This is a genomic window from Paenibacillus polymyxa M1, assembly GCF_000237325.1.
In the GTDB taxonomy this organism is placed as follows: Bacteria; Bacillota; Bacilli; order Paenibacillales; family Paenibacillaceae; genus Paenibacillus; species Paenibacillus polymyxa_C.
On the sequence record NC_017542.1, the window covers coordinates 4297987 to 4413329 of the forward strand.

The window sequence follows — 115343 nt, forward strand, 5'->3', positions numbered from 1 at the left end:
TGGGATTGCACTTTAATAATGCTCAGTCCCTCGTCCTGCGATACTACTTGATCCTGAATGGCATATACATAGCCTTGAATGGACATTAACGGTGTCCTTAGCTCGTGTGATACATTTTGTAGAAATTCAATTTGGCTGTGGTGGTGCTGCTGAATGCGGGCGGACATGGAATGAAAGGTGCCTATCAGTTCGCCAATTTCGCTTTTGTCCGCCTGCGGAAAATCACTATCCTGCGGCTGATTCGGCTCATAGTTGCCTACCGCCTCTTTCAATCGCTTGAGCGGACGCACCAGACGTGAAACAACCATCAGACCAATAACGAGAATCACCAGAAAACTCGCGACGATCGACAGCAGCGTGGTTCTCATTAATGGTACATAGAGTGCTCTCAAAGAAGATAAGGGTGAGTATACAAAGATCCGAAAAGGTTGTCCGGGCAATTCTTCATTCGTAAACAGTATCTTTTTACCTTGAAGGACAGCAACGCCTTCATGTGTAGTAACCAGATCGTGGGCAGACGGATGAACCGATGCAAAAAAGCCCTGGCGGGTCAAAAGCAAACGCTCGAGCTTTTTGCCTTCCATTCCAGAGACGCTGGAGTCGATGATGCGGTTATCCGTGCTTAAAATAAAGTAATCGGCAGATAAAAGCACACCCTTGATAACATAGTTAAGTTCAGCATTATCCAGTCGATCAAAGCCCCCGTCACTCATAATATGGACGGCTTTGCGTGCCTGCTCATGGAGCTTGGATTTGGCCTGATTCACCAGAATGTCATCGATGAGCCTGATAAATAAGACCACCGTAATACAGACAGTAATCAGCATTGCAATGGACAGGGACAGCAGAATTTTGGCTCTCATCGTACGCATGGCTACATCTCCTGAACCGTTGCTTTATATCCAAATCCCCATACCGTATTAATGACGAGTGTGGAGTGGTATTCTGCCAACTTTTTGCGAATACGTTTGACCAGATCATCTACGACTCTCACATCTCCTATAAAATCATAGCTCCACACCTGCTGAATCAAATGCTCTCTGCCAAAAGGCCGTTCCAAATGATTCGCAAGAAACAGCAACAGATCGAATTCACGTGAGGTCAAATTCACCGCTCGTCCGTCTACTGTAACTTTACGAAAGTCAGCAAAAATGCACAGATTGCCTGCATGGCAAAGATTTGCGCCCTCTGCTGCTTGTTTGTCATCAGATGCAGACGCTCCAGCCTTGCTCAGTCTCAGCATCGCTTTGACCCTTCCCACCAGCTCCCTTGGATTAAAGGGCTTGGTCAGAAAGTCACTGCATCCCAATTCCAGCCCATGGATGCGGTCATTTTCCTCTCCGCGCGCGGAGATCATAATGATTGGCATTTCTGTAAACTCACGAAGCTGAGTCAATAGAGAAAGCCCGTCAATGCCTGGCATCATAATATCAAGCACGAGACAATCCGGACGGTTGGTTCGGATATGCTCTACCAGTGTTTTCCCACTGGAAAAGGAAGTTACCTCGTAGGACTCTTTTTTCAAATATTCAGATATTAGTTGCAAAATGAATACATCGTCATCTACTACTACTATTTTTGTCATAGCCTTAACTCCTTGCTGTTGTTCTGAATGCTAGCATCCTTTCTTAAGCTTATCAGAAGCCCCACAGAATAGACAAAAGACGGGTATACCGTTCCCGGTCCCGTCTTTTCTTATCATGAATCGCTGCTGTATATGCTAGGTGAACTGAAAGCTAACTAACTTCTACCTTCTACCTTATTTTTTGTTTGTTACTACTTTAGCTGCTGCTTTTGGAGCTGTTTTCACCGTTTTTGGAGCTGTTTTAGCTGGGACTGCTTTTTTTACTGGAGCTTTATGGGTTACTTTTTTAGATACAACATGTTGTGCACGAGTTTTATGTGCCGCTACCTTGCGTTGAACAGCATTATGTTTTTTCGCATGATGTTTAACTGTGCGGTGTTTTGCTTTCACTGCTTTTGCTTTGTGGCTTGCCACTTTTTTCACACTGGCTTTTTTGGCAGGAGCTTTTTTAACAGGTGCTTTCACCACAGGTGTTTTCGTTGCAGGCGCTTTTGACGGTGTTTTGCTAGCAGGAGTCGTAACCGCAGGAGCTTTGATGGCTGGTGCAGTGGTGACTGGAGTTGTGGTTGCTGTAGCGGCGAATGCGCTGCTTGCTCCTCCCAGTACACTTACTACGGTCAATACGGCTGCTGCATTTTTAGTCCATTTTTTCATGATTGAATCACCTCTCCTTTAAAGTATCTTTAGCTTATCAGGAGAATTCGGGATAATTGTGGAACAAATATGTGAAAAGTATATGAAAAAGCGTGCAGCTCTGTATCTGAAAAATACATGAGTCTGCACGCTATAAGTGTTGCAACCATCATCTCCACTAACCGATGGCAATCCAAGAAACAATACCGTAGTTATGCGCGGTTTCACTCCACTTGGTTACGACGATCACCGCTCCATGAGTCGTCTGAGATTTCAGCGTCGCATGGAAGAGAGGATGGTTCGTCATCGCTACCAATGTGTAATCCGGGTTCACAAATGGCTCCCCGAATACAATGGTTACTTCTGTCTCTCCTTCGCTTCCCTTTAAAAGAAACGGCGCTCTGCCAAACTGCTGCAATGCAGGCTGATTTGCACAAGTACGGACCGGGGTGATGCTCAAATGCTCTGGTGTCACTGCGTTCAGTTCCAGCTCACGTGAGCCCACGGAACCTTCTACCAGATGATGACCTCCGATGCTCTGCTCTGCCACATGATGACTTTGTACCGCAGCAGCCTGCAGATGCTCTGGACCTACAGCTTCTGGGCTCAGCACCTCACTGTCGACGACCTGATTCTGCAGATGGCTGCGGGATATACTGTTTGCCTGAAGTTTGTCGCCACTGATTCCTTCCTCAGGCAAAAGTCCCGAGAGATGAATATCTGTGGACAATTGATTCAGTGTTACTGAGCCGGGTTTCAGATGGTGCGAATCAATGACTTCCTCTGCAATATGGTGGCCTTCAATTGCCTCCTCAGCCACATGGCGGGACTCCACCGTTCCATCTGCGAGTTTGCCGGACGTCACCGCTCCATCCCGTATAGCTTCCTCTGACACCGCCTGCCAGCCGATATGCTGTGACTGAATAGCTCCTGCTTGCAAATGCTCGGATTGGACAGAATCCGGTGAAATGTGGCGGGACTGCACTGCCCCCTCTGCCAGTGCTGACTCTTGAATCGCTCCATCGGACAAATGCTGGGCTTGCACGGCATGTTCTGTCAAATGTACGGAGCTTACGCTGGCTTCCGCCAGATTCGAAGCTCGCACCGCCCGAAGCGCAAGCTTCTCAGCGTTCACGCTGCCTGCCTGGAGCGCGTGAACAGATACACTCCCTGGCGCAATATGCTGGATCGTCACTGCCGAAGGCTGCAAGTGGGCTGAGGTGACGGATTCCGGCGCCAGATGGCTCGACTGGATGGTCTCTTCTGCCAAATGATGGGCTTGCACTGCTTCGTCCGTAATGTGCCACGGCTGTACGGAATGTGGAGATATTTTGGCAGCTGTCACGACCTCATCTGCCAGTTTATCGGACGTAACAGACTCATCCTGCAGAGCATTAGTCGATATCGACTGGTATGCCAGATGCTCGCCCTGAATGGTTCCGGGGTGCAGATGGTGCGGCTGGATGGATTCCGGGGCAATATGCACGGATTTCACTGCCCCTTCTGCCAGCGCTGTATCCTGTACTGCACCGATTGCCAAATGCTGGGTGTGTACCGAATGAGCAGACAAATGCGCAGGACCGACGCTGCCTTCAGCAAGATTCGCCCCTTGTACCGAGTGGGCCGCCAGCTTCTCCGAGGTGACGCTTTCCGCTTGTAGCGCACGGCCGGACACACTATCCGGGGCCAGATGGCTCGCAAGTACCGCCGAAGACTGCAAGTGGGCTGAGGTGACAGATTCCGGTGACAGATGGCTCGACTGAACGACCTCTTCTGCCAAATGATTGGCTTGCACTGCTTCATCCGTAATGTGCCATGGCTGTACGGAATGTGGAGATATTTTGGCGGCAGTTACGACCTCATCTGCCAATTTATCGGACGTAACAGACTCTTCCTGTAATGCATCGGTCGATATCGACCGGTATGTGATATGCTCTTCCCGAATGGTTCCAGGGTGCAGATGGTGCGACTGGATCGATTCCGGGGCAATATGCACGGATTTCACTGCCCCCTCGGCTAGCGCCGTATCCTGTACTGCACCGATTGCCAAATGCTGGGTGTGTACCGACTGTGCAGACAGATGGGACGGGCCGACGCTGTCTTCCGCCAGATTCGTTCCTTGCACCGAGTGGGCTGCCAGCTTCTCCGAGGTGACGCTTTCCGCTTGTAACGCACGGCTAGACACACTATCCGGGGCCAGATGGCTCGCAAGTACCGCCGAAGAGTGCAAGTGGACTGAGGTGACAGATTCCGGTGACAGATGGCTCGACTGGATGGTCTCTTCTGCCAAATGATTGGCTTGCACTGCTTCGTCCGCAATGTGCCACGGTTGTACCGAGTGAGCCGACAGTTTGGCAGCAGTCACACCCTCATTCGCTAATTTATCAGACGTAACGGACTCATCCTGTAATGCATCGGTCGATATCGACAGGGATGCCAGATGCTTGCTCTGAATAGTTCCAGGGTGCAGGTGATGCGACTGGATCGATTCCGGGGCAATATGCACGGATTTCACTGCCCCCTCGGCTAGCGCTGTATCCTGCACTGCGCCGACTGCCAAATGCTGAGTGTGTACCGACTGTGCAGATAAATGCGAAGGACCGACGCTGTCTTCCGCAAGATTCTTCCCTTGCACCGAGCGTGCTGCCAGCTTTTCTGAAGTGACGCTTTCCGCTTGTAGCGCAAGACCGGATACACTATCCGGCGCCAAATGACTCGCAAGTATCACCGAAGACTGTAAGTGGGCTGAGGTGACAGATTCCGGCGCCAGATGACTCGATTGAACGGCCTCTTCTGCCAAATGATTAGCTTGCACTGCTTCATCTGTAATGTGCCACGGCTGTACCGAGTGAGCCGACAACTTAGCGGCAGTCACACCCTCATCGGCCAATTTATCAGATGTCACAGACTCATCCTGTAAAACATCAGTCGATATCGACTGAGATGCCAGATGCTCGCCCTGAATGGTTCCAGGGTGCAGATGGTGCGATTGGATCGATTCTGGAGCGATATGCACGGATTTCACTGCTCCCTCTGCCAACGCTCTATCCTGTACCGCTCCGGCTACCAGATGCCGGCTGTGTACGGACTGTGCAGACAAATGGGACGGGCCGATGCTGCCTTCCGCAAGATTCGTCCCTTGTACCGAGCGCGCTGCCAGCTTTTCCGAGGTGACGCTTTCCGCCTGTAGTGCACGACCGGATACACTATCTGGCGCCAGATGACTCGTAAGCACTGAGGAAGTCTGCAAATGGCGAGAGGTAACGGATTCGGAAGCCAGATGGCTTGACTGGATGGCTTCTGCTGCCAAATGATTTCCTTGCACTGCTTCGTCTGTAATGTGCCACGGCTGTACCGAGTTGACCGACAGCTTGGCGGCAGTCACACCCTCATCCACCAATTTATCGGAGGTAACAGACGCATCCTGCAAAGCATCGGTCGATATGGCCTGGGATGCGATATGCTCGCTCTGAATGCTTCCTGTGTGCAGGTGATGCGGCTGGATTGACCCCGCGGTAATGTGTACCGACTTCACTGCTCCCTTTGCCAGCGTTGTATCCTGTACTGCGCCAGTTGCCAAATGTCGGGTGTGTACCGACTGTGCAGACAAATGTGACGGGCCGACGCTGTCTTCCGCAAGATTCGTTCCTTGCACCGAGTGGGCTGCCAACTTTTCCGAGGTGACGCTTTCCGCTTGTAGTGCACGGCCGGACACACTATCCGGGGCCAGATGGCTCGTGAGCACTGACGAAGACTGCAAGTGGGCTGAAGTGACACTTTCCGGTGACAGATGGTTCGACTGGATGGATTCTGCTGCCAAATGATTTCCTTGCACTGCTTCGTCTGTAATGTGCCACGACTGTACGGAGTGGGCCGACAGCTTGGCGGCAGTCACGCCCTCATCTGCCAGTTTGTCAGATGTCACAGACTCATCTTGTAAAGCATCGGTCGAAATGGCCTGGGATGCAATATGCTCGCCCTGAATGATTTCAGTATGCAGATGGTGTGGTTGGATCGATTCCGGGGCAATGTGCACGGACTTCACCGCTCCCTCTGCCAGCACTCTATCCTGTACCGCTCCAGCTGCCAAATGCCGCGTGTGTACGGACTGCACAGATAGATGTGAAGGGCCGATACTGCCTTCTGCAAGGTTCATTCCTTGTACCGAGCGGGCTGCCAGCTTTTCCGAGGTTACACTTTCCGCTTGAAGTGCACGACCGGACACACTATCCGGAGCCAAATGTCTCGTTAGCACCGAGGAGGCCTGTAGGTGCACCGAGGTGACCGCTCCAGATGCCAGATGTGTTGAGTCCACAACCGCCACGGCCAAGTGGTTGCTTTGTACAGCTTCGTCCATAATATGTCCGGACTGCACTGCATGGGCTGACAGCTTGGTGGAAGTCACACCCTCATCCGCTAATTTATCGGACGTAACAGACGCATCCTGCAAAGCATCAGTCGATATGGCCTGCAGTGCAATATGCTCTTCCCGAATGATCTCGCTTTGCAAATGCTCTGATTGGATGGATTCTGCTGCAAGATGCTCAGACTTCACAGCATTATGGGCTAATATCGTTTCCTCTACTACTCCTGCTGCCAAATGTTTAGTTTGTACAGACTGTGCAGCCAAATGCCTAGGGCCCACGCTGTTTTCCGCCAGGTTGGAAGCCTGCACAGCCCGAGCCGCTAACTTCTCGGAAGTGACGCTTTCCGACTGAAGTGCATGGCCGGACACACTATCTGGGGCGAGATGTTTGGTTTGGACCGAAGCAGACTGCAAATGGTTGGAGGTGACGGATTCCGGCGCGAGATGATTCGCCTCCACTGCTTCAACAGCCAGATGGTTGCTCAGTACTGCTTTATCCGTAATATGCCATGGCTGCACCGAACGAGCAGACAGCTTGGAGGAAGTGACACTGCCCTCAGCTAGCTTAGGCGCAGTAATCGCCAAATCATTAATTTTATCCGTAGCCACACTTTCTGGCGATAGTTTCAACGAAGTAACGGCATGATCCTGTAAATGGTGGGAGTATACCGCACCACTGGCCAAATGCGCGGTATGAACAGCGCCTTCGCCTAGTATGTCTGCGGTAACGGACTGTTCTTGCAACGCCGCGGTTCCGACACTGTCTTCCCCAAGATGCTTGCTCTGTACAGAGCTCTGGGCCAAATGGGCTGAATCCACCGATTGAGCCTGCAACGCCTTTCCGCCCACACTGTTGTCGGCAAGGTGGTTTTCACGGATTACTCCCGTTGCAATGTGTACGTGGGTAATGGCTTGAGACGCAACTTTATTTCCGGTTACCGCCCCTGTGCCAATTTTAGTTTCTATAACCGCCTCGTCAGCGATTTTGTCAGACTTAATAGCGCTCGAAGCGATGTGATTTTCCTTGATAGCCTGATTCGCCACATGGTGATCCAGAACTGCACCCTTCCCTATTTTCTCGCTTGTCACAGCCCCGGAATGCAAATGTTGCTCCGTAACCGCCTCTGGTGCAATATGATCTTTCCGAATAATTTCGGATTGAAGATGCACGGAAGAAACTGCCTCTGGAGAAATCTGGGGTCCTTGTATGGCTGCTGTTGCAATATGTCTGGTAAGTACTGCCTCATCGGCAATTTTGTGTGGGAGAATGCTCTGATCCGATATTTTGGATGAAGTGACGGATTGATCAACAATCTGCAATGAGCCTACAGACTGATCTGCCAGTTTATTGGATTGAATACTCCGATCCGCGATATGCCGGGCTGTTACTTGGCCCGTTCCAAGCTGCTCTTCCCCGATGGAGCCAGGACTGAGATGCTTTCTTTCAATCGCTCCTGCCTGAATGTGCGTACTGGTGACTGCCTCAGACTCCAGATGACGCCCGCTGACAACACCTTCCTCCAATTGTTCCCTGCCCACTAGTCCGTCGGATAGCTGCTTGCGATTAATCGAACCCGGAGCTAGGTGCCGGGCATGAACGGCATGCTCAGTCAGGTGTGCGCTCTCAATGCTGCCTGCCTGGATTTTAGTTCCATCCACAGCCCCATCCCGCAGTTTGGAGGTGGTCACAGACTGATCGCCCAGCTTGGAGCTATCAACAGCTTCATTCGCCAAATTGTTCGATTGAATCGTACCGCTGCGAATTTTATCGGAGGTGACCGACTGATCTTGAAGCATATCTGAAGACACGATCCATTGCTTGAAATGACGGCTTTCAATCGAGCCATTGGCAATATGATCGCCGCTGATAATTTTATCCGCCAGCTTTTCTGGAGTGATGCTGCCATCACGAAGTTTTTCACCACTAATAGAGCGATCCTGCAATTTACTGCCTGCCACGGATGCGTCCGACAGATGCTCAACCGTAATGGAGTCGGGAGCAATCTTCGAAGCAGTCACAGCACCGTCAGCTATTTTAATTGTATGAACAGCATAATCTGCTAGAAATTCCGTTTGGATACTCTCTTGTTTCAGCTTGCTGGAATCTATGGAAGCGGGAGCGATCTTTTCACCTGTCACAGCGAAATCACTCAAATCGTCTGTATAGATGAAAGCATTGTTTACATGCGGAGCCTTCTTATTGTTCAAAATTTCTTCCACATCAATTGGATCAGGTTCTGGTTCTGGTTCCGGCTCCGGTTCTGGATCTAGTTCTTGCTCTGGTTCTAGCTCTGGCAGTGGGGGTTCTTCCATAAAAGCTGGAGTCTCCTCTACATCTGCAACCTCAATCTCTTTCTCGTGCAGAGCCTCGACTTCAGGCTCGATAACTGTCTGTAGCTCCGACTCCTCTGTAGTTGGGGGAGGCGGAGAAGCAACTTGATGAAGTCTTGCTTCTGTCTCCCTCTCCGCAGGCAGTGGTTTTGAGCGTTGTATCATACTTAACTCATTCATATCCGGGTCAATTACACGATAGAGCGGCTTTTTGTTTCTGTTGGTTTTGCGGCTCTTGTTCTTCAAGCAGCTCTCTCCCTTCTCATGTTTATCGTTACAGCATCATATGCAGACCCTTAGGCACTTGCCACCCTGTACAGAGATTCACTTTTGGGTAAAAAGGATACTTACTGAAATCCACGTTTGAAAAAAAATTGTTAAAAGTTAAAATAGTAAGGGTGAAGATTGCTACAAGAAGAGAGGAACTACAATAACATGATTATCAAACCAAGAACACGTGGCTTTATCTGCACCACTGCTCATCCGGTGGGCTGTGCCCAACATGTTCAGGAGCAAATTGACTATGTACAAGCCCGTCCTGCTATCCAGGGACCTCGTAATGTGCTTGTGATCGGGGCATCGGCCGGATATGGGTTGGCTTCTCGAATTACGGCCGCTTTCGGTGCGCGTGCCAATACAATTGGCGTGTATCGTCCTAGCAATGCTACGGCTACACGCACAGCATCAGCAGGCTGGTATAATTCTGCTGCATTTGAAAAAGCAGCTCAGGATGCTGGGCTTAAATCTTTAAGCGTGACAGGAGATGCCTTCTCGGATGAGGTCAAAGCCAAAACGGTGGAAGCCATTCGCGAAGAACTGGGACAAGTCGATCTGGTGGTTTACAGTGTGGCTTCAGGTCGCCGTACTAATCCCCGCACAGGCGAAACGTCTAATTCCGTGCTCAAACCTATTGGTGAGCCTTACACGAATAAGACCGTTAACTTTCACACCGGTGAAGTCAGCAGCGTGACGCTCGAACCGGCAACAGAAGAAGAAGTACAGGGGACTGTAGAGGTTATGGGCGGTGAGGATTGGAAATTGTGGATTGACACCTTGCGTGCAGGCGGCGTGCTCGCTGATAACGCCACTACCTTCTCTTTTTCGTATATCGGTTCAGATATTACCCAAGCCATCTACAGAGAAGGCAGTATCGGAAGTGCAAAAGATCATCTGGAGGCGACAGCTCGTCAGCTGAACGACCAGATGAAAACCACGGGTGGACGCGCCTTCGTCGCAGTCACCAAAGGACTCGTTACCCAATCCAGTTCGGCCATCCCTGTCGTTCCTCTGTATATTTCCGCTTTATATAAGGTGATGAAGGAGAAAGGGCTGCACGAAGGGTGCATAGAACAGAGCTACCGCCTGTTTGCCGAGCGTTTGTACGCACCAGAAACTGCTGTAGATGAAGAAGGTCGTATTCGCATTGATGATTGGGAACTGCGCGAGGATGTGCAGGCAGAAGTCGCGAAAATATGGGAGGCACTGACAACCCATAATATCTATGAATTGTCCGATCTTGAAGGATATCGTCGCGAATTTTTCCAGCTGTTCGGCTTTGAGTTCGAGGGTGTGAACTATGATGCTGATATTGATCCGATCGTAAATATTCCTAACGCACGCTAAGTCTTTTAGTGCTGCCATTCTGTTAGAAAAATATAAAAAAGCTGTCTCTGGCAGAAGAACATTCTCTTCTGCACAAGGACAGCTTTTTGTTTTCTAACTAAAAAGGAACACTTGTGTCTATTTTGAACAGCAAAATGTGTAAACATTGCAATTTTAAAATTCATTTGATATTGTACAAGTAGGCATAGCAAAATCCCTCTTCTTACCAAGAGGGTAAGCACAGTTGGACAAGTCCTACCTTGACTGACCGTGATTATTTTTGCTCAGCCCATCACATCCCTGTAAGGAGGTGAACAATATGGCAAAAGACGTTCTGTGCGAAGTCAACTCATGCACGTACTGGGCTCAGGATAATAAATGCAGCGCAAGCTCTATTTATATCGTAAGCAACAAGCCTGCAAACACTCACACGTCCGAAGAAACAGACTGCAAAACCTTTGAAGCAAAATAGACCTTAGTTTTCAAGCCAAACCATAGCTTTATCATGAAGGAGCCCCTGCCAGGGTTCCTTCTTTCTTATGATTCTAACAAGAATGATAATTATTATCAAGTTCTTTTTGGCCTATGTTATAGAAAATGCTATCCGCTCCTATACATTCACTTCCTCGAAGTTTTTCGACTTCGCTTAAGACAAAAAAAGAAGCGTCACCCTGAACGAGTCGCTTCTTGTGCTTGACCTTTTGTAATTGTTCCTGCTTGGTTGGCTTCAGTCGCGTGTGCTGTGAAATCTCGCCATAATGATCATTCGTTTTACGACTCTGTGCCGCGCAATAGATCCCGGCGCGTTTCGCCTTGCTTAACGCCTTTTGTGTTTGAGTACGTGCCATACTGCTTCACTCTCCTTGATTGGACTCCCTGTATCATAGCATCCAATAGGCAAATCGTGAATGGTTTGTCTGACTCAAACATTCTTTAATTCATTAAATGTCTGAAAAAATATCTGGATCGCCACTGGAGGCCGCCACAACAAAAACAATAACCAAGAAAATAATAATCAGTGCATAAATCAGTGTGCCGATAATACTACATACCAGTCCAGCAATGGCCATACCTCTGCCTTGCTCGCCATGACGGTTAATTTCCTTCAGGGAAAGACTGGACAAAATAATACCCACAATTCCGATAATCAACCCAAGATAGGGAATGACAACAGATAAAATCCCGAGCACCATCGAGGCAACAGCTTTACTGTTTGTAGGTGGAACTACTGGGGGCTGGTTAAATGGAGCGTTATAATCGTTCGGCTCCTGAAAAGGATCGGAAGATCGAGGCTCCTTGTACAAGTCACTCATCTGTTTAATTCAACTCCAATAATTATAATAGCAATATATAAGTTCTAGGGTACCACAATCTTACAAATCAGGACAGTACTTATTTCAATTTTTTAAATTAGAACGTTGAAAAGAAGAAGCGTAGCATCTTAGCACTTTTTGAGATAACCGGGCATACAGTACTGTACCTATTACAGATAAATTACGCTCCAAGAGAGCATCCTGCCAAGGAGGACGGAGCTATGTTATATCGTGGAACAGCCCGCAGAAAGGGCTCGTCTCACCAACGTTTACATGCAGAGACACTTCGGAAAATATCCGCCGTCATGCTGCCATTTTACAAAGCTATTGCAACCCAACGTGCTTTTGCCGTCCAATGGTCACGAGCTGTCGTTCAGGGTAATTTGGATCGGATGAAATCCCTTCTCTGCTCGGTAGCGCCATTTGCCGCCAAACAAGGCTTAGGTACGAATGGGATCGGCTACTTTGTTTCCTTTTTAGCTCAGCCACCGATGCTCTATTACACGAACGGTACGACGATTCCACCCGGGACGGTGCAGTTCACATTTGAGCCAAAGGTTCATCGCGCCCTTGCCAAAACCGTTTTTCCGCTGTATCGCGAATTGGCACGCAATGAATGCTTTGCTTCTGCCCTAGCCAAAGCGATCAACAGGCAAGACCAGCGTGCAGTTCATGTAATGATCCGTAGTTTAATTCCATCCTCGGCGCTAAAATCTGTAGACATTGAGGATGGTGGATTTGCACTGCTTTTTAAGTATCCCTTTAGTAAATATCCCTATCGCAATCTACTCTTTCGGGAGTTCACTTAAAAAGGTCGCTACAAGCGCACTTGCTTAAGTTCTTCAATGAGCTCTTTTCCCATTTGTATAGCCATGTCTGTCAGCACTCGGATTTCGTCCTTGGTTGCATGATCCAAATGCGTCCCGCAGCAAATGGCGAAGTTACCCGCAAACTCTTTACGCAAGCGAACTGCAATTTCTTCAGTAATATAAAATTCCTTGTGGTTTTGCAATTGCACGGTTTGAATCGGCTCAAGCCTAGCCCCCGCAGTAATCGTCCCCAAGTGAGGCTGATCACCGCCTGATATGAGCAAAACGATATCTTCCCCCATAAAATAGGCATCCAGCACAAGACGGATACGTCCGCTTTCTTTTTCCAAATGAATCATATGATCCTCTCCTGCTAAAAAAATATTATTGTGAAACAATTCACTTCATAGAGTACCATTCATTGTATCGCTTCCTGAACTGTTGGACAAATTTAAAAAGGCCCACAGCAGCCTCTATTAACAGTGGCTTGCTGTAGACCTTTATTGTATTTTAAAAAAACTCCCATCCTCTTACTTGCTGTTAACGGATTGTGATGGTATGCACTGCCTTACCCGTTGCGCCGTCATTATCCGTTACTGTTAGCTCCACGGTATACGTTCCGGCTGTGGTGAATTTATGCTTCACCTTGGAACCAACTGCCGTATCGCCATCACCAAAATTCCAACTGTAGCTGACGATCTCACCATCTGTATCGCGGGAAGCTTTGGCGTTAAATTGTACATTTTTGTTCTTCTTGGCTGCGTCATTCGCCTGGATAATAGCTACCGGCTTTTCATTCGATGTAGGTGGATTCGGACCTGGGCCCTCTCCTCCACCATGGGTTACATACAACCTCCCCGGCGCCTCCGTCTCCACTTCATTCCCCGCTGCATCCCTTACCCGGATCACGATGACTCCGCCTTCCAGGTTCAGAGAAGATGAAGTGAGATAAGTACCTTCATAGTGGCCTGACGAAGTTTCATTTAATGGAATTTCATTACGGGCCAAAGTGGACAGGTTAAAGGGCAGCTCCACATGGAAGGATGCCTCCAAACCGGATGCACTGTCAAAAGCTACTCGTACCGGCTGTCCTGGAGTAATACGTACATCCTCAGCAGGGCTAATATTTTCAAGCTTCGGCAGCGCTGTATCGACATACACCGAGCGTGTAACAGTCGTTTCGTTTTCGGCAAGATCTTTGGCCGTTACCGTAATTTGATTTTCACCTTCATTGATAAGCAGCCGTTTATTAAAGCTACCGTCACTTCCGAATTCAGCGGGCTCGCCGTTAATCGTCAATTCGGTGAGGAACTCGTCATACACCGTACCGGTTACACTGACCACACCCGCATTTGTACGAGCTCCTTCATCAGGTGAAGTCAGGATCAGACCCGGTTTAGTCTGATCGAGCGTTACAACCACCGGCTCGGAACGATCTGTTACTTTGCCGTATACCGCCGCTTGAACACTTAGCGGATTAGCACCTGGCTGAAGATCGACCGACAAACTGAATTGACGATCCTTCACTTTCGTTGTGCCAGTCAGCTCCTTACCGTTAAAGAGCTGAATATCAGCTCCTTCTGCCGGAGAAGTTCCTGTTACGGTAATCGTTTCCTCCTGCGTATACGTAGCCTTCGTAGGAGTCGTAATCGTTGGAGCATTCACCGGATATCTGACGATAGCCCGGATCATGTAGTTCCCTTCCTCTTCAGGTGATTGGCTCCATGTGCCGCTTACACCTTGCCAACTGCGGAGCGCATTTGGGCTGTTTTCATCTGTAGCCAGACCTGGTGACTGTGTGCCTACCGCAGACTGTGTATATACGATGTAGAAATCACCTTGAACCGTCACCGGCTCTGGAAGCTGCACCGTCGTCCATTGTGTCTCATCCCGGACAGCAGTCCCGTCGAATGGACCAGCCACTAGTCGTCCAGGTGCTCCTGCTGCACCGGAGGCGTCATAGATAGAATATTGGAATGCCGTTCCCCCCGGATTCGGGAAAGCAGAGTTCCAGAACAAAAGGGATGCTCCTGTCACTTGTGCCACTTCCGACTCAGGTGTCATTCTCACTGCCCATGAATTGCCTGCCGCGTTAAAGGCTCTGGCATTTTCTCCTGTACCGTCATCATAGGCAATGCCTCCTTGGAAACCGATGAAAGGCTTCAACGTGACATTCGCTTCAACACTGCCGTTTGGAGGAGCAGTCACGGAAACACTGTCACTGTAATAATTTTCGGCTGCAATGGACAATGTGTATGTTCCTTCCAGCACGTCCAACGTAAATTCTCCAGCCTCATTCGTCTCTACAGGAGCAATACGTGCATCTTCCAGCACCAATACTTTCGCTTTTTGGATCGGTTCACCGGATTGCTTGTCGGTAATAACTCCGTGAATCGTACCGTGAGGGACAGCCTGGAGACTAAAGTTTGCTCTGATGACTTTGTTATTTTCAATCGTGACTGCTTTCGTCTGAGGCACGTAACCGTAGGCTTCGGCCTTCAGCGTATAGTCACCTGCTACATGAGTGAAGCTGTATTTGCCCGTGGTTGGGTCTGTTTTCACCGAACGTCCGGTTTCCAGTACCGTAACGGTAGCACTGGCTGGAAGACTGTCAAGACCGACACGTCCACGCTCCACGGATGCATCTGCCGGCTTCACTTTTTCCTGGAATTCACTCTTTTCAGTACTTGTAATTTTATACAGCGGGAATTGTTCTTCCGCTTTTTCCAGCTTGATATTGGACTCAGGTACGATATCCTTGGTCACTGTCGAAGCTGGAACACCCAGCACACGAAAATCGTCAATGTACCAGCCATTTTTATTCACACTGTTATCCGATTTCAAGCGGAAACGAACTTGAATCTCATTGCCGGTATAGCTATCCAGATTGTAATAAACAGGTGCCCAGTTTTTACCACTTGTATTATGTGAGAACTTACCCAGCTCACTCCACGTTTCGCCATTGTTTTTGGACACTTCTACATATCCGTAATCATAGCCGCCCTCAATTTCAAACCAGTGGTTGAAGGTCAGTGTTGCGTTGCGTATACCATTCAAATTAATTTTTGGAGAAACCAGTGAAAAATCAGCACCGTTCTCATAGTTGCTATCGAGATCGGTGGCCCACACATTCGGCTTGGACACTGCGCTCCCCGGTCCTACTTCTTTAGGAATGCCGCGTTCCCATTCATCCTTGGTCCCGGAATGAGTCCAACCATTGTCTGAGCTGCCATCAAAATGATCGCTATACAGCGTATCCGGCACATCCACTCTTAGTGAAGCCTCGTTCGACTTGACACCTTCGTTACCGCTATAATCCTCGGCTGCCACTGCATAATGATAAGTCGCACCACCGACGGTGATCGTATCCGTGTAGGTCAGCCCAGAAGTTGTACCGATGGAAGTATAATTTTTGCCGGACTGGGTTGAACGATACACCTTGTACTGCTTCACATCTTCATCAGAGGAAGCACCCCAGGCGAGTGTAACATTGCCCACATTATCTGCTTCAGCAGTCAAATGGCCAGGGGCAGCAGGTGCAACGGCGTCTGGTTCCTGAATGGACAGATCGTCAATATACCAGCCATCTTTCACGATCGTATTGTCACTAGTAAAGTTGAACAGGAGGTATACCTTTTGACCCGCAAATGCTCGCAAATCAAGATATTGTGTTTTCCAGCCATTGCTGGTTCCAGTAAACGATAATACCTGCTCAAACGCATTCTGATTGTTGGTGGTCGCTACATACACTTTGCCGAAATCAGAATTGTTTTCAAGATCGTACCAATGCTTGAAGCTGACCAGTGCCCCCTTGGAACTCTCGGTCAGATCAATAGGAGGAGCCATAAAATAACTGTTGGTGTTGGTCTGGTATTGGCCTTCGAGATTGGTCGCGATGACCTTTGTACCCGAATGTGCGCTTTTAGGGCCGCTTGTCGGGGTTCCCCATTTCCAAACACTACCCTGACCACCGATATTAATACCGGCGATGTCTTTTTCAAAGTCTTGTGTGTAGCCTGGTTTAACACCTTTGGAGACATTCACCTTATATACTTCCGTTTCAAAACCATTATTGCCGAAATCATTTACACGGATATAGTATTCCAAACCTGCGCTATCCACCAAAAAGGTCGGAATGGACGCTTGATAAGTACCGTCTTTGCTGTCTCCGGAGGTCCGCTCCAACGGAATGTATACATAGTTTGACGAACCCGCTGTTTTGGCAAATGCCTCAACGGCTGTTACGCCAACATCATCCGTAACATGAGCCGTCAAAGGTATATCAAGACCCTCAAATGCAGCTGCAGGCGGTGTATGCTCAAGAACAGGCGCTTCCAGATCGTCGCCACCTGTTACGACTTTACCGGATACAGAGCCCAGACCCTGCATGACAGATCCGACTGCATCGAGTGCATTAATGACACCATGTCCATATCCATTGTTTGGCGAAGTAGGATATGTGCTGTCTGTCCGAGGGGTAGCCGTGTTTTCCAAAATTTCCTCCAGCTGGTCCACGGTAAGAGAATGATTCGCTTGCAGCAGCAGAGCAGCCAGACCCGCAACATGAGGACCGGCCATGGAAGTACCGTTATAGCCACCTTTATAACCGCCACCAGCCACGGTTGAACGAATATTTACACCCGGCGCGGAAACTTCGGGCTTGATCTCACCGTAAGGTGAGGGTCCCAGCAATGAAAAGCTTCCCAGTTTATCATTGATATCGGTTGCCCCAGTGGCAAAGGATTCCGGATAGTTGGCCGGATTGGCTACCGATCCAGGTCCGCCCGGATTGGAGAGAGAGGTGTTCCCTGCGGAGAATTCGGGAAAGATTTGAGCATCCCGCCATGCCTGAACTACAGGCCGGAACCATTCATCAAGACCCGGTCCGCCTCCCCACGAGTTGTTCACTACATCTGGAGCAAGTTCGGGATGAAGATTACCTTGGGCATCTTTTGGCGCAAGCAGCCATTGACCGCCGTCCAGTATAATTGCATCCGTCGTTTCTGGATTAAAAATCCGAACCGCAATCCACTTTGCACCAGGGGCAACGCCCACTCGGTTCGTTCCATTTTCCTCGGATCCGACCATCGTGCCCATCGTATGCGTACCATGGGAATCGTCTTCCTGATCGACCGGAAGCGCCGCATGACTATGCGGATCATACCAGCTCAGTTCTGGATTTACGACATTGCCTGCCGCATCCAGACCACGCCATTTGCGATGCAGGGCCGGATGCGTGTAGTCTACGCCTGTATCGAGATTGGCGACCACGATTCCGGTTCCGTCAATTCCTTTTTCCCACACTTGTGGTGCGTTAATATGGGATATATTCCATTCCACCGTAGATGGATCCACAGCGTTCTTGCCTGTATTGCCGGGCAATGCCGATGTTTTGCTATCGTCCTTTTCCGGTTCTACAGCCTTCTGTGCTGTGTCAGACTTTGCTGTTGCTGCCGTTGCTGTTCCTGCCGCTTTGTTACCTGTGTCCTCTGGCTGCTTATCAACCGTTACCTTTTGCAGATAACGTGTTTCATTCGGCAAAATTTTATCGACCTCGGGCAGCTTCGAAATATGGTCCAGCACCTCCTTGGTGCTCGTGACAGCCAAAGCATTGACAATAAAATAGCTTTTATATTCTTTTACTCCGCCGCTCCCTGATTCCTTATCCAAATAACTTTCAAGCCCATATTGAGTTCTGGAAGCCGTTTCACGCAAAGAGCTGATCACATGGCTGCGCACAGCCATTTTGGCAGCGGAAGGTGTTATTTTCTCAAGTGAAGCCTTTTGGAGAGCATTTTTGGAAACCTTGTTGGTATCTACCTGTTCTTTTAATTTGACCAAATAAGTAACATAGTTGTTCTCCTCAAACTGTTTGGTCAGTTTCGGGGACACCTTCGCGGTTGTGACCTTGTGTGAGGCTGATTTCAGCTCCAGCTTGGAGCCATCCGGTGTGTTTTTCGCTAAAGCGGGTTGAACAAATGAAAAGGCCATAAGCAAAGAGAGTCCAATAGATAACGATTTCTTGAAACGTCTAGGTTTAATCAATTACTTCTCCACTCCTTTTACTAGGTTTAATGATTCCGAAATAACCTGTACAGAGTCAGACCTCATGCCTTGCACATCAAACACGCGGCTTGCGCAATACGATGTGTTGGCGACCACCTCCTTCATAGATTATAGAAAGATATAAAAGTATTGGGCTGTTCATAGATGGCAGTACTTCATAGGTGAGTTTATAATCCAATAGAAAAGCGATGAAATCCAGTAGATACCTAGGAGAAAAAGCAGGAGCATTTCGAAGAAAAAAACATGATATACCATTACATGTTATATCATTACATTTTATATTAAAAATTGATATAAAATCATATATTATGGATAGTATAAAGTTACCAAAACAGATATACAAGTCATTTTTTTGCATTTTTCTTGAAATTCTATGACTTTTATGTTCATTTATGTACGAAAACCCCTTTTTAGCGGCTACGTCATGAGTGCAACACACGGTTAGCAGGTGCATGCATCCTTGTACGAGCCACCCAAAGGGATTTTCGGGGATCTTTTTTTAAACCTGTCTGATATTCTTAGTTAAGTACGGAGTTCACCGCAGCAAGCGCATCAATCAGACCATATCCATAACCATTGTTGGGTGAGGTCCGATACTGACTGTCTGTCAGCGGTGTCGCTGTTTTCGAAATAACATCCTCTAATTGATCCACGGTCAAAGAGGGTTTAGCCTGAAGCAGCAATGCCGCTAATCCAGCAGTATGCGGGCCTGCCATAGAGGTACCGTTCCATCCACCCTCATAAACCCCGCCCGGTACAGAAGAACGGATGTTCACGCCAGGAGCCGAGATTTCTGGCTTCACTTCGCCATAAGGAGAAGGACCACGCAACGAGAAGCTGGCCAGCTTGTTATTGATATCGGTGGCTCCCGTGGCGTAGGCTTCAGGCAGATTTGCCGGATTAGCCACAGACCCAGGTCCGCCCGGGTTCGATAGTGTTGTGTTGCCTGCGGAGAACTCAGGGAAGATTTGAGCCGCTCTCCACGCCTTGGTCACTGGGCGATACCATTCGTCCAGACCAGGTCCACCACCCCAAGAATTATTCACCACATCCGGTGCAAGCTCAGGGTGTTTTTTGCCGTTTTTATCTACAGGCGCAAGAATCCACTGCCCTCCGTCCAGCAAGATGGAGTCTGTGGTATCTGGATTGAATACTCGAACGGCAATCCACTTGGCCCCCGGAGCAACACCGATTTCATTCGTACCGTTGCTGTCTGAGCCAACGCTTGTCCCCATCGTATGTGTACCATGTCCATTGGAATCTGTGGGCAGCGATGCTCCATTAACCGCATCATACCAGCTCAGCTCAGGATTCACGACTTGACCAGAAGCATTCAGCCCCCGCCATTTTCTTTTCAGTGCTGGATGAGTATATTCAACACCTGTATCTAGATTGGCAACGACAATGCCTTTGCCGTCAATACCTTTGGCCCAAACCTGCGGTGCTTTGATTTTAGAAATATTCCACTCGACACGACTTGGCGTTACCGCATCTTTATATACGGATTCTTGCACCGATTTTTGTGCATTCTCTTCCGTCACAGCCGGGTCGACAGCAGTTTGATCTGCAACTGCTTGGTCTGCTGTTGATTGCTCCCCTACCGGCTGGGCATCCTTATCTATTTCTACCTTTTGCAGCTCCCGCTTTTCATCTGGTAAAATTTTGTCGATCTCAGGTAGGGTTGCGAGATTATCCATGACCTCTTTGGTACTGGTTACCGCAAATGCATTCACGATAAAGTAACTCTTGTATTTTTTTACGTTTCCGTTATTGACTTCCTTCTTTAAGTATTCTTCCACAGATTGTTGAGTTTTTTCTGCGGTATCCATCAAAGAGTTGACAACCGTTTTACGTACAGAAAGCTTAGCAGCAGCGGGGGAAATCTGCTCGGCGGAAGCCTTCTGAAATGCGTGTTTAGCAACAGATTCTGTATCTACCTGATCTTTTAATTTAACCAGATAGGTGACATACTCGCTGGTGCTGAATTGCTGGTTCAGCTTGGCTGAAACCTTGGCGGAAATCGTCGATGCTCCTGCTGAGGAGGTTGTGCTGGAATCTCCATACACCGGAGAAATCAGAGAAAAAGCAAGAATAGCGGTAAAACCGACCGACAGCGTCTTTTTGATATTTTTTGACTTAATTAATACTTTTCATCTCCATTTACTTGGTTTTTTTGATTCTCAAAGACAACCTTCCGATAGCAGCGTCAAAAGCTCACAAATAGCCTCTGGTACTCACCTCCTTTAAAAAAATAGATTTTGGGGTGAAATCCATAGGTCATATTCTAAGGTGAATAACCTTTGGTGCAGACCGCAAGGAACGACATTCAATTAAGAACTGTGGACAAGTCTGGAAGAAAGTAAGTGAAAAAAATGAAGAAAAAGGTAGGGTAAGATACTAGAAGTGATCGAGGAGGTTGATATAACATATATATATTAAAATACAATTTAAAACAAAAGAATGAAACATATGGTATCTTTTGAATCTAGTATAGTGTCATAAAATCAGATATTCAAGCATTTTTTTGAATTTTATTCCTTTTTTTCTTGAAAAATTGAAAAACCTCTTCCATTTTCAAAACAAATGCGGGTCTTCTTCGTGCATTTTGTTTCGGATCATAGAAGAGGTTTTTCGGCATTCAGCAGCAAAAGTAGAAAAGCGCTATCTGCCGCTATTTACAGGTATGGGAACCGAAACGGCTCCTTCTGGAAAGGAAGATTTGGTTTCCTGGGTTCTACGACACAGGCTCGTACATTCTCGAAAAGCCATTTGTCTGCACCCACTGCACCGATCCTGATTTACCATTGCAAGAGCTGCTGTTAAGGCCTCTCCTGTATGTTCAAAAAAATGATTTTGTCCGATCATGTCGTAGCATCCGGTTTTATGCAGTAATTCCAGCGGTTGAGGCTGGAGTCCGGACACAAGCACTGTTCCACCAGACTTTCGGTATTTTTGTATTAATGCAGTAAAGTTAGCTTCTCCCGTCATATCCATAAAAGGGACCTTTCCCATACGCAACAACAAAATCCCTTGCTGGAGACCAGTCTGTCCCCCTACACCTGAGTTTTCCAACGCTGAAGCTGCACCGAAAAATAGGGGGCCTTCCACATTATAAATAGCCACCTGCGGGCAATCATGCTGCTCTGTGACCATATGTGCGCCTACCTTTTCATGCTTTACAGAAGGATCAGGAAGCACCTTATCTACTGAAAGTGTATTGCTCATACGTTTGACAAACAATACAACTGCCAGAATCAGGCCGACCTCCACAGCCGTTGTCAGCGTCGTAAAAACCGTCAGCAAAAAGGTGACGACCAGCACAATAGAATCTGCTGTCCGTGTTTTGAGGATGTGCGCAAAATGCTTGCGCTCACTCATATTCCAGGCCACTACCATCAACACCGGTGCCATACTAGCTAACGGAATATTAGATGCATAAGGTGCAAAAAGCATCAGAATGAGGAGTACAACGACCCCATGCACAATACCTGACATAGGAGAAACCGCGTTGTTGCGGATATTGGTGGCCGTACGGGCAATGGCACCTGTCGCAGGAATACCGCCGAATAGTGGTGTCAGCAAATTGGCAATCCCTTGTCCAACCAGTTCGCGATTGCTGTTATGGCGGTCTCCCGTCATCCCGTCAGCTACCACCGCTGAAAGCAGTGATTCAATAGCCCCCAGCATCGCTATAACAAGTGCTGGCGGCAAGAGCTTCACGATTAATTCCCACGTCATTGCAGGAATATGCAGCTCAGGCAAAGATGCCGGAATTGCGCCATAAGCAGAGCCAATCGTAGCCACCTGCCCTGGAAAAAACAAAGCTGCCACCAGCGTTGACAAGAGTAGGCCGACCAGTGAGCCAGGTATCTTGGGCCATTTTTTAGGCACCACAATAAGTCCAGCAAGACAGATACAAGCTGTCAGGATGCTGTACACATTGAGTGAAGGAAGCCGATGGATGATCTCTGCCATCGAAGGCAGAAAAGTTTCATGTCGCTCTACCCCGCGCAAGCCGAGAAAGTTAGCAATCTGACCACTGAAGATCGTCACGGCAATCCCGGCTGTAAAGCCAATGGTTACGGGCTTGGGAATAAATTTGATCAACGCCCCCAGCCTTAGAACACCCATTAAAATGAGCATAATGCCTGCCATAAAACCAGCTATAAGTAAATTCTCATAGCCGTACTGCATGACTATAGCCAGCAAAATCGGAATAAACGCACCTGTAGGTCCTCCGATCTGAAATTTGGACCCACCCAGTAGTGAAATCAAAATTCCCGCTATGATGGTTGTGTACAGACCATATTCCGGCTTTACCCCCGATGCAATGGCAAACGCCATACCGAGCGGGATAGCCACAATCGCCACAATGCTTCCAGAAATTAAATCCTTTCGTAAAGCCCCTGCGTTATAGCCTTCAAACCTTCCTCTCCACTTCATCCTGTAACCCTTCTTTTCTGTAGTAGCATTACTTCTCGTTACGTATGCCTTCCAGCAACGAGATCGCTTCGACTAAATGATTGTCAAAAATTCGCCGCGCCACCGCTAGCAGCTCCGTTAAGAGCGGATCACGTAGTGAATACACGACCGTTGTGCCTTCCTTGAAGCTGTTCACCAAATTTTTAGCCCGTAAAACAGCCAATTGCTGCGATACGGCAGAACCTTCGGAACCAAGCGCAGTCTGCAGCTCGTTCACATTCCGTTCCCCTTCACTCAGCACCTCCAAAATGCGGATGCGCAGAGGGTGAGCCAATGCTTTGAAAAAGTCAGCCTTAAACTTCTGGAGATCTCCTTCCATTCCTGCGCCGTCCCCCTCACAGAATTGTTTCATAACGATCAACAATATCTGAATATTTGAATATTCAGTACAATAACAGCTTTGGGTCAATTGAACTATGATGTTACTCACACTTCACCATGCGTATAGTCACATTTTTCCACACTTTTATCTTTCAGGGTTGACAGCTTCCACAGGTTTCCATTAACATAACAATTAACTTTAAGAAAAGGGGGCCGACAGACATGACCAAGCTTTACACGATAATGACAATCAGTCAGCATGATACAATCACATATTCGAAATTTCGTCTCATCGGCCCCGTTCGGGCAACATGATGGGGGTATCACGCTGTCTGACGGCGTGATATGCCAGGCTTTTTTTATTTTGTATGCTATTGAAAGAACAGGTTATTTATGTTTTTATGATGTACTGATCATAAAATGTAATGACACTTTCGGTGCAGGAAGCCGTAGACGACAAGTCTGCGGCTTTTTTGTTTTTTTCAAATCTTTTTATACGATGTTATGAATTTACATGAAGAAGGGAACTACCCATTTATTATGAATATACAACCTACGACCAATTCATCTTTTCATGAAGGACCATACAGCCACCTGATGAAGCTTCCGGCAGGGGATCTGACCGTGTACGCTTCGCAGCAACTCTTTTCCTCACTGGATTACAAAGTGTTCGAGATGGCTAATAACAATTTACAAATTCCAGGTATCCGCTATATGGGATACACACCGGATGTACATGTAGGCGTCGGAACCTGCATCGGTACAACTGCGGTATGGGGAATGGAAGACGGCTATGTATCTCCCTCCATCGTCGGTAGCGATATCGGCTGTGGCATGCGCGTACACCTGACCAATCTGCACAAGGATGCCTTGAAGGAAATCAAGCTGCGCCGCAAGCTGGTTAAGACGATCGACAAATACTTGCCGATGGAAGCTCACCAACGCGGACATTATTCGGATATACGGCTGGAGCATATTGTACGCAAAGGCCTGCATGGCTTACCTAATAAATATATCCCGGATAGCTACACTCCTAAGAAATCCACCTCACTGACCCATGTAGAGCACAGTAAGTTCTCCTTTGACGAGGAAGTGCTGAATCTCGTCGAAGACCGTACTTGGCACCGGGCTCATCGGCAGCTTGGCACGTTGGGTGGAGGCAATCATTTTGTCGAAATTCAGGCGATTGAAATTGCAGAAGAAAATAGAGAAGTCGCTGAAGCTTGGGGGATGTTCGACGGTCAGGTGGCTGTGATGATTCATTCCGGATCACGTGCTTGGGGGGGAGCAGTCAGTCAGACCAGTTCATCTGCCATTGCAAAAGCGATGAGCCGTCTCGGTCTCGGCACCTCCGATCCGAGACTGGTATTCGCACCGCTTAATCATCCCGAGGCAGCACATTATGTGGATATGATGTACTCAGCGCTGAATTATGCTGTGGTGAACCGACATCTGATTGCATACTCCGTGCGAGAAGCCTTCCGCGATGTCTTTGGTACAAAGTGCGAGTTGCGTACTCTGTACGATCTGATGCACAATTATGCTTGGGAGGAATCCCATTCAGATCACGGTAGCGTGTTTGTACATCGTAAAGGTGCGACGCGCGCTCTTCCAGCAGGACACCCCGACAATCCGCGACCTTATCAGTCGACTGGGCATCCGGCCCTGATCCCCGGTTCTATGGGGACTGCCTCTTATATTATGGTAGGTTTACCAGGCGGTCAGGATAACTTTCACTCCATCTGTCATGGAGCGGGCCGTATTCGCTCGCGATCTGCAACCAAACGGCTCGTGAGTGTGGACGATTTTGCAGGCGCTCTGGGTGTAGGGAGAGACGACGAAATTGTGGTCAACCAGGCATCTCTGGAAAGTATTATCGACGAATCTCCACAAGCCTACAAAAATGTAGATGATATTATTGAAAGTGTTACCGGGGCAGGACTTGCAGCCGTTGTAGCCAAATGTAGACCGCTGGCCGCCCTGAAAGGAGCAAAATAATGTTGAGTATAGACACCCCAGCTATTTATGAATTTGACGAACGTACAGATGGACGCATTACCGGTTATGCTGCTTATGCCCGTCTGATCGATGGTATTAGTGAAGCACTCTATAACCGCTATGGCGTAAAATACGAGCTGTACGCCAGTGATGATCCCAATATTGAGTATTGGGATTTGCTGGAGGAGGATATTCGTTCAGGCAGCCCTGAGCTGGAGCATGTGGCACGGGTGTTCGATCGTTTGGAGGAACGCACCATCCAGTATGACGATGACGGGCCAACTCCTGAATACGGTGTGCATCTGTCGATGCGTAACAATGTATTTGCCTATCCCAAATGGGGGATTGCACTGGCACGAGTTCCCTTTTTCCGTGATAATGGCGTATATAATGAAGATTATGTGTTTGCCATAGGCGACCAGGAGCTGCAAAGCTTCCTCGCAGGAGTACGCGGTCGTGAACGCAAGCAAAATATGAAGCGTGTCACCGTCTTTACCGATACAAGCCGTGGACTCTCCCGGCAAGCAGAACCGATAACCCGCGCAATTACGCGGGATGACGTGATTTTGAAAGCGGAAATCAAGCGGGATATCTTCCGATCACTTGATCAATTTTTTGAAGCAGATCGCACCTTCTATCAGACTTATAACATTCCTTACAAGCGTGGGATTCTGCTATACGGCCATCCAGGCAACGGTAAAACAACCCTAGTGAAATCTATTGCCAATAGCGTGCCAGGTCCGGCCGCTTACTGGCAAATTACAGAATATACAACCAGTGAATCGGTCAAAGAGGTGTTCGAGGCAGCTACTCGCCTGGCGCCGATGGTGCTGGTCATTGAAGACATCGATTCCATGCCTCAGGAGGTGCGTTCCTTTTTCCTGAATACGCTCGACGGCGCTACATCCAAGGAGGGCATCTTCCTGATCGGAACGACCAATTATCCAGAAAAAATCGACCCAGGTCTGATGAACCGGGCGGGCCGCTTCGACCGGGCTTATGAAATCAGTTTGCCTGACGAAGCGCTGCGACTCGCGTATCTCAAGCTGCGTAACTTCCTTGTTTTTGCAGGTGAGACAGGTACACAGAAGGCCGCAGCGATGACAGATGGCTTCTCCCTGGCTCAGCTCGGAGAACTGTATGTCAGTACGGCTCTAGAATGGCATGAGCAAGGAAAAGCCGATATTGAGCTGATTATTAAAGGCATGCGAGGCGAGCTTGATAAAAGCCGCAAGCAGGACTGGTTAAAAAATGTATCCGAAGGACGAGTCGGCTTCTTCTGATTCATCCTTTTATTGCCTCATTATGAAATTTATGTTACATTGATAAACAATAAAGTACCGAAAGGGTGACCTTAAGCCAATGATCTACTAATCCTATTTCCAAAGAAAAATACGTAATCTTACGAATTTTCTGGATAGGATTAGTGTAGGCTTTTGGGTATTAACGATAAGAGCATTGCTTCTTTGACGGGAGCAGTGTATCTTCTTGTTCGTATGTCTGCCTCCTATCCAGAAACCAATGGATAAGGAGGTTTTTTTGTATGAAAAGAATACTCGCAATTCTCATGATCAATATATTCATTGTGATGGTCGGCGTGGGTTTGATCACCCCTATTCTGCCGGAACTGATCATTGAATTTGGTGCCAGTGGGCGGGCCATCGGTTTATTGGTGGCAGCCTATGGCATAACGCAATTCCTGCTCTCGCCCATGACCGGGCAGCTGTCTGATCGATACGGAAGAAAAGTTTTTATCGTCGTAGGTGTTATTGTTTTTGCTGTAGCTAAATTGATCTTTGCTATTGGAGATGACCTGTGGATGCTGTATACCTCAAGACTTCTGGAAGGAGTTGCAGCAGCCCTGATTATTCCACCCATGATGGCATATGTAGCTGATATTACAACAACCGAAGAACGTGGCAAAGGAAATAGTCTACTAGCGGCAGCGATGTCATTTGGATTTGTCATTGGTCCAGGACTTGGAGGCCTTCTTGCAGGATATGGAACGAGAGTGCCACTGTATACAGCAACAGGTGCAGCTATGATTGCAGTTATTTTTTCAATCGTTTGTTTACCTGAAAGTTTATCGAAAGAACAAATGAAGGCAGCACGAGCAAGAATTAATCATCAAAGAGAGTCTATTTTCAAACAGTATGCAAGGTCATTGAAATCAAAATATGCGATGTTCTTTGTCATTGTCCTGGTGATGACTTTTGGACTTGCTAATTTTGAATCCGTTCTTGGTTTATATGTAACGAATCGCTTCCAATTTTCACCGCAAAATATTTCAATCCTTCTAACTGCAGGTGCTGTGATCGGCGTCGGTATGCAGGCATTAGTTGTTGCTAAAATGATCCATCAGTTTGGTGAAAAAAGGTTGATCAAAGGCTCGCTTCTCTTCACCTCTGCTGCTTATATTTTATTTCTCTTCGCCAAAGATTTTTGGAGTATCTTTCTTGTGACTTCCCTTATTTTCTTTGCTACAGCTACGCTTCGTCCAGCTCTTAATACACAATTGTCGAAGATGGCAGGAAATGAGCAAGGATATGTAGCTGGTATGAATAATGCCTATATGAGTGTTGGGAATATTTTAGGTCCTACTCTAGCGGGATTTTTATTTGATGCGAATATGTTCGCTCCATTTTTAACAGGCTGTTGCATTCTTTTGATTACCTTCTTGATTACATTAAAAATGAAATAAAAGAGGACAACTGATGAGCAAAAGGCAGCTACGGGTGCGAGGCTTTATTTTTCAAATGCCCAGCTGTAGCTGCCTGTCTGTTCAGTTTATTCCGTTTCCCCACTCAGTCGGTTCAAAAACTGGATGGCCCGTGGGCTGGTTGGCTGCTCCAGCACCTGATATGGCGTACCCTGCTCAATGATTACGCCCTGATCCATTAAGATTACATGGTCAGCAACCTCTGCCGCGAACTTCATTTCATGGGTGACAATAACCATCGTCATCCCTTCGGCAGCCAACTGCTTCATGACCTTGAGCACCTCACCTACCAACTCGGGATCAAGAGCAGAGGTCGGCTCGTCAAACAAAAGCACCTCAGGTTCGACCGCCATTGCCCGGGCAATACCGACCCGTTGCTGCTGTCCTCCCGACAATTGATGTGGATAGGATTCCGCTTTATCAGCCAATCCCACCTTCTTAAGCAGCTCCAATGCATGTTTGCGCGCTTCGTCCTTGCTTTTTTTCTGAACCGTGACTTGCCCCTCCATCACATTTTGCACAGCGGTCATATGGGGGAAAAGGTTGTAGGATTGAAATACCATCCCTGTCCGCTTACGCAGTGCCAAAATGTTTTCTTGTCGAAGCTTCGTTCCTTTCGCAAAACTCAGTGCAATATCACCTACCTGAATTTCTCCCTGGCCGGGAACCTCCAGCAAATTCAAGCAGCGTAAAAGCGTTGTTTTACCAGAACCGGAAGGACCGATAATTACAAGCACTTTCCCCTTATCCAACGTCACGTCAATCCCCTTAAGCACTTCCAGCGAGCCGAACGACTTGTGTATATTACGAATTTGGATCACCGGTACAATCTCCTTTATCTAACGGAAAAACGACTCAGACGCTTTTCCAAATAATTTTGCAGCACAGTCAATATCGTACTAAACAGCAGGTAAATAACCCCAGCCTCGGTATACACTAATAACGGTTCGTATGTGGTAGCTACAATCTGATTAGCCGTTCTGAACATTTCCACATAGGTGATAGTGGCAGCCAGTGAGGTATCCTTTACCAAGCTGATGAATGAATTGGCAAGCGGAGGCACCGACACACGGGAAGCTTGGGGGAGCACGATCCGCCGCAACACTTGCCAGCGTGTCATCCCCAAGGAGTATCCTGCCTCCCATTGACCCTCCTGAATGGAAATAATAGCCGCACGCATAATTTCAGAGCTATAGGCCCCCACGCTGAGCGTAAAGCCGATCACTGAAGCAATAAATGGGTCCAGTGTAATACCCACCGAAGGTAAACCATAGAAAATAATATACAATTGCACCAGCAAAGGAGTTCCTCGAATCACCCATACATAAAAGCCGAAAATCAGCTTGAGTATTCTCCATTTGGACAACCGGGCGAGTGCAGTGATCAGCGCCAGTAGGAGTCCCAGAGCAAATGAGATCAGGGTGAGCGGAATCGTAAAAGAAACCCCTGCTTTTAGCAGAGGTAATAATGAATCCATAATAATTTGTATTTGGCGATCATCCATTGTACAGACATCCTTTATTATTTGGACACATCGGCTCCAAAATATTTTTCAGAAATTTTCAGATACGTACCGTCAGCCTTCATATCAGCCAACGCTTTGTTGACTGCCTTGATCAAATCTTCGCTGCCTTTATTAAATACAGCTGCACTGTGTGAAGCATCCGCAGATTCGTCCACCTTTTTGATCGGAGCATCAGGCTTTTGCTTTTTCAGATCCAGATAAGACAATCCGTCGTTGACGGTCGCATCTACCCGTTTGGAAGTGAGGAGATCAATAGCTTGGTTGAATCCTTCGGTTGCTACAATTTCCGCACCGTTGCTTTTTGCGATTTGAGTCAGGTTGCTAGTCAGGGATTGCCCTGCCTTTTTACCTTTTAGATCCGAAAATTTCTGGATGTCCGTATTATCTTCACTCACGATCAGAACTGCCTTAGAGACAATGTACGGATCGGAGAAATCATATTTTTGCTTGCGCTCATCTGTAATAGACACTTCATTGAATACTGCGTCAAACCGCTTGGAGTTCAAGCCTGCAAATATTCCGTCCCATTGCGTCTCGATAAATTCCGGTTGCACACCCAGGCGCTTACTTACTTCAGTTGCAATATCGACGTCAAAGCCTGTCAGTTTGCCAGCAGCATCATGGTAAGTAAACGGAGCATAGGTACCTTCCGTACCGATTCTCAGCTTGCCACTGGCTTTGACAGATTCAAGAGTAGCTGCAGCCGTTGTATCTGCTTTTCCATTATTAGAACCGTTTTCTCCAGTAGATGCATTATTCGTGCCCGCGCCTTTATCATTGTTGCCGCAAGCCGAAACCAGCAATGCCATCACGATGAATACAATCGGCAAAAAACTAAATTTTCTCATGTTATCCACACTCTTTCCCTTTTTCTTGATCACCTAGCGCAGGCTAGTCATTGAATAGTACATCATTCATTTTCGCGCGTCAATGCTTTTATCCAATAATCCCTATCCAAAAGGTAAGTTATATTTTTTTATCATCTAAGGCTATTCTAGGTTGACTCAATCATAGGCAGGCTATTCATTTTCACTCCCCTCGCAGCAACTTTTTGTGTACCATTACATAAGAGATTTCGTATAATAGGTTTTAAAATACAGATTAGAAATATTTACCGGAGTGTGATCATGGATACCCATAATACAACTTTATCCCCTGAAGGAAGGCACTCAGCCTGGGCTACCTTTACTTCACCTTTAAAGCAATCCAAAGCGTTCACCCTCTTGTGGCTTGGACATTGGATCGCTATGTTAGGAAGTTCTGTTACGACAGTCATTTTGCCACTGGTTATCTATTCTCTGACAGGCTCGACCACCATCATGGGATTGGCGATGACGGTTTATATGCTGCCAAACGTACTTATTCTTCCTTTCGCAGGAATGATTGTGGACAGAATTGACCGAATTCGCCTCCTTCTGTTCACGAATGTCGCCCGCTTTGGTCTGATGCTCGTTGCATCGGTGTTGATGTTTACGGACGGGATGAAGTTGCCGTTCCTATTCGTTGGCCTTGCGTTGTACGGATTGATGGATGGTATCTTTAATCCGGCTTATTCGGCCTTACGTGCACAAGTGTTCACACCGGACATCCGCAATGCTGCCAATGCACTAAGTCAAATCAGTATACAAGCCGTTCGTCTACTCGGTCCTCCGCTAGGAGGCTTTATTGTATCCTTTTCCTCCCCGGGTGTCGGCTTTGGACTGGATTCTATCGCTTATCTGGTATCCTTTGCCTGTTTTTGGATGCTAAGTGCTCATTTGGCCTCCATCATCGGTAAACGTCAGGCCGATTCAGAACAGGAAGATCAGGGTGGACAACATTTTCTCAAGGATTTTATAGCAGGCTTTGCTATTCTCAGAAGTCATCCTTGGCTATGGATTACGATTCTCGCCTTTTCTTTCATTAATATCTGTTATTCAGGTATTATCGCTGTGCTCATCCCGTGGCTGTTCAAGGTTCATCATGGCTATAATCCAGTCGTATACGGCATTGCAATGGCAAGTAGTGGCATTGGTGCCATGCTGGGAGCCTTTGTGTATGGATCACGCAAGCATTGGAAACACCGCGGTCTGCTCGCTTACTTAGGAGCTTTTGTCAGCGGTCTCGCCTTACTGCTGTTGTCTATAGTCACCTGGATGCCAGGATTGATTATGAGCATGATGCTCGAAGGATTTGGCATTATGATTTTTGCAATTATCTGGGAGACAAGCCTGCAGGAATTAGTCCCCGCTGAATCCTTTGGACGTGTAGCCAGTCTGGATTTGATGTTTTCCTTTGCACTGCTTCCTGTCGGCTATCTGGCCGTAGGTGCCGTGGCGGATAAGCTTGGTGGCATCCTCACCATTGGTATGTTTGCAACCATCGGCATGTGTATCGTGCTGGGCGTGCTAATTGTTCCTCATATCAGACGGTTTCAATAGGGGAATATGTAACCTTTTCTCAAAAAAAGCTGCTCCCACAGGTTCATTTGTGAACCTTGCGGAAGCAGCTTTTTTCCATTTTGACTCGCGTCCCATAGGACGAGTCTATTCAATAATTCGTAAAGTTAACCTCTGCTCCGTCCAACGGAACGGAAGATCAAGCTCACAATCACGACTAGCACAATCGCACCAATTAATGCAGGAACGATGTAGAACGATCCGATTTCAGGACCCCAGTCTCCCAGAATCAAGCTACCCAACCATCCACCGATAAAACCAGCGATGATGTTACCAATCACGCCACCCGGAACATCACGACCTGCGATAATTCCTGCCAACCAACCAATAATACCGCCAACAATCAATGCCCATAACCAACTCATTTTGCGTCACCTCGTTTAAGTTTTTATCGTTGTGTTCTATTATTAACCACTCGAACTCCTTTTGAACACACAGAGACCAATTGGTTAATATTACCACACAATGGAACGCTGATTTGGGGGCTTGATATCATCCTACGTGCCTCCCAGATTATTTATGCTCTTTGTGTGAAAAGTGTGTCTCCTATTCGTTTATCCTTGTATTCCTGCTTTTTTTGTGCCATCCTCACATTATGGCTTCACTGAAGTCACTTCATGCATAAGTTACAAAAATAACAAATTATTAAGGAGTGACCCCCACTGGAGTGTCGAGTAGGATGTGCTGCATGTTGCATTGCCATTACGATTTCTTCCCCTATTCCCGGCATGCCAGACGGAAAACCTGCTGGTGTTCCATGCCCTCAGCTCACGCCTGATTACCGTTGCCAATTATTTGGAAAACCCGAGCGTCCTGCCGTATGCAGTGGCTTTCATGCGGATAAGGATACATGCGGAGAAACTAATGAAAGAGCATTTGAGCTGCTGAGAGAGCTGGAGAAGTCCACTTTACCAAGTAAAACTTAAGGCGAACTCATTCGATATGAAGGAGAATTTTTGATTATGAATGTTATTGAAAAAAGAATTGCCGAATTGAAGCAGTACGGTCCCGATCTTACCACCCCCAAAGATATGGATTTATTTTGGGACAAAACACTGAGAGAAGTTCACGTCAAACCTGTACATGCATTCAAAACACCCGTAGAAACCCCGTATCCTCATATGATGGCCTATCGGGTCACTTTTGAGGGGGTCGATGATACGCCTCTGCATGCCTGGTATGTACGCCCCCGATATGCTGGAGATCAAAAACTTCCATGCATCGTTCTGTTTCATGGCTACACCGGCGGAAAGGGCTATCCTGAAGATTATTCATCTTGGCTAATGCTTGGTTTTGCTGTATTGGCGGTAGATGTTCGTGGTCAGGGAGGAGAAACGGGAGATCGTCGGAATGATCCACACGGAACCGTTAAAGGCTGGGTTACGAAAGGAATATTGGACAAGGATACCTGCTACTACAAAACGATTACAACCGATGCCCTTAGAGCCGTAGATTGGGCGGCGGAGCAGTCCGATGTCGATGCAGATAAAATCGCAATCAGTGGCGCCAGCCAGGGTGGTGGACTTGCATTAATGGTGGGCGCGCTCAGCGATAAAGCTGCTACTATAGTAGCGGATATTCCTAATATGTGTCATATGGATTTTGGCATGATGAATTCTACCAGTTCACTGACAGAAGCTGCCGAATTCGCAAACCGCTTCCCCGAGCATTTGGAGCAGGTACTACATACATTGAGTTATTTTGACGTGATGAATTTAGCTCATCGCATTCGTATCCCGGTCATGTTATCTGTAGGGTTGAAGGATACGGTGTGCATGCCAGAGACGATTTTTGCTGCTTATAACCGCATTGAATCACCAAAAACAATTGAAGTTTATCCGTTCACCGGACATTGGGTAGAAGGTTTCCATAGACGCAAGACGGCTGAATTTTTAGTTCAAATCTTAGCATTAGATTGAGTTAACAGTTTCCTCCGGTTCCGGTGCATAAAAAAAGAACACCACGCATCTATCTGCGTAATGTTCTTTCAACTGCATCGGAGCCAGTCCTGCTTACTCTGACAAGCTCCTCGACACTTCACAGCAAAGCATCTCTGCAAAGTTTACGATGCAGTTCGCTGTTCTGCTGCCGAATCCCCTGTCCATTTTCGCACCCAAACAAAATCCATAATCATCAGGCCAAACGGAATGAAGGATGCAAACATAATGAAAAGAGGCCGCCGTATAGACCAATGCAATGCGGTTTTTCCATAGATCAGAGCAACGAGGAGCAACAGAAAGCTCACCCGGTATATGTTACCAATCACCATAACCGCTTGGGTCATGCCCGCAGCTTGCAGCGGCTGGTGGGTGAATAGTATCGCCAAATACGCTATAGCTTGAATCCAGAGCATGAGCCGGACACGCCCCAAAGGTGTTCTTAACACAAATTCAATCCCCTCTCCATGAGCAGGAATGTTCTCTCATCCCTTATGCATCTTTTATTATAACGAAAAGATCCACAAACTCCAACCTATCCATTTTTGAATTTTGACCAAATGAGTTGTGTTTGATACAGTTGTGTAAGAGGTGATTATAAATGCTTAAACTGGGTATACTGGACCAATCTCATATTCCTGAAGGCGGTTCCGCTCAAGATGCATTGTCTAATACAACAGATTTAGCGCGTGAAGCTGATCAACTGGGGTACAGCCGCTATTGGGTATCCGAGCATCATGCGTCCAAAACACTAGCACACTCCAGTCCCGAGGTATTGATTGCCCATTTGGCCGCTCATACATCGCGTATTCGTGTGGGTTCAGGCGGTATTATGCTACCACACTACAGCGCATATAAAGTAGCTGAAAACTTCCGTCTGCTGGAGGCGCTCCACCCAGGACGCATTGACTTGGGGATTGGGCGTGCTCCAGGCGGCTTGCCGCTGGCTACTCGCGCTTTGCAGGAAGGGAAATACCAAGCTGTCGAACAATATCCACAGCAGATTCTAGATTTAATTGACTACTTCCATGATTCGGTGCCTGACAATCATCGGTTTGCTGGTCTTCACGCCTCCCCGATGATATCGACCGTTCCTGAATTATGGTTGCTTGGCTCCAGCGGGGAGAGCGCCAGATTGGCCGCGATGATGGGTGCCTCCTATGCCTTTGCCCAATTTTTCGGTACTCCGGGCGGCGTAGAAGCTACCGCGCGTTACCACGAGCAATTCATGCCTTCGATTTTAGGAGATAAGCCCCGCTCTATGGCGGCAGTTACGGTAGCCTGCGCTGAAACTGAAGAGGAAGCTGAGCAGCTGGCGTCCAGTGCTAGTTTGTATTTCCTTTTACTCATGCAGGGTAAAGAAATGAATTCTCTTCCATCGGTGAAAACAGCCATGTCCTATCCCTATACAGAATTTGATCGTGAGCGGCTACGTCAGTCCGCAGCATGGCGTGTTGTTGGCACTCCTGAACAGTGCAAGGAACAGCTGCTGAGACTGGCTGAGCAGTATCGCACCGATGAGTTACTGGTCGTTTCATCCATTCATGACTTTGATAAACGTGTTCAGTCCTACCGACTGCTGGCCAAAGCTTTTAATTTAGTATAAACAGACGGTTGAACTGAGGCTAATTTTCAGAAACATTAAAACCCCCGCCTGCCTATAATGGCAACAGCGGGGGTTTGTTGTAGAGGATCGGTTCATTAGAACCAACTCATCTGTACTATAGAAGTAGTGTAGATACCACAAAAGTTGAATGTCATATGGTACTTTGGTAGTATATCCAACGGAACGAAAGTATGAGTTGTTTACTTCTAAAGTTCCATCATCCATATACCAAAGGCTCATACGCTATACTTCATATCTTCAAAAGAGTGCAACCAAAAGTCCCATAGCTTTTACTCGTCCAAAGTTGTAAAAGCTACGGAAAATTCTAGGGCTCTATGCCCCATACCAGCTTACCCTGTTGATATACGGTGCCATGGTCCCAGTCTGCGAATACTGTTTGGGCAGCTCCATAGGAGTAATCGTTAGTCTCATCAAAATTGCTCCAATTCGCTGCGTGAATACGAGATTGAATTTCTCCGGTTTCGCCGCCGGGCTGAATCGTTCCCGCTCCATCTGTGAAGGAAATCTCCACATATTTATCAGCCTTGGACTTCGGATTTGGCAAAGTTACAAAAGTTGCTTTTACCTTTTCATTACCAATCTTGGCCCAATCTACAAAAAACTGCTGAGCTTGTTTGCTCTCATCTGTGTAATAGTAGCGAATTTTCAGGTCACTCAACTTCACAGCTGTTTTTCCGGTATTTTTGATATTAAATTGAGGCCGGATTGCATTATCCTTGGCGTTCGTGTCATCAGTGCGATATTGAAGCACAATCCCTTCATTATTACCGCCTGGTGTACTTCCACTGTGATCGCCACCGTTGTTTCCACCATTGTTATTACTACCATTGTTGCCATCTCCGCCGCTATTCCCGCCGTTGCTTCCTCCACCATGATTGCTGGAGCCTTCCAGAATCGCCTGTTTTACAAATTTGCCGGAAGCCGTTAATTGTGAATCAGGCCATCCACCCTTGCGGTCAGCACCAGGCAACAGGGCAGCAGAGGTCTCATTTTTGTCGGAAAGCGACCAATTGGCCCAACTGATTTTGCGACTGGCCATAAAATCAGTCCATACTTTGGATTCATTCAGGAACGGACCACCGTTACCCGAAGCGTCACTTGTACCCCACTCGGTAGCAAAAATGCCTACACCTTTGTTCAGGGCATAATCAATCCGATCACGTAAAGATTGTCCATGCGTACCCGCATAGAAATGCACGGTATACATTGTATTTTTATCTAGAAGCGGATGGTCTGCTGCATCATGTACATCCTGACTCCAAGTACCTGTTCCTACAATAATAATATTATCCGGGTCTTTAGCTCGAATAACCTGAGATACCTCAGATGCATAAGGTCGGATTTGATTGTTCCAGTTTACATTCCCATTCGGCTCATTAGCAAGTTCATAGATTACGTTAGGCAAATGACCGTACTTCGTGGAAAATTCATTAAAGAAAGCTTTGGCTTCATTTTTATGAGTGTTCGGATCGCCATCTGAGAGAATGTGCCAGTCAATAATGACGTACAGGCCCAGTTTCTGTGCTGCCTCAATTGCTTCCTTCACTTTATTTTTCAATGAAGGGTTGGCAATATAACCATTTTCTTCAGTGTACAACGCAACTCGAAACACGGAAATGCCCCAATCGTCCCGTAACCATTTCATAGTGTCCTGATTCACCAGATCCCCAAACCACTGAACGCCATGAGAACTAATGCCCTTGAGCTGTACAGGTTGTCCATTTTTATCCACCAGTTTACCGTTCTTTACTGAAAGTTGTCCGTAACGTTCCACAGGGGTCGTCCCGGCCGCCTCTGCTGTCGGCGCATTCCAGTTGAACCCATTCGTTAACGTCAATAGCAACACTGCTGTTAACATTACTGCTACTCTTTTTACGATCCTTGGCAGGACCCATTGCCCGTTCATCATTTACACATTCCTTCCTTTTAATAAAGTAGATAAGACTTATCAGTACGTTGTTCTCCGCTTTTTCGCCCCCTCTTTTATACAATAAAAGGATCAGGCCCAACATTCGATGTCACTTACCTGTATATGGATGCTACTACTATTATAGTTAGTTTCATGTTACGTTTCGACTTTATCCCAGAAAATGAACAAGAAGTCACGGTTTTAGGATATGTACCCCTTAGTTGGCTACTATAGAGTACTGAAGGGACAAAAGTCTCATTTACTTATTAAGTTTAACCTAAAAAAAGACTGCTTCCCGATGCCTAGGCTCGGTACAGCAGTCTTATCATGATCTTATATGTGATCAGATAATATTAACAATTCGTCTTAATGTATGATGTCCCTATTACCCCTTAGCGGCAGCTTGAGGTTCTTGGGTTGCCTGATCTTCGTTCATATCGCCGCCATCCGTCGCTTGATCTGTCAGTACAGTCTCAGATGAGTTACCCATTACCTTGTCTATAAGTTGTAGCCAAGGTTCTTCACTGCCTCCACAACTCTCAATATCACCGAGCAGGGACTCTAGCGTGGTTCCTTCTTCTGGCAAATCAATAACTAAACTGTCTTCGTCAACTTGGATGGTGCAGCAGGTTTTCATTGTAAATCCCTCGCTTAATTCTTATTTGAGCATGCAGTATGCTTGCTCAGATGGGATGAACTCCCACGGATCCAGGGATAAGCCTTTTGAATCCGTCTGAAATTATAAACCTAATGCATCCCAATTGCAATGAACAAACCTTGAATTTTTAAGAATTAGCGAATCAATTCAAACATTCAGCAAGCTCTGTAAAAATTACTCCAAGCGCATAAGCCCCCGCATCTGGATAACCAAGGCTTCTCTCTCCGACCGCTCCGGCACGTCCCATACGCGCCACAATGTTTTCTGTCTTTTTGGCCCCTAGTACAGCGGCCTGAGCACCTCGTACAAAGGCTGCCTTCACATCAACATTTGATTTCGCGCTCTCTACCCAGCTATCCGCACATGGCACTAATGCATCAATAAGCGTTTTATCACCAACGACGGCTCCTCTGCCGAAAGAACGTTCGCCTGTCGACTGTATGCCTTGCACCGCAGCCTGCATCAGATCTGCGAATTCGGTAACGGTGAGCTCGTTTCTTTCGCCCGCAGAGCGTGCTGCTGCGCGAAATGCCGAGCCCCAGATCGGGCCCGAAGCACCGCCGCAGTGTTCCATGATGACGAGCGAGCATGAATGTAGAAAGGTTCCCATCGTCAAAGAATCTTGGTTTAGGATGTCGCTCCATTCCCGTTTCAGCTGACGAAACCCCTTCGCAACACTCATGCCAAAGTCGCCATCGCCTGCATGAGAATCAAGATCGCAGAAAGGCACTTCATTCTTGATGATAACCTCACTCATTTTATCAACCAGGTAGATCAGATTGTTCAACGTAATCTTGTTATCCTCAATAACTGCAAAAGCAGGAGCGGTTTCCACCTCGAAAGATACTTGCCGATTTTCGTCTGCTACAGTTGAAAGCTCCGTGAATTCAACATGATCAACAGGTCCAGACACCTTGAACGCCGGCGCGTTGCTTTCATGGGAAAGTAGCGTTTTCAACTCGCCGTCCAGCTTCATGATCGAAACTGAGATGCCCGCCATATCGATACTCGTCATAAAATTGTTAACGAAAGCTCGATTGATCTTGATCCCCTTCGCTGCCAGTTCGCGAGTGACCGCATAATTGAAAAGGTACAGTTCTTGTAGAGGCGTACCGCCAAAACCATTGATCAGCAGAGCGATTTCTCCGCTAAATCCGTTTTCGATCTGCATGTCCCGAAGGAGGTCGGTTACCATTCTACGTGCCATCGTATCCGCATCTGTCAGCTTCTCGCGTCTGATTCCAGGCTCGCCGTGAATGCCAACGCCGTATTCCATTTCATCAGGCCCGAGCTCAAACGTTGGCGAGCCCTTCGCCGGCACGGTGCACGACGTCAATGCGAATCCGATACTGCGTACATTCGCAGCGGCTTTCTCCGCCACTGCTTTGACTTCCGCCAGACGACGGCCCTCTTCTGCAGCTGCACCCGCGATCTTATGCACAAGTACCGTGCCCGCTACACCGCGTCGTCCGACCGTATATAGACTGTCTTCTACAGCGATGTCGTCTTCGACCTTTACATAGTCCACTTCCAGACCATCTTCAGCAGCCAAATGGGCACCGTTTCTAAAGTTCATGATATCGCCGCTGTAGTTTTTGATAATCAGCAGTGTGCCTTTTTTCCCAGCGGTTGCTCGAATGGCCTGATACACTTGAATTTGCGAAGGAGAGGCAAAAACATCACCACAGACCGCCGCATCGAGCATCCCTTTGCCGACAAAGCCGGCGTGAGCGGGCTCATGCCCACTGCCGCCGCCGCTGATGAGCGTTACTTTCTCCGTGTTCAGTTCCTTTTTCTTGAGCACTTTATATTTTGGTAGAAATTCCAACTCGGGATGCGCGAGCGCAATACCGCTGCACATCTCAAGAACCAAGTTTTCCGTACGGTTGATGACCTTTTTCATGCTATTTTACCTCCGCTTTGTACTGGCTGCCGATCCGGTCGGCCGCAGCAATTGCCGCTGCAACCTGCTCCACCGTGATCGGAAACGGCATGGCATGAATCGATTCCTCCTCAATGCAGGCTTTAGCAGCTACTTCCATGAGTTCTTCCCGGCTGATATGATCGACACCGATATCGGCCAAGCAGACCGGCAAACCGATGGTTAAACAGAAATCCAGTACCTGATGTAATTCTTCCGTCGGTGCGTTTTCGAGCACCAGCTGTGCGATCGTACCGAATGCGACTTTTTCTCCATGATAATAATGATGCGTGCCTTCCAAAATGGTGAGTCCATCATGAATCGCATGGGCCGCAGCAAGTCCGCCGCTTTCGAAGCCAAGACCTGAGAGTAAAATATTAGTTTCAATGATATTTTCGAGTGCTTGTGTAACTTGATTTTCATCGCATGCCGCTTTTGCTTTGGCACCGTCTTTTAAGAGCATTTCATAGCATAACGTTGCAAGTGCCAACGCCGCATTCGTACCTACGGCTGGCGCACACTGTCCCTCGCGTACTCCGTTAGGCAGTCCAGCGTTGACCCTGGAGTAAGAGCGGGAGGTCGCACGGGCTTCAAAGTATGTCGACAGTGCATCACCCATACCTGATACGAGGAATCGGGTTGGTGCATTGGCAATTACAGTGGTGTCGACTAATACGACACTCGGGCTTTGTTTAAAATAGGCGTAATCGTCGAAGGCGCCTTCTGGAGTATAAAGAACGGCCGAGTGACTTGTCGGCGCATCCGTCGCAGCAATCGTCGGACAGATGATAAGCGCTTCCCCTTGTGCCACACATTTTGCCGCGTCAATCGCTTTGCCGCCGCCGAGACCAACGATGCAATCACATCTATTCGCAGTGGCGATTTCTTGGAGTCTAGACACTTCCTGTCTGGAGCACTCACCCATAAAACCGCTTTCAATAAAGGTCACGTTATATTTTTCCGTAGTGGAATCAAGCTTATCTTTCACCCGCTCCACATCGGCTGGATGCGCGATCAGTAAGGCAGATTTGCCGAAGGTGCTCACATAGTAACCCAAATTCAACAATTCGTTTTCACCTTGTACATATTTGCTTGGGCTGATAAAAGCTTTTCTCATCTATAATTCCTCCCTTTAATGGTGTTGGTTTCGTTCTGATTAAAACTATAAACGAACCATGTGAACTTTACATTGGAGGAATCAAGGAATATATTATAATTTGCAATCGTATTTTTTTGCACTGAAGCATGTGAATTGTACTTTTTTGTTGTTGCTTACAGGATAATTTACCATTAAGGGATGAGAATCTTGATACGTGAACATTTGAGCATCCAGAAAATCTTTGATTTGGAAAAGTGGGAGCAGTTGCAGGATTCATTGGCATCCGTTACCAAATTAGCCATTCTCACCGTCGATTATAGAGGGAATCCCGTAACTAGCCACAGCCAATGCCAATCGTTCTGCAAGAAGGTTCGCCAAGATGAGAATCTCCTTCCCTATTGCCAAAAATGTGACTCTCGTGGTGGACTTGAGGCCGTACGTTCTAACAAACCTTACATTTATCTCTGTCATTATGACATCGTTGACATCGCGGTACCGATCATTATCGACGATAAGTACATCGGCGCCGTCATGGCAGGCCAGGTTCGCCTAGCTGATCCTTCGAGCGCTTTACAGCTGGAACAGATCCTCACTTCAAAAAATGAAAAGCTGTACAGTTCCAAATGGGAGGAACTTAAGGGCTACTATGCCGATCTGCCGACGATGACTTATCAGGAAATTCAGATGATCTCCAACATGTTATCCTTATTGTGTAATTATATTGTTGAAGAAGCGATGAACAAAAATCTTCTCGCGGAAATGTTCGAAAAGGCTTCGGCCATAGAGTCCACTCCGCAGTTGTCCGAGATCCTTCCTGGCTACTCGCTGAAGCATATCGAAAGCCTTAAGAAAGAAATGAATAATATCTTAGCAGATGCCTATCTGAACTCCTCAGGGGATGAGGATATTCCGTGCGGAAATCCTGTACTCAAACCCGCTTTTGAATATATTTATGAGCACAAGGGTGAAACTTTCTCTCTAAAAGCCATGGCTGACTTGTGTCACATTAGTCCGAGTTATTTTAGTCGGCTGTTTGCGAAAGAAACGGGTGAGAACTTTTCCAGCTATCTGTCCCGCTTAAAGATGAAATGGGCGAAGCAGCTGCTCGAAGCCACAGATATTCCGGTATCCCAGATCAGTAGCGAGCTTGGCTTCAATGAGCCGGGGTATTTTATTAAAATATTCAAAAAATATGAAGGCACAACACCTGCGGTGTACCGAAAGTATTACAAGGGATAAATAAACGAAAAAACAGATGATTCATGGGTATATTGTTACCATGATCATCTGTTCATAATGTTCTTGCCTAAGCTACATAATCTGTGTGTGCTGATCAGGCTGCCTGTGATTGTGATTTGCGCTTAATCACCAGTTTAGTGCTTGGTTTGATTGCTCTTTTGACGACCATCATTAAGGAAATCAATACAATTACCCCCATAAAGATAGCGACCGGCATATATCCCGTATACGAAATCAGCTCTACAACCGGATACAGGATGGCAGGCACCCTGAACGAATACTCATCAGCCGTCTCCATATAATACGCTAGCCAGGAGAGAAAGCCCCCGATCAATAATGTGTATAGAAAAAAGACGATCGACGGTTTCATAGATGCCCAAGCTGTATTCGTAGATTGCTCATAAGTATAATCCTTTTTCATATAGCTGTACAAATGCTGTACGAACGCGTCCTTTTCGTCACTGGCAAATTCCATTTTCACTTTTTCAGCTGTGGAGCTCCCTGCTTTTGTATAGGTAAGAAGCAATGTATCATCAAATTTGGTCAAATTTGTTTGCACGCTTTCTATTGCATGTAATGGAATACAATAATCATAATGCTCCATTTCTTCCATCGTCACAGTTCCTTCGGAAAGCTGCACACTGATTGCTTCTGCCTGAGCCTGAGCCAAATCGGTAAGAATGGCATGAGGATGAAGAATAGCAAAACGTTTATTATCCAATTTATAAATTTTCGTTTTCTCATCATCATGAACGGACATACAAATCCCCCTTTTTATCAGCAATTTTATTATGGTGTGTTTCTTTAGAGCTACCGTGATGTTTCTGACTGATCCTGAGCATTCGTTTCATTGTGCAAGGATTCTGATTTTTTCTTGCGAAATAATTTGGCAAAAAACTTGCCTATCACACCAAACACACCTGCACAAGCAGCACCAATGAGGACGAGCACCTTAATTCCCGCGCCCTTAAAAAAAGCAATGATTAATGCCAACAAGCCTACCTTTTTAGCTACTGCCAAGCCAGCTCCTCCCAAGATCAGTCCAGTCAGGCCATACTCAGAAATTTTGTCTGTTGAAGCATTAAAATCCTCGTATCGCTCACCTGATTTGACGGTCAACTTGGGTAATATTTTCTCATTCAAAAACTTCTTATCCGCCTCCAAATGTGCAGGATCGGACACTAATATGGCAGAGATATAACCCTGACGAGTGAGCACGCGAACATTATAATTAATCAGCTTTTCCTTGTTCCCATCCTCCGCCAGCATAGACCAAGTTAGATTATGGGTCGCTTCATTATAAAAAGGCTCCACATCCCAGCCTGTAACATACAGGCGATCACTTTCCGCCTTTTCCTTGTTACTCTCTTCCGTACCTTCTTTATAACTATCTAGAATGGCATCTGCATCGATATCTTCTTTTTCATCATCCTTGATATGTCCAAGTTCATAGTATTCAAAAACAACTTCCCAATTTTGATTTTCATCCTTCGGAAATATACTCCCAATTTCCTTGCCAGATGGCTTTTCGTGATTCATCTCGCTTACCTTTGCAGTGTTAGCCGCATCCAAAAAAAGAAGAGATGAGTCTAAATCAACCGTAGCCACCTTTCCCAGGTCTACCTTTCGGCCACCTTCAACCCATTTTAATTGTTCACTGGATGAAGCCCACGCGTTTCCTCCACTGAGTAACACCAGACTAAGCGCCAACAGCGCTCCCAAAATCGTTTGGCTCCATCTCATTTTGTTGTTACATTTGTTATCTAGTCTCTTATTCAAAACTCATTACTCCTTTATAAATTCCAATATCTCCCGTGTCCCCAACCATATTAGCCACTGCTTTATATTTTGTCAATTCACAGTAGCAAAGGGCGTTTCCAAGACTTAATACTCATTTTTATACATATGTATGCAAATTTCTACTCTAATCGGACTGGTTTTACAAGGTATAGAGGAGCGATATGAAAAGACTCATCATGGACAAGCACAATTGCGTTAATGGCTGCAACTTATCCGTTCAAGTCTCATCTAGCATATAAAATGTCGAATTTCAGCAGAATAAGAAATGTACACTTCACTAAACAAGCGACTATAGTCTTAGTGACTTTATTCCTGTTTTTTATACATATGTCATCTTTTTTATTTAAAAGAATGTATAGGCTTACACCGGATTGATTTATCAAATGCCGGGACATAGAAGTAAAGATAGAGGGGATGCACACTCCACTCCTCTATCAGTTATTTTAATCCACAATCATCCGTCCGGCTCCGCCGCCCTGCCAGCGGCCTGCTGTGCGCTTCCCCCGTCCGGCTCCTTCCAAAATCAACACTAGCTGCCTATGGAGCTGAGCATGTGAAAATTCCTTATATTCCGCACCACTTCGGTTCGCAATATAATGCTGGATAGATTCTCTGTCCACAGCCTCCAGGTTCAGACACATCAGTGCAAACATACAATCCATCGGATCGTTTGTACCGCTTTTGAGCAGTTCGGATGCAAAGTAGCGCATCGTTTCCGGGCGCAATGTGCTTTGATACAAGCCCGCAAACGGGACATGGATATCACTCCATGTATTAAATTCAGTAGCCATATCAGCAAAATCCTGATAATTGGAGCGAAGCACGGCTCCATCTTTGAGTTTGAACCGGCCCAGCTCCAGTTCATCCAATCCGATCTCAGCCTCGGCCTCCAGCACAATATCTGCATGATGCATGGTGAAATCCGGGCGATCTGTTTGTTCCAAAAAAAGCAGCTTCAACACCGACAGCCGCCCCGTGGCTGCATACGGCACTTCCTGTTCCTGCTCTAGCAGGTATAATCTATTCTTGTGCTTTACAATGCCTCTGCCTACGGTCAGCGCATGTTCCCCAACGGTCACGTTCATTCCGGTAATAATGCCATCCGAATAATCCTGATATCGGATATCCAGAAAGCTACGTGGGTAATCCCGCAGATTTTCCAGCATCTCGGTTTTGAGAATACGACCTTTTTCAAACTTTGGAACGATATGCGTTAACATGGGGTTCCCTCCTTTCTCTATTCTTCTTTATTTAGGGGAACAGATAGCCGATTCACACCGGGCGCAGGCGGCGGAACTGTAACTCCATCATCGGTGGTGGGTGGAGCTTTACTTACTCCAAGTAATCCAATAAATAGACGAAAATTCTTTTCTATACATCTGCGTAAATCCATCGTGCTCCCCCTGATTGAAGACTGAGGTTCATTATGATCTCAGAATTTATTACCTACCTTTACATCCCGGCTCCGCGCCCAGCCTGCTCGCGAAGTATATAATTCAGCTCACGCTTGTCCACAACATAGGTACGGGCGATCAGATCGTGAAGAGCCTGTTTTCTAGCTGTAAAGCCTGCCATGATAAAACCGATCCACAAAATGATACTCGATACAATTTTACTCCAGTAGCGGGCACTCGCACGTCCAAAGCTCAGCTTTTGGTTAAATTCATCTACTACAACGATACCAAGAGCCAGTTTGCCCACCGTAGCTCTGCATTTGGACGATTCCATGATCGCAAAATACAGCCATGAAGCCCCCAAATTCATCAAAGTTTGTCCCAATAATTGCATGGTAAAAATAGCAGTCGGCCCGTTTGTCAGCATAGAGGTTTCTGCCGGAGATGGCACCCAATCTCCAATGGCCTGAATGATGATCCAGACCAGTCCGATTATCATAAATACAAATCCTAAAATAAGGATGTCAATGATATAGGCTAAAGTTCGTTTCCAAAAACCTGCATACAGCATGTTATTCCCTCCAAGTGTTGTGTGCTTTTCTGATTTCTGCATTTGAATAATTCTTAATTTATTATTTCGTGCCGTCAAAGAAATCCAGCTCGGAGAGATCATTTTCGAAGGCAAAAAAGCGCTTGGGACCCAGATACAGCAATTCATCACGGCGGGTAATCGGTACTACATAAAAGCCCCAACGACTATCCCCGACAAAAACAAAATATTTCGTTTCCTCATTGCGGATGGAGTCCGTATCATCCTGCGGGATATCCCGACCGTACAGCTCTGCGATTTCCTCATACGGCATGGGTTCAAAAGCATCTGGCCGACTGCGGTACACATGGCGCTGACGCAGCTTACCCCCGTTGGCCGTCAGGAAGAATTCCACTTCGACCGCTTGAGACGGCCGGGAAATCGAACCGCGTACCCGGCTGCTTTCCAAACTCGCAATCAGCTCCTTCTCACGCCCCGTATGCGTCCATGCGCTGACCGTATACGGAATAGCTGGAATATGATTGGTAATGACAGGCTCAATGGTCCCCATTTTTTTAGCGTTCAGGTAACGGATAGCCCCGCGCAGACAGGCCATTTTCAACTCAGGTACCCGGCTTAGATCTTCTGCCTTTTGTCGGAACTCAATACTGCGCCCTGGCACAAATTCCTTAAGTGCTTCGCGGAACACGTCTATCCGGCAGGACTGCCCGGTCAGTTTGATAATCGAATAATCCTGCAAGCGCCCCTCCAAATAAAAATCATCCAGAAACTTGCGCACAATATTGTAGATATCTGCCTTAAGTAGCTGCTGTACTTCACGAATATTAAACACCACATCAGGCAAACCATATTCATCACGGAACCGTCCGTTCTCAATCACCGAAACCAGCCAACGATCCATTACGGCAATGTTCAGGTCGCTTTCAGCAGATAATACCTGCTCGGATTCAAAGCGACTGCGCAAGATCCCCGTACGTAGGAAAAATTCCTTTTTCATATTTTCTGCCGCACTCCACAACAGATGAAAATTACTCAGTACCCGTTGATATTCATCCCGTGTAGCATGCTCATACCGTTTGAACGCGGTAGGCAAGATCGCCTCTGCGTCACGATAGTGTTCCTCCAGCCCTGCATATACAGCATCTACACCAAACTCATCCACATGACGGTACAAATCTCCCGAAGGAATGCCGATCAGAGCATCAATATCGGTGTCTGGCAAACGCGTCTCGGCAGCATAATAACCTGCAAATACAATTTTCATAAACTGCATAATCCGGTACGTCAGATTGTTGCCGCCAAAGTTGGTATCCCCATTTTCATACGTTGTGTGAATATCCAGCTTGTAAGCAATTCGTCCATCTTCTATCCGAAAGCGGCAGGAAGACAGATCTGTCGTGCCCCCACCACAATCAATGACAAGTGCCTGATACTCCTCACCGTCTGCAAAAGTTCCTCGTTCCATCTGGTCTGCCAACGTGTTGTAGAGCACTGCCAGCCCTTCGTCCAGCGCATCCTCTGCTTCAATCCGGTAATCAGGCAAAATATCGCTAAACATCTCAATAAACTGGGGCTGCAGCTTGACAGGAGCAGAAAAGTGTAAATTGCGAAACCGACACTTAAATTGTTGCTCGGCTGTAGCAATCACATAACGGATAAAAGCCGCTAAAATATCGCTGCGGGAAGCGGTTGCTGTATTCCCCTCAGAATCCATTAATTCTTCGATTCGCTTATAGTCATTGACCCAACGTTTAATCCCCCGTAATACCGTGGCACGGCTGCCTGCCACGTCGCTTCCACGTAGTGCCTCCTCCCCAAATGCATAAACGATATGCTCAGGATTAGAGCAGTCCGCGACGCGAATGACGGTCGGCAACACTTCGATCCAGTCGCCTTCCGTACCTTCTGGGCCAGGGAATGATACATAATTGATGGCATCCAGCCTTACCGTGCTGCTCATACCTGTATCAGGGGCCGTAACGTAGGAACTATCCAAATAAGCACCTGCTGTGGTGTTCGAGGTGCCAAAGTCAATCGCCAGTACCGCATCGGTTGTTTCCGTGCCCCGAATGATCAGCTCTGCCACCGGGATTCGGTGACCTTGAAGTTTCAGCGGTAGCATCGGCTTGTCTCCATAGTAGAGGTTATAAAAATATTCTGATTCCTGTCTTCGCAAAAACAGCAAGCTATAGCTATGATTGGATGTCTCTCGCAGTTCAGCATCGCGGTGACGAGAAAGATAATATACGCCTGTTCGTCCCTCGTCCTTCACCAAATTTAAAACACCACACAATTCTCCTGTCGCATTCACCAGCAGCACATTAGATGAGCTCAGCCAAGGCAAATCGGATTCGATCCGATAGTTGTCCATGCGACCTGTGCGCACACCCTGATACAGCGTGATTTTGGCGGGAACCCGGATACCACCGCTCTCCTGCCGGCGGTCGTTCCAGTTGCGCTGTAATGCCGATTGCATACGCTCAAAGCCGCCAGGATTGGGTCTGGTGATGAGTAGATGCTCCTCCGCGCTTCGAAATCGCAAAATTACGCGAATTAATTCTTCACGTGCCAGACGATTCGCAAAGCCCTCGACCAGTCGCTCCTTATCACATATCCCGCGCAACTGAAAGGTCGTCATTTGCTCCAATTCCGCCCGCGTGTATTTGGTCGTGAAACGAGCGTTTTTTCGATCGGTGAGCGGGTCTAGCAACCTGTATGTATAGGGTCCGTTCATCGTTCACATGTCCTTTCTTAGCCATTTAGCTTTAATAGAGGGCGATAGCGTCAATTTTCATTGTAGGTTCTTCCTCCAAAATGCCGAAATGACTGGTCCAATACAATTCCGTCGTAAACCGTGCTGGAAGAAATAAATCGAGAATCAAATCGACTTTGATTCGTGAGAGCATCGTTTCCTCCTGACCAATATATATGAGCAGTTCGTCTTTTTCCTCACAGTTGGTGTAAATGATCGAGCGATGAAAGACGCGACGCATCGTTTGTTTTAGCAGATGTACGGCTTCCCCCGTCTCATACAGGCGCAGCAGGCCTTCAGCAATTGCGTCCTGTTCCTCACGGTTTAATTGTCCAAAAGCTTCCTTTACCTTCGGGCCAAAAATGCCATCCGCAATATCACGCTGAACAAACCGGATATGATACTCTCGCCGATTCATTCCTTGATACAAATCGATCTCCGCCAGAAAATGCATCATAATATCAAATAGCGACTCTCTCAGCTCTAGATCCTCTGCTGCATCCGGTGGAAACAGATCCCGAAAAATAGAATAAAAGCGGTAGTACGGATTAATCTCCACTACCTGCTCCAAATGGGAAGTATTCAGCTCAGCCAAGCTAAGCTCCATATACGGAGAGTAGCTGACAGCGGGTACAAAACGGATTTTATCTACATCCAGCCCCTGTTTCCTTGCGCGCATGAGCAGATCCCAAACATAATTCACACCCATTCTCCTTCACACTTGTACTCTGGAAAATACATCTGCACTTCCGACACCAGAAAGCTCATTAAATCGGATAAAATGTAAGCAGGTGCAGTTGGCAAAACATCCTCGGAACCACGTCTGAACCCCAAACGCATGATCTGCTTGCCATCCTCTGTCCGTACATTATCGCTGACAAACGGATTTAACAGATACGTCTGAGTTTTGGTTACAAGGTTGCTTATATCATTTCTCCCTGCACCTCCCCAGATGTCCACACGCTCTAGCTCCAGCCCCTGTGCCGCTTCAAACGAATTGACGATGCGCGTGATCTCTGCTTTGGCCCGGACAATCACGGCCTGTTTCCCTGCATAGCGACCCAAAAAGCTGTCTTGCCGCCGATTGGACAATACCGGATAGGTCTGACGACTAAGCTTGGTTGTAGCTGGTTTCGTAACCTTCAACACATTCCACTCGCCAGATTTATCACGGGGTGTGACAATCGTCAGTTCCTCTTCTGTCCGCTTGATATAGCGGATATCGCTTTCAGTCCCGTCAATCAGGTAACCATGCTCTGGTCCTGTTTTACGCAAAGGCAGCACATGCTCATAGTTCACACGATCCATAGCTGGTATAGGAAAACCGCTGTTCTTTAAAGCCAGTCTTTCAATGTTCCATAGCGGAAAAACATCGGCTTTCTTAAAAATGTCGAACTCCTCCAACGAAATCGTGATTTCATGGATTTCTTCATGAGCGGCCGGTTCGCCGTCTCCACCAATCAATACACAGTCCACAAATTTATAAGCGTACGGGTGATTAATCGTTTTCCACGGCATACCATTTTGCATAAACGTATGATACAACTGCTCAATCTCCAAAATATAAGAACGGTTATGCTCCAAACGAAAACGAATCGGATAGTTTCCGGTTTCCGTGACCAGCATTCCTGAGAAAATTCGTTTGCTGCGTACCAGTGCCGAGATTCGTTCGGTCTCCATTTCGAGAAAAAGCGTAAACAGCGGCATCTCCCCGCCTTCGCCCACCACCTCTGCCACACGGCTGATGTCTACCTGTTTTTCTTCTGCATCGGAGGGCAACACAGGATATAAAAATTCATGAATCGGGTCATAGTCCTCACGCGATGTCAATGACACATACACATCAAACTTTTCTTCCGTATTCTCAATTTCCTCAAATACCCGCCGTTCTAGCTGGCGGGTCATTTCTTCCTGATATTCGACGAGGTTCATAAATACCCCGGCCATCATATTTTTCAGTAAACGTCTCTGCTCTAAATCGTCCATCTTGCTCAAACGATCCTGTACCAGCTCTTTCACGACGCCTCACTCCTTTCCGACTCCAGCATTCAATGAACATTAAAAACTTATTTCCCGTTCGCAGCAGCCTGATCTAAGCTCTCTGAATTAGACGCCCCGGCTGCTTTAGAAGCAGAATCAGCAGTTCCTTGCTCTTTGCTGGTGTCCGCCTTGATCGAAGCGGCATTGCCATCCCCCGTACCACTGCTCTTTGCAGCCGGAGAGGCTTCCTTCTTCGCGGACGTAGTGCCCGTTGAAGCCGTCGGCGCAACCTTCGTTTGCAATGCTGTGGCAGAGGTTGCCTTAGCAGAAGATGAAGCTTCACTCGCTGCGTCCCCGGTATCTGTGTCATTCATCGCTCCGTCAGACAATCCCAATCCAGCAGGAAGCTGACCATTTTGCTGCTGCTCCGCGCTCTGCTTTTCCTCCGCCTTGGCTATGCTCCGCTCCAGCGCCAGAACACTTTCGAGCTTATCGATCTCCTGATAAATCTCTTGTGCCCCGCTATAAGCATCAATGGCTCCTTCATAATCGAGATCTTTCATCAGCCGATCCCCTTTGGCCTGAAGTTTGCCAGCTTGAATCTCCTTGAGCTGCTGCTGGATGGATGTCAATTTATCATTGGTCTCAGTAATTTTCTTCTCCAACTCTTTTTGCGCGGACGTATAGCCGGATTCCATCGCAGCCTTATTTGCCTTTTTGTACAGCTTGAGTGCATTTGTGTAATCGCCACCCTGGAATTTTAAATCTCCGTCCTTCATCCAGCTCGCCGTCTCAGCATAGCTGTCCAGTTGGTCGATTTTTTTTTCAATATCCTTCACATTAAATGGCGGATATAGTCCGGCGCTTTTCCGTGCTTTATCGTAGCTGGCTTCAGCTTTGGTAAAATCGGCCTTTTCCACATAGCCGTCCCCGTCAACCATCAATTGAGATACTTTCTGTTCAGCTGTATACAATCGCTTGTGAATTTTATCGTTAATCTTAACTGCCGCGTTTTTCGCTTCACTGTAGGATTTGAGCGCTTTTGCATAATCGCCAGCTCTTGCATAATCATCCGCGGCCTGAGCCGATTCGATCATCGTTTCCAGCGCAGCCGCTTTGTTCGCAGCCATACGCGCCAGCGTAATCCACGCTCCCCCGCCCACGATTACAAAGGCGAGCAACGCAATCAAGATCCGTTTGATCAGCTTACGACGGTTTTTAGGTTTTTCCTGAAAAACTTTGTTTACATAAATGGCGGCAGCCGTGTAATTATTCACCGTCCGGCGCTGTTTGCTCAGCAGAACCTCTTCCAACGTATCCGTCAGCATACCCGGGTCCTTCGCTTCCTCCAGCGCACCCAGCATTTCCGCCAGTTCAACATCCTCCCACATCCCAGATGTAGCGAGCAGCATTACATCTCCATCTGCAAGCTGTGTCTTTTTGGCGAAATGGGCATGAACCCCATTCGGATTCCCGAGGTATTCCAGCAGATTGCCCCGTTCCTCGTGTGTACTGGTCGCTTCGTCTGGAATACGTCCATCATCCGCCAATGACTGAGCCAGGCTGTGATCCTTACTGCGAAAATTAAGCCTTCCATTGCGAAAATGATACAGCCGCACATTACCGCACGAAACGTACACCATTTTGTTATAGTTGGTCACTACCATCAGTAGACTGGCCTTGAGCCGGACACGACGGCTTTCAAATTGCAGCCATTCCTGCGCTTCACGCAGATCTCTCATCAAGCGCCGCTTGGACATGGAAGGTTTCTCCATGAAGTTTTCCAGCACCGTTTTGACAACCATTTCTGCGCTGCGCAGCTCCTGATCTGAATCCAGACCATCTGCGAGGACATAACAGGCCATGTCGTCCGTCTCCATGAATGCAAAATAGTCCCGGTTGTCTATGTAAGAGCCCGCTTCCGACACAAAGGCGGTACTAAAATCGCTGTTGTCCTTGCGCATCGCTACCCCCGTCTTTCTTGTTTCATCCTATCGCCAAAATAAGCACTGTCGCATTATCCTGACTTTTAAACCCTTTATCGTTGATGGTGTCGATCATGGCATCCGCCATTTCCTGCGGAGTTCCGCCCTTGCGCATGATCTCTTCCTGCTCAATCTCCGTCAGCGCCTCCTGAATGCCATCACTGCACAGCAGCACATAATCACCCGAATACAGACGAATCGGTGCATTCCCCAGTTCCATGCTCTCAAAGCCTTCATAGCCCAGGTAGTTGACCAGTTGATTGCGTACAGGACTCGTTTTAGCTTCCTCCGAGGTCATTTGTCCAGCAAGCACTCGTTCCTCCAGCAGTGTTTCCGCTGTATGCTTGGAATTGACTGTCTGAAAGTGACCATTGCGGTAAATTGTAATCAAGCTGTCGCCCACCGCTCCGTAATACAGCTGATAGCCGCACACAATGACCGCCGCGAGCGTCGTTCCCCCGCCCTGCCCATTCAAATTTTGCAAAATGCCGCGATTGCTTTGGGTTGCGGCCTCTGCAAAATATCCGTTCAAATTCGTTGTATCTTCTAACTTGGCAAATGCCTTCGTAAAAGTCGTCACAGCTAAGGTACTGGACATACGCCCATTGGCCAGCCCACTGATCCCGTCCGCAACAACCGCCAGCGTACCGACAGGGGTGGTCATACTGGAGAAATAATCATCCTGCTCACTCCGGCTCCCGATCGTTTGACCATTTCCAATCTCAATTCCACTCACGGTACGGCTGCCGGAACTTCGCGTCAGTCGTATACGGATGATGAGAAGAACAGCGAATAGCACCGCAGCTCCACATACAACAAAATAAGGCTGCATATCGTTACCTCCCTGCACCATTGCCCACTTCCGTTCTAATTTTCGTTATCCCACTCGAAATGAGCGCCGCACAGCGGAATAAAGATAAATTTGCTGCGCCCGAGCTGAATCACGTCATAAGCAGCCAGCTCCACTGGTGAATATACCGCCTCGTTATTGTGATACGCCAAGCCTGACGAATCGCCTGGCAGCAAGTAAAAGTTGCGTTTCTTCGGATCATACACAATGACCGCATGATTTTTGCGGGAAATCGTGTTGTCTCCGATAATACGGACATGCATTTCCTCTGCGCGCCCGATAAAGTTTTTCTCTGCCATAATGCGATAGTCCTGACCCACCTGTGCTCCTTCGATACATACCAGCCATCCGGTTACTGGGTGAATCCCCACGGTTTCGCCTAAATACGGCATAGTTTTGTCATTGTCTCCTGCAACGTTTGTTTTCGCTGCTGGTTCGGCGTTCTTGGGTGCGGCTATATTTACTACTGTATTACAATAAGGACACGTATTTCCGTGCTTTCGTGTACTGAACATGTGTCCGTTCGGGCATCTTGTCAAACTCATAGTCGGTTCCTTCCCCCAATGTCTTGATTGTCTTTACAGTAATCTAAGGATTGTGCAACTTCTTCTATTTAACGAGCAGCCTGGTATTGGCAATATATAATAAATCACCTGAGTAAATTCGGTAAGGCTCGCCACTTTCCAGCTTCTTGGTTACACTTTCGTTCGCAGACCGTAGCCCGGTCCCATTGCCGGAATCCACATCCTCCACAAACCAGTCACTGTTTACCCGGTTGAGTACCGCATGCTCCACACTTACCAAGGAAGCATAATCTGTACCTGCCAAATCAATATCCGCCTCAGAGCGTGACGTTGTTTTGCCGATTAACAATGATGTTTCGCCTTCGATATACCATTCTTTAATAGATTCACCTTCTTCATCAATTAACACCAGCTTGGCAATCCGTTTACGATCTGCCTTTGGCCTTGGCACAGGGACCACGGAAACCAGATTGCGCAGTATGTATACAAGCACGCTAATCCCAATACCTATTGCGACCACAGTCTTCAAACCGCTGTAGCCTGGACGGTTAAACACATAAAAGGCGATCGCCAGCATCAGCCCGAACATGGCAACATCTATGATGAAAACCCATCTGCTCTGCGCCGTTTTCACTGCTTGCTTCCCCCGTTTCTATCCTGAAATCATCACTTTTTACGAATACCAAAAAATTGGTTGAACATGGCTGAGGTATCCGTCGGATCACCGGATTTTTTCATTTTTTTCCCTGGTGAGCCTTCCTTCGTTTTCGGATGAAAGCCGAAAAATTGCTCAAAATCAGTGCCTATGTCAGCCGGATTGAATCCTTTGGCTGCCCTACGTGTACCCTCTGAAGGTGCTGCTGCCCCTCTTGCTTTTTCTTGCTGTTCTCCGCTAGTTCCCGTTGCTTTTCGGATGAGCTCAGCATCGTATGCCTGCCGCAATGCTTCGTCACGCAAGGTATTGTAAGCCTCGTGAATCAGCTTGAACTTGCGCGTTGCTTCCTCGCTTCCCTGGTTGGTATCAGGATGATACTTTTTGGCCAGTTTACGGTAAGCTTGCTTAATCTCTGCCTCCGAAGCATCCCGGCCGACACCGAGCAGCTCATAGTAGTTGGTCATTGTCTGGTGTTCCCCTCTCCGAAAAAAATAAATATTAAGAGACCCGTAGGCCTCTTAATATTTATCCACCCTTCACGTATGCGCCGGGTGAGTGTGTGTTTAAGCTGCACTTAACGTTAAGACGTTAAGCTTAAACCGGATATCCGCCGTCGATGGTAGCCAGCTCGGTTTTGTCTTTCTTTTGTTTGATGTAGAGTGTAAATGCACCTACACCTTCTGTGTCGCCGAAGTGCTCGTTGTAGTCTACAACGAAAGCATTCGGGAAGTAGATTTTACGCACAACTTGATCAGCTGCAATAACTTCCAGTGTTACTTTACGGTAGCTGTCTGCTTTTTCAGCAGGAACCAGAGACCACAAAGCCAGTTTCAGCGTGTCATCCGCGCTGTCACCGTCTACTGCTGTGATGATTTTACCGCTGATGCGCAGCGTGGAGCCTACGTCAGTGGAGCGTGCATTGGAATCGTCCGGTGTATCGGTGTCATAAATAACCGTTTGGATGTTATCCAAGCCCAGCTCAATTGTTTCTTGTCCTTCTACTTTCAATCTGAATCCCATGTGTGTTGCCTCCTTGATATTAGGTAAAATGATGGCGGAAGAAGCAGTGCTTCTCCGCGATTTATGTATAAAGGCGGTTCTGGATAGAAACGCCTCTAACATCTTTCGTAGTGCTCGGATCATGATTTGACCGAGCTGGTTCCCTTAGTGATCATGACTTCCAGGTTCTTCACATTACCATTGAAGACCAGATCGATATGGCACATATTGCTTTTCTCATCAATAATGAAACTCATATCGTCTCCGTCCTGAATGATCGAGTTCACAGATCCTCTGCTGCTCAGCCACTTGCTCTTCTGACTGCTCGGATTGTTACTAAAGAAGCGGACGATATTTTCGTGCTTGAAGTCTCCTGTTTGGTAGCGCAAAATACGTTCAATGTACGTGCTGACCAGCGTTTTGTAGATGGAGTCAAAGCCGTCCTCGGACATCGCCATGCTTCTTGCCTTGTAGACAGTAATCCGGCGGATATCCTTATCCTGAATCTGAGCATTCTCAGACGAGAATACAAAGCCAAAGTTTTTACGGTTGATGGCATCCTTGATCGTGTTGGTGAACCCAGTGATTTCCTTGGCCATCGTCGTCACTGTGCGCAGACTGTTGTCCCCAGCTTCAATGTCGAAGCGTACACCAGGGAAGTTTTTATTGACCGTTTTGAACGTCTCACGCAGGTATTCAGGACATTGATAAGAAGCGACCAAGCCAGCAGCCACGTAGGCAGCGCCTACATATACGCCCTCGATCCACAGTTTGAGAATATCTTCTTTTTCCTTTGAAAGTTGCACACCGTCTTCGGTCTGTAGCATTTTGCTATCAATAATGACACCCGATTTATCCTTCGGAATAATGGTAAAGTTCGGTACACAAGGAATTGCAAATTCGCTATATTCTCTGCGCACAAGACTGGCGCATTTATCGACATACTTGTCGATGCCTGCTGTCGCCATACTGTTGAAGGTCGTCTCTTCACCGGATTCAAAGTTAAAGAACATTTGAATTTTGTAATCCTTCACGACTTGCAGCAGCATCGAGAGCGATTCCATTGAATTTCCGCCCTGCTTTACGACCTTCTCGTTGCCCTTAAAGCGTTCACGAGACACCTTCACCTTACCGGCTGCTTCCAGTTCAATAGATGGAACGATCCCGAACCAGATGGTGTCGCTGAATTCATTTTTGGCATTTACGGTATTCAGGTACGTTTCCAGACGTGGAATATTGCTGCTTTTCACCAGCATGTCCAGCTTGTTATTCGCCACCAGCATTGTCGGCAGCATTCCTTTGCTCTTCGTCGCATATTGGTCGAAGAACATTTTGACACCGAGGATTTTTTCTACCAGCGGCTTAACCGCCTTTACGAAATCATCCTTGGCATTTTTATAGAACTCCAAATACGTGTTGTAGTTTTGAACTTCAACCGCTGTGTCAACCTTGGTCTGAACAGCTGGAAGTGGCACAAACGTGCGAACCACCAAGTCCTTCACATAGTCAGAAGGCGTATCTGTGATAGAGTTATAATCTTCTTCGAATACTTGGGAGAGATCGCCAGTGCTGTTCTCATCCAACAGCATCAGCTCAGTACTTTCGCTCTTCGGCGCTTCAATAATTTTCAGTTCGCCGCTTTCCCCAATGGAGAGCATACCCACCTGGATCAACTCACCGGCGTTTTCCTCTTGGGCTCCACCGAGCAAAAGACGGGTTTTGATGTCCTCAATTGCCAGAGGCAGCATAGCCATAACGTTGTTATAGTTCTGGCTCGCTTCCTCGAACATGGCATTCAGCTTGTCACCCATGTCGAGTTTCTTCGGATCGCCATCATCCAGCTTGTCGTATTCACCGTACATATAGTGAATTTCTTTGCGGACTTGACGAATATCGTCCATAACCTTTTTCGGTGAAATCATATCCAGCAGATTTTCAAATTTGAAATCTACATTGGTGATTCCTTGACTGCGCTTAGTATCAATGAGCGTAAACAACATTTTCAGAAAATCATTACTTTGATTGATACGAATTTCAGAAATGCTATCCTCATCAATTCCCTCAGGCTTTTTAAGGGTGTAGACGACCTTTTGATTGGCCGCGTTAAAAAATGAATATACGGTCGGTGAAAACTTATCCAAAAATTCGTCAAAGCTACGCACCAGAAGGTGCTGATTAATTTCCTTGATCTTCTCATCGCTCAAGCTGTCGATACCCTTCACATCACCTACTATGGTGATCAGGTCCAGCTTTTCCGGGTTAATCTCTTCAAAAAGCATTGTCCGGTTGGTTTGATAAATGATTTCCATCGCTGTCGGCAAATGAATAAAGTATGAGTTATAGGTCCATTGCTCCATATACGGACACGGGATGTCCAATTTGAAACGGACGAATATTCATTTTTAGTTCATTTGCCTCCTCCCCCCCTACTTAACATTTAAATTCGTCAAAGGATTGAGCTTATACCACATTTACGGTACAGGCATATAACCTCAAAAATCGGTCCGAAGCGCTATTCGGCTTTTAACGGCAAGGCATTCAAATGAGAGAAAATTCAAAATCAAAAGTCATATAACACAGAAATTTCAAATTTATGATTTCGTATTCCTAACTTCAATCCCAATTTTTGCCGTTGATACGAAAGCTATCATACAAAGCACCCTTCAGTTTTGTCAATTTCTGTAGTCTCAGATTGAAACAGGGCATTTTGACTCATTTTATGCGTAAGTATGTAATTTTTATGATATGTTAGACCTGTTTCTTCAGGGAAATATTCACAAATGGAATCCAATGACCGATAGAAGTTCATTGGATATTTCTGAGAAGCGTAAAAGTATCAAATTCATGGCTAATGTGAGGTTTTTCAGCTGTTTTGATCCTTTATCCCTTATATCCCAAGGATTAGGAGAGTTGGTACGCCCACATTGGTCTCGCCGATGGAGGAGCTTATGTTCAGAATAAGGAAACTAGGAATTATCACTTTCATGACTTTTGTACTATTTTTTCAAACGGGCTTAAGCGGGGTCATTTGCACTGTAAATCAGGCTAATGCAGCATCTTTGGGGACTGCTTCGATCGAGGGTTACGATGCTGTTTTTGTACTGGATACCAGCTATTCCATGAGAGACACGGATCCCGAGGGTATTGCCGCCGAAGTCATCAGTATGTTTATGGACTTGAGTGATGCAGACCGTACACGTGTGGGTTTCGTCGCCTACAACCATCACGTTGTCGCCTCAAAACCACTGACTTCGATTGGCGTGGCAGCGCAAAAATCGCAAATCCAGCAGGAAATCAGAATGTTGAACCGTTCTGGCTATACAGATTTGGGACTGGGACTGCGTAAAGGCTCAGAACTGCTAGCCGCAGGAGCATCCCAAGGGCGTCAGCCTTTTATGATTTTATTGTCAGATGGAGAGACTGATTTTGGTGTCTCTTCTGGTTCTCGGTCCAAGGGTGACTCGAATAACGATGTATCCTCTGTCATCAAATCTGCACAGACCAAGGGATACCCGGTGTATACGATTGGTCTGAATCATGATGGCACGGTAAACCGGCAAGAACTCGAACGGATCGCTTCTCAAACGGGAGGAGCTTCTTTTATTACCAGTAGTGCTGAGGATCTGCCCGAAATTCTGAACCGTATTTTTGCCAGTCAAATTCGCTCCAAGCTCGTTCCAGTTGCTGCAATTACGACCACTGGCGAGATGCAAGAATTAACGGTGACTCTACCGGACTCTAGTATGGAGGAAGCCAATCTGGTGCTTTTGTCGGAGCATCCCCTGCTGGAAACCCAGCTATACTCCAATTCAGAAAATGTCCGCAGGTACAAGTCGAGCCGATATGCAATTTTGAAAATTGAGCATCCACAAGCAGGTAAAGTGAAGTTAAAATTACGGGGCATACGCGGAGATTTGGTTAAAATCAATTTACTTGGCAGCTACCGACTGGAAGCTGAAGCTACTACAGGGGGAACGCAAACAACAGCAACTCATGGCGACAAGCCTATGCAATTGCTGAAGGGTCAAGCGACATCGTTTCAAGCTCGGCTCGTGTTACCGGATGGCCAAAAGCTTACAGATGAAGCTGTATACACATCTCTCCAAGCCCATATTATAGTTACCCCTGTAAAGGGCGGTACAGCTAAAAAGGTGCCTATGACCTATAAGTCAGGAGCCTTTTATACCGAATATGCGTTCCCCCAAACGGGTGATTATACATGGCAGCTATCTCTGGATAGTCCGCAGTGGTACCGTAAGGGAACTGTACATAAGGTTCACGCCACCAATGCAGCACCACAAGCTTTAAAAGACCTGACGATTCGCCTGGTTAAAGAAGACGGTGATTCCCGTCGAAGTTTATCAGACTTTATTGTTGATCCCAATCATGACAAGCTGAACTATAAGCTGGATTCAGGAGCTTCTGACGATACGATTAATGCCGAGATTAACGGTAATGATCTGCTGCTATCCGAGCTTCACACAGGTGACACGAAGCTAAAGATTACCGCTACCGACCCAGAAGGTGCATCCAGCAGCGCTACACTGACCGTTTCAGTCCAATCCCGGTATACAGCCATTAAATGGACGGTAGCCATCAGTATTGTGATAGCTGCTCTTCTGTATTGGTTCTTGCGACCGAAGCCTCAGTTTGCTGGAAGAATCGAAGGATATTTTCTCGCTACAGCGAGTGGGCAGGAGATTCCGGTAAAATCTTGGCCGCTTACCTCCTTTCCGGGTCATAAGGTCAGCTTGCAGGAGTTATTCCGTACGCTTGACGTTCACGAACCATTACCAGAAGCGGAACGAATCCTATTTTCCGCAGGTAAAAAAGGGACTCTGATCGTGAAACATGATACACGCTGCGCCCTGCAGCATGGAAAAATCAGATTGATCCGCAACAAAAAAGCGGTCATGGAGTATGGTGACAAACTGTATATCACATTTGAGGATGGTGTCACTGAAATTGAGCTGCGCTACAAAGCGATTAAGCCGAATACTTCAGTCTACACCGACCATATCCAAGCTCCGACAGGATAACATCGTCGGAATAAAAAAAGAGAAGCGCCGTCTCTTACGGTTAACGAACCGTAAGAGTAGGGCGCTTCCCTTTTTTTATCCAATATTCCGCACGTAGGGCGGCTTTAAACCATCGAAGTGAGCGGCAACGCTTGGTAGCCTGTACTTCCAGACCGCGCCTAATAACATATGGCAGTAGTGAAATCCCTGCATTTTCGATCCGAATCCGTTCGGTCCGATCTGCAAATAATCTGCCTGGCACATCCGGTGGAGGTGATCCTTTTTGGCAATAATACAGCGTGGCGGCCAAGCTATAAATATCCGACACAGGCCCCTGCCGCGAACGATTAGAGTAAAATTCCAGTGGAGAATAGCCTGCCGTGGTGAAGATCGGATGCTCCTTGCCTTCAAAATGCACAGCAGAGCCAAAATCAATCAGCTTGATGTTGCCATGTTCCCCAATCATAATATTGCCTGGCTTAATGTCCCGATGAATAATTCCTTTGTTGTGAATATACTCCAAGGCATCAATTAAAGGCAGCAACGTTTGGTACAGAAAAGCAGGATCAGACGTTGGCACAGCCTCTTCTTGCATCATTCGATCCAGCGTTTTGCCTGCACAGTATTCCATGACCAGATAAGCAGTTCCATTTTCCTCAAAATGATCTATATAACCGACAATTCCCGGATGACTTAACTCCTTTAACATTTGCCCTTCACGCAAAAAATAATGCATAAATTCCACGTATTTGTATTGCATCGTAGCGCTACAAGTGACCGTTTTTCGATCTGTCCCCCGTAAAGCCAGTGCATTCGGAAAAAATTCCTTCACAATGACCTTTTCTCGGTTATCCAACAGCCTTGCCGTATACACGATGGCCAGCTCACTGCGGGACAAGGCGCTTCGAATTTGATATGTATTTCGCAGCTTCGTATTGCGGGCAAGCAGATTCCCGCTTGTATCCACGATCATGACTCGTCCTCCTGTCAGGTTCTTAGCTAATGTCTTTTGTATATATCGGCTTATTACACATCTTTTTATTATAGCGTAAAATAGGTTATTGGAAAAACAAATAACCTGCCATAATCTCCCTTAGAGAAATGATGACAGGTCTTTTGGCATTCATCTGGTCCTATTTTCTCAAATCGTTTAACCTAATTTTGTACCTGGCTTCATGCTGCGTACACCGTTGGCATTTTTCTTCCGTTCACTGCGCAGTTTGCCTTTACCTTGTTCTGGGGTGCGAATGGTGAGGGCAATCAGGAACGATACGACGCATAGCACAGCAATTGTGGTAAATGTTGGGATGAATCCGCCGAGCAAGGCAGCGATAAATGACCCCGCCAGCGCACCAAGGCCAAAGCCCTGATACACAATACCATAGTTTTTGCTTTGGTTCTTCAGACCAAAGAAATCAGCTACGATGGCAGGAAAGACTGTAATATTGCCGCCGAAGCAAAAAGCAATCCCTGCTACACAGGCAAAGAACAAACCAAAATTCAGGGGTATCACACTCAGTACTGTAACTGCAATTGCTGTTGTTAAAAGTGCACCTGCTACCACTTTCAGACGACCCACCTTATCGGATAGCGCACCTAATATAATCCGACCCGCCGTGTTAAAAATAGCGACCATAGCGACCGCATTAGCCGCTGTTGCTACATCCAAATCAGCCATCCGTACGCCGATATCTTTGACCACTCCGATCAAGTAGAGACCACTCATACAAGCGGTAAAGAACATGACGAACAGTAGGTATGCCTGCTTGGTGCGCAGCATTTCTTTAACGGTGTAGTCCCGCTGTACAGCCCCATTTTGTACCGAAGGCTTATTCATGACTACTGCTTCTTTCACCAAGAAAGAACCACCGACGATCATGATCAGCACGATCATTCCCCAATACAGAAATGCCTGTGATACGCCAACAGACTGAATCAGCGAACCGTTGATATACTTGAATATCAGACTGCCTGTTCCGTAGGCCCCAACTGAAATACCGGAAATAAGTCCTTTTTTCTCAGGAAACCATTTAATCAGATTCGACAGTGATGTAATATATGCCGTTCCATCCGCAAAACCTACGATAATACCCGCCAAAATGTACAGTAAGGATAACGAAGTTACCTGTGAACTGAGCATGAGCCCTGCCCCTAACACGACACCTGCACACAAAATCAGACGACGTAGTCCCCATTTATCCTGTAGCTTGCCTGCAAATAACGTAGCAAACGCCAGTGCAAAACTGGTAATTGAAAATGTAATAGCGACCGAACTGAGGTTCCAGCCAAAGCGGTCCACCAATGGTTGATTAAATAAACTCCATGTGTAAATGGTACCTAAGCCCATCTGGACAATAATCGTTCCAAGTACGACCAGCAGGCGATTTCCGCTGTTTGATTTCATATTGATCTCCTCTTTTCATTCCGGCTCTACAGCATCCATTTGTTATGATGATAACCGTGAATCCAGTACGCTTTGCGTCTGTGAAAGAGCAAGTCTGTAAGGATCCTGTCTACACGGTTATTATAACCCTGCATGTCAGCCAGAAATCGTTTGAGGAATGAAATGCACATATAGCGGAATGAAATGCCTTTAAAGTCGCATAATTTGCCGGAATTCCTTGGCCTTACTGCGACTCACCGGAATTTCTGCTTCTAGTCCACGCAAGCGCAGGAGATACGTATGATTGAACCAAGGTACAATCTCACGGATCTGCGACAGATTCACCGTGTACGATCGGTGACAACGGAAAAAGTCCTGCTGCGGCAGCCGGGCATGAAATTCCGAAATGCTCATCGGCATCGTATATTCTTCGTGCCTTGTAAAGACACGAGTTACCTTTTCCTGCGCACACGCATAGTAAATATCGTTCGCATCCGTTACGATAATTTTGTCATTTTTCAGCAGATTAATACGTCCTGGAGCAGCAACGGTGCTGGTTTCAGCAGCTCGGGGTTGCCCAGCCTGAACAGGCTCCTGTATTTGAGCGTTTCGCTGCTCATAAGCATTTTCGAGCTTATGTAGCATGGATGCGATCCGTTTTTCATCATATGGCTTGAGAATGTAGTCGAACGCCTCCAGTTCAAAAGCCTGCGCCGCATGTTCTTTATAGGCGGTCGTAAAAATAATATAGGGCTTTTTAGCAAATTTGCTAATGTTCTGTGCCAACAGCATCCCGTCCAATGAAGGAATGTTAATGTCCAGAAAGATCGCATCCGTTTCCTGATCTTGCAGAAACCGGAATACATCCAGCCCATCCTCAAAACTATCGGTCACCTCAATGCTGCTATGAGTCTGAATAAGATACTCCAGCTCTTCACGCGCTGGAAGTTCGTCTTCTACGATTATGGCCTTCATGACTTCTCCTTTGGTATGTCAAAATAAACTTCGGTGCCTGGATCATGTTTAAGAATAATTACTCCTTCACCGTACATAAGCTTGAGTCTTCTGTGCACATTGTACAAGCCGATCTGTTTAGCTGGAACTTGATCATGATATAGGTTATCCACAACATCGTCCCGTATACCCACCCCGGTATCAGCCACAGAAATACGCACTTTTTCGCCACGATCCTTTACAGAAATGGTTACTGTACCTGGTCCCTTTTTCTTGAGGATTCCATGATTAATTGCATTCTCAACCAGGGGTTGGATAATTAGGCTCGGAATACGCACTGACACCTCATCCATTACATACTCCACCTGAAGCCGATTGCCGAAGCGCGCTTTTTCAATTTCTACGTAATCCGACACCTGCTGAAGCTCCTTGTGAATTTCGATCAAATCATCATTCAACTCCAAATTATAACGCAGATAGCCTGACAAATTAATGATCAGTTCTCGCGCCTTATCCGGTTTGGTGCGCGTCGTTGAGGCAATGGCGTTCAATGCGTTGAATAGAAAATGAGGATTGATCTTCGTCTGGAGTGCCTTTAACTCGGCCTTATTCGCCGCTTCCTTAATTTGCTCCACACGCGACACTTCCATTAACGTGGAAATGATCTGAGACAAGCCAATCGCCATCGTCTGCAGCGGATACGTGATTTTATAAGCTTTTCGGTAGTAAATCTTCAGAGTTCCGGTTACTTCTCCCCGCTCCTCTAACGGGATAATGAGCAGAGACTGGATTTGGGGCGTTTTGTCGTCAGCGATATGGTTGCGGATCGTGATTTTACCGCTACGGATCGTCGATTTAGTCACATCGCTAATGATTTCATCCCCGATATGATAGCGTTCTTCGCCAAAACCGACGTAAGCCAGCACATCTCTGGTATCCGTAATCGCCACCGCATCTGCCTTGATGTCTTCTTTTATAATTGAGCAAATCGTATGCAAGGATTCCGCATTAATGGAACGAAAATAAGGCAACGTCTTGTTGGCAATATCCAATGCCAGCTTGGCCTGTCTGGCCGCGATATTCTCCTTTTCCCCTTCCACACTCTGGATTAATAGAACGATTAAACCAATACTGACTTCTCCGATAATCATGGGTAGACCGATCTTGGAAACGATGTCGACACCAAGACCATGAGGTTGGGCCATCACCAGAATAAGCAGCATCGTCAACGCTTCACAGACCATACCTGCGGCGATACCGACCAGCCATCTCTTGGAACGATTAACCCGGCGACCGATATATCCTGACACCACACCTGCCAGAATACTTGTAATCAGACACGGAATCGAGGTGATTCCCCCGATATCAATCAGATAACGATGAATCCCCGATACAATACCTGTAATGATCCCAACCCAGGGTCCAAACAAAATTCCGCCCGCCATAATTGCGATGATCCGAACGTTAACCAGCGAGCCTTCGACTTCAATCCCGGTGTAGGTACCAAACAGTGCAAACATACAGAAAATCAATGTTAGTAACGTCAGCTCTGCCGGAGAATGACTGTTCTTCTGCAAGGTTTCCTTAAACCGGGGGATACGTGTAATAAAAAACAAACAAATCAGCAACAATGCTGCGCGCTCAAATAGCTGCATCAGCATTTCCAACAAGGCGTTCACATGCGTTCCTCCCAAATAAAAACGGATATGCCTACATAGGTTGTGTTATCGTGTACGTCGTTCGTACACACCATACCCGAGTATCATCAAGCCACATACGAATAAAATAATAACAAATATATTGTCAATAAAACTCGGCATATCAGGTTCTGAATTAGATATACCTGAACTATTCAATTTAACAGGGACGGAATTCGCAGCCCATTGAATGACGGATATAAAGCGCTCCATCGTATATATCACTCCACTACCCAATAGGCTTAACACGCCGATTAACAAATATTTAAGCTCCATAGGAATTTCTCCCCCAGTTCGATAAATTCTATCACTCTATCATTATTCACATATTTCAATCCTCACCCTGCCATTACGGGCACGAATAAGCGCCTTTCCGCCAATCGGATATGTAAACTGCGGCGTGGTGTGGCCAAAATCGGCATCTGCAATCACCGGTATAGAGGCCAATTCTCTTTTCGAGCGAATGATTTGCCGCAGCAATTCTTCTGTCATATGAGACGCCTTCTGAAATCGTCCTATGATGATTCCTTTAACCTGATCAAATCCGGGCTGGTGCAACAATGATTGCAAATCCCGGTCAAATGTAGCGGGAGAGCTTTCGTAATCATCCTCAACAAACACTATGGTTCCTTTTAGACTTGGCATGTATGGGGTTCCCTGTAACAAATTCAGGGTACACAAGTTTCCACCCACAATCGTACCCTCTGCTTCTCCTTCATGAATCGCATATGGACCCGCATTATGGTGAAAGCTTCTTTTATCCTGATCCAGATACCAAGTATCGTCACTCCACTCCGATGAAGATTGGATTTGAATGCTGCCCTCTTCCAACATTAACCTTTGAAAATAAGTCATCGTATACTCATTTCCTCGCAACATGGCGAACGTCAAAAAATGAGGGCCTGCATACGTGATAAGCCCCGTCTTAGCATAAATCGCATGGCTTAACGCCGTTATATCCGAATAACCACATAATCGTTTAGGATGAGCGCTGATCAGATCATAATCCAGATGGGCAAGGAGCTGATTGGCATTATAGCCCCCAATTGAGGTCAGGATGCCCTTTACCTTCGGATCGATAAAAGCTTCGTGCAAGTCAGCTACTCTAGACTCTATCGAAGAAGATGCAAAATCATCGTTTTCCAGCACATGCTGTGAAAAGCTCACTTTAAACCCAAGCGCCTCCAGTCTATGCTGGGCAATCAGGCGATTTTCCTCAGAAACAATAGACAAGCTTCTGGATGGCGAAAGAATGCGTATCTCGTCTCCAGCTTTTAATTTAGGTGCTTGCTTTCCCATCATCATAGCCACTCCCCCTTGTTACAAAGCATTTAAACTGCCACAAATTATACCATCAACTTCCATCTAATTATAGCTTCTAAAACTTCCCACTTCATTTCCCTTCTTCTTAAACACAGTAAAAAACCGGGGATACCGCTTGTTAGCGATAAGCCCCGGATCTCTAGTCCGCTGATGAAGCTTTTCGGTTATTTACTTTTGCTGATTTTGCTAGAACTGCCGCCCTCATTCTGATCATGCACTAGCTCTTTCAACTGAATAATCAATGCCTCCAGCTCACTAAATCCCGCCACCATATTGGAGGTTATATTTTGCTGCTCCTCTACTCCAGCCAAAATTTGCTCTGACGCTGCACTTGCTTGTTCTGTCACACTGGAAAATTCCATCATCTCTTGAACGACCTGAGACGAAAATTGCTGCATACTATTCGTACTGGACTCTACCTCCACGGCCTGCACCAATACTTTATTGGCATTTTGCAGGATATCCTCCAGTACAATTTCGGTCGAATGTGCCGACTCCATACTTTGCTGTAATCTTTCCTGTCCCATGTCAAATTGACTTACAACAGAATCCATCTGAGTTCTCAGCTGCTCCAAAATACCTTCCATCGCCACTGAGGTGTTTCCAACCATTTCAGCCAAATTACGCACTTCTCCAGCCACAATCGCAAATCCTTTCCCATGCTCTCCCGCTCTGGCAGCCTCAATGGATGCATTCAAGGACAGCAAATTGGTTTGCTTTGAGATTTGAGTAATATCTTTAAGCATGGAAGACATATTGTCACTCTGCACTTTAAACTCATCTAATTCTTCTTTGGTACGACTCATCACCCGACCCAAATCCTTAATTTGAGATGTTAGTGCAAGTAGTTGACTGCTCCCTCTACCCCCGGCATTTTTCGTATCCTCGGAGAGCTGCTTCAGCTCTCGGGAATGATCGGCAACCTCGCGCACGTGCCGATCAGACTGAGCCAAGTTATCGGTTACCTCAGTGATATTCGAAGCTTGCATTTCTACGCCTTTAGCAACCTCCTGAAACCCGATAGCGACTTCATTCGTCACGTTGCCTGTAGCATCCACTTGATTCCTGAATCGTTCTGTAAAGCTATGCAATCCAGCTACAGCTTGTCTAACTTGCTCAAACAGGAATTCAATCCGTTGCCTTGTGGCCTCCATATCTTTATTTTGCTCTTCCGTTTTCTGAAACTGCTTTTGATTTAACACCGATACCACTAACAGTAGCAAACCAATCAGTAAAACAATGATAAACTCATGCACATAACGCAAAGAACCGGTAGCCTGGGGAGTTGCGGGCGTACCGATCGTAATTTGTACAAAAATATTACACAGATTTAAGGTCATGGTTACCAGAAAATATCGGTAAGATGGGTAGAGCAACAACAATGAGCAGATAAAGATCGAAACTACTACATCCACGCTAGACAAGTTCACAAATATACATATTAATGCACTATAAAATGTAATAATCCAAGGAATAAGACGGATTCCTTTCTTTTTCATATTCAGAATTGTCAAAACTGCCGCGACTACAAATCCTACACCACTAGATACCCACATCGAGGGATTAGATACTGCCGGGATGATGCTGCTCAAAGTCATAATCCAAAAAATAATGATCACCAATTTGTTTCTTTGCCACAACAATTCATTCGTTCTGTCCATGATTGCGTACGCGCTCCTTAGATATATATTAGGTATTTATAAAATAAAAATGTAAATGCCATACTATATATATCGTCATATCAGAACGCGTATTGAATGATGGTCGTGCTTTAAAGAGAAAAACCGCCCCCTAACAGGGAACGGTTTTTAGCTCACGGTTTGATCATCTTCTTTAATCAGCCAACGTTCAATATGCCTGCTGACTTCATTAAGATTCCTTGTTTTCGGAAGCCTCTTCAGCGCCTTCAGTTGCCGCTGCATCACCTTCCACAGCAGCATTCTCTACCTCGACTGCACGCGGCACGATCACGGATGCCAGCAGCTCCTCTTCAGAGACATGCAGCGTCACACCTTTAGGAAGCTTTAAGTCGCTTGCGCTCAGCTTGTCGCCAATATCCAGTGCGGATACATCCACTTCAATTGTGGACGGCAAGTCAGAAGGCAAACCTTCAACTTCGACTTCTGTTTCTTGAACTTGCAGGATACCGCCTGTTTTTGTACCTACAGGGGTTCCCTGATAATCAATAGAAACACGCACGCGAAGCGGTTTGTTTTTGGAAATTTTTAAAAAATCGGCATGCAACCATTGGTTGTCACGCTGTTGATAATCTTTAATAATTACTGGGATCGTTTCTCCGCCTTCTACTGTGAGATTAAAAACCTCTGAACGTCCGGTTCTGACTACTTTATTAAATTCCTTGGCATCGACATGTACAGGGGTTCCCTCGATTTCAGAGCCGTAAACCACAGCTGGAATCCGTCCTTTTAACCTTAATCCACGAATGGCCGAACCCTTCTTCTCTGTTCTCGGCTGGGCGGTTAGTTGAATACTTCCTCCATTAGAACTCATGATATACAACCTCCTTCAGGTTACCTTACAAATGATTTTCCTCCAAGAATCTTGCTTGGTTTACCAGTCGTACTACAGAATATGAGCCAGCAAGCTGGCAAAACTAAACAAGTCCATAATTTTATTTTACCCCTTTTTTCTGAAAGTGACGCACACTTGCATAAAAAAATAGCATTTCTCGAAATGATCGAAAAATGCTATTTTCTCGTGTATATATGACAACCAGGCATACAAGTCTATCCCGCTCGGTTATCGTTAACCAGTAATAAATATTCCTCTCTGCCACTATGAATCAATACCTGCATCACAGACCGGGTCAGATCTACAACAATATAACGATCTGCCTCCACATCCTTGGCATCCCAGTGATTCAGGCGGACAATGTAGCCAATTCGCTGTACATCAGGAGCCACCCGAATGCGGGCTACTGCCCGGCCGTCATCTAAATCTTGAAATTCAACATGTCCGTCACGGTACCCAGTGCCCCATACCCACACATTCCAGCCAGAGTATTGCCGGTCTGCACGCTCATAGATCAGTTCAATCGTACGAAACGGAATAACCTCTCTATCGTTTCCTAGCTGAGCATCTGTCATTGCTGTACCTGCAATCTCTTGATTTGTCCCCTCATCCAAGCCTTTCGTTTTGTTATCCACTTGCTCGTTAGCTTGATGATCATGCTCTGTCAAAAAGGAGGCTTGGGGAGGTCCATCCTGATCGTACAACACCATCATCGACCAGCGCGATACCGTCACACGATGACCTACCACTTCATACCGTGTCTCATTCCCGGCCCCGTGTGCATCCACGACTACATGCCATCGATCCGATTCCGCAGGCAATAATATGGTCTGTTCTGTATCCGAACCGTTATAAATCACTACAATATGATTCCAGGCATCGCCGTTAGCATGGTGTCTCAAAGCAAAAGCGACCACATGCCCACTGCTTTGTAGGACTTCCATATGCTGCTCCACCAGCTCACGCTGATCCATACGGAATGCCGGGTGACTGCGTCGCAAAGCAATTAAGCCCTGGTAGTAATCAAACACAGGTCGAAACCTCGCCTTGTTATTCCAACGGATGGCGTTCACCACATCAGAGCTTCGGTAGCTGTTATGGTCTCCATATTTGGAACGCAGCAGTTCATCCCCTGCATGGATAAAAGGAATGCCTTGCGATGTCAGAACCATTCCGTTAGCTAACAGGGACTTACGTACAGTTTCGTTTTCAAGTAGGTTACTTTCATCCATCTCCTGATACGGGTCTGCTTCGGCTACGGCTTGTTCGGCTGTTCTTCCATCTTTGGGGTTCCCCTGCTCCCATTGCGGAAAACGACAGTTCTCCAGTGCATGTCTCACCGTCAAAATTTTATCCCACAAATTGAGATTATCGTGGGCCGTTACATAATTGACGGTCTCTGATGGCTGAGCTGTGAAATCATAAATAGCTCCAAAAGCACCTTGAAGTACCCGTTCCTCCTGATTTTCCGCACCCGTAGCAAACCCGCTTCCTGTACCGTCGCTATCTCCCTTAATGGCAGAACGGTAATTGTCGTTAAAAACGGCAAAACCCTTATCCCGCTGCGTTCCTTTTAATGTAAGCAAAGGCTGAGGGGACTCTCCTCCTGTCCAAGGCTCACCATAGATCAGCAGATCGGGACGTATCTCAGAGCGAAGTTCTCGAGTAAGCTGCTCTACAGTCGGTGTATCAATCAACGCCATCAAATCAAACCGGAAGCCATCTATGTGATATTCCTCTGCCCAATAGCGCAGTGAATCCTTGATATACTTGCGCACCATCGGACGTTCGGTTGCCATCTCATTACCTACACCTGATCCATTGGTGAGCTTCCCTTGCTCATCTGTACGGTAATAATATCCTGGTACAACTGGCTCAAACGGACCCTTTTCCACCGAATACGTATGATTGTACACGACGTCCATAATGACACCGATGCCGGCCGCATGCAGAGACTGTACCAGCAATTTCAACTCGCGTATACGCGCCTCCGGATCAGCTGGATTGGAAGAGTAGGACCCCTCCGGCACATTATAGTGCTGCGGATCATAGCCCCAGTTATATTCAGTTCCTAATTCCGAAAAGTCATTCACCGTATGAAAGTCAGCCACGGGAAGCAAATGAACATGTGTAATGCCCAGCTCCAGCAAATGATCCAGTCCGATACGGTTACCCTCGGAATCCGTTAATCCCGTATACGTAAAGGCTGCAAACCGCCCCTGAGCGGCAGATAAATCTTTTATACCCGTATTAAAATGGGGGTCCATCGAAAAATCACGCACATGAAGCTCATAGATAATGGCATCTGTCGCACGCTCAAGTACAGGCCCCTCATCCTGTTCCCATCCATCCGGGTTGGTTTGATCCAAATCAATGATAGCCGTACGTTGCCCGTTGGCTGATACCGCTCTGGCATATGGATCGGCAGCATAATGAATGGTGTGGTCCACCCACTCCAGCCTGTACATGTAATAATATCTGTTCCAGTCGCCTTCCAGTTCGATAGACCATACACCTTGATCATCACGGCTCATTAGAAATTCCTGACCACCACCGTGCTCCTGAACGATTCCTTCCTGATCGTACACCCCTGCGTCGCTATACAACGCTATATGAACCTGCTGTGCAGTCGGTGCCCATACCTTAAATTTGCTGCCCGCAGGCGTATAAGTAAGACCCAAATCATAGCCTTCATATATGGGATATGCTGTGTGCTCAAGTCCCTTGAGCTGATTGAAATCAGACATTCCTGTTCACCACCCATTTTTATACATCGGCTTATAGCCTCTGTTCATCCATCATTTATGATGTTTATGACTTGTCAATATACCTCAGGATTTGCAAAATCCTCACCTCATAGGCTATCAAAATAAGACAAGCTTGAAAAGCTGGATGAATTAAATAAGGATGACACTCTCATTTCAACACGCACACTCCATTTTATGACAAAACGATGAACAGGCTACAGCTTTCGCCTCCAAAGCATCACATTTATTTTCTAGCTTTTATCACTTATAGACTAGACTGAAAAAAAGCATGCTAAACCATGTACCATTTTCAGGAGAGTCGGCGGTTATCCATTTGAAAAATTTTATCAGCCATTCGCATGGTAGAGCTTCGATGCGATACAAGGATAATTGTTTTATCTTGCTGCTGTTCTTTTAACGATTTTAAAATAATCGCTTCGTTCAAACTGTCCAAATTGCTAGTTGGTTCGTCCAGCAGTAAGAGGGGCGCATCATGAACAAAGGCTCTGGCCAGTCCCAAGCGCTGACGTTCTCCACCAGACAGCCTGTCCCCCAACTCTCCAACTCGGCTGTCATATCCTTGAGGCAATGTCATAATAAAATCGTGCACTGATGCCTTACGGGCTGCTTCTACAACCTGTTGATGTGTAGCATCAGGCTTTCCAATTTTGATATTAGCTGCAATGGAATCATCAAACAGGAATGTATGCTGATCGACATAGCTTTGCAAGCTTCTTAAATGTCGGGTCTCAATGTCCTTTAAATCGTGTTCAGATAGCAAAATTCCACCTTGTTGCGGGTCCCTGAATCGCATCAGCAACTTCAACAACGTTGACTTGCCGGAGCCGCTTTTACCCTGAATACCTATAATTCGTTTGGGCGGTATCGTGAGACTTACGTCCTTCAGCACCGTTTGACCATCGTATGCAAAAGTCACCTTATCTATCTGCGCTCCAGTAAAGCCAACAGTCATTCCATCCATATTTTCTTCTACCTCCGGGGTCTCCTCCAGCAGACTCAGCACTCGTTCCCCGCTTGCCAGCGTCTGAAGCAAATTGTTAGACAAATTGCTCAGCGCGACCACCGGACCAAATGAACTAAACAGGGCAATGACTGAAATCAGCATACTTGTAAAATCCATCTGCCCCTTAGACATGCCATACAATCCAGCTAGCAGCATCAAGAATGAAAATCCGATTACAGCCGCATCTGTGATCGCTCTTGTGATGCCTTCGTGATGCTTCAAGTCCTTCTGCTTGGCATCCAACTGATCCGTACGACGGTTAATTTCATTTAATCGTTGTTCCCCTTGCCCATATTGAACAATTTCCTTCATCCCGCGTAAGCTGTCCAAAAAATAACTACTCAGCTGGCCGAAGCTGCTCCGGTATTCCATCCCTTGGCGCTTGCCCATACGTGACGTAAGCAGAGGAATGAACAAACCGACGGTTATGTAAGCAAGCGCAGCGATCCCGCCTAGTAAAGGCTCATAAGAGCCTATAAAAAACACCATAATCAGTGAAGTAATAATGCCGATCATAACAGGCGCTATCGTATGCGCATAAAATACTTCCAATAGCTCAATATCACTTGTAATCAGCGAAATCAGATTCCCTTTGTCTTTGCCTTCAAGCTTGGCTGGAGCCAATCTGCGCAAGGCTAGAAGCACCTTGTCACGCAGCACGGCCAGCAGCTTGAAGGCGAGATAATGACCGCTCATTTGCTCGCCATAACGAAATACGCCGCGTAATACAGCACATAGCACGATGGCAGTCAGCAAAAATGTCATGCTGTAGCCTGTCGTGATGCCCGTTGCTGTCAGTAGGGCAAGGGCCCCATACACAATAATGCCAATAGCACATACAAAACCAAGCACTCCTGTAACAATCGTTATGAGCAGCACAGGTAAAAGAGGCCCTGCCAAGACCAACAATTGACCCATAATCCGTAAACCGTGTCTACGCATATACAGCACCTCCTTTCACAAACTGTTCCATCCTATGCTGACTGAGATACATCTCCGCATAATGTCCCTGCTGGCTCAACAGCTCCTGATGCGTTCCGGATTCTGCCACTAAGCCATTTTGCAGCACAACAATGCAGTCAGATTGGATCACGTTTTCCAGTCTGTGAGAGATGAGAATCACTGTTTTTTGACCTGCCAGTGCATGTATGACTTCCATGATGCCTTCCTCACTCTCAACGTCAATGTTAGAGGTAGCCTCATCAAAAATATACACATGACTATCGTGCAGCAACGCTCTGGCCAGTGCTAGCCGTTGGCGCTGTCCTCCTGACAGATTCGCTCCCTGCTCTTCTATCTCTGCTTCCAGTCCCCCTTCGGAGAGAATAAAATCATACAGCTTCACTTGCCGCAACGCTTCCAGCATTTGTTGCTCATCCGCGTGCTCATTCCCCATTCTCAAATTCGCTTCTACAGTGCCTTTAAAAATGTAACTGTTAAAACCGATCCAGGTCATATGACGCATGCGGCTTTCTTCCGTAATGGAGGTCAGTTCGGTTCCTCCGATCTTCAGGCTTCCTTGATAGCCCTCATGATGTCCAACGATCAATCCGGCTACCGTACTTTTACCTGAACCTGATTCTCCAACAATGGAAACAAAGCTCCCTTGAGGGATATTCATGGATATATTTCGTAAGGTATCTCTTTCATCGTAAGCAAAATTTACCCGTTCCAGTTGAATGTCTGTGGCTTCTATGCTTTGTTGTCCTTGTATAAAATCCTCTGTACTCAACATTTGGAATATTTTATCACTTGCTGCCATTCCGTTCATGGCGATATGAAAGTAGGAACCGAGCAGACGCAGCGGAATGAAAAACTCTGCCGACAGCAAAACAATGATGAGCGCTCCCGCCAAGCCAATATGACCTGAAGAATATTCGCTTACCGCGACCAGCACACCTGCGGCGGCACCACCAAATGCGATAAGATCCATGACAGCCACGGAGTTTAACTGCATAGTCAGGACTTTCATCGCCATTTTGCGAAAATCCTCAGCCGCTGTGTTCATCTCCTGATGTTTATCCTGGTCTGTCCCGTAAATTTTGAGCGTGGTCAGACCTTGTACATTTTCCAAAAAGCTGTGACCCAAATTGACATAGCTGCCCCAATATTTCCGAAACAGCTTTTTAGCCATCCTCATAATGACAATAATGGACACTGGAATTAAGGGAACACAGATTAATAGAATAATAGCCGCTTTGAAGCTGACAAAAGAGAGGGTGATGAACAACGTTACAGGCGCAAGCAGACTATAGAATAGCTGAGGCATATATCTTCCAAAATAGGTCTCAAGCTGCTCCACCCCTTCTACAGCAACCTGAATAACCCCCGAAGTGGAAGTATGATCTGTATAAGAGGGCCCCAGCTTTAGCAGCTTGCCGTAAATCTGTGAGCGCAGCGTTTTTTTAGCATTGATTGAAGCCCGATAGGACAACATACTGGCTGCATAATTACTCAGAAAGCGAACTGCAATGGCAGCCATAACAATGACCGTCATGAATAGAATCAGCTTGCGACTCACTTGTCCCTCCCATGCTTGCTGCATCACAAAGGCCATAGACAAAACAGCGGCTATACTCCCTAAAAGACCGATCCACTGTACAAGCACACCCAAGATGATATATTTTCGAGAATGCTCCACCAGGCCTAACAGACGACTGTCGACCATTTTAGATTTTTTTTTTGGAGTAGGAACGGCTTCAGTTGAAGTCAGAGTTTCCGCCTCAGCTTCTCTCACAGTTCCGACTCGGAATATAAAGTAATAATATTTAAAAAGGATGACTAAGACGATGAGCGTTTTGCCCCATATATTAGGGGTAAAGATAAATCCTGTAATCAGCATAGCTGACGCTAAGCCCAATGACGTAATTTTTGTGGACAGCTTCAACGACCTGGTTTGAACAAAACTTTCCAGATATTTTTGATACAGAGACGTATTTGAAAACCACCGATGAATCCTTTCAGACCCCCGCATAAAGAAAAAGGTTGCCAGCAGCAGAAACGGTGTAGTCGGCAGCAACGGCACCACTACACCAATAACTCCAAGTGCCAAAAATAAAAACCCTAAGGTAATATAAATCGGTTTCACTATAATCCCCCTAATATATATACTATTAATGATATTTTATGGATAATGATAATCATTATCAATATATATAATTTAATCAGGTTGTTATGTGATGTAAATCACGCATATAAAAATCCTCTTGAAGCTCAACTCCACAGAACATTTTTGTGCTCATGTAGATGTTTGGTCTTCAAGAGGATGATTGAAATAAGTGCGTGTTATTACGTTGTTTTACGAACTTATAATATCATATTGCTCCAATACCTGCCGATGTAACGGGTCATCTGCAGGTATGGACGTATAACGTGTCAGCGCTACACTCACCCCTTGGCTGCGAATCACCTGCTGAAGCTCAACTGCTTCGGGGTCTTCCGTAATATCAAATTTGCAGGCAGCAGCCATTCCTAACGCCAGATGATCGGTCCGGATACCATACTCCTGTGCTTGCAGCGCGGGACGTACAAGACGGTCATTGGGAGACAGCTTGCGAAGCGGTGAACGTCCGACCCGAGTAACCTCGTCTGTCAGATTAGGATTGCGGAAGCGATCCAGAATCTTAGAGATGTACTTCTTATGCTCCCCTTGATTCAAGCCGAATCGCTTTACAAGCACCGCTCCTGTTTCCTCCAGCGCCCCTTGGATTGAATCTACCACCTTGGTATCCTTCATGGCCTCCTGGATCGTGGCATAACCTGCGGTATAACCAATATAGGCCGCCACGCAATGCCCCGTATTCACCGTAAACAACTTGCGTTCAATGTAAGGCTCCAGATCCTGCACGTAAAGAATGCCTTCGATTTCTTCATGGTCAGCTGCCATCTGCGAGCGATCCACCACCCACTCGTAAAAAGGCTCTACCTGCACATGCAATGGATCCTCATGATGCTGGATCGGCACAATCCGGTCTACAGCAGCATTAGGGAAATATACCGAAGCCTCTGCCTTGGCACGAGTCGCCTCATTCAGTAGCGCAAAAACATGCTCTTTCAGTTGGGCGCTGCCTCCAATTGCATTTTCGCAAGCAATCACATGCAGCGGGCCTGCTCCACGCTCTACCCGCCGTGCTATCCCCTCGGCAATACCTGCTGCAATATGCCTGAGGATGCTAACCCCGACTGCGGTCGTTACCAGATCAGCATGATTTACTGCATCCGCTACAGCGGATGCATCTCTGCCGTCAATCGCGGTTACATTCGTTACCGTCTCCGTATCCTTCGTATCATTCGCCAACTCAACAGTATATTGCTTGCGGCGTCGTAACTCAGATACAAGTGTCTCGTTGACATCTGAAAAAACAACCTCATAGCCTGCACGCGACAGAATCAGCCCAATAAAGCCGCGACCGATATTTCCTGCTCCAAAGTGGACGGCTCTCATAGCTCCAGCTCACTTTCGAACAGATCTATAATTTCCTGTGGGATCACCGCGTTGCGAAGTTTGTCCATGTTTTCTTCCTCCGCACATACCACAGCGATACTTGTCAAAATCTCCATATGATCGCCGCCTTGGGCTGCAATGCCGATCACCATGTATGCTTTTTCTTCCCCGAAATCTACGCCTTGCGGGAACTGAACGATGGAGATGCCAGTGGATTGAACAAGTGTCTTAGATTCCTTGGTACCATGTGGAATAGCCAACCCGTTCCCGATATAGGTGGATACAATCTCCTCGCGTTCAAGCATCTTGTCAATGTACTCAGTTGTAATATGTCCTGCATCCAGCAGGATTTGTCCTGCCATACGAATCGCCTCATATTTGTCTTTGGCGGTTGCGTTCATTTTTATTTTGTCTATCGTCATAATACTCACGGTAGGTTCCTCCCTGTCCCTAATTTACTGTGAAAAAATTCAGCCAGCTCAGTCGATATATAATTGGCAATCTGATCTCTACTACCGTGTTCCAGTAGTGTAATCATGTCTTCCTGCAGCAGTAATGCACTAATCTCGCTCAATACCTCCAAGCTTTCTTTCGGTAACTCACGAGGTCCCAACATCAGCAGAACGCATTCCACTTGTTCGTCTACATCCGCCAACAGCGGCTCAGCCAGCCTATACAAGGTCAGCAAAGGCTGGCGAATATAGGGACTGCGTGTATGAATTAAAGCAACGGAGGTATCAGTAATCACCTGACTACCTTGGCGCTCTCTTTCCATAAGCTGTTCAGCAACAACAGAAGGCTCTGTGACATTTCCCCGCCCTGCCTCCAACATGCATATAGCCTCTATGGTAGCTGGCATATCCATCCCTTGATTTTCCAGTGGATACACTTGAAATTGCTGTACAATGTGCACAATCTCCTCAAGACTTTTCCGTAGACCAGTAAGCCACTCCATGCCCTGGCCGGAGAGTACAGCCTGTTCCTGACGATGATCACTGAGTTGATTGAGTGTAATATGCTGAATGAAATGACGCAGGCGGTCACTCTCCTCTTGCGTCAGCAGCGGGCTGATTTTGAGATACCGATCCGGCTCAAGCGGTAGCTCCACTGTCGAAATGATCAGATCATAATCCTCCTTGGGAATCCGCGTTGCCTCGTACCATGAGGCCCTATCCACGATTTTGATCTGTGGCAGCTCCTTGGCCAGTCTTGTTGCCAGAAGTCTGGAAGACCCAATTCCGCTCGTGCAGACTACGATTGCTCGAACCTCCCGCTGCAATTGTCGCAGCCGCTCCAACGAAGCGCCAAAATGCATGACCAGAAATCCGATCTCTTCATCTGGTACTTCCATTTCCGTCATATCCGCCGCAGCCTTTTTGACCGAGTCGAACAAGCTGCCGTAATCCTTGCGAATTTGCTGAAGGAGAGGGTTGCGGATCGCTCTCCCTTCCCTCAAACGTTTGAATACTGGAGCCATATGGGCAATCAGCCCTTCACGCAGGACACGATCCTCTGCTAATGGTGTGCCTGTCTCTGCCTCTACACGACGAATCAACTCATGAACCGACTCCAGCAGTACAAGATCATCCAGTGGCAGCAAGCGGGTGGAATGATCCTCAGCATCACGGAACAGCAACCCGAAATAACATCGTTCCGGTTCTGGAAATTCAATATCCAGCGCCGCTGACAACTCTGCGCATATACGCTCCACCATAGCTGTGCGCAGCATGATATTCTCCTCTGAATCTGTTTTCGAATACGAGAGACGATGATCCACAACGTACCCAAGGCGCAGACGTGCCAGAGAAACGCAAATTTGAATCAGCAGTTCCATATATTTGCTTTCCACCATGTTTTTCAGCCATTGATCATGAGGCTGCCAGAGAACATTCTCCACGGTTAGCAGATTCTCTCTGCCAATCATCTCCAGCAATTTTTCTGTGACACGTGTTACGGGACGAAGCTCCTCTCGGCCGGAAAACAGATCCGATTCATCCAAATATTCGAGAGCAAGCTCAGAAATCGCCCGTCTTTTGTCTATCTCCCGTCCTGTAATCTCGACACCGTATCCCCGTCTGCGCACAAGCATGAGCCCTCGATCTTCGATCCAGCCTAGTAATTCGTCCAGATCATGACTGACCGTAGTTACTGTGACTTTCAAATCCGATGCTAGCGCCAGCAGCTTGATCGGCTCCTGTGTATCCAGCAGCATGCACAGAACTACAATTTTTCTCTCCTCAGCCGAGTATTCGTCTGACTTCGTATGCAGTAATTGCTCCCGCAGACTTGCAAGCTGAGTCGGGCCGGCATCCACATAGATACCGATCCCTGATTTTTTCTCCAGCTTTACCTCATGAGCCGCCAACCAACACTCAACTGCGCCAAGTTCCCGATGAACCGTCCTTGTGCTGACATTGATCTTCTCAGCAATTTCCCCGGCCGTAACCTCTTGAGGCTGCTCCAAAAGATACTCTACGATGTCAGATTGTCGTTTCGTAATATTCATAAGGGCATACCGTTCCTTCCCAAGCTCTCATCCCTTCCAGCAGGAAATACAAACTGTATACAGCCGGCCTGACTTTATGGGGATTAAGAATCGGATTTCAACCGTTCAACCAGCGCTTCGTATTCAGGGCTCTTCAGGAAATTGTCAATGGAAATGTGCTCAGCATTCGGGGCTACCGTTTTAGCCCGGTCTGTCAACGTTTTTTGTGTAATGACAATATCCGCATCCTGTGGAATTTCACTGATTGCCGTATTCGTTACCGTAACGCCCACGCCCGCCTGTTTCATTTTTTTGCGCAAAATTGAGGCTCCCATGGCGCTTGAACCCATACCTGCATCACAGGAAAAGACAATTTTATTCACCTCGGATTTATCCTTAAGCGTTCGATCTGCGGCAATCTCGGCAGCACGATCGGATGCGCGGTTATCTTCCATTACAGTGGCGTTAGCGCTTGCACCCTTGCTTTGATTTTTCATATCTTTCAGGCGGGATGCAGCTTCCTCCAGCCCCTCTTCCTTTTGCTTGCCTGTCTTGAGCAATACTGCAGCAACCGCAAAGGATACGACCGCAGCTGCGACCACACCGCTCAGCATCGGCAAATATCCGCCTTTGGGTGTCATCAGGAAATAAGCAATGATACTGCCTGGTGAAGGAGCAGCAACCAGTCCGGCACCTGTCAACATAAAACAGAAGGTTCCCACAACGCCCCCTGCTATAGCAGCGAGAATCAGAATCGGCTTCATCAAAATATAAGGGAAATAAATTTCATGAATCCCGCCGAAAAAATGAATAATGACTGCACCAGGAGCAGACGACTTCGCAGAGCCTTTACCGAACAGGCAATAGGCCAGCAAAATACCGAGTCCCGGGCCAGGATTGGATTCAAGCATGAACAAAACGGATTTTCCTGTTCTTGCAGCTTCCTCCAGCGCAATCGGACTCAATACTCCATGATTCAGTGCGTTGTTGAGAAATAATACTTTTCCGGGCTCAATAATGAGATTGACAAGCGGCAGTAGCCCTGCGTTCACGAGGAACTGTACCCCTGTCGACAACACTTGACTGATGGTTTGCACGACCGGGCCGATCGCCACATGCGCTAGTAATGCTAGAATGGCACCGATAATCCCAGCCGAGAAATTATTGACCAGCATTTCAAAACCTGATTTGACTTTGCCCTCAATGGCCTTATCGAACTTCTTCAATATCCATGCAGCCAGCGGACCAGCTACCATCGCGCCCAGGAACATCGGGATATCGGCCCCCACAATGACCCCCATCGTCATAATGGCACCGATCACACCTCCACGCTGTCCGTGAATCATCGTGCCTCCCGTGTAACCGATCAGCAGTGGCAGCAAATAATTTTTCATCGGATCAACCAGTTGTGCAAAACCCTCATTTGGGAACCACCCGGTCGGAATAAAAAGGGCCGTAATTAATCCCCATGCGATAAAGGCTCCCATATTGGGCATAACCATACCGCTGAGAAAGCGGCCAAAACGCTGTACGGCGACACGAGCGCCACCGTTTGAACTGGACTTTGTGTCCACTGTGCTCATATTCATATCCTCCTTGTGAGTAAATAGCATCACTACCTTTTCTTAAAATTCATACTAAATGACAGCGCTATCTTCATCAACGAAATGAAAACGTACTTTCGTCATGAACGTTGATGACAACATTTAAATTTAAAGTAACGACAAGGCATTATACCTGCATAATTCTTCTTAATATGGCCGATAACAATAGAAATTAGTCGAAAAAACACTGTTGTAAATCTGTGCAATTGTATAAAGAGGCTCTCTTCTAAGCCTGCGTAAGCAACGTAAATACGTCTTCTAAAAGACAACAAAAAAATAGCCGCTATGTCAGGCATAGCGACTATTTTATACAAAAACTGAGCGGACTAACGATGCTCTTATTTAATTCAATATCCATATAAAAACTCAGAATAAAGCGCTATTATTTCATGCTGTATTGCTCATTATTGCTCATCCGAAATCAACTGCTCGTACTGCTCCGCAGACAGCAACTTGCCCAGAGCTTCCTCGACATCATTGCTCATCTCTACTTCGATCATCCAACCCTCTTCATAGGGTGATTCATTCACCAGCTCAGGTGTACTTTCCAGAGCTTCATTTACTTTCAAAACGGTTCCCGTCACCGGAGCAAAAAGATCGGATACGGTCTTCACCGATTCAATTGTACCAATCTCCGTCCCCTGTCCAATCGTTGTTCCCGCCCCAGGTAATTCCACAAAAACAATATCACCCAATTGATGCTGTGCAAAGTCTGTAATGCCGATCCGCAACGTCCCATCCACTGTGTGCTGAACCCACTCATGTTCGTCTGTATACCAAAGTTGCTGTTTCACTTCACTCATCCTGCTTCGCCTCACTTCCACATGAATAAAATGCTTTTGATCACCTGTATTAGACAAGTTAAGATTATGACAACAAGAACATCCATGTCAATAATACTAACAAAAATACTCCATACCAACTCATATAGCGCAGTCTATAAAAAAATGATAACTTGTAACAAACGCTTACATATCCTTATTTATACAATAAATGTTTTTCATATTGTTTTATATGACATTTTTATTGACATTTTGAATGGATTTGCGTATTAATGGGTTATAGTAATTGCTTTTGAAAATACCTCGACAACTGCAAACGCGGATGAACGCGGAGGGAGAGACTACCAAAAATATTCGCATCGCTGTTGTCGTTTGTGAGACAGTTGGGCACGCGAATCGGATCAAGTTGTTATCTGCAAAACCGGGTAACATACCGTTGATCCAAAAGGTAGCGCCGAAGGAGTAAACTTGCATTGCAGGTGAATCTCTCAGGCAAAAGGACCTCTGCCGGACGCATCTCTGGAGAGCATCCGTGAAAAGAGCGGATCACCCAAGGGGAAACCTGGTTCACACCGGGGTAACTTTCTGGTATCAAGGACAGAGCTGAAAGAAGAGTATGGACTGCCGTCTATACGTTTCTTTTAGCCTGTCTTTTTTGTTTAGCCGATTACACTGGATAGGAGTGAAAAAATGTCTAATTTGCGAAGAACACCACTATATTCGTCCTACGGGACGCAGCCCGGGGTTCGTTGTATTGACTTTGGCGGGTGGGAACTCCCCGTTCAGTTTAGCGGCATTCAAAAGGAGCATGAGGCCGTCCGACAACGTGCAGGTTTATTCGATGTATCGCATATGGGCGAGTTCTTGGTTGAAGGCAAAGAAGCTGAGGCTTTTTTGCAACGGGTAACTACGAATGATGTCAGCCAGTTGGAACCAGGCCAGGCACAATATTCACTCCTGTGTTACCCCGATGGAGGAGTAGTGGATGACTTGCTTGTATATTGCAAAGGACCAGAGCGCTACATGCTCGTTGTGAATGCCTCCAACATCGACAAAGATTGGGATTGGCTCATACGCCACGTACCAGCATCGGTTCATCTGAAGAATGTGTCTGATGCGATAGCATTGCTGGCACTACAAGGACCGGAAGCAGCACGTATTGCCGCAGCCGTGACAGATACAGATATTACGAATCTGGCATCTTTCCGATTCCATGAGAACGTGCAATTGTTCGGAGCAAAAGCACTTGTCTCGCGAACTGGATATACCGGCGAAGACGGTTTTGAATTTTATATCCCTGCTGAGGAAGCACCCGCCGTGTGGGATGGTTTACTTCGTTGCGGTGAATCGTATGGACTGATTCCCGCTGGACTTGGTGCTCGCGATACGCTGCGCTTCGAGGCACGGCTACCATTGTACGGACAGGAGTTATCTGCCACAATTTCACCGCTTGAGGCTGGTTTAGGTTTCTTCGTCAAGTTGAACAAAGGAGATTTTATCGGCAGGGAAGCACTGCAACGTCAAAAAGAACAAGGAATTCCTCGCAAGTTGATCGGGCTGGAAATGATTGACCGCGGTATCCCGCGCGCTCATTATCCGGTGTTCGCTGAAGGTCAACACATCGGTGAGGTCACAACGGGTACTCAATCGCCCACCTTGAAGCGTAATCTGGGGCTGGCCCTGGTGGACAGTCGTTTTAGCACCCTATCGACACCGCTGGAGGTCGAAATTCGTGGTAAACGCCTGCGTGCGGAAGTGGTCCCAGCCCCCTTTTATAAACGGCTACGCTGATCTTAATCCTCTTCATTCTAAAAAAGCGATCATGTCAGATATAAAATTCTGGATTTTCCAATTAAGACTATGTATTAGCTAATTTACTATCTAAATTTTGCTTTTCGAAAGGAGCCAGAACCTATGAAGCAGCATCGCTATCTCCCCATGACCGAACAAGACCAAACCGAAATGCTGCGTGTGGTGGGCGTATCATCCATTGATGATTTATTCAGTGACATTCCAGAGGCTATTCGATACCAAGGGGAACTCCCTCTTTCCTCTCGGCTCGACGAAAGAGCCTTAACTCGCCACATGGCCGAGCTAGCCGGACACAACGCCAATGCAGATACACATGCCAGCTTTCTTGGTGCAGGTATTTATGATCATCATATTCCGTCCGTCATTCAGCACATCACCTCACGTTCCGAATTTTACACAGCCTACACCCCCTATCAGCCGGAAGTAAGCCAGGGCGAGCTGCAAGCCATTTTTGAATTCCAGTCGTATATTTGCGAATTGACAGGTATGGCGGTAGCGAATGCCAGCATGTACGATGGGGCTACAGCTCTGGCGGAAGCGGGCTCATTGGCCGCTTCCGCCACGCGTCGTAAACAGCTTATCGTATCAAGGTCTGTCCATCCAGAGGCACGTCAGGTATTGGCAGCCTATGCACGCGGATTGGATTTGGACATTGTGGAAATCGGCTGTTCGGATGGCGTAACGGATGTCGATGCGCTAGCCACGGCCGTATCGGAACAGACGGCGGCTGTTTTGATCCAAAATCCCAACTTTTTCGGAGCCGTGGAAAATCTGAAGCCGATGGCTGACCTCATCCATGCGCATCAAGGGCTTATGGTTGTTAGTGCCAATCCACTGGCACTAGGCTTGCTAGAGACCCCTGGTAAGCAAGGCGCGGATATTGTTGTAGGAGACGCGCAGCCACTTGGGATCTCATCCTCCCTCGGTGGTCCGACCTGCGGTTACTTTGCTGTTTCCCAGGCGCATATGCGCCGTATCCCTGGACGTATCGTAGGCCAAACTACAGACCGTAACGGCAAACGCGGCTTCGTACTGACCTTGCAAGCGCGGGAACAGCATATCCGCCGCGAAAAGGCCACGTCTAACATTTGCTCCAATCAAGCGTTGCTCGCTTTATCTGCATCTGTATATTTGTCTGTCATGGGTAGACAGGGGATCAAGGAAGTAGCCGAGCTAAATTTGCATAAAAGCCGTTATGCGTTAGAGCAATTGATGAGCTTGAAGGGCGTATCTACCTCGTTTAACGCACCAACCTTTAATGAGTTTGCCCTTAAACTGCCTGAGGGTACAGATATGAGCAAACTCCAGGCCGAGCTGCTAGCTGCCGGATTTATCGCTGGCTACGATTTGGGCCGGGACTATGAGGAACTTGCTGGTCACATGCTGATTGCCGTGACGGAGCAAAGAACCAAAGAAGAGATTGACCAATTTGTACACACCTTGGGGGAATTGCTATGACACACACCGGACAGGATCAGAAACAAGAACTGTTAAAGGAACACGATCAAACGCTCATTTTTGAATTGAGCCGTCCGGGTCGCATCGCTTATTCCCTTCCCGATTGCGACGTTCCCCGTCGCCCGGTGGCAGAGCTTTTGCCGGATTATGCGCTGCGCAGCGAACCTGCGGCATTACCCGAGGTATACGAAGTAGATGTTATTCGCCATTATACCGCCCTGTCCCAGCGCAATTTCGGCGTCGACAACGGATTTTATCCGCTTGGCTCGTGTACGATGAAATACAATCCGAAGGTGAATGAGGATGTTGCCCGTTACGCAGGCTTTGCTAAAATTCACCCATATCAGCCGGAGGATAGCATCCAGGGGGCTATGGAACTGCTGCATACGCTCCAAAATGATCTGGCTGCGTTGACCGGCATGGATGCCGTTACGCTTCAGCCCGCTGCTGGCGCCCATGGCGAATGGACCGGGCTGATGATGATCCGCTCGTACCACGAAGCACGTGGCGAGCGACGTACCAAGGTGCTCGTGCCGGATTCCTCGCATGGAACGAACCCCGCCAGTGCAACCGTCGCGGGTTTCGAAACAGTCACCCTTCCCTCCACCCCTGAGGGGCTGGTGGATCTGGATGCGCTGCGTCAAGCCGTAGGCAACGACACCGCTGCGCTCATGCTGACCAATCCGAACACGCTTGGTCTGTTCGAGAAGCAAATCACTGATATTGCCGCAATTGTGCATGACGCAGGTGGCCTGCTCTACTATGACGGCGCAAATTCCAATGCTATCATGGGGATTACCCGCCCTGGGGATATGGGCTTTGATGTGGTGCATCTCAATTTGCACAAAACGATGAGTACTCCGCACGGTGGAGGGGGCCCGGGCGCTGGACCTGTCGGCGTAAAGCAGCGACTGATTCCCTTTCTGCCCAAGCCGCTTGTCGTACGTGATCCGCAGGGTATGTACCGCTGGGATCGGGAGCAGGGAGATTCTATTGGGCGGGTCAAAGCCTTTTATGGCAACTTCGGCATTCTCGTCCGTGCCTATGCCTATATCCGCAGCTACGGTCCTGATGGCTTGAAGCGAGTGTCCGAATGTGCTGTACTCAATGCCAACTACATGATGCATCGGCTGGCTCCGTATTTTGATCTGCCTTATCCCGGGCATTGTAAACACGAATTTGTCATGTCGGGACGAGGCTTGAAGAAGTTTGGAGTGCGCACGCTTGATGTAGCCAAACGGTTGCTTGATTTCGGTTACCATCCACCTACCATTTATTTTCCGCTGAATGTAGAGGAATGCATCATGATCGAGCCGACGGAAACAGAAAGTAAAGAGACGCTGGATGCTTTTGTCGATACTATGATTCATATTGCGCGCGAAGCCGAGGAGAACCCTGAGCTGGTGCTCAATGCCCCCTATACCACTCCAGTCACGCGCCTGGATGAAACCACTGCAGCCCGTAAACCTGTGCTGAATTGCGCATGTAGTTAAGAATAAATTCAACCCAACAATCCAAAGCATACAAAAAAGCCGGTATCTGTTGAGATACCGGCTGCTGTATGTATACAGCAATTTTTGTTGGAAAAAGATATAACCTTTGAAAAATGTGATACCCTTCCTTATGCTTCGATGCTTTGAACCAATTCAACAACCTGCTCAGCTGTTTGCATATCCAGAGCTTTTGCAGCCAATTTCTCCATGTCCGCACGGGACAACTTAGAGATTTGACTACGTGCTGGCAGAATGGAAGTTGCGCTCATGCTGAACTCATCAAGTCCCAGACCCAGCAGCAACGGAATTGCTGTGGTGTCTCCTGCCATTTCACCACACATACCAACCCAACGTCCTTCACGGTGAGCGGCATCAATAACCATTTTCACCAGACGCAAAATAGATGGGTTATATGGTTGATACAGGTAAGAAACTCGTTCGTTCATACGATCTGCTGCCATGGTGTATTGAATCAGATCGTTAGTACCGATACTAAAGAAATCCACTTCTTTTGCGAATTGGTCAGCCAATACCGCTGTGGAAGGAATTTCTACCATGATGCCCAGCTGAATTTCTTCAGATACGGATACACCCTCGGCTACCAACTTTTCTTTTTCCTCCAACAAAACAGCTTTAGCTTCACGGAATTCGTTCAGCGTAGCAATCATTGGGAACATAATGCGCAGGTTACCGTGTACACTTGCACGCAACAAAGCACGCAATTGAGTGCGGAAGATATCCTGGCGATCCAGACACAGACGAATAGCACGGAATCCGAGGAACGGATTCATTTCTTTCGGCAGATCCAGATAAGGAAGTTCTTTATCTCCACCGATGTCCAAAGTACGGACTACAACCGGTTTGCTTTCCATTCTTTCCAGAACCGTTTTGTAAGCTGTGTACTGTACATCTTCGGATGGGAGCTTGTCGCGTCCCATGTACAAGAATTCCGTACGGTACAAGCCAACGCCTTCTCCACCGTTGTCCAGAACACCAGCTACATCGTTAGGCGTACCAATATTGGCTGCCAGTTCGACATGGACACCATCAACGGAAACCGTAGCTTCGCCACGCAGCTTACGCCACTCTTCGCGTTGCTTGTCATATGCCACCTGTTTAGCGCGGTATTCCGCAATGATTTCTTCGGTAGGATTCACGAATACATGACCATCCAGACCATCGACGATAATCAAATCGCCGCTTTTAGCTTGAGACAATATATTTTTCGTTCCTACAACAGCAGGAATTTCTAATGAACGAGCCATAATAGCCGAGTGCGAAGTGCGTCCACCGATGTTCGTTGCAAAGCCTTTAACAAATTCACGGTTCAGCTGAGCTGTGTCGGAAGGTGTCAAATCTTCTGCAAGTACAATCGTTTCTTCGGCAATTTCTGCAGGACTGACAAAATGAACACCAAGCAGATGATTAAGCACCCGTTTGGTTACATCACGCATGTCCGATGCGCGTTCTTGCAAATATGCACTTTTCATGTTTTCAAACATGGAAACAAATTGTGTAGCTACTTCATTCAAAGCATAGTCAGCATTGAGCTGCTCGTCTCTGATTTTAGCTTTAACCGGATCGATCAATTCAGGATCATTCAGGATGAGCAAGTGAGATGCAAAAATTTCTGCTTTTTTCTCACCCAGTTCCCGAAGCGTTTTCTCCTTAATCGATTCCAATTCGGTTTGAGATTCTGCCAAAGCCGCATCCAATCTTGCGATTTCAGCTTCAACATCACCAACCGCGCGTCTCTCTACAGCGTAATTCGGATGCTCCAAGATAAACGCCCGGGCAATGGCTATGCCTGCCGAAGCGGCAATCCCGGAAATTTTAAGCATGAACTTCGCCCAGCCCTTCGTTAACGATTACATTTTCAAGAGCTTTCAATGCTTCAGCAGCTTCAGCGCCTTCGCAGATAATGTTAATAGTATCCCCTTGTTCCAGACCCAGAGACAATACACCCAGAATGGATTTCAAAGTTACTTTTTTACCGTTAGCTTCGGCGAAAGACTCAGCACCGCTGAATTTGTTAGCTGTATTTACCAGCGCAGTTGCAGGACGTGCATGGATACCGTCTTCATCCGTGATTCTAAAAGTTGTTTGCATAATTTGTTCCTCCCACTTTCCTAAAGATAATATTTGTTTACACGCAGTATACCGGGCAGATGACCAGGCGGCTTAAGCCGCCTAATCAACTAATCCGAAACACATAGAGTTTATTTTATCGTAATTATACCATCTTCGCCAGCCTTCAATACTCCAGTTTTGTTTAAAGTTACCGAAGAACCTTCTGGAAGGTTGGTAAAAATGACAGGTGAGACGATGGATTTAGCGTTGGCTTTCACATATTCCAGGTCTACTTTCATGATCGGTTGGCCAGCTGACACAAGATCGCCTTCGTTCACCAAAACGTCAAATCCTTGACCTTTAAGCTTCACTGTATTCACCCCGATATGAACAAGCACTTCTTTACCACCATCGGATTGAATACCAACCGCATGCTTGCTTGGGAATACATTGAATACTTTACCATAGACAGGAGAAACAATTGTTCCATCATTAGGCACAACTGCAAAGCCATCACCTGTCATACGTTCTGCAAATACTGGATCGGGAACTGTCGAAATGTCAACCAATTCGCCGTTAACTGGCATCACGATATCTTCCACAACAATCGTTTGCTTTTGTTCTCCGGCTTCCTTTTCCTCTTGTGGAGCTGGTTCTGAAGGCGCAGGTGCAGGTGTACGACCTGCCATGATATCAGCCATTTGAGTTTTAATTGTATCGGAACGGGTACCGAAGATCGCCTGTACATTGTTACCCACTTCCAGGACACCTGAGGCGCCAAGTTGTTTCAGACGAGCTTTGTCAACGTTTGATTTCTCATTAACTTCAATCCGAAGGCGTGTAATACATGCATCCAGATGCTTGATATTCGATGAACCACCGAAAGCAGCCAAAATGTTATGTGGAAGCTCATCACTGCTACCGCTTGCTGCACCATCCACATTTTCTGTAGCTTCTTCACGTCCTGGTGTCTTCAAGTTGAATTTCCGTATAATGAATCGGAATCCGAAGTAGTAAATAACCGCCAAAATCAGACCGACGATAATTACATACCACCATGGCGTACGGGTTGGAATAATCCCGAAAATCAGGAAGTCAATAAATCCACCAGAGAACGTCATGCCGATTTTAACATTCAAAATTTGCATCGTCATGAATGACAAACCTGCAAATACACAGTGTACTGCAAACAGCAATGGAGCTACGAACAGGAAGGAAAATTCCAGTGGCTCCGTAATACCTGTCAGGAACGAAGTCAAGGCTGCTGAACCCATGATACCTGCTACATATTTTTTGTGTTCTGGTCTTGCTTCATGATACATCGCAAGTGCTGCAGCCGGTAATCCGAACATCATGAATGGGAATTTACCTACTTGGAACGTACTTGCTGTCAGTGCCACGCCGTCGCGAAGCTGACTAAAGAAGATTTGCTGGTCACCGTGAACGGTTTGACCTGCTTTGTTAACATATTCACCAAACTCAAACCAGAACGGTGAGTACCAGATGTGATGCAGACCAAATGGAATGAGCGCACGTTCGATAACCCCGAACAGGAACGCCGACAAGGTCGGGTTGGAATACACCATAAAGTGAGATACTGCGTTAAGCCCTTGCTGAACTGGAGGCCAGATCAGAACCAGTGCCAGTCCAACAATCAGTGAAGATACTGCCGTTGCAATTGGAACGAAGCGCTTACCCGCGAAAAAGCCCAGGTACGAAGGAAGCTCGATTTTGAAAAATCGGTTGTACATAGCAGCGGCCAGTATACCGATGATAATCCCGCCGAACACCCCGGTTTGCAGTGTAGGAATACCCAACACATTCGCATAACCCGGTATTTTTTGAGCAATCAGACCAGGTGTGACTCCCACAGCTGTACCCAGCGTAATGTTCATTACGAGGTAACCGATGATCGCAGCCAAACCTGCTACACCCTCGCCGCCCGCCAGACCGACGGCTACGCCGACTGCGAACAACAGCGCCAGATTATCAAAAACAATTTGTCCGGCATTCATCATGATGGTCGCTACCGATTGAACCCAGCCCGCATTTAATGCAGGGATGTACTGGAGAAAATCAGGGTTGACCAGCATGTTGCCGATACCCAATAAAAGCCCCGCAGCTGGCAAAATAGCTACTGGAAGCATTAACGCTTTACCGACACGCTGTAAAACGCCGAAAAGCTTTTTAAACATACCATCCACATCCTTCTCTGAAATTTAGAACAGAGGTAAAACAACAAAAAAGGCATGAGCCGATTTAAGTATGTTTGAACACAACCTTGGGATATAGCTTACCCCACTAGGCTGTAAACAATCATAACTTAAAACAACTCATGCCTGATCGAATCAGTAACACGTTAAAATGTTTAGTTGTTGTCTTCCTCATTGCAAAATTGATTATAGCACCACGCTAAATGCGAGGCAATACTTTTTTATTCGGGCTTTATCACGGTTTGTTGCTCTCCCTGCTTGCGTTGGGACAAACGCTGCAGATGCATCGTCAAATAGCTAACTTCAGCTGGATACACCGGTTTACGTAGCCTTTTCTCCATAATCTTCGTAAGTTTCCAGGCCAGCATATACATTTCTGGATATTCTTCATTCAAAAGCTTGTCCAATCGGTAAATCTCCTGCACAATCTCTCCTCGTCGTACACGTTCAATCGCAAATCTCAGATGAGTCAGCAGACGGGAATAATCAAGGGATTGGAGAGGAATTCGGTAATCGAGTGTCGTCTCGACGACCTGAACCATGTCAGCAATCAGACGAGAATCCTTCCTAACCTCGGAGATATGTTGGTTCGTCATAGCACTATAAATATGCAGAGCTACGAATCCGATTTCATCTTCTCCCAGATCCACGTCCATCTTATCCTTGATCAAAGCAACAGCCTGCTCAGCCATCTTGTATTCCTGAGGATATATTTCCCTAGTTTCATACAAGAACGGATTATGAATCGTAATCCCCTGTTTATGACGGTTGATGGAGAAGGCAATATGGTCAGTTAAAGCAATCAGTATATGCTCATTAAGAGGCTTTTTGGCTTGAAGCTGAACAAGATGAAGCACCTCACCGATGACCTCAATGAGCTTTTCATCCAGCTCAGGAAGCAATCGTTTGTATTGCTCCTGCTCTTCATGGCTTTTTAATATAAATAATTTTTCAACTGAATCCAACGGCATTAAATCGCCGGGTTTGCGATTGAAACCGATTCCTTTTCCAATCACGACAACCTCATCATGCTCGGGATGCATCCCTATAATCACATTGTTATTCAGCGCTTTGGCCACTTTTAGGCTGCTCACATCCGCACCTCTTTTATCAGAACCTTGATCCTAAGAATTATAGCATGAAGCTCAGAGGAATCCACGTTAAAGTACCAAATATTCCGCTAAAGGTCAATAAAAAGAAAACGCTTTTCATCACAATTTCCAGGAAATGCTGTGATGAAAAGCGGTCTTTTGGGGGCTAAGAATCTGTTCCCCAAAGGCTTATCGTTATTCTTTATCCGTTAGTGCCATCTCAACCGAGGCTGGATTGTGTAGCTTGTTCACATCACCGGAGGACGGTACGGAATGAAGACCATTTTTTCCAGTGGTTAGTCCCTTGATCAACTGCTCTACATCAATACCGGATACACTCTTAAGCATCTCGGGAGCCGTCGCCATCAGTTCGGTGACATAATTGCTGACACGCGTTGCTCCTTCCCCTTTACCCGTATCCACAACAGTTAGTTTATCAATGGATGCAATCGGTTCGGCAATGCGTCCTGCCAGATCCGGCAGCATTTTCACGATAATATCGAGCACGGCAGCCTCTCCAAACTTCTGGAACGCCTCCGCCAGTTTTTCCTTGGCCTCAGCTTCCGCGAGACCACGCAAACGGATGACATCTGCATCGGCTGTACCTTTGGCCCGTTCTGCATCCGCTTCTGCTTGCCCGTTTAGACGTTTTTGTTCAGCTGACGCTTTAGCCTGTGTTTCAATCGAGTATTGCAGCGATTCCGCCTCACGCATTTTACGCGATTTGTCGGCTTCCGCCGCTTGTTCTACTGCATACCGATCGGCTTCCGCCTTCTTTTTCACTTCCGCATCATATTGCTTTTCACGTACCTGTATTTCCTTGGCTTGAATATCAATCTCCCGTTCCTTACGTACCAACTCAACTTTCATCTGCTCCTCGACAGCAGTCTGCTTAGCACGGGCCTCCTGAATGTGATAAGCCTGATCGGCTTCTGCCCTGGCTGTATCCTGTTCTTTCTTAAACGAAGCCACCTTCAATTCCTTCTCCTTGGCCGCCTCGGCAATATTCGTATCCCGCAACAGTTCGGCCTTCTGTCCTTCCTGTTCTGCTCGTGCCTTCTGAATTCGGGCATCCCGCACTGCCTCGGCTTCTGCAATCTCTGCATCCCTTTTCACAGCAGCAATTCTCGGCTTACCGAGCGCATCCAGATACCCATGTTTATCGCGTACGTCTTTGATAGTGAATGAAACGATTTGCAAGCCCATCTTTTTCAGATCGCGCGCAGCCACGCCCTGTACTTCCTGCGCAAACCGATCCCGATTACGGTATACTTCCTCTACTGTCATAGAGCCGAGGATTGCCCGCAAATGTCCCTCCAGCACTTCTTGAGCCTCTCCCCTAAGAGCTTCCAGTGGCTTTCCGATAAACTGTTCCGCTGCTGTGGCTACATCCTCAATGGAACTGCCGACCTTAATAATCGCCACACCATCCGCAATCACGGGCACTCCTTGCTCTGTATATACTTCCGGTGTGGTTACGTCCAATTTGTGAGACAACAGAGAGATAAATTCGGACTGCTGGAAAATAGGCCAAATGAAGGCGCCCCCACCACGTACAATTTTAATCTTGCGACCAGATTCATCCTCGGAAATATTTTTATTTCCCAGAAAAGAACCTGTCACAATCATTCCTTCATCCGGTCCTACCGTTTTGTAACGGGCCCAAAAAGCAATCCCTAATATGACGATAACAATGACAACAATTCCAGGGACCAACACAATATCTTGCAAATTTGACACTCCCGATCACGCTCCCTTCAAGTTAAGCGAATGCGCCGTCTATGTGTCCAGGTACGCTACGCGGACGACGCCCTCTGCGACCTCAACCACGACAATACGGGTTCCCGCAGCTAGCGGTTTGTGATCAAAGCTAGATGCTGTATGTATGGTGTTGCCTGCACCCAAGCGGATCATAACTTCCCCGTAACCAACCTCAGGTACAGGAATGGTAACCTCACCGATTCTGCCAGTTAGTTCACGCATCGAGAAGCCGCTGGAAACCTCTGAATTCGCCATGGGCTTGATAAATGCAAAAAACACTAGCACTCCAATAACAAGTGCAATCCCTAAAGCTAGCACAACAACCCAGCCCATGGTCAGCCCAGTATACTTTGTCAGTAGTACTCCAGCCCCGCCAAAAGCAGTCATAGCCCCAAGTAGAACGACAGGTCTGAACCAATCAAGGCCCGGCAACTCTAACGCCCCATCCAGCCAGCTACCGAGTACATCCCCGATCAACACACTAACCACAGTAAAGATTGCGCCTCCTGCCAACAACCACCAAAATAAGGTTTCCATGCGACTCCTCCTTCCATGTACTTTTCAGTCTGGTTTCCAGTCTATAACTATGTTTACGTATTCAACCTTAAAAAGTTTCAAAATTTACCTCCAATATTCCAAATTAAACCCAAAAAAGCACGTTCGTACGTCTAATGACGCCAAACGTGCCTATTATGATCCAAATGCTGTTTACAGGGATGCTCTGTAAATTTCGACTACATCTTCGCGATTGAGCTTGTTAAAGCCTCCGAAAGGTCCGAATTTCACAGCTTTATCAGCCATTACATCAATTTTGGACGCATCAATATCGTAATCAGCCAGTCGGCTTGGCGCACCAATCGAGTTCCAGAAATCACGCAACGCTTGAATACCTTCCAGCGCTACTTCTTCGTCACTCTTGCCTTCTGGGTTCACATGAAACACATTCACAGCCAGCTGTTTGAAACGTTCAGGCTTCACATGCAAGTTATGTTTCATCCAGTTCGGGAACAGAATAGCCAGTCCTCCACCATGCGGAATATCATAAACAGCAGACACAGCATGCTCAATATTGTGAGTAGCCCAATCACCTGTCAGCCCCATGTTCAGGAAGCCGTTCAGTGCCATCGTACCACAATACATAATCGTTTCACGCAGCTCGTAGTTTTCCAGATCGTTAACCAGTCCTGGAGCCGCATCTATGACCGTACGCAAAATCGTTTCACACCAGCCCAGTTGAACCGGAGTATTGGATTCCAGATGGAAATAATGCTCGAGCGTATGTGACATCATATCCACAATTCCGTAAACCGTTTGATTTTGTGGCAGAGAGTATGTGTTTACCGGATCAAGAATGGAAAACGCAGGAAACGCATGTACACTGCCCCATCCCAATTTTTCCTGAGTTTTTTCGTTTGTAATAACAGAACCTGCGTTCATTTCAGAACCGGTTGCCGCCATGGTCAGAACCGTACCTAATGGCAAGGCTGCTTGTGGAGCCGATTTACGCTCTGCAAAATCCCACATGTCGCCATCATATTTTGCACCGACAGCAATAGCTTTGGAGCAATCCAGTACACTACCACCGCCTACAGCCAGTACAAGATCAATTTGATTTGTTTTACACAATTCAACGCCTTTATGTACCGTAGACAAACGAGGATTCGGTTCTACACCAGCCAGTTCTGTTACCTCTGCACCAATTTCACCAAGCAATTTTATTACATTATCGTACAAACCGCTGCGCTTAATGCTGCCGCCGCCATATACAAGCAGTACACGTTTACCGTATTTAGGAACTTCACGCTTGAGAGCCTCCAATTGTCCTTTACCAAAGATCAATTGTGTAGGATTATAAAATTCGAATGCTTTCATCGCAAACGCTCGCCTCCAATATTTCTAAAGTTTAATGTTAAGAAACTACTCTATTATAACCTTTATGGTTACAGGAAACAAATTGCTTTGTTTTCAGAAAAAAAACCATACTCCTTAAGGAGTATGGTTATATTTCACATCTTGGGAGGGTTCTCGTATTGTATTATGTGGCAACACAAGCTACTTTATTCTCCCAAGGTATATCCCAATTGTTTCATAAAACGGCCAAACGCTTGCTGACCGGATGGATTCCGTTTATACACTCCTGCGTGCTCTAAAATTTCACTGAATTTCAGTCCGACCTCATTTTGCACGATACGGACAGCCGTCTCTTTGTCAGACAGACGACCAAACCGGGTATTCAACTGGTAAATCCAGTCTGCATGCTTAAACAGTGGATGTTCTTCTTGCTGCATAGCCACAGCCAATTCATCGTTCCCACACAAAATATCAGCAATTCCATCCAGTTCATCCTTGAGTCGCCCTGGTAAGATGGCAAGCCCCATCACTTCGATTAGACCGATATTTTCCTTTTTGATATGATGCATCTCGCGATGGGGATGAAAAATACCTTCAGGGTACTCTTCACTCGTTCGATTGTTGCGCAGTACGAGATCCATCTGATATCTTCCTTCGGAATCCCGTCGCACAATCGGAGTTACTGTATTATGCGGAATCGTTTCCCCCTCCAGCTCGGTATGAGAGAGAACGTCTACCGATGGATCACTATAACCTTTCCAGGCTTCAAAAGCAGCATTCCCCGCCTCCAACAGTGCCTCGGCATCTGTTGACGTAAAACGAATGACCGACATTGGCCAGTTTACAATACCTGCCGTAACCTGCGGAAATGCTTCATTATGGTATACGCCGTCCACACCCGCTTTTTCAATTGGGAATGTATGACGACCACCCTGAAAATGATCATGAGTCAGGATCGACCCTCCGACAATGGGCAGATCCGCATTAGAGCCAATGAAATAATGCGGAAACGCTTTCGTAAAGGCCAGCAACCGCCGTAGCGTATCCTTTGTAAGCTTCATGGGTACATGATCATGATGGAACACAATGCAATGCTCGTTGTAATACACATAAGGTGAATATTGAAAAAACCACGGTTCCCCATTCAATTCTACCGGAATGATACGCAAATTTTGACGGGACGGATGATTTACCCTCCCCGCGTATCCAACGTTTTCACGGCACAATTGACATTTGGGATAAACAGGCGGCGGCAAAAGCTTCGCCATTGCAATTTCCTTAGGACTCTTTTCTGGCTTGGACAAATTAATCGTAATTTCCATATCTCCGTAAGGTGTTGACTGATTCCAGTACACATTGCTGGCTACCCGATCCATACGAATGTAGTTCGAATCAATGGATAATTGATAAAAAGCATCTGTAGCCGCTTCTATACCAAGTTCAGCCTCCGTTTGATGAAAGTCACGGATGACTTCAGACGGTCTCGCCATTAGCTGCCCCATGATTTTGGAATCCAGCAAATCACGATACGTATCCGTGTTTTCAGGGATAAGCCCTATGGCAAAACCATAATCTATCAATACATTAAGCACAGGCTGGAGAGCTTCGGGGGCAATAATGCCCCCTGCTTCCCCACCAGAATAAGGCTCCGAAAACCCGAACTGCTCTAATAACAGATTACGGCTGTAATCTGTATCTTGCAGACCGATCAAGCCCTTTTTTTGCGCGAATGCAACCAGTTGTTCCACCGCATATAGAGCCGATTGCTGTACAGTTTCGTCGATGTCATGGGCCAAGTGCCGGGAAAGTTCCCGGTCTTGGTCTTTATCTACGGATTGGCGCTCGCTCATATGTCATCGTCTCCCGTCTATTCGTCGCCGTAGCCTTGAGGGTGTGACTGATGCCATCCCCATGCTCCGCTAATAATATCCTCCAGTTGGGTACGTTTTGGGCTCCAGCCCAGCACCGAACGGGCCTTGTCAGAAGAGGCAACCAATATTGCTGGATCGCCTGCACGGCGGGGTTCTGTAACAACTGGAATGTCGAGCCCAGTGACCTTGCGTGCCGTTTCAATAACTTCCTTTACAGAGAAGCCCTGCCCGTTGCCCAGATTAAATATGTTGCTGTCATTACCTTCACGCAAGTAATTCACTGCGCGCACATGAGCATCCGCCAAATCACTTACATGAATGTAATCACGGACACACGTTCCGTCCGGTGTCGCATAATCCTCACCAAATACAGCGATATGTGGACGCTGTTTTAACGCTGTCTGGAGCACCAATGGGATCAGATGGCTTTCTGGACGGTGATCTTCACCGATCTTGCCACTCTCATGCGCACCAGCCGCATTAAAATACCGTAAAGATACGTATTTGATGCCTAATACTTTATCAAACCAGGACATCATGCGCTCCATCATCAGCTTTGTTTCACCATATACGTTGGTTGGCTCTGTACGGTCACCTTCTTCAATCGGCACCTTTTCCGGTTCGCCGTAGGTAGCCGCAGTCGAGGAAAATACGATCTTGCTTACGCCAGCATCTTTCATCGCCTCCAGCAAGCTCAACGTACCAAATACGTTGTTGTCATAATACTTTCCAGGATTTTGCATGCTTTCCCCAACCAGCGAGTTGGCTGCAAAATGAATAACTGCGTCGATATTATTTTCAGAGAACAGTTTGGATAGAAGTTCTTTATCCCTCAAATCGCCTTCATACAACTTGCCTCCAAGCAATGCTCCTTTGTGTCCGGTTTGCAAGTTATCCAGCACAACAACTTCTTCTCCCAAATCCAACAATTCTGCTACGGTATGTGAACCAATATATCCAGCTCCACCTGTGACTAAAATGGCCATGTTATTCGTCCTCCTTCAGTTCTTTAACTCCGTCCCCTGCCTTGCATACATAAAAGCTGGCTTCCAGCCCTGTACGGGTCTGATAAGCTTCACCGACTTCCTTTACAAAACGATCCACATCATCCTCATGAACCAATGAAACCGTACAACCTCCAAACCCAGCCCCTGTCATGCGAGCACCCAGCGTGCCAGGAATGCGTCGTGCTTCTTCGACCATAACATCCAGCTCAGTGCAGCTGACCTCATACAAGTCACGTAATGAATCGTGAGAAGCGTTCATTAACTGACCGAAAGCTGCAAGTTCATTCGCCGCGAGAGCTTCGACAGAGGCCAGCACACGAGCGTTTTCCTCCACCACATGCTGTGCCCGGCGACGGACTGTTTCATCAGCAATATGATGCTGAAGCCCTCCAAACCGAGCCTCATCCAGCTGTGCGAGGTATTCCAGTGACGGCTCCTGCTGCTGCAAAATGGACAGTGCTTCCGCACATTGACTGCGACGCTCGTTATAGGCTGAATCCACCAAACCGCGGCGCTTATTTGTATTGCCGATCACAAGCTTATAAGCTCCTGTGCGGAATGGCACTTTACGGTACTCCAGCGTATCGCACATCAGCAGGATTGCATGATTAGCCGCTCCGTTCGCTACAGCAAACTGGTCCATAATGCCGCAATTGACACCCACGTAATTGTTTTCTGCCCGCTGGGACAACAAAGCGATTTCGACTGTGTCGGTTTTCTGCTTTTCGGTAGTCAGGAAAGCGTAGCCTGTCACTACCTCAATCGAGGCTGAGGAGGATAATCCGGCTCCGTTCGGTATTTCTCCATGATAGAGCAGGTCGTATCCGCTAGACGGATAAACACCCTTTTCAGCCAACTCCACCAGTACGCCCACCGGATAGTCCACCCACTCATCCGTTTTGCTTTTTCCTATCTCTCCGCGGGGGATAGACACTTCATACGACAGGTTTGTCGAAGCAAAATGAATTTGATCATCATTGCGTGCACGAAGAATCAACGTCGTACCAAATTCCAGCGCAGCCGGGAGTACATAACCACCATTATAGTCGATATGCTCTCCAATGAGATTGACACGGCCAGGTGCATGAAATATCAGCAGTTCATTGCTGCTTTCACCATATTTTTCAATAAAATGTTTCTTTAATTCAGTAGAGTTCATACCCGCTTCCACCTCATTCACCGTTAGTAAAAGTCTCCCTGATTTCCCTGTAATATCTTAATCAGGTTGACATCTCTTATGATTTCAGTATAAATGAAAGCGTCACACAATGTAATGCATCCATGTGTTTAAGCTATGGATAAATGTGACTTGGACATGTACAATGTAAGTATACCGCATCCACTAAACTATTCACAAATGCAGGAAGGATGACCCTATTTTGCAAGCGCATTCATATAGTTATGCTGTCGCCTCTAATCCGGTGTTTTATGAAAATAGCCCGCTGCATGTGCTTTTTGCAGGAGAGAGCCAGACCAAATCCGGTCATGCCGTAGGGCCGAAAATCTATGATTATTATCTGCTTCACTTTGTAGAGTCGGGCAAAGGCATCTTTCGAACAGAACAGCACACATATCAGCTTAAAAAAAACGATTTTTTCCTTATTCATCCCGGTCAGCTGGTGAGCTACACCTCTGATGAAGAGGAACCGTGGCGTTATCGTTGGTCTGCCTTTACCGGACACCATACGGAGCAGGTGGTGCAGGAGGCAGGACTGCGTGTTCATCAGCCTGTTTTCCATGCTGCTGATCAAAGTCCCATTCCTAGTTATCTGGAGCAAATGCAATTGGCCTTTTACAGCAGAAAATCTAGTTCTCATCTTTCAGCCTTGGGCTATTTGTACCTGATTATGGGAGAAGCAAGCAATTACCTTAGTGACTGGACTGATCCATCTGGGGCGGATTCGCAAATTCGACGTACAGTCAAGCAGATGGTTCAATACATGTCCACTCAGTACGCACACCCCGTTTCCATTGAGCAAATGTCTGAAGGACTTGGTTATAACCGTGCATACTTATCACGGATATTCAAAAAGGAAACGGGCATCTCCCCCGTCACCTATCTGCTTAAGCTACGGATCGACAAATCACGTCAACTGCTGCGCGAACGTCCTGAGCTGTCGGTTGAACAAGTGGCTGCATCTGTAGGATTAACCGATGCTCTATATTTCTCACGTCAATTCAAACGCTTCTGTGGGCAGTCTCCAACCGAGTACCGAAGCAAGGTTAAGCAGTATCCACAGTCGTAAAGTAAGCTTTAAGAGGCTTTACGAAGCTGCTGCTTCCAACAGACGGTTGATCTTCTTTTACAGGGGATGCTGGACAGGGCATTGGTTTCCCCTGCTCCCAGCCATAACGCAAACAGCCCGCATCCTTCAAATGGATGCGGGCTGTTAAGTATATATTTATAAGAGCATGTGAAATTAGGCCGATAACTCTGGAATATCTTTTGTCATTAGGCTGTGCCGCCGTCTTGTCCGTTCCCGGCATTTAGAATCGAATCAATCCGATCCAACTCCTCCTGTGAAAACTCCAGATTGGATAAAGCTTCAACATTTTCTTCGATTTGGCTTACACGGCTAGCCCCAATCAGGACAGAGGTCAGACGTTCACCGCGTAGAGCCCATGCCAGTGAGAATTGAGCCAAACTTTGTCCACGTGCAGCAGCCATCTGATTCAAGGCGCGCACCTTGCGCAGAGTTTCGGGCGTCACATGGTTCTCATTCAGGAATACCGATGTGCTTGCCGCGCGTGAATCCTCGGGAATTCCGTTCAAATATTTATTGGTCAGCAGTCCCTGAGCCAGTGGACAAAAGGCAATGCTACCTATCCCGTTTTCGTCCAGTACATCTTGTAATCCATTTTCAATCCAGCGGTCAAGCAGAGAGTATCTCGGCTGATGGATTAACATCGGTGTTCCAAGCTCCTTCAAAATGCGAGCTGCTTCTGCCGTTTGCTCTGCACTATAATTAGACACGCCCACATACAGCGCTTTGCCGGAACGTACGATATGGTCCAGTGCTCCCATCGTTTCTTCCAGCGGCGTATTGGGATCAAATCGGTGAGAGTAGAATATATCGACATAGTCCAATCCCATTCGCTTCAAACTCTGATCCAGACTGGATATCATATACTTACGAGATCCCCAGTCACCATAAGGACCTGCCCACATATGGTAGCCTGCTTTGGTAGAGATGACCAATTCATCCCGGTACGGTTTCATATCACTGGCTAACACTTGTCCGAAAAATTCCTCAGCTGAACCTGCGGGAGGACCATAGTTATTAGCTAAATCAAAATGCGTAATGCCCAGATCAAAGGAGCGAGTAATCATGCTGCGACCATTCTCCGCGTTGTTAATCCCGCCAAAATTGTGCCACAAGCCTAGCGAAATTGCGGGCAGTTTAAGACCCGATCTCCCTGTACGGTTATATTTCATACTTTCATAACGATCTTCGCCAGCTAAATAAACCATGCTATCACAGCCTCTCTCGAAACATTGTTATGTCCATTACAACCATCATCATAGCGCTTTTATCCGGGCGTTGACAAGAAAACGATTACAAGTCCAATTGATGAGCAAGTTTTTCCATAACTTTACCGATCGGTTCAGTGATCAAAAGATCCGCCTTGTGATCATACGAGGTGGGGTCTGTATTCAGCAGCACTGTATGTTTACCATGAAAATAAGTAATCAAGCCCGCCGCAGGATGAACTGTCAGTGACGTTCCTCCAATTAACAGCAGATCTGCTTGAGAAATGGCCTGAATGGATTGAATAAGGGTATCCTGATTCAACTCTTCCTCATATAAAACGACATCCGGTTTGATAATCCCTCCATCTACCGGACATTTAGGTACAACCTCGGAACTGTTCATCACTTCATTTAGCCCGTAAAAGCGGCCGCATTCCATACAGTAGTTGCGATGTACCGAACCGTGAAGCTCCAGTACATTTCTACTGCCTGCAGCCTGATGTAATCCGTCAATGTTTTGCGTCACAACCGCTTTAAGACGGCCTTGCTTTTCCAAAGACGCGAGAAAATGATGACAGCCGTTCGGCTTCGCATCGGGATGCAGCATTTTGCTGCGATAGAAATCGAAGAATACTTCAGGATGCTTCACAAAAAAAGAGCGGCTAAGCATAACCTCAGGAGAGTAGGGCAATTTTTCCTCACTCTGATACAAGCCTGCTGCCGAACGAAAATCTGGAATACCACTTTCCGTTGATGTCCCTGCTCCGCCGAAAAAAACAATATTCTGTGATTGCTGTATCCATTCCGCCAATGTATTAACTTTCATGCTCTACGCACCTCCAGCTCTTCATATCCACGAACCACCTTATCCGCATCCAGCAAATGACTGGAACGTTCCGATGCCGGCGCAAATCCAATGGCTAGCCGTACTCCAGCACGCTTGCCCATCTGCATATCCCCATTACTGTCTCCGATCACTACCACGTCCGCCGGCGACAGTCCTAGTAACGCGCAAGCTGTTTCAGCCATTTCCGGATCAGGCTTGCCGTATGTAACCCTATCATGTCCAATGATCTCGTCAAAATAGGATGTCAGCCCCATCCACTCCAAATGCTCTTGTGCAGCCTCTGTACTGTCAGAGGTCACAACCGCCAGCTTCATTCCGGCATGGCGACTTTGCTCCAATAAGGTCCGTAACCCTGGAAACACCTTCGCTGCCCGATGTCGGCGGACGTCAGCCATCGCTGTTTTATTAAATTCGCGGACAAGCCGCACAGCTTCATTCCACGGAACACCAGCAGTATAAAGCTGCCAAGCCAGTACACCCGTACTTTCGTCCACCGTTCCCATTGCCAGCGGGCCAGAAGGATCGTAACCGATCACATGTCCCTCCCGATCGTGAACAGTACCTAGAACGTTGCCTTTTTCCATTGTAAAACCGGCTCCCGCCACGACAAGATGCTGCTCCATCATATCCAGTATAGAACGAGCCCAGGGGCCCCACAACTGAATAAAATCCAGCAGCGTGCCATCTTTATCGAATAAGATGCCACGGCATGGGTATCGCTTCCCCTGCACGATCAGCTCAGACATGCATTACACCTCCTTTACGGGTTCTTAGAAGCTGAATCCACACTCTCTTTCATCCAATCCTGTAAAGCCGTTACCGTCTGGTTCCATTGCTCAACGGCGCTAATTTTCGCAGGATTATCCCCTTTCTGGGCACCGTAACTGCCAAATTGGGCATGGTTCCCCCCTTCGACTGTAAAATACAGCGTGTTGGCAGGTAAATAAGTTCTCCCACTTTGGACATTTTTCATCTGGATGACACCATCATCACTTCCTAACAGAGAAATAACTGGCAGATTTTTATCCTTTAAATTACCCTTGTTATCCGGGTAGGAAGCAAGGAAAAATACACCTTTGATCTGATCAGAATGTGCAGCTGCATATCGGGCCGCCATCACACCACCTAACGAATGACCGCCAATAACAAAGGCTTCCTCCGGATACGCCTTCAGCACTTCATTCGCCAAATCCGGTGAGATCAATGCAAGGTTCAGTGGCATTTTTCCAATAATCACATGATGTCCCTTTTCTGCCAAACGGCGTGCCAAGGGCGCATAACTTTCGGGTTTAACCAACGCCCCTGGGTACAAAATGACTCCTGATCCACTTCTTTTGGCAGGCTCAAAACTTAACCAATGCTCTTGCTCATTTACTTTCACAGTATCCGCTATTTCAGCTAATGCAGCAGCAGCCGTCTCGTCAGGCTGATAAGGCGTAAATACCTTCCATGCTCCCCAACCCGCGATTAGCACGATGACAATTAGGATGCCTAAAAGAATTTTCCATATTTTCCGAGAACCGCGTGTCCCATAAGAATTGTATGATCTTCTTGTTCTTCTTCTCATTATAAAAGTTCCTTTCGTCTTTCGTACCTCGTAATTATTAGCTTGAATATAAAAGGTTTCGCTGTATTCGATAGCATAGCTATAACCCTGTTAGGGTAACATCGTTGCACATACAGGGTCAAATGAGCACACGTTTCCAGACATGAGCCCATCTTTATTCCGTGTTCAAGCTTTCGCCACATAAAAAGGACATGACAGCGCTTACTGTTGTGAATAAAATCACAATGTTGAGGTCCAGAGTATCGTACCTTGTTCCTTGTAAAGAATTATTTTTTAAATAGTTTAATCGGCAGAAGCCGTTCGGAGGGAAACACATGACGACAAGCCATGATGTACAAGGGGAAAGCTTCTTTCTCAATTTGCGATTTCTGTTGATTATATGCGTATTTGCAGGAAACGCCCTGGAGCCATTAGTCGGTTCACTTCATCTTGCCCAACAATGGTTCATCTGGATATTCATGTTTCATATGCCGTTGTTTGTACTCGTTACAGGCTACTTTGCCAAAACCACTTTGACAGGTCTCGCAGGACAAAAAGTTCTGCTTCAGATCGGTATGCAATATCTGATTTTCCAATCCCTTTATTCAATCTTGGATGTCGTAATCTTTCACGTTCCCCATATCCATCATTCTTTTTTTGCTCCTTATCTGCTGCTTTGGTTCCTTGCCAGCCACATCTGCTGGAGACTGTTAATGCTGTCTTTTCAGAAAATACCACCAGTCTTCCAACTGGGTATATCCGTGCTACTGGGTATTCTTGTCGGATATCTCCCCGTAGACGGTATATGGCTAAGCGTATGCAGAACCTTTGTTTATTTGCCTTACTTTGTAGCAGGTTATCATTTGAATTATGCGGACGTTCGACGCTTCTTCACAACACCTGTCCGTATAATCGCCGGCATTGTATCTCTTTTGCTTATGGTACTGGCGGGAACGTCGTATTTTGGCATCCCGGCTGGCTGGCTATATGGCAACATGACTTATGGTGAACTGGGCCATACCGAATGGTACGCAGGGATTTACCGTATCGGCATTTATGGAGTTCAATGGATAGCATCTATGGCGTTTCTAAGCTTTGTTCCAGCCGTCACAGGGCGTATAACCGAGATGGGACGGCGTACATTATATGTCTTTTTGCTCCATGGCTTAATCGTCCGTTCCGTTGTTGCAAAAGGAGTCTACGAGTATATAGATACTCCTGTGGAAGTCATGTTAATTCTAGTGTGCGCCACAGGTCTGTGCTGTCTGTTGACCATGCCTTGGATTCGAACTGCAACACGACCTCTGATTGAGCCACAAGTAGAGTGGATGTTGAAGCCAGCTCCTTATCTTTTTAGACGGTCTGCGTAATTTTTTATCCATTTATATTTCACAATCAGCACGCGACAACCCGCTTACAGACGAGAATGGAAGTGGGTCTCCCCCTCTTTACTTCACGCATAGTACCTGTTTCATACAGGCAAGTTGTGGTAAGTAAAAGATACGCGCAACAAAAAACAACTTTTCATAAGGAGTGATTTGTCATGGCACGTAATCAAAATCAGGGTAAAATGAGTCGCGAAGAAGCAGGCCGTATGGGTGGAGAAGCTACTTCCAAGAAGCACAACAAGGAATTTTATCAGGAGATTGGAAAAAAAGGCGGACAAGCAACCGCAAACTCACATGATAAGGAATTTTATCAGGAAATCGGCAAAAAGGGCGGCGATGCTACAGCTGAGTCGCATGACAAAAATTTCTACAGAGACATCGGTCGTAAAGGTGGCAGAAATTAAAATATAGTTTCATATCCCCCTCCTTTAACATAAAAACAAGCCTGAGGCCCATCCGCTTTATTGCGGCATGGGCTTTTCCTATTTATCCGATAAGCTAACATATCAGAATATCAGAGTTTCGAAGCATCCAATTCAAATCCTCGGAGATGCAATATATAGATAAATAAAACTGTTCATATCTATATATTGTTGCTTACAGAACACTTCTATACTTTTTCAAAATCCTCATATATGTAGAAAAATGCGAACAACTATGATAGACTCTTTAGAAAACATCTGCGCTATTATGGCGTTCATTGAACGCCATACTATTTTTATACTTTGGGGGGAAACCAGCATCATGACAGCTAAGACGAAAATGCGTTCCGATATGATTAAAAAAGGCTTTGACCGCGCTCCTCACCGCAGCTTGCTGCGCGCAGCGGGTGTCAAGGAAGAAGATTTTGACAAACCGTTTATTGCGGTATGCAACTCGTATATTGACATCGTACCGGGCCACGTCCATTTGCAGGAATTTGGCAAAATTGTCAAGCAGGCCATTCGTGAAGCAGGCGGTGTACCTTTTGAATTTAACACTATTGGTGTAGATGATGGCATTGCCATGGGACACATCGGTATGCGTTATTCTTTGCCAAGCCGCGAAATTATCGCAGATTCTCTGGAAACTGTCGTTTCCGCTCACTGGTTTGATGGCATGGTATGTATTCCTAACTGCGATAAAATTACCCCTGGTATGATGATGGGGGCATTGCGTGTTAACATTCCAACTATTTTCGTCAGCGGCGGTCCTATGAAAGCTGGTAAAGACAAGAACGGACGCTCTATTTCCCTGACTTCCGTCTTTGAAGGCGTAGGTGCATTCCAAGCGGGTAAAATCGATGATCAAAGCTTGCTTGAGCTAGAACAATACGGCTGTCCAACATGCGGCTCCTGTTCAGGAATGTTCACAGCGAATTCCATGAACTGTCTCGCAGAAGCGATGGGACTGGCTATGCCAGGTAACGGCACTATCCTCGCCGTAGCAGAAGAGCGCAAAGAATTCGTCAAACAATCTGCACGCCAATTGATGGAATTGATTAAGCTCGATCTGAAACCACGTGATATCGTGACTAAAGAAGCGATTGATAATGCATTTGCACTGGATATGGCAATGGGCGGTTCTACGAATACAGTATTGCATACATTGGCACTTGCCCATGAAGCTGAAGTTGACTACCCTATTGAACGCATCAATGAAGTCGCAAACCGTGTACCTCATTTGTCCAAATTGGCACCTGCCTCCGACTATCACATTGAGGATGTTCATAATGCAGGCGGCGTAAGCGCAGTGCTGAATGAACTATTGAAGAAACCGGGCGCATTGCATGGTGACTGCATTACTGTAACCGGAAAAACCATTCGTGAAAATGTAGAGGGTCAGGAAATTCTGGACACTAACGTCATCCACAAATTGGACAACCCTTATTCCGAGCGCGGCGGTCTAGCTGTATTATTCGGCAATTTGGCACCACAAGGTTCCATTATTAAAGTCGGTGCGGTTGATCCTTCTGTTGGCGGTTATCACAAAGGTCCTGCCATCTGCTTTGATTCACAAGAAGATGCGCTGGCTGGCATTGCTAACGGTAAAATCGCCGAAGGACATGTTGTTGTTATTCGTTATGAAGGTCCTAAGGGCGGACCTGGTATGCCTGAAATGCTCGCTCCAACTTCACAAATCGTGGGTATGGGGCTTGGTGCCAAGGTTGGTCTGATTACAGACGGACGATTCTCAGGTGCTTCCCGTGGTATCTCCATCGGTCATATTTCCCCTGAAGCAGCAGAAGGCGGACCTATCGCTTTTGTTGAGGACGGCGATATCATTGAGCTGGACCTGAACAATCGTAAGATTGAGCTTCACATTACGGACGAAGAATTCGACCGTCGTCGTGCCAACTGGAAAGGCTTCGAGCCGAAAGTGAAGACAGGCTACCTGGCGCGTTATTCCAAGCTGGTGACGAACGCAAGTAACGGCGGAATTATGAAAATCTAAGTGCTTTGCCAAGATAGATTATTGTATGAACCACTAAAAACCTCTCGACTCCTACAAAGGATCGAGAGGCTTTTTTTATAAGGTCAACTGCTTGATCCTGTATCCGCTGTTTGTGAAGCCCTGATCGAAGTATGCATAGGCTCCCCTTCTTCGGTCATTTCACTGTTGAGTGTATGAACCACATCCCTTTGATCAGTTGGTTCAAAAACCTGGTCTGACCGGTGCGAATCTCCCGGTTGAAAACGTTCAAACAAGGTATCAATGGGCATCACGATTAGTTTCGGTACCATGACCTCTTTTTTTTCACTCAATTGCTCTGAACCCGAAGGATGGATAATACGAAATAACAGCTTTAAATATACAGTAGACACATGCTTAAAAAGTCCTTGGGGAAGCTCCTGAACTTGAAAGCCTAATTTTTCAGGCCCTCGATGAATCATACTTACTGCATAGATCGCCTTTACACCCTTCATACCAGAATCATGTACAACCCGTTGGGTAAGATCAGGCAGTTGTCTTTTCACAACTCGAATCAATTGAATCGCTAGATGGACCAAGGACTTTGCCGTCGCTCCCAATTGAAACAACATTTTATTGTCAAAATGAAGCTCAATTATGGGGTCCCCTTTTTCCAGCCACCTACCGTTCTCCATGTTTATATTTGGTCCATGATAGATACGGCGACGATAATAAAAGATCGTATTATCCTTGCTGACAGGACGAAGACGGAACAAGGCATGAAAAAGTCGCTCGTATTGTAGCCATCCGAATACCATCGTTCTTTTAATCCAATCTGTACTGGACAAGCTAGAGACAGTGGATTGATTGCCAGACTGACGGCAAAACAATGTGTCCACGCGGACGCTGCGTAATTGCTGTTTCTGGGCGACCCTCAATAGCTTCTCTAGTGCAATGAGCATGTTCTGTGGCGCTTCTGCGTCAGCCCCCAATGTCGTACCACAGTCATGGAGCAGCATCACCTCGCCACCCCTCAGCTTTTTGAGCATTCTTTCCGCTAGTTGTTTCGCTCCAATACTGGCCTTCCAGTCACCAAACATGGAGGACCATAATACGATTCGACGACCATTGTTTTTGGAAATATCAAAAAAGTTCACAATCCCCCAAGGTGGACGATAAAAGGTCGTTCCTTCGCCAGTTACTCGACGAATGACTGACTCTGTCTGGGTAATTTGTCTTCTAACCGTAACAGGCCGCATGAGCCAATTCGATTTGTGCACATAATTGTGGATACCAATCAGATGACCTTCATCATGCATGCGCTTCAGAAGCTCAGGGTGTTTTTCGGCATTCATACCTACAACAAAAAAAGTAGCCTTGGCATCAAAACGCTTGAGTAAATCGAGCAACTGTGGTGTATAGACTGGATCAGGACCATCATCAAAGGTTAGCGCATATTCTTGGTCACTTTTGCCACGCCTAAACACCCGGAAACCAAATATACGACTAACCAGCGCCGGAATAAAAGCATAAAAAGTTGAAATGTAAAACATCCATAACAGCAAAGTCTGCACGTTTTATCCCCACTTTTCTATTCTGAACTTCCAAGCAGGCCTCCTGAGTAAAACTCACTTACTTATATGTTATCACAATGACGTAAGCATGCCGAGATTTCGCCCTTGCTTATGGTCAGCATTGAGATTCAATTTAGTGTACAATAAATAAAAATCTTAAAGGAGTCGTTGTATACATATGCTTCCATTGTACAAAAAATATTGGCGTACTGTTTTTGATATCGGTCTGATCGTATTAACCGTGTATTTAATTATGTTCGTATCCAGCAAGCTGTATCAGCTAGCAGCACCTGTGTTCCTTTCATTCGTTGTGTTTTGGTGCATTGAACCTGCTGCCCGTTATTTTCATCGCAAAGGCATGAAAAAACCCTTTGCCTCCGCACTCTCCGTATTGCTGTTTATCATCTTATTACTGGCTATTTTTTTCGGATTGGGCCTGATCCTGGTTACTCAATTTACAAAAGTCGCGCAAAACCTCCCACATTATACCCAGATTATCCAAACGGAATTCACGCGGATTCTTCATCTATCTCAAGATAAAATTGCTGCCTTGCCTCCGGGTGTTACCGAACGTGTAAATGATTATTTTGCGACTGCTACCACCATTGCTACGAAATGGGCACAGCTGGGATTATCCTTTTTCATTCAATTTCTCAGCTCTTTTACCGTTTTTATGGGCAACTTTGCGGTTGCCATCATTTTAGCCTTCTTTTTGAGTATGGAAATTAATCTCTGGAAAGGAATTGCCCGCAGTAAAACACCGAAGACACTAAAAACAGCATATCTTTTTCTAAAAAATCATGTACTTAAAGCCATTTCTGCCTTTCTCAAGGCTCAAGCTCTACTGGTAGGAATTACCTTTGTGCTCGTATTTATAGGTTTACTCATTTTGCAAGTGGATAATGCCCTATCGTTGGCGCTCGTAGCAGCTTTGTTTGATATTCTGCCATTGTTGGGTGTGCCTGTTATCTTTATTCCATGGGCAGTGTATTTGTTCATCACGGGCAATACCGGCTTGGCTGTAGGCTTACTTATTGTCATGGCTGTCACCGTGATTGTGCGCCAGTTGGCAGAGCCCAAAATTACTGGTAATTCTATCGGCGTTTCATCTGCCTATCTAATGCTTTCCTTTGCCATTATATCGTTATCCATCTTCGGATTGGCTGGATTAATCCTATCCCCCATTCTGATCATTTTGCTCAAGGAATTGTGGCAGCAAGGTTATTTGCAGCAATGGATTCGGTTTCCGACTGAGGAGTTTGACGAGCCTCCGTTTATCGTCAAAATTCAGGAGGAAGAGCGTGAAGCTACTCGCGGAACTCAGGAGGATTGAGCTAGCAGATCCATGACTTGACCGAACAGTGCTGTGGCCTGATTTGCAGCATGCGCTGAAGCATTTTGCACAAGGACGGCAACCGCATAACGTGGCCGCTCTATCGGACCGTAACCAATAAACCACTGGTGGTTTATTGGGTGACCGTTTTTTAAAGCTTGGGCCGTACCCGATTTACCGGCCAGCTTCCAGGTTTTATTGCGCAAGGAGGCACCTGTACCGTGTGTCACAACCTGTTCCATTGCTTCACGCAGCGTATGAGCCGTGGATGTGCGAATCGAGCGGCTGCCTTGGGGTAAAGGAGCAGCGTGAGCAGGTAGCTCCAGCAAGGTGCTTCCGTCTGCGTAGCTGATGCGTTTTACGATACGCGGTGCATGTACTTGACCATCGTGCAGCAAGGTGACGATGAGGTTGGCTGCTTGGAGAGGCGTCACCAGCACATCACGCTGGCCGATAGCTGTCTGCACACGTACGCCTGGATCAGATGCATTCGTATGTGAGCCGAATACGGCTCCCTTTTCTTCGTGATCTAGCGGTCTGAATTGAGGCAGGCCTGCAAGATTCCGGTCCTGCCAGCCCACGGTTCGACTCAATCCCAGTGCAGAGGCTGCGGACTGAATTTGCTCAGCGTTAAGCCGTTCGCCGAGATGAGCGAACACACTATTACAGGATACGGCAAGCCCTTCCTCCAGGTTCAGGGTTCCGTGTCCTTTTTCTTTCCAGCAAGACAATCCGTACTTGCCATAGGCTCCATGACAATGAAATTGCTCCTGTGGTTGAACCACACCTGATTCAAGTGCAGCCGCAGCCGTAACCAACTTAAAAATAGAACCAGGCGTTACCGCTTTGAGGGCACGATTAGACCAGTCTGTTTTTTGCTGCGGATCAACATGAATGGGATTATAAAAAGGCCGAGACACCATCGCCATAACATCCGCGTTGCCTGCGTCAAGCACAACCACTGCACCTTCTGCCAAATGATTAGATTCTGTCAGCTTCTCAATCTGTTCCTGCAACGGGAGATCAATTGTAGTCTGCACCTGTAATGGATAGTGACTATTGGATGGAGCACTGACACGAAGCGGGACATGAGTCAATGGACGACGTTGCGCATCTACAGACCGAGAGACGAACGTCTCACCAACGCCGCTTAGCAGTGGCTCGAGCGTTCTTTCCAGGCCAGCTGCCCCCATCGGCAGTTCACTTGCTCGTTCACCACGTTCATACAGAAAACCAAGCCATTGTCTGCCATTGGGCATATCCCTATAACGCTGCGCATACGGTACAAGCTCTATGAGCGAAGGGGCTAACTTCAGCAGTCTGCCCGCTTCATTCGGATGGATTTGTATAGGCTCTCCGCGTCCATCCCGCCATATGAGTGGAGATTGCAGTTCCCTCCATCGCGTCAACAGTTGCCCTTTACTCGTATGCAGTAGCTTGGCCAGTTCTTGTCCATGCAAAGCAGCTTGGCCATCTACATCGGGAAAAAGCACTGGCGTCCATACGACTCCTCCAGTCAAGGGCTGCCCGTGTCGGTCTGTAAACTGTCCCCGCCCAGTATCAATAGCGATTCCTTCCTGTCGCTGACGTACTGACATTTCTTTAAGCGAATGCCCCCCATAAAGTGACAAATGAATACCCGCTGTCCCCTGAATCCAAGCCAGTCGGAAACATAAAATCAGTAGTAATACCATGATCCCCAGGGCTATATATGCAATTCGACGTTGACGATTGAAACTGTTATGACGCCTAGACACATTCATCCTCCTTTCATCATTTTTCCAGTAGTATGTCCGGTGATGGAAAAAGAAAACCCACTCAACATGTAATGTCGAATGGGTTACCGAATTTATGGGATATCTAGTGAGAAATATGGGCTCCAACCTAAAATTTCGTCTAACGAATAATAGACCGTTATAAAAATAGTAATGGCTAGAACCGCCCAAGCCAACTTTGTGTTTGTATTCATAATTTGTGCTCCTGATACCCCTGATTTTAGAACACCTACACTGTAAACCTCGAAAGCTGTTCTTTCAAATTCACCGATACTCCTTCCAGCTTATCAGACAAGCCTACCAGCTGATTACCGATATTGGCCTGTTCATTACTGAGAGAAGCGACTTCCTGCGAAGTAGCCGAGGATTGCTCGGCTACCGCACTTACATTGGTCATTGCTTCGGACAAAGTAGTCTGCGATTCACTCAGATGATGAATGGATGCGGTGACTGTTCCCAACCGAAGCGCGAACTCTCCCATTTGCTGCTGCACCGATTGGAAAATGTCCGTCGTTTCTTGTACGGCTCCCATCTGCTCCCGGAACAGCGGATACACTTCAGATAACGCCTGTACCGTTTCATTCATCTCATTGACGATATTATTGGTAATACCTGTAGCCGTACGAATGGCTTGACGTGATTGCTCTGCCAACTGACGAACCTCATTGGCTACCACCATAAAACCACGCCCGGCTGTCCCAGCTCGTGCCGCTTCAATCGTCGCATTCAGTGATAGAATGTTCGTTTGTTTAGCAATATTCTGTAATACATCCAGCACTTTAAAGACATCGGAAGTTGTCTGCTTCAGTTCATCTACTTTGCCTACCAAAGCATGCGTAGTTTCTTCCGTAACCTTAGTTTTGCTCAATAAATTTCTCAGCTGAACTGTCCCTTTTTCACTGGACTGTTCAACTTCTTGTGCGACCAGACTCATTTCATAATTAGAAGTCATAACCGTATCCATTTGCTGGGATATGTTCCCGGTTAACCCGCTGCCACGTTCCGCCTCTGTTGCCAAACTGGTGGCACCATGAGCAATCTCTTCCGTTGCGGCTGCAATTTCTTTGGCTGAAACGGCTGTCTTCTTCGAGGCATCACTCAGTTCCGTCGCTGTATTCAGTACCTCCTGTGCTGATGCATTCGTCTGTTCTACCAGCAGTGTAATTTGCTCCATCATCGTATCAAAACTTTCAGACAACTGTCCAATCTCATCCTGTGCCTTATACTTCGTTCGGATTTGCAAGTTGCCTTTGGCGCCTTCAATCATTAAATCCTTTAGGTGTGTCAATGGACGAGCCACAAGACGTACCATCCACAGACCAATGAACAA

The 115343-nt window shown here is 46.8% G+C and carries 88 protein-coding genes and 1 riboswitch (2 of these 89 only partly in view); of the genes, 20 read left to right on the forward strand and 68 right to left on the reverse strand.

Annotated elements, in window-relative coordinates; genetic code table 11:
* The 4 genes from PPM_RS19405 to PPM_RS19420 all read right to left on the reverse strand — a co-directional run.
* Positions 1-872, reverse strand: partial view of a sensor histidine kinase gene (locus tag PPM_RS19405; RefSeq protein WP_013372508.1) — the 5' portion only. 508 nt of this gene lie to the left of the window's left edge; the window shows 872 of its 1380 coding nt (coding positions 1-872); it begins with the start codon at positions 870-872; its stop codon lies off the left edge, out of view.
* A gap of 2 nt (positions 873-874) precedes the next feature.
* On the reverse strand, positions 875-1585 hold the full coding sequence (locus PPM_RS19410) for a response regulator transcription factor (RefSeq protein WP_013372509.1): 711 nt from the start codon (positions 1583-1585) through the stop codon (positions 875-877).
* Positions 1586-1759: 174 nt separating this feature from the next.
* Positions 1760-2239 carry a hypothetical protein gene (locus PPM_RS19415; RefSeq protein WP_013372510.1) on the reverse strand — a complete coding sequence of 160 codons (480 nt, stop codon included), beginning with the start codon at positions 2237-2239 and terminating at the stop codon, positions 1760-1762.
* A 157-nt stretch (positions 2240-2396) separates the two neighbouring features.
* Positions 2397-9161, reverse strand: a complete 6765-nt coding sequence (locus PPM_RS19420) for a WIAG-tail domain (protein WP_013372511.1) — start codon at positions 9159-9161, stop codon at positions 2397-2399.
* Positions 9162-9350: 189 nt separating this feature from the next.
* On the opposite strand from PPM_RS19420, the gene fabV reads away from it, so the two are divergent.
* Both fabV and PPM_RS28775 read left to right on the forward strand, forming a co-directional pair.
* The gene (gene fabV / locus PPM_RS19425) at positions 9351-10538 is read left to right on the forward strand and encodes an enoyl-ACP reductase FabV (RefSeq protein ID WP_013372512.1); all 1188 of its coding nucleotides are present in this window, start codon (positions 9351-9353) and stop codon (positions 10536-10538) included.
* 298 nt (positions 10539-10836) lie between these two features.
* A complete protein-coding gene (locus PPM_RS28775) occupies positions 10837-10989 on the forward strand; it encodes a DUF1540 domain-containing protein (RefSeq protein WP_017426780.1) in 153 nt (50 codons plus the stop codon).
* Positions 10990-11062: 73 nt separating this feature from the next.
* Here the strand turns inward: PPM_RS28775 and PPM_RS19430 are convergent, their stop codons facing one another.
* Positions 11063-11365, reverse strand: coding sequence for a hypothetical protein (locus PPM_RS19430; RefSeq protein WP_013372514.1), 303 nt, complete (start codon positions 11363-11365; stop codon positions 11063-11065).
* Between the two features lie 93 nt (positions 11366-11458).
* The gene (locus PPM_RS19435; RefSeq protein WP_013372515.1) at positions 11459-11830 is read right to left on the reverse strand and encodes a DUF4190 domain-containing protein; all 372 of its coding nucleotides are present in this window, start codon (positions 11828-11830) and stop codon (positions 11459-11461) included.
* Positions 11831-12051: 221 nt separating this feature from the next.
* On the opposite strand from PPM_RS19435, the gene PPM_RS19440 reads away from it, so the two are divergent.
* On the forward strand, positions 12052-12639 hold the full coding sequence (locus tag PPM_RS19440) for a hypothetical protein (protein WP_013372516.1): 588 nt from the start codon (positions 12052-12054) through the stop codon (positions 12637-12639).
* Positions 12640-12647: 8 nt separating this feature from the next.
* Here PPM_RS19440 and PPM_RS19445 read toward each other — a convergent pair whose 3' ends face one another.
* From PPM_RS19445 to PPM_RS19465, 5 genes are all read right to left on the reverse strand, one after another.
* On the reverse strand, positions 12648-12998 hold the full coding sequence (locus PPM_RS19445; RefSeq protein WP_013372517.1) for a hypothetical protein: 351 nt from the start codon (positions 12996-12998) through the stop codon (positions 12648-12650).
* 181 nt (positions 12999-13179) lie between these two features.
* Positions 13180-18684 carry a S8 family serine peptidase gene (locus tag PPM_RS19450; protein WP_016324635.1) on the reverse strand — a complete coding sequence of 1835 codons (5505 nt, stop codon included), beginning with the start codon at positions 18682-18684 and terminating at the stop codon, positions 13180-13182.
* Positions 18685-19223: 539 nt separating this feature from the next.
* A complete protein-coding gene (locus PPM_RS19455) occupies positions 19224-20831 on the reverse strand; it encodes a S8 family serine peptidase (RefSeq protein ID WP_043886032.1) in 1608 nt (535 codons plus the stop codon).
* Positions 20832-21366: 535 nt separating this feature from the next.
* A complete protein-coding gene (locus PPM_RS19460) occupies positions 21367-23148 on the reverse strand; it encodes a SulP family inorganic anion transporter (protein ID WP_013372522.1) in 1782 nt (593 codons plus the stop codon).
* A gap of 28 nt (positions 23149-23176) precedes the next feature.
* Positions 23177-23506, reverse strand: coding sequence for an ArsR/SmtB family transcription factor (locus tag PPM_RS19465; protein WP_007431533.1), 330 nt, complete (start codon positions 23504-23506; stop codon positions 23177-23179).
* Between the two features lie 542 nt (positions 23507-24048).
* Here PPM_RS19465 and PPM_RS19470 point away from each other — a divergent pair.
* The 3 genes from PPM_RS19470 to PPM_RS19480 all read left to right on the forward strand — a co-directional run bounded on the left by PPM_RS19470 (position 24049) and on the right by PPM_RS19480 (position 28207).
* Positions 24049-25506 carry an RtcB family protein gene (locus PPM_RS19470; protein WP_043886033.1) on the forward strand — a complete coding sequence of 486 codons (1458 nt, stop codon included), beginning with the start codon at positions 24049-24051 and terminating at the stop codon, positions 25504-25506.
* On the forward strand, positions 25506-26789 hold the full coding sequence (locus tag PPM_RS19475; RefSeq protein ID WP_013372524.1) for an AAA family ATPase: 1284 nt from the start codon (positions 25506-25508) through the stop codon (positions 26787-26789). The genes PPM_RS19470 and PPM_RS19475 overlap by 1 nt, the downstream gene beginning before the upstream one ends.
* Positions 26790-27049: 260 nt before the next feature.
* Positions 27050-28207, forward strand: coding sequence for an MFS transporter (locus PPM_RS19480; RefSeq protein ID WP_013372525.1), 1158 nt, complete (start codon positions 27050-27052; stop codon positions 28205-28207).
* A gap of 86 nt (positions 28208-28293) precedes the next feature.
* Here the strand turns inward: PPM_RS19480 and PPM_RS19485 are convergent, their stop codons facing one another.
* Genes PPM_RS19485 through PPM_RS19495 form a run of 3 tightly spaced genes read right to left on the reverse strand, consistent with a single transcriptional unit; the run spans position 28294 to position 30598 of the window.
* A complete protein-coding gene (locus PPM_RS19485) occupies positions 28294-29046 on the reverse strand; it encodes an amino acid ABC transporter ATP-binding protein (protein ID WP_013372526.1) in 753 nt (250 codons plus the stop codon).
* A gap of 14 nt (positions 29047-29060) precedes the next feature.
* Positions 29061-29729 (reverse strand): amino acid ABC transporter permease, encoded by a 669-nt coding sequence (locus PPM_RS19490; protein ID WP_013372527.1) that lies wholly within the window; start codon positions 29727-29729, stop codon positions 29061-29063.
* 17 nt (positions 29730-29746) lie between these two features.
* Positions 29747-30598: an amino acid ABC transporter substrate-binding protein gene (locus tag PPM_RS19495; RefSeq protein WP_013372528.1), complete on the reverse strand. Its 852-nt coding sequence runs from the start codon at positions 30596-30598 to the stop codon at positions 29747-29749.
* A gap of 279 nt (positions 30599-30877) precedes the next feature.
* Here PPM_RS19495 and PPM_RS19500 point away from each other — a divergent pair, with 279 nt between their 5' ends.
* A complete protein-coding gene (locus PPM_RS19500; RefSeq protein ID WP_013372529.1) occupies positions 30878-32170 on the forward strand; it encodes an MFS transporter in 1293 nt (430 codons plus the stop codon).
* A gap of 125 nt (positions 32171-32295) precedes the next feature.
* Here the strand turns inward: PPM_RS19500 and PPM_RS19505 are convergent, their stop codons facing one another.
* Positions 32296-32553 carry a GlsB/YeaQ/YmgE family stress response membrane protein gene (locus PPM_RS19505; protein ID WP_013372531.1) on the reverse strand — a complete coding sequence of 86 codons (258 nt, stop codon included), beginning with the start codon at positions 32551-32553 and terminating at the stop codon, positions 32296-32298.
* A gap of 297 nt (positions 32554-32850) precedes the next feature.
* Here PPM_RS19505 and PPM_RS30250 point away from each other — a divergent pair, with 297 nt between their 5' ends.
* Together PPM_RS30250 and PPM_RS19510 are read left to right on the forward strand one after the other, a co-directional pair.
* Entirely contained in the window at positions 32851-33114 is a 264-nt protein-coding gene (locus tag PPM_RS30250) for a YkgJ family cysteine cluster protein (RefSeq protein ID WP_225683799.1), read from the forward strand.
* A gap of 36 nt (positions 33115-33150) precedes the next feature.
* Positions 33151-34107 (forward strand): acetylxylan esterase, encoded by a 957-nt coding sequence (locus PPM_RS19510; protein ID WP_013372533.1) that lies wholly within the window; start codon positions 33151-33153, stop codon positions 34105-34107.
* Positions 34108-34250: 143 nt separating this feature from the next.
* On the opposite strand, the gene PPM_RS19515 is transcribed toward PPM_RS19510, so the two are convergent.
* Positions 34251-34574, reverse strand: coding sequence for a DUF3817 domain-containing protein (locus PPM_RS19515; protein ID WP_016324638.1), 324 nt, complete (start codon positions 34572-34574; stop codon positions 34251-34253).
* 152 nt (positions 34575-34726) lie between these two features.
* Between PPM_RS19515 and PPM_RS19520 the strand changes: the two genes are divergently transcribed.
* Positions 34727-35731 carry an LLM class flavin-dependent oxidoreductase gene (locus tag PPM_RS19520; RefSeq protein WP_013372535.1) on the forward strand — a complete coding sequence of 335 codons (1005 nt, stop codon included), beginning with the start codon at positions 34727-34729 and terminating at the stop codon, positions 35729-35731.
* 325 nt (positions 35732-36056) lie between these two features.
* On the opposite strand, the gene PPM_RS19525 is transcribed toward PPM_RS19520, so the two are convergent.
* The 4 genes from PPM_RS19525 to PPM_RS19540 form a co-directional block, all read right to left on the reverse strand.
* Complete coding sequence (locus tag PPM_RS19525; RefSeq protein ID WP_013372536.1) at positions 36057-37661, reverse strand: cellulase family glycosylhydrolase; 1605 nt, start codon at positions 37659-37661, stop codon at positions 36057-36059.
* Positions 37662-38046: 385 nt separating this feature from the next.
* The gene (locus tag PPM_RS19530; protein ID WP_013372537.1) at positions 38047-38298 is read right to left on the reverse strand and encodes a hypothetical protein; all 252 of its coding nucleotides are present in this window, start codon (positions 38296-38298) and stop codon (positions 38047-38049) included.
* 163 nt (positions 38299-38461) lie between these two features.
* Positions 38462-40222 (reverse strand): dihydroxyacetone kinase subunit DhaK, encoded by a 1761-nt coding sequence (gene dhaK, locus PPM_RS28210; RefSeq protein ID WP_013372538.1) that lies wholly within the window; start codon positions 40220-40222, stop codon positions 38462-38464.
* A 1-nt stretch (position 40223) separates the two neighbouring features.
* Positions 40224-41357: a glycerol dehydrogenase gene (locus PPM_RS19540; RefSeq protein WP_013372539.1), complete on the reverse strand. Its 1134-nt coding sequence runs from the start codon at positions 41355-41357 to the stop codon at positions 40224-40226.
* A gap of 189 nt (positions 41358-41546) precedes the next feature.
* On the opposite strand from PPM_RS19540, the gene PPM_RS19545 reads away from it, so the two are divergent.
* On the forward strand, positions 41547-42578 hold the full coding sequence (locus PPM_RS19545; protein WP_013372540.1) for a PocR ligand-binding domain-containing protein: 1032 nt from the start codon (positions 41547-41549) through the stop codon (positions 42576-42578).
* Positions 42579-42672: 94 nt separating this feature from the next.
* On the opposite strand, the gene PPM_RS19550 is transcribed toward PPM_RS19545, so the two are convergent.
* From PPM_RS19550 to PPM_RS19615, 15 genes are all read right to left on the reverse strand, one after another.
* Positions 42673-43338: a hypothetical protein gene (locus tag PPM_RS19550; protein ID WP_013372541.1), complete on the reverse strand. Its 666-nt coding sequence runs from the start codon at positions 43336-43338 to the stop codon at positions 42673-42675.
* A 50-nt stretch (positions 43339-43388) separates the two neighbouring features.
* Entirely contained in the window at positions 43389-44321 is a 933-nt protein-coding gene (locus tag PPM_RS19555) for a DUF2167 domain-containing protein (RefSeq protein WP_043886137.1), read from the reverse strand.
* A gap of 500 nt (positions 44322-44821) precedes the next feature.
* Entirely contained in the window at positions 44822-45598 is a 777-nt protein-coding gene (locus tag PPM_RS19560) for a hypothetical protein (RefSeq protein WP_013372543.1), read from the reverse strand.
* Positions 45599-45615: 17 nt separating this feature from the next.
* Positions 45616-45771, reverse strand: coding sequence for a hypothetical protein (locus PPM_RS29690; RefSeq protein WP_013372544.1), 156 nt, complete (start codon positions 45769-45771; stop codon positions 45616-45618).
* A gap of 59 nt (positions 45772-45830) precedes the next feature.
* A complete protein-coding gene (locus tag PPM_RS19565) occupies positions 45831-46343 on the reverse strand; it encodes an RDD family protein (protein WP_013372545.1) in 513 nt (170 codons plus the stop codon).
* A gap of 61 nt (positions 46344-46404) precedes the next feature.
* Positions 46405-49056, reverse strand: a complete 2652-nt coding sequence (locus PPM_RS19570; protein WP_016324639.1) for a hypothetical protein — start codon at positions 49054-49056, stop codon at positions 46405-46407.
* Between the two features lie 31 nt (positions 49057-49087).
* Positions 49088-49777, reverse strand: a complete 690-nt coding sequence (locus PPM_RS19575) for a hypothetical protein (protein WP_013372547.1) — start codon at positions 49775-49777, stop codon at positions 49088-49090.
* Positions 49774-51093: a hypothetical protein gene (locus PPM_RS19580; protein ID WP_013372548.1), complete on the reverse strand. Its 1320-nt coding sequence runs from the start codon at positions 51091-51093 to the stop codon at positions 49774-49776. Before PPM_RS19580 ends, PPM_RS19575 begins: the two co-directional genes overlap by 4 nt.
* A 47-nt stretch (positions 51094-51140) precedes the next feature.
* Positions 51141-53018 carry a PP2C family protein-serine/threonine phosphatase gene (locus PPM_RS19585; RefSeq protein ID WP_013372549.1) on the reverse strand — a complete coding sequence of 626 codons (1878 nt, stop codon included), beginning with the start codon at positions 53016-53018 and terminating at the stop codon, positions 51141-51143.
* A 22-nt stretch (positions 53019-53040) separates the two neighbouring features.
* Positions 53041-53871 carry a PP2C family protein-serine/threonine phosphatase gene (locus PPM_RS19590; protein ID WP_013372550.1) on the reverse strand — a complete coding sequence of 277 codons (831 nt, stop codon included), beginning with the start codon at positions 53869-53871 and terminating at the stop codon, positions 53041-53043.
* Between the two features lie 35 nt (positions 53872-53906).
* Positions 53907-54434 carry an FHA domain-containing protein gene (locus tag PPM_RS19595; RefSeq protein WP_016324641.1) on the reverse strand — a complete coding sequence of 176 codons (528 nt, stop codon included), beginning with the start codon at positions 54432-54434 and terminating at the stop codon, positions 53907-53909.
* A gap of 64 nt (positions 54435-54498) precedes the next feature.
* Positions 54499-55047: an FHA domain-containing protein gene (locus tag PPM_RS19600; protein WP_013372552.1), complete on the reverse strand. Its 549-nt coding sequence runs from the start codon at positions 55045-55047 to the stop codon at positions 54499-54501.
* A 32-nt stretch (positions 55048-55079) separates the two neighbouring features.
* Positions 55080-55532, reverse strand: a complete 453-nt coding sequence (locus PPM_RS19605) for a J domain-containing protein (protein WP_013372553.1) — start codon at positions 55530-55532, stop codon at positions 55080-55082.
* Between the two features lie 130 nt (positions 55533-55662).
* Complete coding sequence (locus tag PPM_RS19610; protein ID WP_007431573.1) at positions 55663-56088, reverse strand: hypothetical protein; 426 nt, start codon at positions 56086-56088, stop codon at positions 55663-55665.
* Between the two features lie 119 nt (positions 56089-56207).
* A complete protein-coding gene (locus PPM_RS19615; RefSeq protein WP_025365581.1) occupies positions 56208-58376 on the reverse strand; it encodes a hypothetical protein in 2169 nt (722 codons plus the stop codon).
* Positions 58377-59015: 639 nt separating this feature from the next.
* Here PPM_RS19615 and PPM_RS19620 point away from each other — a divergent pair.
* Positions 59016-61106: a vWA domain-containing protein gene (locus PPM_RS19620; protein ID WP_013372555.1), complete on the forward strand. Its 2091-nt coding sequence runs from the start codon at positions 59016-59018 to the stop codon at positions 61104-61106.
* Between the two features lie 40 nt (positions 61107-61146).
* Here PPM_RS19620 and PPM_RS19625 read toward each other — a convergent pair whose 3' ends face one another.
* From PPM_RS19625 to gcvH, 16 genes are all read right to left on the reverse strand, one after another.
* The gene (locus PPM_RS19625; RefSeq protein ID WP_013372556.1) at positions 61147-62058 is read right to left on the reverse strand and encodes a serine/threonine protein kinase; all 912 of its coding nucleotides are present in this window, start codon (positions 62056-62058) and stop codon (positions 61147-61149) included.
* A 177-nt stretch (positions 62059-62235) separates the two neighbouring features.
* A complete protein-coding gene (locus PPM_RS19630; RefSeq protein WP_013372557.1) occupies positions 62236-63489 on the reverse strand; it encodes an OFA family MFS transporter in 1254 nt (417 codons plus the stop codon).
* Between the two features lie 189 nt (positions 63490-63678).
* A complete protein-coding gene (locus PPM_RS19635; protein WP_013372559.1) occupies positions 63679-64443 on the reverse strand; it encodes a LytR/AlgR family response regulator transcription factor in 765 nt (254 codons plus the stop codon).
* Positions 64440-66101 (reverse strand): sensor histidine kinase, encoded by a 1662-nt coding sequence (locus PPM_RS19640; protein ID WP_013372560.1) that lies wholly within the window; start codon positions 66099-66101, stop codon positions 64440-64442. Before PPM_RS19640 ends, PPM_RS19635 begins: the two co-directional genes overlap by 4 nt.
* 45 nt (positions 66102-66146) lie before the next feature.
* Positions 66147-66395 (reverse strand): hypothetical protein, encoded by a 249-nt coding sequence (locus PPM_RS19645; RefSeq protein ID WP_013372561.1) that lies wholly within the window; start codon positions 66393-66395, stop codon positions 66147-66149.
* A 42-nt stretch (positions 66396-66437) separates the two neighbouring features.
* A complete protein-coding gene (locus tag PPM_RS19650; RefSeq protein ID WP_013372562.1) occupies positions 66438-67424 on the reverse strand; it encodes a S66 family peptidase in 987 nt (328 codons plus the stop codon).
* 182 nt (positions 67425-67606) lie between these two features.
* Complete coding sequence (locus PPM_RS19655; RefSeq protein ID WP_013372563.1) at positions 67607-69103, reverse strand: methyl-accepting chemotaxis protein; 1497 nt, start codon at positions 69101-69103, stop codon at positions 67607-67609.
* Between the two features lie 208 nt (positions 69104-69311).
* Complete coding sequence (locus PPM_RS19660; RefSeq protein ID WP_013372564.1) at positions 69312-69953, reverse strand: 50S ribosomal protein L25; 642 nt, start codon at positions 69951-69953, stop codon at positions 69312-69314.
* 236 nt (positions 69954-70189) lie between these two features.
* Complete coding sequence (gene pulA, locus PPM_RS19665) at positions 70190-72721, reverse strand: type I pullulanase (protein WP_013372566.1); 2532 nt, start codon at positions 72719-72721, stop codon at positions 70190-70192.
* 310 nt (positions 72722-73031) lie between these two features.
* Positions 73032-74687: an amino acid ABC transporter ATP-binding/permease protein gene (locus PPM_RS19670; protein ID WP_013372567.1), complete on the reverse strand. Its 1656-nt coding sequence runs from the start codon at positions 74685-74687 to the stop codon at positions 73032-73034.
* Complete coding sequence (locus PPM_RS19675; RefSeq protein WP_013372568.1) at positions 74680-76833, reverse strand: DUF454 family protein; 2154 nt, start codon at positions 76831-76833, stop codon at positions 74680-74682. Before PPM_RS19675 ends, PPM_RS19670 begins: the two co-directional genes overlap by 8 nt.
* Before the next feature lie 210 nt (positions 76834-77043).
* A complete protein-coding gene (locus PPM_RS19680; protein WP_013372569.1) occupies positions 77044-78189 on the reverse strand; it encodes a mannitol-1-phosphate 5-dehydrogenase in 1146 nt (381 codons plus the stop codon).
* Positions 78186-78620, reverse strand: coding sequence for a PTS sugar transporter subunit IIA (locus tag PPM_RS19685; RefSeq protein WP_013372570.1), 435 nt, complete (start codon positions 78618-78620; stop codon positions 78186-78188). The genes PPM_RS19680 and PPM_RS19685 overlap by 4 nt, the downstream gene beginning before the upstream one ends.
* Positions 78617-80695 carry a BglG family transcription antiterminator gene (locus PPM_RS19690; RefSeq protein WP_013372571.1) on the reverse strand — a complete coding sequence of 693 codons (2079 nt, stop codon included), beginning with the start codon at positions 80693-80695 and terminating at the stop codon, positions 78617-78619. Before PPM_RS19690 ends, PPM_RS19685 begins: the two co-directional genes overlap by 4 nt.
* A gap of 83 nt (positions 80696-80778) precedes the next feature.
* Positions 80779-82257, reverse strand: coding sequence for a PTS mannitol transporter subunit IICB (locus PPM_RS19695; protein WP_013372572.1), 1479 nt, complete (start codon positions 82255-82257; stop codon positions 80779-80781).
* Between the two features lie 425 nt (positions 82258-82682).
* Positions 82683-83081 (reverse strand): glycine cleavage system protein GcvH, encoded by a 399-nt coding sequence (gcvH, locus tag PPM_RS19700; RefSeq protein ID WP_016324642.1) that lies wholly within the window; start codon positions 83079-83081, stop codon positions 82683-82685.
* Between the two features lie 301 nt (positions 83082-83382).
* A riboswitch (glycine riboswitch) is annotated at positions 83383-83574 on the forward strand.
* Positions 83575-83750: 176 nt separating this feature from the next.
* Here gcvH and gcvT point away from each other — a divergent pair.
* From gcvT to gcvPB, 3 genes are all read left to right on the forward strand, one after another.
* Complete coding sequence (gcvT, locus tag PPM_RS19705; RefSeq protein ID WP_013372575.1) at positions 83751-84851, forward strand: glycine cleavage system aminomethyltransferase GcvT; 1101 nt, start codon at positions 83751-83753, stop codon at positions 84849-84851.
* 123 nt (positions 84852-84974) lie between these two features.
* Positions 84975-86330 (forward strand): aminomethyl-transferring glycine dehydrogenase subunit GcvPA, encoded by a 1356-nt coding sequence (gene gcvPA / locus PPM_RS19710; protein ID WP_013372576.1) that lies wholly within the window; start codon positions 84975-84977, stop codon positions 86328-86330.
* Complete coding sequence (gcvPB, locus tag PPM_RS19715; protein WP_013372577.1) at positions 86327-87823, forward strand: aminomethyl-transferring glycine dehydrogenase subunit GcvPB; 1497 nt, start codon at positions 86327-86329, stop codon at positions 87821-87823. Before gcvPA ends, gcvPB begins: the two co-directional genes overlap by 4 nt.
* A gap of 128 nt (positions 87824-87951) precedes the next feature.
* Here the strand turns inward: gcvPB and ptsP are convergent, their stop codons facing one another.
* The 10 genes from ptsP to PPM_RS19765 all read right to left on the reverse strand — a co-directional run bounded on the left by ptsP (position 87952) and on the right by PPM_RS19765 (position 100846).
* Positions 87952-89664: a phosphoenolpyruvate--protein phosphotransferase gene (gene ptsP / locus PPM_RS19720; RefSeq protein ID WP_013372578.1), complete on the reverse strand. Its 1713-nt coding sequence runs from the start codon at positions 89662-89664 to the stop codon at positions 87952-87954.
* Positions 89657-89932, reverse strand: coding sequence for an HPr family phosphocarrier protein (locus PPM_RS19725; protein WP_013372579.1), 276 nt, complete (start codon positions 89930-89932; stop codon positions 89657-89659). The genes ptsP and PPM_RS19725 overlap by 8 nt, the downstream gene beginning before the upstream one ends.
* A gap of 110 nt (positions 89933-90042) precedes the next feature.
* Positions 90043-92088, reverse strand: coding sequence for a glucose-specific PTS transporter subunit IIBC (gene ptsG / locus PPM_RS19730; protein WP_013372580.1), 2046 nt, complete (start codon positions 92086-92088; stop codon positions 90043-90045).
* Positions 92089-92327: 239 nt separating this feature from the next.
* On the reverse strand, positions 92328-93200 hold the full coding sequence (gene glcT, locus PPM_RS19735; protein WP_013372581.1) for a glucose PTS transporter transcription antiterminator GlcT: 873 nt from the start codon (positions 93198-93200) through the stop codon (positions 92328-92330).
* A 192-nt stretch (positions 93201-93392) separates the two neighbouring features.
* On the reverse strand, positions 93393-94928 hold the full coding sequence (locus tag PPM_RS19740) for a flotillin family protein (RefSeq protein ID WP_013372582.1): 1536 nt from the start codon (positions 94926-94928) through the stop codon (positions 93393-93395).
* A 48-nt stretch (positions 94929-94976) separates the two neighbouring features.
* Positions 94977-95495, reverse strand: a complete 519-nt coding sequence (locus PPM_RS19745; RefSeq protein WP_013372583.1) for a hypothetical protein — start codon at positions 95493-95495, stop codon at positions 94977-94979.
* 171 nt (positions 95496-95666) lie between these two features.
* Positions 95667-96830 carry an iron-containing alcohol dehydrogenase gene (locus PPM_RS19750; RefSeq protein WP_013372584.1) on the reverse strand — a complete coding sequence of 388 codons (1164 nt, stop codon included), beginning with the start codon at positions 96828-96830 and terminating at the stop codon, positions 95667-95669.
* A gap of 185 nt (positions 96831-97015) precedes the next feature.
* On the reverse strand, positions 97016-98659 hold the full coding sequence (locus PPM_RS19755; protein ID WP_013372585.1) for a UDP-glucose--hexose-1-phosphate uridylyltransferase: 1644 nt from the start codon (positions 98657-98659) through the stop codon (positions 97016-97018).
* A 17-nt stretch (positions 98660-98676) separates the two neighbouring features.
* Positions 98677-99666 carry a UDP-glucose 4-epimerase GalE gene (gene galE / locus PPM_RS19760; RefSeq protein WP_013372586.1) on the reverse strand — a complete coding sequence of 330 codons (990 nt, stop codon included), beginning with the start codon at positions 99664-99666 and terminating at the stop codon, positions 98677-98679.
* A 1-nt stretch (position 99667) separates the two neighbouring features.
* Entirely contained in the window at positions 99668-100846 is a 1179-nt protein-coding gene (locus PPM_RS19765) for a galactokinase (protein ID WP_016324644.1), read from the reverse strand.
* Positions 100847-101066: 220 nt separating this feature from the next.
* Here PPM_RS19765 and PPM_RS19770 point away from each other — a divergent pair, with 220 nt between their 5' ends.
* Entirely contained in the window at positions 101067-101933 is an 867-nt protein-coding gene (locus PPM_RS19770; RefSeq protein WP_013372588.1) for an AraC family transcriptional regulator, read from the forward strand.
* 206 nt (positions 101934-102139) lie between these two features.
* On the opposite strand, the gene mgrA is transcribed toward PPM_RS19770, so the two are convergent.
* The 4 genes from mgrA to PPM_RS19790 form a co-directional block, all read right to left on the reverse strand.
* Positions 102140-103159 (reverse strand): L-glyceraldehyde 3-phosphate reductase, encoded by a 1020-nt coding sequence (gene mgrA / locus PPM_RS19775; RefSeq protein WP_013372590.1) that lies wholly within the window; start codon positions 103157-103159, stop codon positions 102140-102142.
* An 85-nt stretch (positions 103160-103244) separates the two neighbouring features.
* Positions 103245-103985 carry an NAD-dependent protein deacylase gene (locus PPM_RS19780; protein WP_013372591.1) on the reverse strand — a complete coding sequence of 247 codons (741 nt, stop codon included), beginning with the start codon at positions 103983-103985 and terminating at the stop codon, positions 103245-103247.
* Positions 103982-104752 carry an HAD family hydrolase gene (locus PPM_RS19785; RefSeq protein WP_013372592.1) on the reverse strand — a complete coding sequence of 257 codons (771 nt, stop codon included), beginning with the start codon at positions 104750-104752 and terminating at the stop codon, positions 103982-103984. Before PPM_RS19785 ends, PPM_RS19780 begins: the two co-directional genes overlap by 4 nt.
* A gap of 14 nt (positions 104753-104766) precedes the next feature.
* On the reverse strand, positions 104767-105573 hold the full coding sequence (locus PPM_RS19790; RefSeq protein ID WP_013372593.1) for an alpha/beta fold hydrolase: 807 nt from the start codon (positions 105571-105573) through the stop codon (positions 104767-104769).
* A gap of 314 nt (positions 105574-105887) precedes the next feature.
* Here PPM_RS19790 and PPM_RS19795 point away from each other — a divergent pair, with 314 nt between their 5' ends.
* The 3 genes from PPM_RS19795 to ilvD all read left to right on the forward strand — a co-directional run bounded on the left by PPM_RS19795 (position 105888) and on the right by ilvD (position 109373).
* On the forward strand, positions 105888-106922 hold the full coding sequence (locus tag PPM_RS19795; protein ID WP_013372594.1) for an acyltransferase family protein: 1035 nt from the start codon (positions 105888-105890) through the stop codon (positions 106920-106922).
* A 173-nt stretch (positions 106923-107095) separates the two neighbouring features.
* On the forward strand, positions 107096-107344 hold the full coding sequence (locus tag PPM_RS19800; RefSeq protein WP_013372595.1) for a KGG domain-containing protein: 249 nt from the start codon (positions 107096-107098) through the stop codon (positions 107342-107344).
* 340 nt (positions 107345-107684) lie between these two features.
* Positions 107685-109373, forward strand: a complete 1689-nt coding sequence (gene ilvD / locus PPM_RS19805; RefSeq protein ID WP_016324645.1) for a dihydroxy-acid dehydratase — start codon at positions 107685-107687, stop codon at positions 109371-109373.
* A gap of 83 nt (positions 109374-109456) precedes the next feature.
* Here ilvD and PPM_RS19810 read toward each other — a convergent pair whose 3' ends face one another.
* The gene (locus PPM_RS19810; protein WP_013372598.1) at positions 109457-110905 is read right to left on the reverse strand and encodes a polysaccharide deacetylase family protein; all 1449 of its coding nucleotides are present in this window, start codon (positions 110903-110905) and stop codon (positions 109457-109459) included.
* A gap of 178 nt (positions 110906-111083) precedes the next feature.
* Here PPM_RS19810 and PPM_RS19815 point away from each other — a divergent pair, with 178 nt between their 5' ends.
* Positions 111084-112238, forward strand: a complete 1155-nt coding sequence (locus tag PPM_RS19815) for an AI-2E family transporter (protein ID WP_013372599.1) — start codon at positions 111084-111086, stop codon at positions 112236-112238.
* On the opposite strand, the gene PPM_RS19820 is transcribed toward PPM_RS19815, so the two are convergent.
* Positions 112226-114001 (reverse strand): peptidoglycan D,D-transpeptidase FtsI family protein, encoded by a 1776-nt coding sequence (locus PPM_RS19820; RefSeq protein ID WP_043886035.1) that lies wholly within the window; start codon positions 113999-114001, stop codon positions 112226-112228. The genes PPM_RS19815 and PPM_RS19820 overlap by 13 nt on opposite strands.
* 241 nt (positions 114002-114242) lie before the next feature.
* On the reverse strand, positions 114243-115343 hold the final stretch of the coding sequence (locus PPM_RS19825; RefSeq protein ID WP_013372601.1) for a methyl-accepting chemotaxis protein. 1149 nt of this gene lie beyond the right edge of the window; the window shows 1101 of its 2250 coding nt (coding positions 1150-2250); the start codon falls outside the window, past its right edge — the gene reads right to left on this strand; it ends in the stop codon at positions 114243-114245.

Coding starts and splice junctions, on each gene's coding strand:
- PPM_RS19410 (WP_013372509.1), bottom strand. CDS start 1,585: ATGACAAAAATAGTAGTAGTAGATGACGATGTATTCATTTTGCAACTA.
- PPM_RS19415 (WP_013372510.1), bottom strand. CDS start 2,239: ATGAAAAAATGGACTAAAAATGCAGCAGCCGTATTGACCGTAGTAAGT.
- fabV (WP_013372512.1), top strand. CDS start 9,351: ATGATTATCAAACCAAGAACACGTGGCTTTATCTGCACCACTGCTCAT.
- PPM_RS28775 (WP_017426780.1), top strand. CDS start 10,837: ATGGCAAAAGACGTTCTGTGCGAAGTCAACTCATGCACGTACTGGGCT.
- PPM_RS19430 (WP_013372514.1), bottom strand. CDS start 11,365: ATGGCACGTACTCAAACACAAAAGGCGTTAAGCAAGGCGAAACGCGCC.
- PPM_RS19435 (WP_013372515.1), bottom strand. CDS start 11,830: ATGAGTGACTTGTACAAGGAGCCTCGATCTTCCGATCCTTTTCAGGAG.
- PPM_RS19440 (WP_013372516.1), top strand. CDS start 12,052: ATGTTATATCGTGGAACAGCCCGCAGAAAGGGCTCGTCTCACCAACGT.
- PPM_RS19445 (WP_013372517.1), bottom strand. CDS start 12,998: ATGATTCATTTGGAAAAAGAAAGCGGACGTATCCGTCTTGTGCTGGAT.
- PPM_RS19460 (WP_013372522.1), bottom strand. CDS start 23,148: ATGAAGTGGAGAGGAAGGTTTGAAGGCTATAACGCAGGGGCTTTACGA.
- PPM_RS19465 (WP_007431533.1), bottom strand. CDS start 23,506: ATGGAAGGAGATCTCCAGAAGTTTAAGGCTGACTTTTTCAAAGCATTG.
- PPM_RS19470 (WP_043886033.1), top strand. CDS start 24,049: ATGAATATACAACCTACGACCAATTCATCTTTTCATGAAGGACCATAC.
- PPM_RS19475 (WP_013372524.1), top strand. CDS start 25,506: ATGTTGAGTATAGACACCCCAGCTATTTATGAATTTGACGAACGTACA.
- PPM_RS19480 (WP_013372525.1), top strand. CDS start 27,050: ATGAAAAGAATACTCGCAATTCTCATGATCAATATATTCATTGTGATG.
- PPM_RS19490 (WP_013372527.1), bottom strand. CDS start 29,729: ATGGATGATCGCCAAATACAAATTATTATGGATTCATTATTACCTCTG.
- PPM_RS19495 (WP_013372528.1), bottom strand. CDS start 30,598: ATGAGAAAATTTAGTTTTTTGCCGATTGTATTCATCGTGATGGCATTG.
- PPM_RS19500 (WP_013372529.1), top strand. CDS start 30,878: ATGGATACCCATAATACAACTTTATCCCCTGAAGGAAGGCACTCAGCC.
- PPM_RS19505 (WP_013372531.1), bottom strand. CDS start 32,553: ATGAGTTGGTTATGGGCATTGATTGTTGGCGGTATTATTGGTTGGTTG.
- PPM_RS19510 (WP_013372533.1), top strand. CDS start 33,151: ATGAATGTTATTGAAAAAAGAATTGCCGAATTGAAGCAGTACGGTCCC.
- PPM_RS19520 (WP_013372535.1), top strand. CDS start 34,727: ATGCTTAAACTGGGTATACTGGACCAATCTCATATTCCTGAAGGCGGT.
- PPM_RS19525 (WP_013372536.1), bottom strand. CDS start 37,661: ATGATGAACGGGCAATGGGTCCTGCCAAGGATCGTAAAAAGAGTAGCA.
- PPM_RS19530 (WP_013372537.1), bottom strand. CDS start 38,298: ATGAAAACCTGCTGCACCATCCAAGTTGACGAAGACAGTTTAGTTATT.
- dhaK (WP_013372538.1), bottom strand. CDS start 40,222: ATGAAAAAGGTCATCAACCGTACGGAAAACTTGGTTCTTGAGATGTGC.
- PPM_RS19540 (WP_013372539.1), bottom strand. CDS start 41,357: ATGAGAAAAGCTTTTATCAGCCCAAGCAAATATGTACAAGGTGAAAAC.
- PPM_RS19550 (WP_013372541.1), bottom strand. CDS start 43,338: ATGTCCGTTCATGATGATGAGAAAACGAAAATTTATAAATTGGATAAT.
- PPM_RS19555 (WP_043886137.1), bottom strand. CDS start 44,321: ATGAGATGGAGCCAAACGATTTTGGGAGCGCTGTTGGCGCTTAGTCTG.
- PPM_RS19560 (WP_013372543.1), bottom strand. CDS start 45,598: ATGTTAACGCATATCGTTCCAAAGTTTGAAAAAGGTCGTATTCTCAAA.
- PPM_RS29690 (WP_013372544.1), bottom strand. CDS start 45,771: ATGGATTTACGCAGATGTATAGAAAAGAATTTTCGTCTATTTATTGGA.
- PPM_RS19565 (WP_013372545.1), bottom strand. CDS start 46,343: ATGCTGTATGCAGGTTTTTGGAAACGAACTTTAGCCTATATCATTGAC.
- PPM_RS19570 (WP_016324639.1), bottom strand. CDS start 49,056: ATGAACGGACCCTATACATACAGGTTGCTAGACCCGCTCACCGATCGA.
- PPM_RS19585 (WP_013372549.1), bottom strand. CDS start 53,018: ATGCGCAAGGACAACAGCGATTTTAGTACCGCCTTTGTGTCGGAAGCG.
- PPM_RS19590 (WP_013372550.1), bottom strand. CDS start 53,871: ATGCAGCCTTATTTTGTTGTATGTGGAGCTGCGGTGCTATTCGCTGTT.
- PPM_RS19595 (WP_016324641.1), bottom strand. CDS start 54,434: ATGAGTTTGACAAGATGCCCGAACGGACACATGTTCAGTACACGAAAG.
- PPM_RS19605 (WP_013372553.1), bottom strand. CDS start 55,532: ATGACCAACTACTATGAGCTGCTCGGTGTCGGCCGGGATGCTTCGGAG.
- PPM_RS19610 (WP_007431573.1), bottom strand. CDS start 56,088: ATGGGATTCAGATTGAAAGTAGAAGGACAAGAAACAATTGAGCTGGGC.
- PPM_RS19615 (WP_025365581.1), bottom strand. CDS start 58,376: ATGGAAATCATTTATCAAACCAACCGGACAATGCTTTTTGAAGAGATT.
- PPM_RS19620 (WP_013372555.1), top strand. CDS start 59,016: ATGTTCAGAATAAGGAAACTAGGAATTATCACTTTCATGACTTTTGTA.
- PPM_RS19625 (WP_013372556.1), bottom strand. CDS start 62,058: ATGATCGTGGATACAAGCGGGAATCTGCTTGCCCGCAATACGAAGCTG.
- PPM_RS19630 (WP_013372557.1), bottom strand. CDS start 63,489: ATGAAATCAAACAGCGGAAATCGCCTGCTGGTCGTACTTGGAACGATT.
- PPM_RS19635 (WP_013372559.1), bottom strand. CDS start 64,443: ATGAAGGCCATAATCGTAGAAGACGAACTTCCAGCGCGTGAAGAGCTG.
- PPM_RS19645 (WP_013372561.1), bottom strand. CDS start 66,395: ATGGAGCTTAAATATTTGTTAATCGGCGTGTTAAGCCTATTGGGTAGT.
- PPM_RS19650 (WP_013372562.1), bottom strand. CDS start 67,424: ATGATGATGGGAAAGCAAGCACCTAAATTAAAAGCTGGAGACGAGATA.
- PPM_RS19655 (WP_013372563.1), bottom strand. CDS start 69,103: ATGGACAGAACGAATGAATTGTTGTGGCAAAGAAACAAATTGGTGATC.
- PPM_RS19660 (WP_013372564.1), bottom strand. CDS start 69,953: ATGAGTTCTAATGGAGGAAGTATTCAACTAACCGCCCAGCCGAGAACA.
- pulA (WP_013372566.1), bottom strand. CDS start 72,721: ATGTCTGATTTCAATCAGCTCAAGGGACTTGAGCACACAGCATATCCC.
- PPM_RS19670 (WP_013372567.1), bottom strand. CDS start 74,687: ATGCGTAGACACGGTTTACGGATTATGGGTCAATTGTTGGTCTTGGCA.
- PPM_RS19680 (WP_013372569.1), bottom strand. CDS start 78,189: ATGAGAGCCGTCCACTTTGGAGCAGGAAATATCGGTCGCGGCTTTATT.
- PPM_RS19690 (WP_013372571.1), bottom strand. CDS start 80,695: ATGAATATTACGAAACGACAATCTGACATCGTAGAGTATCTTTTGGAG.
- PPM_RS19695 (WP_013372572.1), bottom strand. CDS start 82,257: ATGAGCACAGTGGACACAAAGTCCAGTTCAAACGGTGGCGCTCGTGTC.
- gcvH (WP_016324642.1), bottom strand. CDS start 83,081: ATGAGTGAAGTGAAACAGCAACTTTGGTATACAGACGAACATGAGTGG.
- gcvT (WP_013372575.1), top strand. CDS start 83,751: ATGTCTAATTTGCGAAGAACACCACTATATTCGTCCTACGGGACGCAG.
- gcvPA (WP_013372576.1), top strand. CDS start 84,975: ATGAAGCAGCATCGCTATCTCCCCATGACCGAACAAGACCAAACCGAA.
- gcvPB (WP_013372577.1), top strand. CDS start 86,327: ATGACACACACCGGACAGGATCAGAAACAAGAACTGTTAAAGGAACAC.
- ptsP (WP_013372578.1), bottom strand. CDS start 89,664: ATGCTTAAAATTTCCGGGATTGCCGCTTCGGCAGGCATAGCCATTGCC.
- PPM_RS19725 (WP_013372579.1), bottom strand. CDS start 89,932: ATGCAAACAACTTTTAGAATCACGGATGAAGACGGTATCCATGCACGT.
- ptsG (WP_013372580.1), bottom strand. CDS start 92,088: ATGTTTAAAAAGCTTTTCGGCGTTTTACAGCGTGTCGGTAAAGCGTTA.
- PPM_RS19745 (WP_013372583.1), bottom strand. CDS start 95,495: ATGGAAACCTTATTTTGGTGGTTGTTGGCAGGAGGCGCAATCTTTACT.
- PPM_RS19750 (WP_013372584.1), bottom strand. CDS start 96,830: ATGAAAGCATTCGAATTTTATAATCCTACACAATTGATCTTTGGTAAA.
- PPM_RS19755 (WP_013372585.1), bottom strand. CDS start 98,659: ATGAGCGAGCGCCAATCCGTAGATAAAGACCAAGACCGGGAACTTTCC.
- galE (WP_013372586.1), bottom strand. CDS start 99,666: ATGGCCATTTTAGTCACAGGTGGAGCTGGATATATTGGTTCACATACC.
- PPM_RS19765 (WP_016324644.1), bottom strand. CDS start 100,846: ATGAACTCTACTGAATTAAAGAAACATTTTATTGAAAAATATGGTGAA.
- mgrA (WP_013372590.1), bottom strand. CDS start 103,159: ATGGTTTATTTAGCTGGCGAAGATCGTTATGAAAGTATGAAATATAAC.
- PPM_RS19780 (WP_013372591.1), bottom strand. CDS start 103,985: ATGAAAGTTAATACATTGGCGGAATGGATACAGCAATCACAGAATATT.
- PPM_RS19785 (WP_013372592.1), bottom strand. CDS start 104,752: ATGTCTGAGCTGATCGTGCAGGGGAAGCGATACCCATGCCGTGGCATC.
- PPM_RS19790 (WP_013372593.1), bottom strand. CDS start 105,573: ATGAGAAGAAGAACAAGAAGATCATACAATTCTTATGGGACACGCGGT.
- PPM_RS19795 (WP_013372594.1), top strand. CDS start 105,888: ATGACGACAAGCCATGATGTACAAGGGGAAAGCTTCTTTCTCAATTTG.
- PPM_RS19800 (WP_013372595.1), top strand. CDS start 107,096: ATGGCACGTAATCAAAATCAGGGTAAAATGAGTCGCGAAGAAGCAGGC.
- ilvD (WP_016324645.1), top strand. CDS start 107,685: ATGACAGCTAAGACGAAAATGCGTTCCGATATGATTAAAAAAGGCTTT.
- PPM_RS19815 (WP_013372599.1), top strand. CDS start 111,084: ATGCTTCCATTGTACAAAAAATATTGGCGTACTGTTTTTGATATCGGT.
- PPM_RS19820 (WP_043886035.1), bottom strand. CDS start 114,001: ATGAATGTGTCTAGGCGTCATAACAGTTTCAATCGTCAACGTCGAATT.